General features: G+C 71.8%; 101 protein-coding genes, 10 tRNA genes, 1 other RNA gene and 1 pseudogene (1 of these 113 only partly in view). 54 read left to right on the plus strand and 59 right to left on the minus strand.

Annotation, left to right across the window (positions count from 1 at the left end):
* The 3 genes from ACZ42A_RS13305 to ACZ42A_RS13315 form a co-directional block, all read right to left on the minus strand.
* On the minus strand, positions 1-1,840 hold a 1,840-nt coding region (locus tag ACZ42A_RS13305), incomplete at its 3' end, for a DEAD/DEAH box helicase (protein WP_468527314.1).
* A gap of 264 nt (positions 1,841-2,104) precedes the next feature.
* Positions 2,105-2,662, minus strand: coding sequence for a hypothetical protein (locus tag ACZ42A_RS13310; RefSeq protein ID WP_468527315.1), 558 nt, complete (start codon positions 2,660-2,662; stop codon positions 2,105-2,107).
* Between the two features lie 75 nt (positions 2,663-2,737).
* Positions 2,738-3,088: a metallopeptidase family protein gene (locus ACZ42A_RS13315; protein ID WP_468527316.1), complete on the minus strand. Its 351-nt coding sequence runs from the start codon at positions 3,086-3,088 to the stop codon at positions 2,738-2,740.
* Positions 3,089-3,193: 105 nt separating this feature from the next.
* Here ACZ42A_RS13315 and ACZ42A_RS13320 point away from each other — a divergent pair, with 105 nt between their 5' ends.
* The 4 genes from ACZ42A_RS13320 to ACZ42A_RS13335 all read left to right on the plus strand — a co-directional run bounded on the left by ACZ42A_RS13320 (position 3,194) and on the right by ACZ42A_RS13335 (position 5,125).
* Positions 3,194-4,741, plus strand: a complete 1,548-nt coding sequence (locus ACZ42A_RS13320; protein WP_468527317.1) for a metallophosphoesterase family protein — start codon at positions 3,194-3,196, stop codon at positions 4,739-4,741.
* Between the two features lie 80 nt (positions 4,742-4,821).
* Positions 4,822-4,894, plus strand: a tRNA-Glu gene (locus ACZ42A_RS13325).
* 53 nt (positions 4,895-4,947) lie between these two features.
* Positions 4,948-5,022, plus strand: a tRNA-Asp gene (locus ACZ42A_RS13330).
* A 29-nt stretch (positions 5,023-5,051) separates the two neighbouring features.
* Positions 5,052-5,125: transfer RNA gene (locus tag ACZ42A_RS13335), tRNA-Phe, on the plus strand.
* 44 nt (positions 5,126-5,169) lie between these two features.
* Here the strand turns inward: ACZ42A_RS13335 and ACZ42A_RS13340 are convergent.
* Complete coding sequence (locus tag ACZ42A_RS13340; RefSeq protein ID WP_468527318.1) at positions 5,170-6,696, minus strand: right-handed parallel beta-helix repeat-containing protein; 1,527 nt, start codon at positions 6,694-6,696, stop codon at positions 5,170-5,172.
* Between the two features lie 224 nt (positions 6,697-6,920).
* Between ACZ42A_RS13340 and hrpA the strand changes: the two genes are divergently transcribed.
* The 3 genes from hrpA to ACZ42A_RS13355 all read left to right on the plus strand — a co-directional run bounded on the left by hrpA (position 6,921) and on the right by ACZ42A_RS13355 (position 11,604).
* Positions 6,921-10,865, plus strand: a complete 3,945-nt coding sequence (gene hrpA / locus ACZ42A_RS13345; protein WP_468527319.1) for an ATP-dependent RNA helicase HrpA — start codon at positions 6,921-6,923, stop codon at positions 10,863-10,865.
* A gap of 93 nt (positions 10,866-10,958) precedes the next feature.
* Positions 10,959-11,033: transfer RNA gene (locus ACZ42A_RS13350), tRNA-Asp, on the plus strand.
* A gap of 385 nt (positions 11,034-11,418) precedes the next feature.
* Entirely contained in the window at positions 11,419-11,604 is a 186-nt protein-coding gene (locus ACZ42A_RS13355; RefSeq protein WP_468527320.1) for a DUF6274 family protein, read from the plus strand.
* A 449-nt stretch (positions 11,605-12,053) separates the two neighbouring features.
* Here the strand turns inward: ACZ42A_RS13355 and bldC are convergent, their stop codons facing one another.
* Complete coding sequence (bldC, locus tag ACZ42A_RS13360; RefSeq protein ID WP_003949541.1) at positions 12,054-12,260, minus strand: developmental transcriptional regulator BldC; 207 nt, start codon at positions 12,258-12,260, stop codon at positions 12,054-12,056.
* A 510-nt stretch (positions 12,261-12,770) separates the two neighbouring features.
* Positions 12,771-13,625, minus strand: a complete 855-nt coding sequence (locus tag ACZ42A_RS13365) for a DUF8083 family protein (protein WP_468527321.1) — start codon at positions 13,623-13,625, stop codon at positions 12,771-12,773.
* Between the two features lie 222 nt (positions 13,626-13,847).
* Here ACZ42A_RS13365 and ACZ42A_RS13370 point away from each other — a divergent pair, with 222 nt between their 5' ends.
* Complete coding sequence (locus tag ACZ42A_RS13370; protein ID WP_468527322.1) at positions 13,848-14,939, plus strand: Leu/Phe/Val dehydrogenase; 1,092 nt, start codon at positions 13,848-13,850, stop codon at positions 14,937-14,939.
* A gap of 327 nt (positions 14,940-15,266) precedes the next feature.
* Positions 15,267-15,515 (plus strand): DUF3073 domain-containing protein, encoded by a 249-nt coding sequence (locus ACZ42A_RS13375; RefSeq protein ID WP_468527323.1) that lies wholly within the window; start codon positions 15,267-15,269, stop codon positions 15,513-15,515.
* A 96-nt stretch (positions 15,516-15,611) separates the two neighbouring features.
* On the opposite strand, the gene purM is transcribed toward ACZ42A_RS13375, so the two are convergent.
* The 7 genes from purM to purS form a co-directional block, all read right to left on the minus strand.
* Entirely contained in the window at positions 15,612-16,676 is a 1,065-nt protein-coding gene (gene purM / locus ACZ42A_RS13380) for a phosphoribosylformylglycinamidine cyclo-ligase (RefSeq protein WP_468527324.1), read from the minus strand.
* 43 nt (positions 16,677-16,719) lie between these two features.
* Positions 16,720-18,249, minus strand: a complete 1,530-nt coding sequence (gene purF, locus ACZ42A_RS13385) for an amidophosphoribosyltransferase (RefSeq protein WP_468527325.1) — start codon at positions 18,247-18,249, stop codon at positions 16,720-16,722.
* Positions 18,250-18,310: 61 nt separating this feature from the next.
* On the minus strand, positions 18,311-19,111 hold the full coding sequence (locus tag ACZ42A_RS13390; RefSeq protein ID WP_468527326.1) for an META domain-containing protein: 801 nt from the start codon (positions 19,109-19,111) through the stop codon (positions 18,311-18,313).
* Positions 19,112-19,154: 43 nt separating this feature from the next.
* A complete protein-coding gene (locus tag ACZ42A_RS13395) occupies positions 19,155-19,952 on the minus strand; it encodes a maleylpyruvate isomerase family mycothiol-dependent enzyme (protein ID WP_468527327.1) in 798 nt (265 codons plus the stop codon).
* An 80-nt stretch (positions 19,953-20,032) separates the two neighbouring features.
* Positions 20,033-22,291, minus strand: a complete 2,259-nt coding sequence (purL, locus tag ACZ42A_RS13400) for a phosphoribosylformylglycinamidine synthase subunit PurL (RefSeq protein WP_468527328.1) — start codon at positions 22,289-22,291, stop codon at positions 20,033-20,035.
* Positions 22,288-22,968 (minus strand): phosphoribosylformylglycinamidine synthase subunit PurQ, encoded by a 681-nt coding sequence (gene purQ / locus ACZ42A_RS13405; protein ID WP_468527329.1) that lies wholly within the window; start codon positions 22,966-22,968, stop codon positions 22,288-22,290. The genes purL and purQ overlap by 4 nt, the downstream gene beginning before the upstream one ends.
* Positions 22,965-23,237 carry a phosphoribosylformylglycinamidine synthase subunit PurS gene (purS, locus tag ACZ42A_RS13410; RefSeq protein WP_468527330.1) on the minus strand — a complete coding sequence of 91 codons (273 nt, stop codon included), beginning with the start codon at positions 23,235-23,237 and terminating at the stop codon, positions 22,965-22,967. Before purS ends, purQ begins: the two co-directional genes overlap by 4 nt.
* Positions 23,238-23,558: 321 nt before the next feature.
* On the opposite strand from purS, the gene ACZ42A_RS13415 reads away from it, so the two are divergent.
* The 8 genes from ACZ42A_RS13415 to ACZ42A_RS13450 all read left to right on the plus strand — a co-directional run bounded on the left by ACZ42A_RS13415 (position 23,559) and on the right by ACZ42A_RS13450 (position 28,524).
* Positions 23,559-23,876 carry an Lsr2 family protein gene (locus tag ACZ42A_RS13415; protein ID WP_399801366.1) on the plus strand — a complete coding sequence of 106 codons (318 nt, stop codon included), beginning with the start codon at positions 23,559-23,561 and terminating at the stop codon, positions 23,874-23,876.
* A 142-nt stretch (positions 23,877-24,018) separates the two neighbouring features.
* Positions 24,019-24,090 (plus strand) — tRNA-Gly (locus ACZ42A_RS13420).
* An 80-nt stretch (positions 24,091-24,170) separates the two neighbouring features.
* Positions 24,171-24,246: transfer RNA gene (locus tag ACZ42A_RS13425), tRNA-Gly, on the plus strand.
* Positions 24,247-24,378: 132 nt separating this feature from the next.
* Entirely contained in the window at positions 24,379-25,350 is a 972-nt protein-coding gene (locus tag ACZ42A_RS13430) for an ABC transporter ATP-binding protein (RefSeq protein ID WP_468527331.1), read from the plus strand.
* Between the two features lie 5 nt (positions 25,351-25,355).
* Entirely contained in the window at positions 25,356-26,126 is a 771-nt protein-coding gene (locus ACZ42A_RS13435) for an ABC transporter permease (protein ID WP_468527332.1), read from the plus strand.
* A gap of 17 nt (positions 26,127-26,143) precedes the next feature.
* Positions 26,144-27,820, plus strand: a complete 1,677-nt coding sequence (locus tag ACZ42A_RS13440; RefSeq protein WP_468527333.1) for a sensor histidine kinase — start codon at positions 26,144-26,146, stop codon at positions 27,818-27,820.
* On the plus strand, positions 27,817-28,425 hold the full coding sequence (locus tag ACZ42A_RS13445; RefSeq protein ID WP_468527334.1) for a response regulator: 609 nt from the start codon (positions 27,817-27,819) through the stop codon (positions 28,423-28,425). The genes ACZ42A_RS13440 and ACZ42A_RS13445 overlap by 4 nt, the downstream gene beginning before the upstream one ends.
* A 23-nt stretch (positions 28,426-28,448) precedes the next feature.
* Positions 28,449-28,524 (plus strand) — tRNA-Gly (locus ACZ42A_RS13450).
* Between the two features lie 85 nt (positions 28,525-28,609).
* Here the strand turns inward: ACZ42A_RS13450 and ACZ42A_RS13455 are convergent.
* The 6 genes from ACZ42A_RS13455 to ffs all read right to left on the minus strand — a co-directional run bounded on the left by ACZ42A_RS13455 (position 28,610) and on the right by ffs (position 37,293).
* A complete protein-coding gene (locus ACZ42A_RS13455; protein WP_468527335.1) occupies positions 28,610-29,509 on the minus strand; it encodes a phosphoribosylaminoimidazolesuccinocarboxamide synthase in 900 nt (299 codons plus the stop codon).
* A 68-nt stretch (positions 29,510-29,577) separates the two neighbouring features.
* Entirely contained in the window at positions 29,578-31,086 is a 1,509-nt protein-coding gene (locus tag ACZ42A_RS13460; protein WP_468527336.1) for a N,N-dimethylformamidase beta subunit family domain-containing protein, read from the minus strand.
* Positions 31,087-31,321: 235 nt separating this feature from the next.
* Positions 31,322-33,103 carry a M48 family metalloprotease gene (locus ACZ42A_RS13465; protein WP_468527677.1) on the minus strand — a complete coding sequence of 594 codons (1,782 nt, stop codon included), beginning with the start codon at positions 33,101-33,103 and terminating at the stop codon, positions 31,322-31,324.
* A 299-nt stretch (positions 33,104-33,402) separates the two neighbouring features.
* Positions 33,403-34,656, minus strand: coding sequence for a phosphoribosylamine--glycine ligase (gene purD / locus ACZ42A_RS13470; protein WP_468527337.1), 1,254 nt, complete (start codon positions 34,654-34,656; stop codon positions 33,403-33,405).
* 101 nt (positions 34,657-34,757) lie between these two features.
* The gene (locus ACZ42A_RS13475) at positions 34,758-37,115 is read right to left on the minus strand and encodes a DNA polymerase III subunit gamma and tau (protein WP_468527338.1); all 2,358 of its coding nucleotides are present in this window, start codon (positions 37,113-37,115) and stop codon (positions 34,758-34,760) included.
* Positions 37,116-37,194: 79 nt separating this feature from the next.
* Positions 37,195-37,293, minus strand: an RNA gene (ffs, locus tag ACZ42A_RS13480) — signal recognition particle sRNA small type.
* Between the two features lie 72 nt (positions 37,294-37,365).
* Between ffs and ACZ42A_RS13485 the strand changes: the two genes are divergently transcribed.
* Positions 37,366-37,450: transfer RNA gene (locus ACZ42A_RS13485), tRNA-Ser, on the plus strand.
* A 138-nt stretch (positions 37,451-37,588) separates the two neighbouring features.
* Here ACZ42A_RS13485 and ACZ42A_RS13490 read toward each other — a convergent pair.
* The 5 genes from ACZ42A_RS13490 to ACZ42A_RS13510 all read right to left on the minus strand — a co-directional run bounded on the left by ACZ42A_RS13490 (position 37,589) and on the right by ACZ42A_RS13510 (position 42,205).
* Positions 37,589-38,197 (minus strand): hypothetical protein, encoded by a 609-nt coding sequence (locus ACZ42A_RS13490; RefSeq protein WP_468527339.1) that lies wholly within the window; start codon positions 38,195-38,197, stop codon positions 37,589-37,591.
* Positions 38,194-39,708, minus strand: coding sequence for a hypothetical protein (locus tag ACZ42A_RS13495; protein ID WP_468527340.1), 1,515 nt, complete (start codon positions 39,706-39,708; stop codon positions 38,194-38,196). Before ACZ42A_RS13495 ends, ACZ42A_RS13490 begins: the two co-directional genes overlap by 4 nt.
* Before the next feature lie 8 nt (positions 39,709-39,716).
* Entirely contained in the window at positions 39,717-40,181 is a 465-nt protein-coding gene (locus tag ACZ42A_RS13500; protein WP_468527341.1) for a hypothetical protein, read from the minus strand.
* Between the two features lie 150 nt (positions 40,182-40,331).
* Complete coding sequence (locus ACZ42A_RS13505; RefSeq protein WP_468527342.1) at positions 40,332-40,982, minus strand: response regulator; 651 nt, start codon at positions 40,980-40,982, stop codon at positions 40,332-40,334.
* The gene (locus tag ACZ42A_RS13510; RefSeq protein ID WP_468527343.1) at positions 40,979-42,205 is read right to left on the minus strand and encodes a sensor histidine kinase; all 1,227 of its coding nucleotides are present in this window, start codon (positions 42,203-42,205) and stop codon (positions 40,979-40,981) included. The genes ACZ42A_RS13505 and ACZ42A_RS13510 overlap by 4 nt, the downstream gene beginning before the upstream one ends.
* Positions 42,206-42,422: 217 nt before the next feature.
* Here ACZ42A_RS13510 and ACZ42A_RS13515 point away from each other — a divergent pair, with 217 nt between their 5' ends.
* Entirely contained in the window at positions 42,423-42,983 is a 561-nt protein-coding gene (locus tag ACZ42A_RS13515; RefSeq protein ID WP_468527344.1) for a GlcG/HbpS family heme-binding protein, read from the plus strand.
* Between the two features lie 17 nt (positions 42,984-43,000).
* Here the strand turns inward: ACZ42A_RS13515 and ACZ42A_RS13520 are convergent, their stop codons facing one another.
* The 6 genes from ACZ42A_RS13520 to ACZ42A_RS13545 form a co-directional block, all read right to left on the minus strand.
* Positions 43,001-43,804, minus strand: coding sequence for a pyrroline-5-carboxylate reductase family protein (locus tag ACZ42A_RS13520; protein WP_468527345.1), 804 nt, complete (start codon positions 43,802-43,804; stop codon positions 43,001-43,003).
* Positions 43,805-43,879: 75 nt separating this feature from the next.
* Positions 43,880-45,625 (minus strand): copper resistance CopC/CopD family protein, encoded by a 1,746-nt coding sequence (locus ACZ42A_RS13525; RefSeq protein ID WP_468527346.1) that lies wholly within the window; start codon positions 45,623-45,625, stop codon positions 43,880-43,882.
* A 96-nt stretch (positions 45,626-45,721) separates the two neighbouring features.
* Complete coding sequence (locus tag ACZ42A_RS13530) at positions 45,722-46,477, minus strand: SDR family NAD(P)-dependent oxidoreductase (protein WP_468527347.1); 756 nt, start codon at positions 46,475-46,477, stop codon at positions 45,722-45,724.
* Positions 46,474-46,947, minus strand: coding sequence for a cupin domain-containing protein (locus tag ACZ42A_RS13535; RefSeq protein WP_468527348.1), 474 nt, complete (start codon positions 46,945-46,947; stop codon positions 46,474-46,476). Before ACZ42A_RS13535 ends, ACZ42A_RS13530 begins: the two co-directional genes overlap by 4 nt.
* 126 nt (positions 46,948-47,073) lie before the next feature.
* The gene (locus ACZ42A_RS13540; RefSeq protein WP_468527349.1) at positions 47,074-47,694 is read right to left on the minus strand and encodes a GNAT family N-acetyltransferase; all 621 of its coding nucleotides are present in this window, start codon (positions 47,692-47,694) and stop codon (positions 47,074-47,076) included.
* A complete protein-coding gene (locus ACZ42A_RS13545) occupies positions 47,687-49,777 on the minus strand; it encodes a penicillin acylase family protein (protein WP_468527350.1) in 2,091 nt (696 codons plus the stop codon). Before ACZ42A_RS13545 ends, ACZ42A_RS13540 begins: the two co-directional genes overlap by 8 nt.
* 170 nt (positions 49,778-49,947) lie before the next feature.
* Between ACZ42A_RS13545 and ACZ42A_RS13550 the strand changes: the two genes are divergently transcribed.
* The 4 genes from ACZ42A_RS13550 (at position 49,948) to ACZ42A_RS13565 (ending at position 51,867) form a co-directional block, all read left to right on the plus strand.
* The gene (locus ACZ42A_RS13550) at positions 49,948-50,541 is read left to right on the plus strand and encodes an HhH-GPD-type base excision DNA repair protein (RefSeq protein ID WP_468527351.1); all 594 of its coding nucleotides are present in this window, start codon (positions 49,948-49,950) and stop codon (positions 50,539-50,541) included.
* A 72-nt stretch (positions 50,542-50,613) separates the two neighbouring features.
* Complete coding sequence (locus ACZ42A_RS13555) at positions 50,614-51,291, plus strand: HdeD family acid-resistance protein (protein ID WP_468527352.1); 678 nt, start codon at positions 50,614-50,616, stop codon at positions 51,289-51,291.
* Between the two features lie 81 nt (positions 51,292-51,372).
* Entirely contained in the window at positions 51,373-51,690 is a 318-nt protein-coding gene (locus ACZ42A_RS13560; RefSeq protein ID WP_468527353.1) for a hypothetical protein, read from the plus strand.
* A 51-nt stretch (positions 51,691-51,741) separates the two neighbouring features.
* Positions 51,742-51,867: a hypothetical protein gene (locus ACZ42A_RS13565; protein WP_468527354.1), complete on the plus strand. Its 126-nt coding sequence runs from the start codon at positions 51,742-51,744 to the stop codon at positions 51,865-51,867.
* A gap of 24 nt (positions 51,868-51,891) precedes the next feature.
* On the opposite strand, the gene ACZ42A_RS13570 is transcribed toward ACZ42A_RS13565, so the two are convergent.
* A complete protein-coding gene (locus ACZ42A_RS13570; protein WP_468527355.1) occupies positions 51,892-53,469 on the minus strand; it encodes a helicase HerA-like domain-containing protein in 1,578 nt (525 codons plus the stop codon).
* A gap of 116 nt (positions 53,470-53,585) precedes the next feature.
* Here ACZ42A_RS13570 and ACZ42A_RS13575 point away from each other — a divergent pair, with 116 nt between their 5' ends.
* Both ACZ42A_RS13575 and ACZ42A_RS13580 read left to right on the plus strand, forming a co-directional pair.
* The gene (locus ACZ42A_RS13575; RefSeq protein ID WP_004929488.1) at positions 53,586-53,882 is read left to right on the plus strand and encodes a type II toxin-antitoxin system VapB family antitoxin; all 297 of its coding nucleotides are present in this window, start codon (positions 53,586-53,588) and stop codon (positions 53,880-53,882) included.
* A 145-nt stretch (positions 53,883-54,027) separates the two neighbouring features.
* The gene (locus ACZ42A_RS13580; RefSeq protein ID WP_468527678.1) at positions 54,028-54,657 is read left to right on the plus strand and encodes a LytR C-terminal domain-containing protein; all 630 of its coding nucleotides are present in this window, start codon (positions 54,028-54,030) and stop codon (positions 54,655-54,657) included.
* 104 nt (positions 54,658-54,761) lie between these two features.
* Here ACZ42A_RS13580 and upp read toward each other — a convergent pair whose 3' ends face one another.
* Complete coding sequence (gene upp / locus ACZ42A_RS13585) at positions 54,762-55,397, minus strand: uracil phosphoribosyltransferase (protein ID WP_468527356.1); 636 nt, start codon at positions 55,395-55,397, stop codon at positions 54,762-54,764.
* A gap of 112 nt (positions 55,398-55,509) precedes the next feature.
* On the opposite strand from upp, the gene ACZ42A_RS13590 reads away from it, so the two are divergent.
* The 9 genes from ACZ42A_RS13590 (at position 55,510) to ACZ42A_RS13630 (ending at position 60,877) form a co-directional block, all read left to right on the plus strand.
* Positions 55,510-55,704 carry a hypothetical protein gene (locus tag ACZ42A_RS13590; RefSeq protein ID WP_468527679.1) on the plus strand — a complete coding sequence of 65 codons (195 nt, stop codon included), beginning with the start codon at positions 55,510-55,512 and terminating at the stop codon, positions 55,702-55,704.
* Between the two features lie 302 nt (positions 55,705-56,006).
* Entirely contained in the window at positions 56,007-56,543 is a 537-nt protein-coding gene (locus ACZ42A_RS13595; protein ID WP_468527680.1) for a tRNA adenosine deaminase-associated protein, read from the plus strand.
* A gap of 68 nt (positions 56,544-56,611) precedes the next feature.
* Complete coding sequence (gene tadA, locus ACZ42A_RS13600) at positions 56,612-57,043, plus strand: tRNA adenosine(34) deaminase TadA (RefSeq protein WP_468527681.1); 432 nt, start codon at positions 56,612-56,614, stop codon at positions 57,041-57,043.
* Positions 57,044-57,132: 89 nt separating this feature from the next.
* A tRNA-Ser gene (locus ACZ42A_RS13605) sits at positions 57,133-57,217 on the plus strand.
* A gap of 94 nt (positions 57,218-57,311) precedes the next feature.
* Positions 57,312-57,491, plus strand: a complete 180-nt coding sequence (locus ACZ42A_RS13610; RefSeq protein ID WP_043502219.1) for a hypothetical protein — start codon at positions 57,312-57,314, stop codon at positions 57,489-57,491.
* Entirely contained in the window at positions 57,488-57,781 is a 294-nt protein-coding gene (locus tag ACZ42A_RS13615; RefSeq protein WP_468527357.1) for a Dabb family protein, read from the plus strand. The genes ACZ42A_RS13610 and ACZ42A_RS13615 overlap by 4 nt, the downstream gene beginning before the upstream one ends.
* Before the next feature lie 198 nt (positions 57,782-57,979).
* Positions 57,980-58,813 carry an RNA polymerase sigma factor SigF gene (locus ACZ42A_RS13620; protein ID WP_468527358.1) on the plus strand — a complete coding sequence of 278 codons (834 nt, stop codon included), beginning with the start codon at positions 57,980-57,982 and terminating at the stop codon, positions 58,811-58,813.
* Between the two features lie 339 nt (positions 58,814-59,152).
* Entirely contained in the window at positions 59,153-60,070 is a 918-nt protein-coding gene (locus ACZ42A_RS13625; RefSeq protein ID WP_468527359.1) for an RNA polymerase sigma factor SigF, read from the plus strand.
* A 564-nt stretch (positions 60,071-60,634) separates the two neighbouring features.
* Complete coding sequence (locus ACZ42A_RS13630; RefSeq protein WP_468527360.1) at positions 60,635-60,877, plus strand: hypothetical protein; 243 nt, start codon at positions 60,635-60,637, stop codon at positions 60,875-60,877.
* A gap of 13 nt (positions 60,878-60,890) precedes the next feature.
* On the opposite strand, the gene ACZ42A_RS13635 is transcribed toward ACZ42A_RS13630, so the two are convergent.
* The gene (locus ACZ42A_RS13635; protein WP_468527361.1) at positions 60,891-61,085 is read right to left on the minus strand and encodes a hypothetical protein; all 195 of its coding nucleotides are present in this window, start codon (positions 61,083-61,085) and stop codon (positions 60,891-60,893) included.
* Between the two features lie 233 nt (positions 61,086-61,318).
* On the opposite strand from ACZ42A_RS13635, the gene ACZ42A_RS13640 reads away from it, so the two are divergent.
* The 4 genes from ACZ42A_RS13640 to ACZ42A_RS13655 all read left to right on the plus strand — a co-directional run bounded on the left by ACZ42A_RS13640 (position 61,319) and on the right by ACZ42A_RS13655 (position 65,721).
* Complete coding sequence (locus tag ACZ42A_RS13640; RefSeq protein ID WP_468527362.1) at positions 61,319-61,849, plus strand: MarR family winged helix-turn-helix transcriptional regulator; 531 nt, start codon at positions 61,319-61,321, stop codon at positions 61,847-61,849.
* 100 nt (positions 61,850-61,949) lie between these two features.
* Complete coding sequence (locus ACZ42A_RS13645; protein WP_468527682.1) at positions 61,950-64,313, plus strand: MFS transporter; 2,364 nt, start codon at positions 61,950-61,952, stop codon at positions 64,311-64,313.
* Positions 64,314-64,420: 107 nt separating this feature from the next.
* On the plus strand, positions 64,421-65,245 hold the full coding sequence (locus ACZ42A_RS13650) for a YceI family protein (protein WP_468527363.1): 825 nt from the start codon (positions 64,421-64,423) through the stop codon (positions 65,243-65,245).
* A 5-nt stretch (positions 65,246-65,250) separates the two neighbouring features.
* Positions 65,251-65,721: a PPOX class F420-dependent oxidoreductase gene (locus ACZ42A_RS13655; protein WP_468527364.1), complete on the plus strand. Its 471-nt coding sequence runs from the start codon at positions 65,251-65,253 to the stop codon at positions 65,719-65,721.
* 7 nt (positions 65,722-65,728) lie between these two features.
* On the opposite strand, the gene ACZ42A_RS13660 is transcribed toward ACZ42A_RS13655, so the two are convergent.
* The 10 genes and pseudogenes from ACZ42A_RS13660 to ACZ42A_RS13705 all read right to left on the minus strand — a co-directional run bounded on the left by ACZ42A_RS13660 (position 65,729) and on the right by ACZ42A_RS13705 (position 78,188).
* Positions 65,729-66,487 (minus strand): TetR/AcrR family transcriptional regulator, encoded by a 759-nt coding sequence (locus tag ACZ42A_RS13660; RefSeq protein ID WP_468527365.1) that lies wholly within the window; start codon positions 66,485-66,487, stop codon positions 65,729-65,731.
* A 113-nt stretch (positions 66,488-66,600) separates the two neighbouring features.
* Complete coding sequence (locus ACZ42A_RS13665; RefSeq protein ID WP_468527366.1) at positions 66,601-68,073, minus strand: MFS transporter; 1,473 nt, start codon at positions 68,071-68,073, stop codon at positions 66,601-66,603.
* 54 nt (positions 68,074-68,127) lie between these two features.
* Positions 68,128-70,305 (minus strand): ArnT family glycosyltransferase, encoded by a 2,178-nt coding sequence (locus ACZ42A_RS13670; protein WP_468527367.1) that lies wholly within the window; start codon positions 70,303-70,305, stop codon positions 68,128-68,130.
* A gap of 20 nt (positions 70,306-70,325) precedes the next feature.
* Positions 70,326-71,564: pseudogene (locus ACZ42A_RS13675) on the minus strand (bifunctional glycosyltransferase family 2/GtrA family protein); the annotation flags it as partial.
* A 23-nt stretch (positions 71,565-71,587) separates the two neighbouring features.
* On the minus strand, positions 71,588-73,198 hold the full coding sequence (locus tag ACZ42A_RS13680; protein WP_468527368.1) for a sensor histidine kinase: 1,611 nt from the start codon (positions 73,196-73,198) through the stop codon (positions 71,588-71,590).
* The gene (locus ACZ42A_RS13685) at positions 73,195-73,935 is read right to left on the minus strand and encodes a response regulator transcription factor (protein WP_468527369.1); all 741 of its coding nucleotides are present in this window, start codon (positions 73,933-73,935) and stop codon (positions 73,195-73,197) included. The genes ACZ42A_RS13680 and ACZ42A_RS13685 overlap by 4 nt, the downstream gene beginning before the upstream one ends.
* A 109-nt stretch (positions 73,936-74,044) precedes the next feature.
* Positions 74,045-74,527: a hypothetical protein gene (locus tag ACZ42A_RS13690; RefSeq protein WP_468527370.1), complete on the minus strand. Its 483-nt coding sequence runs from the start codon at positions 74,525-74,527 to the stop codon at positions 74,045-74,047.
* A gap of 26 nt (positions 74,528-74,553) precedes the next feature.
* Positions 74,554-75,435 carry a DUF2797 domain-containing protein gene (locus ACZ42A_RS13695; protein ID WP_468527371.1) on the minus strand — a complete coding sequence of 294 codons (882 nt, stop codon included), beginning with the start codon at positions 75,433-75,435 and terminating at the stop codon, positions 74,554-74,556.
* Positions 75,436-75,588: 153 nt separating this feature from the next.
* Positions 75,589-77,349, minus strand: coding sequence for an SDR family oxidoreductase (locus tag ACZ42A_RS13700; RefSeq protein ID WP_468527372.1), 1,761 nt, complete (start codon positions 77,347-77,349; stop codon positions 75,589-75,591).
* Positions 77,346-78,188 carry a M24 family metallopeptidase gene (locus ACZ42A_RS13705; RefSeq protein ID WP_468527373.1) on the minus strand — a complete coding sequence of 281 codons (843 nt, stop codon included), beginning with the start codon at positions 78,186-78,188 and terminating at the stop codon, positions 77,346-77,348. Before ACZ42A_RS13705 ends, ACZ42A_RS13700 begins: the two co-directional genes overlap by 4 nt.
* Positions 78,189-78,404: 216 nt before the next feature.
* Here ACZ42A_RS13705 and ACZ42A_RS13710 point away from each other — a divergent pair, with 216 nt between their 5' ends.
* Genes ACZ42A_RS13710 through ACZ42A_RS13730 form a run of 5 tightly spaced genes read left to right on the plus strand, consistent with a single transcriptional unit; the run spans position 78,405 to position 82,194 of the window.
* Positions 78,405-79,367 (plus strand): ABC transporter ATP-binding protein, encoded by a 963-nt coding sequence (locus ACZ42A_RS13710; RefSeq protein ID WP_468527683.1) that lies wholly within the window; start codon positions 78,405-78,407, stop codon positions 79,365-79,367.
* Positions 79,357-80,265 (plus strand): ABC transporter permease, encoded by a 909-nt coding sequence (locus ACZ42A_RS13715; RefSeq protein WP_468527374.1) that lies wholly within the window; start codon positions 79,357-79,359, stop codon positions 80,263-80,265. Before ACZ42A_RS13710 ends, ACZ42A_RS13715 begins: the two co-directional genes overlap by 11 nt.
* Positions 80,262-81,173, plus strand: coding sequence for an ABC transporter ATP-binding protein (locus ACZ42A_RS13720; RefSeq protein WP_468527375.1), 912 nt, complete (start codon positions 80,262-80,264; stop codon positions 81,171-81,173). Before ACZ42A_RS13715 ends, ACZ42A_RS13720 begins: the two co-directional genes overlap by 4 nt.
* A 10-nt stretch (positions 81,174-81,183) precedes the next feature.
* Positions 81,184-81,903, plus strand: coding sequence for an ABC transporter permease subunit (locus ACZ42A_RS13725; RefSeq protein WP_468527376.1), 720 nt, complete (start codon positions 81,184-81,186; stop codon positions 81,901-81,903).
* Between the two features lie 12 nt (positions 81,904-81,915).
* Positions 81,916-82,194: an SGM_3592 family protein gene (locus ACZ42A_RS13730; protein ID WP_468527684.1), complete on the plus strand. Its 279-nt coding sequence runs from the start codon at positions 81,916-81,918 to the stop codon at positions 82,192-82,194.
* Positions 82,195-82,494: 300 nt separating this feature from the next.
* Here ACZ42A_RS13730 and ACZ42A_RS13735 read toward each other — a convergent pair whose 3' ends face one another.
* From ACZ42A_RS13735 to ACZ42A_RS13775, 9 genes are all read right to left on the minus strand, one after another.
* Positions 82,495-83,304, minus strand: coding sequence for an HAD family hydrolase (locus ACZ42A_RS13735; RefSeq protein ID WP_468527377.1), 810 nt, complete (start codon positions 83,302-83,304; stop codon positions 82,495-82,497).
* On the minus strand, positions 83,301-84,578 hold the full coding sequence (gene serS, locus ACZ42A_RS13740; RefSeq protein WP_468527378.1) for a serine--tRNA ligase: 1,278 nt from the start codon (positions 84,576-84,578) through the stop codon (positions 83,301-83,303). Before serS ends, ACZ42A_RS13735 begins: the two co-directional genes overlap by 4 nt.
* A 528-nt stretch (positions 84,579-85,106) precedes the next feature.
* The gene (pheA, locus tag ACZ42A_RS13745; protein ID WP_468527379.1) at positions 85,107-86,039 is read right to left on the minus strand and encodes a prephenate dehydratase; all 933 of its coding nucleotides are present in this window, start codon (positions 86,037-86,039) and stop codon (positions 85,107-85,109) included.
* Positions 86,040-86,125: 86 nt separating this feature from the next.
* On the minus strand, positions 86,126-87,364 hold the full coding sequence (gene efeB / locus ACZ42A_RS13750; RefSeq protein WP_468527380.1) for an iron uptake transporter deferrochelatase/peroxidase subunit: 1,239 nt from the start codon (positions 87,362-87,364) through the stop codon (positions 86,126-86,128).
* 10 nt (positions 87,365-87,374) lie between these two features.
* Positions 87,375-89,468 (minus strand): copper resistance CopC/CopD family protein, encoded by a 2,094-nt coding sequence (locus ACZ42A_RS13755; protein WP_468527381.1) that lies wholly within the window; start codon positions 89,466-89,468, stop codon positions 87,375-87,377.
* Positions 89,469-89,481: 13 nt separating this feature from the next.
* On the minus strand, positions 89,482-89,964 hold the full coding sequence (locus ACZ42A_RS13760; protein ID WP_468527382.1) for a copper chaperone PCu(A)C: 483 nt from the start codon (positions 89,962-89,964) through the stop codon (positions 89,482-89,484).
* Positions 89,961-90,611: an SCO family protein gene (locus tag ACZ42A_RS13765; RefSeq protein ID WP_468527383.1), complete on the minus strand. Its 651-nt coding sequence runs from the start codon at positions 90,609-90,611 to the stop codon at positions 89,961-89,963. Before ACZ42A_RS13765 ends, ACZ42A_RS13760 begins: the two co-directional genes overlap by 4 nt.
* A gap of 74 nt (positions 90,612-90,685) precedes the next feature.
* Positions 90,686-91,429, minus strand: coding sequence for a YcnI family copper-binding membrane protein (locus ACZ42A_RS13770; RefSeq protein ID WP_468527384.1), 744 nt, complete (start codon positions 91,427-91,429; stop codon positions 90,686-90,688).
* A gap of 151 nt (positions 91,430-91,580) precedes the next feature.
* On the minus strand, positions 91,581-92,381 hold the full coding sequence (locus tag ACZ42A_RS13775) for a hypothetical protein (protein ID WP_468527385.1): 801 nt from the start codon (positions 92,379-92,381) through the stop codon (positions 91,581-91,583).
* 219 nt (positions 92,382-92,600) lie between these two features.
* Between ACZ42A_RS13775 and ACZ42A_RS13780 the strand changes: the two genes are divergently transcribed.
* Positions 92,601-93,044 (plus strand): ATP-binding protein, encoded by a 444-nt coding sequence (locus ACZ42A_RS13780; RefSeq protein WP_468527386.1) that lies wholly within the window; start codon positions 92,601-92,603, stop codon positions 93,042-93,044.
* Between the two features lie 147 nt (positions 93,045-93,191).
* Here the strand turns inward: ACZ42A_RS13780 and ACZ42A_RS13785 are convergent, their stop codons facing one another.
* Both ACZ42A_RS13785 and ACZ42A_RS13790 read right to left on the minus strand, forming a co-directional pair.
* On the minus strand, positions 93,192-94,682 hold the full coding sequence (locus ACZ42A_RS13785) for an aminopeptidase P family protein (protein ID WP_468527387.1): 1,491 nt from the start codon (positions 94,680-94,682) through the stop codon (positions 93,192-93,194).
* A gap of 83 nt (positions 94,683-94,765) precedes the next feature.
* Positions 94,766-96,214, minus strand: a complete 1,449-nt coding sequence (locus tag ACZ42A_RS13790) for a PP2C family protein-serine/threonine phosphatase (RefSeq protein WP_468527388.1) — start codon at positions 96,212-96,214, stop codon at positions 94,766-94,768.
* 554 nt (positions 96,215-96,768) lie between these two features.
* On the opposite strand from ACZ42A_RS13790, the gene ACZ42A_RS13795 reads away from it, so the two are divergent.
* Entirely contained in the window at positions 96,769-97,434 is a 666-nt protein-coding gene (locus ACZ42A_RS13795) for a bifunctional DNA primase/polymerase (protein WP_468527389.1), read from the plus strand.
* Positions 97,435-97,522: 88 nt separating this feature from the next.
* Positions 97,523-98,194 (plus strand): hypothetical protein, encoded by a 672-nt coding sequence (locus ACZ42A_RS13800; protein ID WP_468527390.1) that lies wholly within the window; start codon positions 97,523-97,525, stop codon positions 98,192-98,194.
* A 247-nt stretch (positions 98,195-98,441) separates the two neighbouring features.
* On the opposite strand, the gene ACZ42A_RS13805 is transcribed toward ACZ42A_RS13800, so the two are convergent.
* From ACZ42A_RS13805 to ACZ42A_RS13815, 3 genes are all read right to left on the minus strand, one after another.
* The gene (locus ACZ42A_RS13805; RefSeq protein WP_468527391.1) at positions 98,442-99,407 is read right to left on the minus strand and encodes a DUF5926 family protein; all 966 of its coding nucleotides are present in this window, start codon (positions 99,405-99,407) and stop codon (positions 98,442-98,444) included.
* 176 nt (positions 99,408-99,583) lie between these two features.
* Positions 99,584-100,222, minus strand: coding sequence for an ATP-binding protein (locus ACZ42A_RS13810; RefSeq protein ID WP_468527392.1), 639 nt, complete (start codon positions 100,220-100,222; stop codon positions 99,584-99,586).
* Between the two features lie 185 nt (positions 100,223-100,407).
* Entirely contained in the window at positions 100,408-101,235 is an 828-nt protein-coding gene (locus ACZ42A_RS13815) for a glycerophosphodiester phosphodiesterase (protein WP_468527393.1), read from the minus strand.
* Positions 101,236-101,447: 212 nt separating this feature from the next.
* On the opposite strand from ACZ42A_RS13815, the gene ACZ42A_RS13820 reads away from it, so the two are divergent.
* Both ACZ42A_RS13820 and ACZ42A_RS13825 read left to right on the plus strand, forming a co-directional pair.
* Positions 101,448-102,944: a S1C family serine protease gene (locus ACZ42A_RS13820; protein WP_468527394.1), complete on the plus strand. Its 1,497-nt coding sequence runs from the start codon at positions 101,448-101,450 to the stop codon at positions 102,942-102,944.
* Between the two features lie 84 nt (positions 102,945-103,028).
* Positions 103,029-103,113: transfer RNA gene (locus ACZ42A_RS13825), tRNA-Ser, on the plus strand.
* A gap of 58 nt (positions 103,114-103,171) precedes the next feature.
* On the opposite strand, the gene fxsT is transcribed toward ACZ42A_RS13825, so the two are convergent.
* Both fxsT and ACZ42A_RS13835 read right to left on the minus strand, forming a co-directional pair.
* Positions 103,172-105,811: an FxSxx-COOH system tetratricopeptide repeat protein gene (gene fxsT, locus ACZ42A_RS13830; protein ID WP_468527395.1), complete on the minus strand. Its 2,640-nt coding sequence runs from the start codon at positions 105,809-105,811 to the stop codon at positions 103,172-103,174.
* Between the two features lie 134 nt (positions 105,812-105,945).
* A complete protein-coding gene (locus tag ACZ42A_RS13835) occupies positions 105,946-106,821 on the minus strand; it encodes a bifunctional DNA primase/polymerase (protein WP_468527396.1) in 876 nt (291 codons plus the stop codon).
* Between the two features lie 372 nt (positions 106,822-107,193).
* Between ACZ42A_RS13835 and ACZ42A_RS13840 the strand changes: the two genes are divergently transcribed.
* From ACZ42A_RS13840 to ACZ42A_RS13865, 6 genes are all read left to right on the plus strand, one after another.
* Positions 107,194-107,520 (plus strand): hypothetical protein, encoded by a 327-nt coding sequence (locus ACZ42A_RS13840; protein WP_468527397.1) that lies wholly within the window; start codon positions 107,194-107,196, stop codon positions 107,518-107,520.
* A 192-nt stretch (positions 107,521-107,712) separates the two neighbouring features.
* Positions 107,713-108,639: a bifunctional MaoC family dehydratase N-terminal/OB-fold nucleic acid binding domain-containing protein gene (locus tag ACZ42A_RS13845; protein WP_468527398.1), complete on the plus strand. Its 927-nt coding sequence runs from the start codon at positions 107,713-107,715 to the stop codon at positions 108,637-108,639.
* A gap of 2 nt (positions 108,640-108,641) precedes the next feature.
* Complete coding sequence (locus ACZ42A_RS13850) at positions 108,642-109,049, plus strand: MaoC/PaaZ C-terminal domain-containing protein (RefSeq protein WP_468527685.1); 408 nt, start codon at positions 108,642-108,644, stop codon at positions 109,047-109,049.
* The gene (locus ACZ42A_RS13855; protein WP_468527399.1) at positions 109,046-110,191 is read left to right on the plus strand and encodes a lipid-transfer protein; all 1,146 of its coding nucleotides are present in this window, start codon (positions 109,046-109,048) and stop codon (positions 110,189-110,191) included. The genes ACZ42A_RS13850 and ACZ42A_RS13855 overlap by 4 nt, the downstream gene beginning before the upstream one ends.
* A gap of 192 nt (positions 110,192-110,383) precedes the next feature.
* Positions 110,384-110,950, plus strand: a complete 567-nt coding sequence (locus tag ACZ42A_RS13860; RefSeq protein ID WP_468527400.1) for a SigE family RNA polymerase sigma factor — start codon at positions 110,384-110,386, stop codon at positions 110,948-110,950.
* Between the two features lie 156 nt (positions 110,951-111,106).
* Positions 111,107-112,305, plus strand: partial view of a long-chain fatty acid--CoA ligase gene (locus ACZ42A_RS13865; protein ID WP_468527686.1) — the 5' portion only. The gene runs 445 nt beyond the window's last position; the window shows 1,199 of its 1,644 coding nt (coding positions 1-1,199); it begins with the start codon at positions 111,107-111,109; the stop codon falls past the right edge of the window.

The raw sequence follows: 112,305 nt of genomic DNA on the forward strand, positions 1-112,305 counted from the left end.
CACGGCGGAAGCCACCACGGTCACCGTCACGGCGCTCGAACGAACGGCCACCGCGGTCACGGTCCCGGTCACGGTCGAACGGGCGACGGTCGTCACGGCGGTCGTCACGGCGGAAGCCGCCACGGTCACCATCGCGACGGTCGTCACGGCGGAAGCCACCACGGTCACCGTCACGGCGCTCGAACGAACGGCCACCGCGGTCACGGTCCCGGTCACGGTCGAACGGGCGACGGTCGTCACGACGGTCGTCGCGGCGGTCGTCCCGACGGAAGCCACGCTCACCGTCACGGCGCTCCGCGCGGTCCACGTCCTGCGCGGCCGGCTGCTCCGGCACCGCGACGGTGTCGACGCGGGCCTCGGTCGCCTCGGCGGCCGGAGCCTGCGGCTGCGCCGCCTCGTTGGCCTCGGCCACCGCCGTCTCCGGGTCCTCGCCCCGCTCGCGCGCCATGCGGGCGACCAGCCGGTCGGCCTCCTCGCGCAGCTCGGCGGCCCGGCGCTGGGCGCGCTCCAGCTGCTTGGTGAGCTGGGCGACCTCGCGCTCGGCCTGCTGCGCGGCGTGACCGGCGGACTCGGCCTGCACCTCGGTCATGGACCGGGCGCCGGTGATCTCGGCGACCTCGGGGTCGAAGGCGCCGCCGCCCTGGATGATGTGGCGCGAGGCGTCGACGCCCGCGTCCTCCATCAGGCGGAAGATCTGGCGCCGCTGGTGCGGCAGGGCCAGGGAGACGACCGTGCCGGTGCGGCCGGCGCGGGCGGTACGGCCGGCGCGGTGCAGGTAGTCCTTGTGGTCACCGGCGGGGTCGACGTTCAGCACCAGGTCGATGCCGTCGACGTGGATACCGCGCGCGGCGACGTCCGTGGCGACCAGGACGTTGACGTACCCGTCCTTGAAGTCCGCCAGGGTGCGCGTCCGCGCGCCCTGCGTCATGCCGCCGTGCAGCGCCTCGGCCTTGGCCCCGGCGTCGCGCAGCTGCTCGGCGACGCGGTCGGCGCCCAGCTGGGTGCGGACGAAGATGATGGTGCGGCCCTTGCGGGAGGCGATCGCGGCGGTGACCGGCGCCTTGTCCTTGGGCTTCACGATCAGGATGTGGTGCGACATGGTCGTCACCGCGCCCTGCGCCGCGTCGACCTCGTGCGAGACCGGGTCGTTCAGGTAGCGGTCGACGAGGGTCTGGATCTCGTTCTCCATCGTCGCGGAGAACAGCATCCGCTGGCCGCCCGCCGGGACCTGGTCGAGCAGCTCGGTGACCTCGGGCAGGAAGCCCAGGTCGGACATCTGGTCGGCCTCGTCGAGGACGGCGATCTGGACATCCTCCAGCGAGCAGGCGCCGCGGTTGATGATGTCGCGGAGCCGGCCCGGGGTGGCGACCAGCACGTCGACGCCCTTCTCCAGGGCGTAGATCTGGTTGCCCATGGACGTACCGCCGCAGACGACCTTCATCTTCAGGCCGAGGACGTCGCCGTAGGGCTGGAGCGCGTCGGCGACCTGCATGGCCAGCTCACGCGTGGGGGTCAGGATGACGGCCCGCGGCCGCTTCCTCTCGGTGCGGCCGCCGGCCAGCTGGGCCAGGGTCGGCAGACCGAAGGAGAGGGTCTTGCCGGAGCCGGTGCGGCCACGGCCGAGGATGTCCTTGCCGGCCAGGGCGTCCGGGATGGTCGCGGCCTGGATCGGGAAGGGGGTGGTCACGCCGTTCTGCGCGAGCTTGCGCACGACGCCCTCGGGGAGGCCGAGGTCCGCGAAGGTGATCTCGGGCGCGGCGTCCGCCGCGGCCTCGGACACAACCTCGATGTCGGCCTCGTTCTCGGGCACAACGGCATGATCAGTACTGGTGATGGACATACGTCTGCGAAACCTTCCGGAGTCTCATCGGCACGCGCCCGTCAACTCCGTGATTCGCACACGACCGCCTCGATGCGGTCCGCCACGGCAAAGGAGAGTACGCGCCACACGGCGCGCTCTGCGTTGGCGCCGGGCAAATGGGATCAAACGATCTACCACCATACGCACTCCCCACCCCCGAAGGCAAACCGCCAGCACAGAGGCGTCCACCACACCCGTCCGCCCCACCGACTCCCCAGCCGCCCATGCCGACGCCCCGGCCGCCTACGCCGGTGACCCCGCCTCCGGTGCCGGTTCCCGTTCCGCCAACTGCGGCCCCGGCTCCGGGTGGGCGGACGACGAGGGTTCCGCGGTCGTCGGCTCCGGCGAGGCCGGCGGTTCCGGTGACGGCGGGGGCGGCTCGGGGGCCTGAGTGGTCCGGGTGGGGGTCGGCTGGGCCGGCGTCGGCCGGGGTCCCCCGCCCCCGGGCCCGGCGGGCTGTCCGGGTCCGGCCGGCGGTGAGGCGGACGGGCCGCCCCGGGCGGGCGCGGAGGCCGACGGCGCCGCGGAGCCGCCCGGCTCGTCGTCGCCCCGCTTCCCCTTCCCCTTGTCCCGGCCCTTGTCGTCGGCGCGCTCGGCGTCCCCGGCCGCCACGCCGTGGTACCCGGCACCGCCGCCGGACACCGCCGGGCCCCCGTCGGGCGCCTCGCCGCCCTCGGGCCCGGCCGAGTGGGACGGCCTGGCCCGGCCGCCGTCGTCGTCACCCACGCTCATGCAGCCGGCGGCAGCGGCGACGGCCACGACGGTGGCGGCCAGGCGGACGGGTACGTACAAGGGGCGCACGAGCAGCCACCTCCGGGGGCCGGTGAAGAGTCAATGTGCCCAACTCCCGCCGCCCGCAAGAGGACACGCCCACGCTCACCCGTACCCGAGGGCGTGCAGCCGAGCGTCGTCGATCCCGAAGTGATGGGCGATCTCGTGCACCACGGTGATCTCGGTCTCGACGACCACGTCCTCCCGCGTCTCGCACATGCGCAGCGTGGGCCCCCGGTAGATGGTGATCCGGTCCGGCAGCACCCCGGCGTACCACTCGCCGCGCTCGGTCAGCGGAGTCCCCTCGTAGAGCCCGAGCAGCTCGGGATCGTCGGCGGGCGGTTCGTCCTCGACGAACACCGCGACGTTGTCCATCAGCCGCGTCAGCTCCGGCGGGATCCGGTCCAGCGCCTCGGCGACCAGTTCCTCGAACTCCTCGCGCGTCATCTCCAGCACAGGCCCATTGTCCGGTACACATCGCCGTACGAGAGGGCGTACGGCTGCTCGCCGCGCCCGGCGATCTTCGGCATAGACACCCTCACACCTGGGCACAAGGCACCAATGGCCCGCGTCTTCGCCGCAGTCCTGAACGCCCTGCCCCGCACCCGCAAGCCGTCCCGCCCCCGTCAGCCCGCGCTCGAACTGGCCGACCGCCCCCGCCCCTGGACCCGCGCCCTCGGCCTGATCGCGGTCGTGCTGCTCGGCGGCTGGCTGGGGCTGCTGGTCGTCGGGCAGGTCCGGGTCCCGGTCGGACCGATGGACACGACGATGACCCTGCGCCCGTCCTTCACCGGCGGCACGAAGATCAACGTCTCCCCGCTGGGCGCCCTGCACCTGGACAGCCACGTCGCCCCCGTCCGCCTGGACGTCAACGTCGACCAGCTCGACCCGGCCCGCTCGCAGGCCCTGGTCGACCACCCCGAACGCCTCTCCGGCCTCCAGGACGAGGTCACCCGCGACGTCGGCCACGGCACCCTCGACCTGGCCGTCCGCTCCGGCGTCGCCGTGGTCGCCGGTGCCACCGCCCTCGGCCTCGCCGTCTACCGCCGCCCGGGCCGCGCCCTGGCGGCCGGCGGTCTCGCCCTCACCCTGCTGGCGGCCTCCGGAGCGACGGCGTACGCCACCTGGAACCCGAAGTCGGTCCTGGAGCCGCGCTTCTCCGGCCTGCTCTCCTCCGCGCCCTCCCTGGTCGGCGACGCCCGCAGCATCGTCACCGAATTCGACGTCTACCAGAAGGAGTTGGCGCGCCTGGTGACGAACGTGACGAAGCTGTACGACGCCACGTCCACGCTCCCGGCCTACGCCCCCGACCCGACCACCATCCGCGTCCTGCACGTCTCGGACATCCACCTCAACCCGGCGAGCTGGAAGATCATCGCGTCGCTGGTGGAGCAGTACGAGGTGAACGTGATCGTCGACTCCGGCGACACCATGGACCACGGCACGGCGGCGGAGAACGGCTTCCTGGACCCCATCGAGGACCTGGGCGCCCCGTACGTCTGGGTCCGGGGCAACCACGACTCCCGGGTCACCCAGCGCTATCTGGAAGACCTGAAGAACGTCCACGTCCTGGACGACGGCCGCGCCACGACCATCGCGGGCCTGCGCTTCGCGGGCATCGGCGACCCCCAGTTCACCCCCGACCGCACCAACAAACCGGGCGCCGAGCAGTCCCAGGAGCTGGCGGGCGCCCGCCTGGCCTCGGCGCTGCGCGACGAGCGGGCGGCCGGTACGCCGGTGGACGTGGCCATCGCCCACGAGCCGGCGGCGGCCCGCCAGACGGACGGGGAGGTGCCGCTGGTCCTGGCGGGCCATGTCCACCACCAGAAGATGGAGGTCATGAAGTACGGCACCCGGCTGCGCATCGAGGGCTCGACGGGCGGGAGCGGGCTGCGCGCGGTGGAGGGGGAGTACCCGGACCCGATCGAGGCGTCCATCCTCTACTTCGACCGTGACACCCGCCGCCTCCAGGCGTGGGACGCGATCCGGCTCGGGGGTCTGGGCGAGACGACGGCAGAGGTCAGCCGCCACCTGGTGGAGGAGAACGAGCCGGGCGCGTCCCCGTCCCCGACGCCCACCGGCAGCCCGGCCCGCACACCCTCTCCATAAACCGTTTTGGCGATCCCTCCCGCCATCCCATATGCTTCTCACGTCCCCGACGCGCTGAGAAGCGCCCAGGCGGGCCGATAGCCCTCATCGTCTAGCGGCCTAGGACGCCGCCCTTTCAAGGCGGTAGCACGGGTTCGAATCCCGTTGGGGGCACGCAGTACGGTGTGCGACACTTAGCTACGTTGGTTCGCACACAACCCACACCTGGTCCTGTGGAGCAGTTTGGAGTGCTCGCCACCCTGTCAAGGTGGAGGCCGCGGGTTCAAATCCCGTCAGGACCGCTGAGGTTTCGTTTCACGTGAAACCTCGTGGCTGGGTAGCTCAGTTGGTACGAGCGTCCGCCTGAAAAGCGGAAGGTCGCCGGTTCGACCCCGGCCCCAGCCACAACCCAAAGGCCCCGACCAAGCGGTCGGGGCCTTTGACGTTGGTCATTCCTTGTTGCGCGCCCGTGTGACGTTCGGCTCGCAGTCCGGTGCGATGTCCCAGGGGCCTCCGACGTTGCCGGTGAGGTCGTTGTCCTCGACGACGCCGCTGCTGCCTCCGTCGATCCACACGCCCTCGTAGCGGTTGCGGTTGATGCGGTTGTTGCGCAGGACCGTGCTGCTGCCCTCGTCGATCCGGACGCCCACTCCCCCGTTCCCGGCGATGTCGTTGTCCTCCAGCCGGCCCAGGCCGCCCTCGTAGGCGTAGACGCCGTTCACCTTGTTGTCGTGGATCTGGTTGCGGCGCAGCGTGGGGCTCGACCCGGTCTTGATCTCCACGCCGGAGAAGTGGTTGCCGAAGATGTCGTTGTCCTCCAGCGTGCCGAGGCCGCGGTTGAAGACGAAGACACCGCTCTGCTTGCCGCCGTGGATGGTGTTGTTGCGCAGGCGGGGGTCGGCGCCGTCGCGGATGGCGACGCAGGCCAGGCTGTCGCTGCTGATGTCGCAGTGGTCCAGTTCCAGTCGCCCCTGGGAGATCGTGACCGCGTGCGATCGGCCCTTTCCGGCGGTCCGGCGCAGGGTCAGGTTGGACACCCGCCCGATGCTGGCCTTGAAGAGCAGGGCGCTGGCGTCGTGGGCACGGATCTCGATGTCGGCGACGCGGGGGCCGTCGCCGATGATCTCCAGCGGCTTGTCGACGACCAGGCTCTCTTCGTAGAGGCCCGGTCGGACCAGGATCCGGTCACCAGGGCTGGCCGCCTTGATCGCCTCGCTGACGGTGGGGAAGTCGCCCCGGTGGTAGGGGTCGACCACATGGGTCGGCGGCTCCGGCTTGTCCGTGGCGCCGGCCGCGGCCCCGGTGTCCCCGGTCTGCCGCGTCGCCGGCCCCCTCGTCGCGGACCCTCTCGTCGACGACCCTCTGGTCGCCGGTGCCTCCCTCTCCGACCGCCGCGTCTCCGACCGCCGCGCGGCACCGGCCGCCTCGGTGCTCGCCGGTCCGGGACTCGCCGGGGCCGGCTCCGGCAGCCGCCAGAAGGTGTCCCGCATCCGGGTGGCCAGCTCCGCGATGGCCCTGCGCACCACCGGCGAGGTGATCGGCTCGAAGCGCAGCTCACGCCAGTCGGCGCGCTGCCGGGTGTGCAGAACCCTGGCCAGCTCGTCGGCCTTGCGCAGCTCGGGGTCGTCCATCTCGCGGGCGCCGATGTAGTACACGGGCAGGATCAGGTCCTGCCGCCCCAGCTTCTTCTCCCGCTCCAGGAACCGGGTCACCTCGGCCCGGCACGGCGGGCTGCGGAACAGGCTCGGCGTGACGATGACCAGCAGCAACGTGACCGCGTCCAGCGTCTCGTCGATGCGCTGCTGCCAGTTCTGGCCCCAGGCGATGTCGTTGCGGTCCTGGAAGATCGCGAACTCCTCGCCGGTCTGCGCCCGGACCTCCGCGGCGAGCCGTTCCCGGAACTCGCTGAGCTGGCCGTCGTCATGCTGATCGTTGAAGCGGACATAGCTCATGAACGCCGCAGGGTTCACTGACACGGCATCCCCCTCCCGTCACAGTGCGTGAATTCTGACACCCGGGTGCGACGAAAGCGGCCCGATCGGCGAAACCACGACCGCCCGATGCCGCACCGACACCGGCCCGGATTCCGCCCCTTGTGCCCGCCCGGCGCCGACCCGGCGCCTTCCCGGGACCTCCCCGGCGGCGCGCGCCGCAAAAGCGTTAGCCATGAATTTCCCGAGGATGAGATCCTGGACCGCGTATGTCTACGCATCCCGCCCCCGCCCTCGGCACTCTCGCCCCCCGCCTGACCGAACTGTCCCTGCGCGACGCGCACCGGCTCGGCCGCAGGCTCGAAGGCGCGCGCAAGATCCGTAAGCCGGAGGCCCGGGCCGCCGTCCTCACCGAGATCGAGGCGGAGGTCGCCAAGGCCGAGGAGCGGATGGCCGAGCGGCGCCTCCGCGTGCCCGCGATCACGTACCCCGAGCAGCTGCCGGTCAGCCAGAAGAAGGACGAGATCGCCGCCGCGATCCGCGATCACCAGGTGGTGATCGTCGCGGGTGAGACCGGCTCCGGAAAGACCACCCAGATCCCGAAGATCTGCCTCGAGCTGGGGCGCGGCGTCCGCGGCATGATCGGGCACACCCAGCCCCGCCGGATCGCCGCCCGCACGGTCGCCGAGCGGGTGGCCGAGGAGCTGAGGACGCCGCTCGGCGAGGCCGTCGGCTGGAAGGTCCGCTTCACCGACCAGGTGAACCCGGACGCCACCTTCATCAAGCTGATGACGGACGGCATCCTGCTCGCGGAGATCCAGACCGACCGCGAGCTGCGCGCCTACGACACGATCATCATCGACGAGGCCCACGAGCGGTCCCTCAACATCGACTTCCTGCTCGGGTATCTCGCGCAGCTGCTGCCGAAGCGGCCGGACCTGAAGGTCGTCATCACGTCGGCGACCATCGACCCGGAGCGTTTCTCCCGGCACTTCGGCGACGCGCCGATCATCGAGGTCAGCGGGCGGACGTACCCGGTGGAGGTGCGCTACCGCCCGCTCCTCGAAGAGGACTCCGAGGACGCCGACCGGGACCAGATCACCGCGATCACGGACGCGGTCGAGGAGCTGATGGCCGAGGGGCAGGGCGACATCCTCGTCTTCCTCTCCGGCGAGCGGGAGATCCGGGACACGGCCGACGCGCTGACGAAGAAGCAGTTCAGGTTCACCGAGATCCTGCCGCTGTACGCCCGCCTCTCGCACGCCGAGCAGCACCGCGTCTTCCAGCCGCACGCGGGACGAAGGATCGTGCTGGCGACCAACGTCGCCGAGACCTCCCTCACCGTCCCGGGCATCAAGTACGTCATCGACCCCGGCTTCGCCCGGATCTCCCGCTACAGCCACCGCACCAAGGTCCAGCGGCTGCCCATCGAGCCGATCTCGCAGGCCAGCGCCAACCAGCGCAAGGGCCGCTGCGGCCGTACGTCCGACGGCATCTGCATCCGGCTGTACAGCGAGGACGACTTCCTCGCCCGCCCGGAGTTCACGGACGCGGAGATCCTGCGCACCAACCTGGCCTCCGTCATCCTGCAGATGACCGCGGCCGGCCTCGGCGACATCGAGAAGTTCCCCTTCATCGACCCGCCGGACCACCGCAACATCCGCGACGGCGTGCAGCTCCTCCAGGAGCTGGGCGCGCTGGACCCGGCCCAGAAGGACCCCCGCAAGCGGCTCACCGACACCGGCCGCAAGCTGGCCCAGCTGCCCGTCGACCCGCGGCTGGCCCGCATGGTCCTGGAGGCGGACCGCAACGGCTGTGTCCGCGAGGTCATGGTCATAGCGGCCGCGCTGTCCATCCAGGACCCGCGCGAGCGCCCGGCCGAGAAGCAGACCCAGGCCGACCAGATGCACGCCCGCTTCAAGGACGAGACCAGCGACTTCCTCGCCTATCTCAACCTGTGGCGGTACATCCGCGAGCAGCAGAAGGAGCGCGGCTCCAGCTCCTTCCGCCGTATGTGCAAGCAGGAGTACCTGAACTTCCTGCGCATCCGCGAATGGCAGGACATCTACACCCAGCTGCGCACGGTCGCCAAGCAGATGGGCATCCACCTCAACGAGGACGATGCCCCCGCCGACCGCATCCACGTCTCCCTCCTCGCCGGTCTGCTCTCGCACATCGGCATGAAGGACGTGAAGGACGGCAACAAGAACGAGTACCTGGGCGCCCGCAACGCCAAGTTCGCGATCTTCCCCGGCTCGGCCCTGTTCAAGAAGCAGCCCCGCTTCGTCATGTCCGCCGAGCTGGTGGAGACCTCCCGCCTCTGGGCGCGCGTCAACGCCAAGATCGAACCCGAGTGGGTGGAACCCCTCGCCGGCCACCTCATCAAGCGCACCTACTCCGAACCGCACTGGGAAAAGGACCAGGCGGCCGTGATGGCGTACGAGAAGGTCACGCTGTACGGCGTGCCGATCGTCGCCCAGCGCAAGGTGAACTACGGCCGGATCGACCCGGAGGTCAGCCGCGAGCTGTTCATCCGGAACGCGCTGGTCGAGGGCGACTGGCGTACGCACCACAAGTTCTTCGCCGACAACCGCAAACTCCTCAGCGAGGTAGAGGAGCTGGAGCACCGGGCCCGGCGCCGGGACATCGTCGTCGACGACGAGACGCTGTTCGACTTCTACGACCAGCGGGTCCCCGAGCACGTCGTGTCCGGCGCGCACTTCGACTCCTGGTGGAAGCGCAAGCGCCACGAGCAGCCCGACTTCCTCGACTTCGAGCGGGAGATGCTGATCCGGGAGTCGGCGGAGGCGGTCACCAAGGCCGACTACCCCGACACCTGGCGCCAGGGCCCGCTCAAGTTCCGCGTCACCTACCAGTTCGAGCCGGGCGCGGACGCCGACGGCGTCACGGTCCACATCCCGCTCCAGGTGCTCAACCAGGTCACGGACGAGGGCTTCGACTGGCAGATCCCGGGTCTGCGGGAGGAGTTGGTGACGGAGCTGATCCGTTCGCTCCCGAAACCGATCCGCCGCAACTACGTGCCCGCCCCGAACTACGCCAAGGCGTTCCTGGAGAAGGCGGTGCCCCTCCAGGAGCCGCTGACCGTGACGATGGCCCGCGAGCTGAAGCGCATGGTCGGAGTCCCCTTCGAAGCGGACGACTTCGACTGGGCGAAGGTCCCCGACCACCTCCGCATCACCTTCCGGATCGTCGACGAGCGGCGCCGCAAGCTCGCCGAGGACAAGGACCTCGAGGCCCTGAAGCTCCAGCTGAAGCCGAAGGCCCGCAAGGCCCTGTCCCAGGCCGCCGCGGCGACCGCCTCCCGCGAGGGCGGCGAGTCCCTGGAGCGCAAGGGCCTCACCGACTGGACGATCGGCACCCTCACCCGCGTCTTCGAGACCCGCCGGGCCGGACAGCCGGTCAAGGCGTACCCGGCGCTGGTGGACGACGGCGACACCGTCTCCGTACGCCTCTTCGACACGGAGGCGGAGCAGGCGGAGGCCATGTGGAAGGGCACCCGCCGCCTGATCCTCCGCAACATCCCGGTGAACCCGGCGAAGTTCGCATCCGAGAAGCTGACGAACGCCCAGAAGCTGGCGTTGTCGGCGAACCCGCACGGCTCGATCCAGGCCCTCTTCGACGACTGCGCGATGGCGGCGGCGGACAGGCTGATCGCGGACTTCGGGGGTCCCGCGTGGGACGAGGAGTCGTACCGGAAGCTGTACGACAAGGTCCGCGCGGAGATCGTCGACACGACGGTGCGTACGGTCGACGGGGTGCAGCAGGTGCTGGCCGCCTGGCAGGCCTGTGAGCGCCGCCTGAAGTCCGTGCGCAGCCCCGCGCTGCTGCCGAACCTCCAGGACGTGCGCAAGCAGCTGGACGCGCTGGTGAAGCCGGGCTTCGTGACGGAGACCGGGCTGCGGCGGCTGCCGGACCTGATGCGCTACCTGGTGGCGGCGGACCGCCGGCTCCAGCAGATGCCGACCAACGTCCAGCGGGACACCACCCGCATGGAGAAGGTCCACGAGATGCAGGACGAGTACGCCTGGCTGCTGGAGCAGATGCCGCAGGGCCGCCCGGTCCCGTCGTCGGTCCTGGACATCCGCTGGATGATCGAGGAGCTGCGGGTCAGCTACTTCGCCCACGCGCTGGGCACGGCGTACCCCGTCTCCGACAAGCGGATCGTGAAGGCGATCGACGCGGCGCTGCCGTAACGGCGCCCGCACGCAGGGTGAGTTCGACCAGGGCGCTCGGCTCCTGTAGAGTCTCTTCTCGCAGCGCAACGCACGAATCGCGCCGCGAAACCTGGTCCTGTGGAGCAGTTTGGAGTGCTCGCCACCCTGTCAAGGTGGAGGCCGCGGGTTCAAATCCCGTCAGGACCGCATACAGCAAGAGGGCTCGCTCCCGAAAGGGAAGCGGGCCTTCTTCATGCACCGCCCTCGATCACCCTCGCCACCCTGTCAAGGTGGAGGCCGCGCCCGCGGCGCAGCCGCAATCGGGTACCGCAAATCCCGCCAGGACCGCATACAGCAAGAGGGCTCGCTCCCGAAAGGGAAGCGGGCCCTCTTCTCGTTCCGGTGGCCGGCCCGGCGCGGCCGAGGGCCCTGACAGCCCCTCACGCCCCTCCAGAAGCGCCCGGCATCCCAAATCCGCCCCCGGACCGTATACGGCCCTCCTGGCGCCTCCCGCGCCCTTGACGGCGTCACATTCAGTCGGTACCCCAGGAGTCAGGGCAGCGTTTCCCCGTACGGCCCCCGGAGGTGGCGTATGGCGACATCGGCGAGGCACGCAACGCGGGCGCTGCTCCGCGCTCATCTGTCGGCCGCGTCGTCGTACCGCCATCTGACCCGGCACTGTCCGATCTGCCACCAGCTGCTGCGGCTGGCCATGCAGACGGCCGGCCCGGAGGACCGCACCGAGCGGGTCGAGGACGAAAGCCCCTCCCCCGCGTGACCACCGGCGGCCCCAACACCCGTACGTGCGTGGGACCCTGGAACACGTGCTTCCACTAGCGCACATACGCCAACGGCAACAAGTAGCCTGGCATGTGACGGGTGTCACCGCATGAGTTTTTGAAACAGCGGTACTTACCCGGGTCCTACAACTGGTCAATTTAATATGTGCAATTGCACTACCACCGAAGGGTGTCCCACCGCTGTTCCGACACCCGTCCCCAGACTCCGACAAGCCCGCCCACAGGGCCGGGCGGCACCCTGGTTCCGCGCACAAAAAAGATCGCGCTGGACCCGGCGGAGTCCAGCGCGATCGACGACGCACCCTGTCAGATGTCTCAAGACCGTGGGCGAGGGCCTGTTGGGGCAGAACCCGCGTCGCTTGGAGCTAGGGTTTCGGGCTGCCCGGCGGGTTGGGGGACCTGCCGATTCGCCCCGTTATGCAGTTGTTCAGGCCTCGCTGCGCTGCTGCGGGATGCCCGCGAGCAGGGCGCGGACCTCGGCCTCGCGATAGCGGCGGTGCCCGCCGAGCGTGCGGATCGACGTGAGCTTGCCGGCCTTCGCCCACCGCGTGACCGTCTTCGGGTCGACGCGGAACATCGTGGCGACCTCAGCCGGGGTCAGCAGCGGCTCGGCATCAGGGGTGCGAGCGGTCATGAGCGGCCTCCTCGGGAGAACCGAACCTTCTCGGTTCTTTCCTCTAAATTCTGCACCTTGACCCGCGTTGCCCGAAATGGCGGACGCGAGTCGAGTCGGTTATAGGACGAACGGCTTGTCCTCGGCACTACAACTACACCATCTGTCCAGCCGCGTCGGCCAAACCGATGGAATTGCCCTCCCAGGTGTTCATCAGCGACGGAAGCCGATGGACCATGCCATAGCGGACAGTCACGCCACTGTGACGATCAGTCACAGGGCGATCAGGAGTCACCAGACCCCCCAAAGCGTGCAATGCTGAGATTCCACCCACAGTGGAGCACAGCGGGGCGGACGGAGTCCTCCCCGGACTCCTTGTCCTATTTTGGCACGAGGAGGGGCAACGGACGCAAGGGTGGTGCTACGTGCGGTTCGTCACCCTTGACACAGCGTCGCCGCATACGCCCGGATCGGGACCTACGTCCCTTGTTGACGGACCGTAAGGTGTCCTGCGTCACACACGGGTGCGGCTCAGTTGGCCGAGCGCAGATCCCGCACCGAACGCCACCGTTCCACCAGCCGACCGTACGCCTCGCCCGCGGCCGCCCCGTCCCCGTTGCGCAGCGCCTCGATGCCCGCGGCCACGTCGGCCGCCGAGTGGTCGTCCTCCAGGTCGCCGGCCGGCAGGGCGTGCACCAGTCCGCCGTAGTCCAGCTCGACCAGCGAGCGCGGGTGGAACTCCTCCAGCCAACGCCCCACGTCCACCAGGCCGTCGATGAGCGGCCCCTCGTCCATGGCCTCCTTGAGGGTGCGCAGGGCGCGCGCCACCCGGCGCCGGGCCTGCACCATGGGCGTGCGGTAGCGCAGCACCGGCGCGGTGTCCTCCGACGCGCCCCCGGAGCCCTTGGCGTACTCCCGCTCCTCGTCGGCGACCAGCACGAACCAGCTGAGCGGCACCTGCCAGGTCGCGGTGCGGATCCAGGGCCGGGCGTCGGGGTTCTCGGCCAGCCAGCGCTCGTAGTCCTGGGTGGCCTGGTGGCGCACGACCGGCGGCAGGACGGCGTCCAGGAGCGGCGCGGGCAGCTCCTCGGCGAGATCACCGAGGGCCTGCCAGCCGCGCAGCCGGGTGCGCCACGGGCAGACGTACACCACCCCGTCGGCCTCCAGCACGAACGCGTCGCCGCTCTCGTGCACCGGCACCGGGACGGGCGGGGTGGGGACCAAGTCGGCCAGGGAGCGGCGGAGTTCCTCCTGGTACGAGGGGCGGTCGGGGCGGCGGGCGTAGCGCTCCCAGTGCCCGCGCTCCGGCTCCGGGAAGGCGGCCAGCGGTTCGTACACGCGCAGGTAGGCCGTGTACGGGACGATCACCGAGGACACCTTGGGCACGCCTGCTCCCTCCCCCGCCGGGTGCCGGGGAAACCTGCGGAACCCGCCGACAAAGCCGCGGGAAAACTATGCAAATCGTCGCACGGCCGTACTCCGTGAGGAGGTGATCCTGAACACTGTCCGCTCGGCGGCGCTCACAGGCTCTAATCTCGTGCTCAAAGCCCCCGCCACCCGCACGGGAGCTATCCCCACCCGCCGTTTTTCACCTCAGGAGTCACCACAGTGACCGACGTAACCGACGGCGTCCTGCACACCCTGTTCCACTCGGATCAGGGCGGTCATGAGCAAGTCGTGCTCTGTCAGGACCGTGCCAGCGGCCTCAAGGCCGTGATCGCCATCCACTCCACCGCTCTGGGCCCCGCCCTCGGCGGTACCCGTTTCTACCCGTACGCGACCGAGGAAGAGGCCGTCGCCGACGCGCTGAACCTCGCGCGCGGGATGTCGTACAAGAACGCCATGGCCGGGCTGGACCACGGCGGCGGCAAGGCCGTGATCATCGGTGACCCCGAGAAGATCAAGACCGAACAGCTGCTGCTCGCCTACGGCCGTTTCGTCGCCTCGCTCGGCGGCCGGTACGTCACCGCCTGTGACGTCGGCACGTTTGTCGCCGACATGGACGTCGTGGCGCGCGAGTGCCGCTGGACGACCGGGCGCTCCCCCGAGAACGGCGGCGCGGGCGACTCCTCCGTGCTCACCGCCTTCGGCGTCTACCAGGGCATGCGCGCCGGTGCCCAGCACCTGTGGGGCGACCCCTCGCTGCGGGCCAGGCGGGTCGGCATCGCCGGCGTCGGCAAGGTCGGCCACATCCTGGTGGAGCACCTGGTCGCGGAGGGCGCCGAGGTCTTCGTCACGGACGTGCGCGAGGAGGCCGTACACCGGATCACCGAGCGGCACCGCAACGTGCTGGCCGTGAAGGACACCGACGAGCTGATCCGGATCGACGGTCTGGACATCTACGCTCCCTGCGCGCTCGGCGGGGCGCTGAACGACGACACCGTGCCGGTGCTGACCGCCTCGGTGGTGTGCGGCGCGGCCAACAACCAGCTCGCCCACCCGGGTGTCGAGAAGGACCTCGCCGACCGCGGGATCCTCTACGCGCCGGACTACGTGGTGAACGCCGGCGGTGTCATCCAGGTGGCCGACGAACTGCACGGCTTCGACTTCGAGCGGTGCAAGGCGAAGGCGGCGAAGATCTTCGACACCACGCTGGCCATATTCGCACGTGCGAAGGCCGACGGGATTCCGCCGGCCGCGGCGGCCGACCGGATCGCCGAGCAGCGGATGGCCGAGGCCGCCGCGGCACGCGGATGGTGACGTTCCGGAGGAGGTTCCGGGTGAGGTCCCGCGGGGCCGACGCGCGGGTTTGAGCGGTACCTGCCGGTGGGCAGTTAGAGAGAACTCTCACTTCCACCGGCGGGTCGCCCGCCAATAAGTGGTTAAAATCGCCACTGACCAGCGAGGACGGGGCGCCTCGAAGGTCCTGGGCGCGGGCACGTCATGCGGGCGACGTACCGTATGGGCGCGGGCTCAGGTACCGTGGAAGCCCTACGGACCGGCCTCTCCACGGAGAGTCCGTTCCGGATCATGAACGCGTGTCAAGACTCTGGGGCCGTCGAGCCCCGTCGTTGAGGGGGTCGAGCCATGGGGCGCGGCCGGGCCAAGGCCAAGCAGACGAAGGTCGCCCGCCAGCTGAAGTACAACAGCGGTGGGACTGACCTCGCACGCCTGGCCGAGGAGCTGGGCGCATCGACGTCGAACCAGTCGCCGAACGGCGACCGCTTCGAGGACGATGAGCACGACGACGACCTGTACGCAAAGTACGCCGACCTCTACGAGGACGACGACGACGAGGACGAAGACGACTCCTCGCAGCACCGTCGCGGCGCGTAACGCTTGCAGCGGCTTAGCCGATACCCGGTCCCGGACTTCTAGTGCCGGACCGGGTTTCGTGCTGCCGTCACAGGGCTCCGCCCCCGGACGCCGGTGCTAGGCGTAGTCGCCCACCAGCTCGGCGCCCGTCGTGTGCTCGCCGCGCTCGGTGATCTCACCCGCGACCCACGCGTCGACGCTGCGGTCGGCCAGGGTGGCCAGAGCCACGTCCACCGACTCCTGCGGCACGATCGCCATCATGCCGACGCCCATGTTGAGGGTCTTCTCCAGCTCCAGCCGCTCGACCTGACCGGTCTTGCCGACCAGGTCGAAGATCGGGGCCGGGGTCCAGGTGGACCGGTCGACGATCGCGTGCAGCCCGTCCGGGATGACCCGGGCCAGGTTGGCGGCCAGGCCGCCGCCCGTGATGTGGCTGAAGGCGTGCACCTCGGTGGTGCGGGTCAGGGCCAGGCAGTCCAGCGAGTAGATCTTGGTCGGCTCCAGCAGCTCCTCGCCGAGGGTGCGGCCCAGCTCGTCGATGCGCGCGTCCAGGGACAGCTTCGCCTGGTTCAGCAGCACGTGGCGAACGAGGGAGTACCCGTTCGAGTGAAGACCGGAGGCCGCCATGGCGATCACCGCGTCACCCTTACGGATACGATCCGCGCCGAGCAGCCGGTCGGCCTCCACGACGCCCGTACCGGCGCCGGCGACGTCGAAGTCGTCCTCGCCCAGCAGGCCCGGGTGCTCGGCCGTCTCGCCGCCCACCAGGGCGCAGCCGGCCAGCACACAGCCTTCCGCGATGCCCTTCACGATGGCCGCCACCCGCTCGGGGTGGACCTTGCCGACGCAGATGTAGTCGGTCATGAACAGCGGCTCGGCGCCGCAGACGACGATGTCGTCCATGACCATCGCGACCAGGTCGTGGCCGATCGTGTCGTACACGCCCAGCTGGCGGGCGATGTCGACCTTCGTGCCCACGCCGTCGGTGGCGGAGGCGAGCAGCGGGCGCTCGTAGCGCTTGAGGGCGGAGGCGTCGAAGAGGCCGGCGAAACCGCCGAGGCCGCCGAGGACCTCGGGGCGCTGGGTCTTCTTCACCCACTCCTTCATCAGCTCGACCGCGCGGTCGCCCGCTTCGATGTCGACGCCCGCGGCTGCGTAGCTGGCACCAGTTGTCTCAGACATGGCTTTGAGAACCTTCGTGTCGTACGGCAGGTAACGCGGACGGCTACGGGCGACGGAGGGCGTCGGCGGCGGCCGTGGCGGCGGGACCGGCGGCGAGCTCGGTCTCCAGCAGCTGCTTGCCCAGCAGCTCGGGGTCGGGAAGCTCCATCGGGTACTCGCCGTCGAAGCAGGCGCGGCACAGGTTCGGCTTGGCGATCGTGGTCGCCTCGATCATGCCGTCGATGGAGATGTACGCCAGGGAGTCGGCGCCCAGCGAGGTGCCGATCTCGTCGATCGTCATGCCGTTGGCGATGAGCTCGGCGCGGGTGGCGAAGTCGATACCGAAGAAGCAGGGCCACTTCACCGGCGGGGAGGAGATCCGGATGTGGACCTCGGCGGCGCCCGCCTCGCGCAGCATGCGGACCAGGGCCCGCTGGGTGTTGCCGCGCACGATGGAGTCGTCGACGACGACCAGGCGCTTGCCCTTGATGACTTCCTTCAGCGGGTTCAGCTTCAGCCGGATGCCCAGCTGGCGGATCGTCTGCGAGGGCTGGATGAACGTACGGCCGACGTAGGCGTTCTTCACCAGGCCGGCGCCGAACGGGATGCCGCTGGCCTCGGCGTAGCCGATGGCGGCCGGGGTGCCGGACTCCGGGGTCGCTATGACCAGGTCGGCCTCGACCGGGGCCTCCTTCGCCAGGCGGCGGCCCATCTCCACACGGGAGAGGTACACGTTCCGGCCGGCGATGTCGGTGTCCGGGCGGGCCAGGTACACGTACTCGAAGACACAGCCCTTGGGCTTCGCTTCCGCGAATCGCGAGGTGCGCAGACCGTTCTCGTCGATGGCGACGAACTCGCCCGGCTCTATCTCGCGGACGAAGCTCGCGCCGCAGATGTCGAGGGCGGCGGTCTCGGAGGCGACCACCCAGCCGCGCTCCAGGCGGCCGAGGACCAGCGGGCGGATGCCCTGCGGGTCGCGGGCGGCGTACAGGGTGTGCTCGTCCATGAAGACGAGGGAGAAGGCGCCACGGACCTTCGGCAGGACCGTGTGGGCGGCTTCCTCGATGGTCAGCGGCTTGCCGTCGGCGTCGACCTGGGCCGCGAGCAGCGCGGTGAGCAGATCGGTGTCGTTGGTCGCGGCGACCCGGGTCGACCGGCCGTTGGTGTCCTTGGGCAGCTCGGCGACCATCTCGGCCAGCTCGGCCGTGTTCACCAGGTTGCCGTTGTGACCGAGCGCGATGGAACCGTGCGCGGTGGCGCGGAACGTCGGCTGGGCGTTCTCCCACACGGAGGCGCCGGTGGTCGAGTAGCGGGCGTGTCCGACCGCGATGTGACCCTGGAGCGAACCGAGAGAGGTCTCGTCGAAGACCTGGGAGACCAGGCCCATGTCCTTGAAGACGAGGATCTGGGAGCCGTTGCTGACCGCGATTCCCGCGGATTCCTGACCCCGATGCTGGAGGGCGTAGAGCCCGAAGTACGTGAGCTTGGCGACCTCTTCGCCCGGAGCCCAGACACCGAAGACGCCACACGCGTCCTGGGGGCCTTTCTCACCGGGGAGCAGGTCGTGGTTGAGTCGTCCGTCACCACGTGGCACGTCTCCGAGTGTAGGCGAGGTCGACCACTGGTCCGAATTGGGGATACGCCTCCGCAGTGGATCACTCGGCCGCGACCGCGGTCACACTCTCGCCGTTTTCGCTGGTCAGCGTGAGGCTGCGGTGATCGAGGCGGTACTCGACCGTGCCGTCGAAGAGCCGCAGGAGCCGCTTCTCCGTGTCCATGAGTGAGGCTTCGCACATCATTCGGGTGGTGGACGGCGTGCCCAGGGTGATATTGCCGTCGCGTACCGTCGCGGTGGCGTTCACCTTGTTGCAGCCGAGGCGTCCGGTGACCTTGCCGTCCTTCTCGAAGGTCAGATGCGCTTCGGCGCCCTCCGGCAGGGACTGGGCGACCCCGTCGGCGCCGAGTGCCGTGACGTTCCAGCGGGTGCCGAGCAGCGGGGCGTCCTGCACCTTGCTGAGCCGCACGGTGTCCCCTCCGTCGGTGGTGAGTGTCAGCCGGTCGCCGCTGACCCGGGTCTTCAGCGGGCCGTCGGCGAGGGTGCGGGCCAGCGTCTCCTCGAACTTCATCGGCTTCTCCTCGCAGCCCATCTCGGTCACCGAGGCGTCGCCGAGGCGGACCCGGTCACCGTCGAAGGAGGCCTGGGCGGTGAAGTGGTTGCAGCCGTAGTTGCCCTGCGCCTTGCCGCCGTCGTCGATGGTGACGTACGCGCCGGCGGGGGCGTCGTGCGCGGTCCCGTCGACGGTGACCCCGTCGACGGCCCAGTGCACGCCGGTGACCCCGCCGACGTCGGCTCCGGCGGGCTGGGTGCCGGCCTTCTCGGTGCCGCAGGCCGCCGCGAGGGGCAGCAGGGCGAGGGCGGCGGCGGTGAGGGTGATGCGGTGCGTCTGCCTGTACATGCCGCTTCGACGGGGCGGGTGGGGTGATTGGTTCCACCCGCGGCTACGCGAGGATCGGCAGCAGCCCTCCGAGATCGGCCCGTTCCCCGCTCGCGCTGACCTTGGCCTCCGCCAGAGCCGCCTGCCATTCCACCCGTCCGGTCGCCAGCCGGATCCAGGTCAGCGGATCGGTCTCCACCACGTTCGGCGGCGTGCCACGGGTGTGCCGCGGCCCTTCCACGCACTGCACGACGGCATACGGCGGAATCCGCACCTCCGTCGACCCGCCGGGCGCCTTCGCGGCCAGCGCATCCGCGAGCAGCCGCGTACAGGCGGCGAGGGCCTGACGGTCGTACGGGATGTCCAGACCCGGCACGGCGGCGTTCAGGTCGTCGGTGTGGACGACGAGTTCGACGGTGCGGGTCACCAGGTAGTCGTCGAGGGCCATGGCCCCGGTGCGGGCCGCGAGCAGACGGGTGCCGGGGGCGGTGGACAGGGCCTCCGTGAGGCGCTGCTCGGTGCGGGCGTAGAGGGCGTCGAGGTCCGGGTTCTCCTCGGCGAGCCGGCGTGTTCCGTCGGCGATGTCGGCGGCCCGGTCGGCGGTCGCGAAGGGCCAGTCGAGCAGCCCCAGTTCCGCCTTGGCCGGCTCCTCCCGCTCGAGGTTCCGGCTCACCGTCTCCACGGCCATCGTCACGTGCGCGGCCAGGTCCCTGACGGTCCAGTCACCGAGGCGGGTGGGGAGCGCCAACTGCTCGGCGGTGAGGCCGCGCACGGCCTGCCGTACGTGGCCGAACTGGGCGAGGATCGCGGCGCGGATCTTGGCGGGGTCGTAGCTGCGGGTGCGCTTCCTGGACGGGGGCATGACGGTGAGCCTAGGGGACGACAGGCGAAGGCCCCGCCCGGTTTTCACGAGCCGGGCGGGGCCTTCGTACGGGCTGCCGCCTACGCGAGAAGCGCCGGGATGGTGCTCTCGTGCGCGGTGCGCAGTTCCTCCAGGGAGAGGGTGAACTCGCCCTGGATCTCCACCGTGTCGCCGTCGACGACACCGATGCGGGTGGCCGGGAGGCCGCGGGCGCCGCACATGTCGTTGAAGCGGACCTCCTCGGAGCGCGGGACGGCGACGATCGCGCGGCCCGCGGACTCGGAGAAGAGGAAGGTGAAGGCGTCCAGGCCGTCCGGGACGACCAGGCGGGCGCCCTTGCCGCCGAGCAGCGCGGACTCCACGACCGCCTGGATCAGGCCGCCGTCGGACAGGTCGTGCGCGGAGTCGATCATGCCGTCGCGGGAGGCGGAGATCAGGATCTCGGCGAGCAGGCGCTCGCGCTCCAGGTCCACCTGCGGGGGCAGGCCGCCGAGGTGGTCGTGGACGACCTGGGACCAGGCCGAACCGCCGAACTCCTCGCGGGTGTCGCCGAGGAGGTACAGCAGCTGGCCCTCCTCCTGGAAGGCGACCGGCGTACGGCGGGCGACGTCGTCGATGACGCCCAGCACCGCGACGACCGGGGTCGGGTGGATTGCCGCCTCGCCCGTCTGGTTGTAGAGCGAGACGTTGCCGCCGGTGACCGGGGTGCCGAGCTGCTGGCAGGCGTCGGCCAGCCCGCGGACGGCCTCCGCGAACTGCCACATGACCGCCGGGTCCTCCGGCGAGCCGAAGTTCAGGCAGTCCGAGACGGCGAGGGGCTTGGCACCGGTCGTCGCCACGTTGCGGTACGCCTCCGCCAGCGCCAGCTGCGCGCCCGTGTACGGGTCGAGCTTGGCGTAGCGGCCGTTGCCGTCCGTCGCGATGGCGACGCCGAGGCCGGTCTCCTCGTCGATGCGGATCATGCCGGAGTCCTCGGGCTGGGCGAGGACCGTGTTGCCCTGCACGAAGTGGTCGTACTGGGACGTGATCCACTTCTTGGAGGCCTGGTTGGGGGAGGCCACCAGCTTCAGGACCTGGTCCTTCAGCTCCTCCGACGTCTGCGGGCGCGGGAGCTTGTTCGCGTCGTCCGCCTGGAGTTCGTCCTGCCAGGACGGGCGGGCGTACGGGCGCTCGTAGGTGGGGCCCTCGTGGGCGACCGTGCGCGGGTCGACGTCGACGATCTTCTCGCCGTGCCAGTAGATCTCCAGGCGGTCGCCGTCGGTGACCTCACCGATCACCGTGGCGATGACGTCCCACTTCTCGCAGATCTCCAGGAAGCGGTCGACTTTCTCCGGCTCCACGACCGCGCACATGCGCTCCTGCGACTCGCTCATGAGGATTTCCTCGGGCGAGAGCGTGGAGTCGCGCAGCGGTACGTCGTCCAGCGTCACGCGCATGCCGCCGGAGCCGTTGGACGCCAGCTCGGACGTGGCGCACGACAGGCCCGCCGCGCCCAGGTCCTGGATGCCGACGACCAGCTTCTCCTTGAACGCCTCCAGGGTGCACTCGATGAGCAGCTTCTCCTGGAAGGGGTCGCCGACCTGGACGGCCGGGCGCTTCGACGGCTTGGCGTCGTCGAAGGTCTCGGAGGCGAGGATCGACGCGCCGCCGATGCCGTCGCCGCCGGTCCGGGCGCCGTACAGGATGACCTTGTTGCCCGCGCCGGACGCCTTGGCGAGGTGGATGTCCTCGTGCCGCATCACACCGATGCAGCCGGCGTTGACCAGCGGGTTGCCCTGGTAGACGGCGTCGAAGACGACCTCGCCGCCGATGTTGGGCAGGCCCAGGCAGTTGCCGTAGCCGCCGATGCCGGCGACGACGCCCGGGAGGACGCGCTTGGTGTCGGGGTGGTCGGCGGCGCCGAAGCGCAGCGGGTCGACGACAGCGACCGGGCGCGCGCCCATCGCGATGATGTCGCGGACGATGCCGCCGACACCCGTGGCCGCGCCCTGGTAGGGCTCGACGTACGACGGGTGGTTGTGCGACTCGACCTTGAAGGTGACCGCGTAGCCCTGGCCGACGTCGACCACACCGGCGTTCTCACCGATGCCGACGAGCAGGGCGTCGTTCTCGGGGGCCTTCTCGCCGAACTGGCGGAGGTGGACCTTGGAGGACTTGTACGAGCAGTGCTCGGACCACATGACCGAGTACATGGCCAGCTCGGCGCCGGTGGGGCGGCGGCCGAGGATCTCGACCACGCGCTCGTACTCGTCCTTCTTCAGGCCGAGTTCGGCCCAGGGCAGCTCGACGTCGGGGGTCGCGGTCGCGTGCTCGACCGTGTCCAGAGGCGTCCGGCTCATGCGTTGACCAGCTTCTTGAGGATCGAGGTGAAGAACGGGAGACCGTCGGTGCGGCCGGTGCCGATCAGCGGCTCCGTGGCGTGCTCCGGGTGCGGCATGAGGCCCACGACGTTGCCGGCCTCGTTGGTGATGCCGGCGATGTCCCGGAGGCTGCCGTTGGGGTTGAAGTCCAGGTAGCGGAAGACGACCCGGCCCTCGGCCTCCAGCTGGTCGAGCGTGTACTCGTCGGCGACGTACCGACCGTCCATGTTCTTCAGCGGGATGTGGATCTCCTGGCCGGCGGTGTAGTCGCTGGTCCAGGCGGTGTCCGCGTTCTCCACCCGCAGCTTCTGGTCGCGGCAGATGAAGTGCAGGTGGTCGTTGCCGAGCATCGCGCCGGGCAGCAGATGGGCCTCGGTGAGGATCTGGAAGCCGTTGCAGATGCCGAGGACCGGCAGACCGGCCTTCGCCTGTTCGATGACGGTCTCCATCACCGGCGAGAACCGGGAGATGGCTCCGGCGCGCAGATAGTCGCCGTAGGAGAAACCGCCGGGCAGAACGACGGCGTCGACCTGCTTCAGGTCCTTGTCCTTGTGCCAGAGGGCGACCGGCTCGGCGCCCGCGAGGCGGATCGCGCGCTGGGTGTCCCGGTCGTCCAGGCTGCCCGGGAAAGTGACGACGCCAATACGAGCGGTCACTTCACGGCCTCCGCGACTTCCGCCGCTTCCTCGACCTTGACGGTGAAGTCCTCGATCACGGTGTTGGCGAGGAAGGATTCCGCAAGATCGTGGATGCGGGCGAGCGCGGCCTCGTCGACCGGCCCGTCAACTTCCAGTTCGAATCGCTTTCCCTGGCGGACGTCCGAGATCCCGTCGAAACCCAGCCGCGGCAGTGCGCGCTGCACCGCCTGGCCCTGGGGGTCGAGGATCTCCGGCTTGAGCATGACGTCGACTACGACGCGTGCCACTGGCACTCCCGGTGTGTGGTGCTGAGCAGGTTCCTTCAGACTACCCGCACAAAATTTCTACGCGAGTAGAGTTGTAGGAACCTACGGAACCGTCGTCACGATCCGGCATCGGAGCGACCCCTTCACGAAAAGTTCAGGGAAAGATCCCGGATCGGCCCGCGATAGCTATTGCGCCGGGACACGCGGAGAGATTTAGTCGGGCTTCACATTGCTTTGCCGGGCACTGTACAAATGAATTGGCAATAGCCGATACTCGGCACGTCATCGCAACGTCATCGCAGATGAGCTGCATTGAGGTGCCGCACGAAGGGACCGATATTCGTGGCGCAAAAGGTCGTGGTCACCCTCTTTGACGACATCGACGGCTCGGAAGCGGCGGAAACGATCGCCTTCGGACTCGACGGCAAGTCGTACGAGATCGACCTGAATGAAGCCAATGCCAGGAAACTGCGCAAGGCGCTCGCGCCCTACGTGGAGGCCGGCCGCAAGCGGTCGAAGTCGGGCAGGGCCTACAAGCAGACGGAGGTCGCCCCCGACCCGGCGGCGGTGCGCGCCTGGGCGCAGGCCAACAAGATGGACGTCCCCGCGCGCGGCCGGATCCCCAAGAAGGTCTACGAGGCGTTCGCCGCCGCGCAGTGAGCCCGGGTCGCCCCTGGACGCCCCGCCGACGGCCGTTCAGCCGCCCCTCGCGGCAACCGACTTGCGCAGCACCCCCGCTGATCAGCTAGAGTCTGGAGCACGCCGAGGGGCGAGGCCGAAAGGCCCAGCTCACGGAGTACATGCGGGTGTAGTTCAGTAGCAGAACATCCCCCTTCCAGGGGGAAGGCGCAGTGTGCAATTCCTGTCACCCGCTCTGCACCGCCGTACGGACCACTCTTGTGGATCAGGTAGGCTGGTGCTCGCACCGGTCAGTGAAAGCTGGTCGGGAGCAATGCGGACGTAGCTCAGTTGGTAGAGCGCAACCTTGCCAAGGTTGAGGTCGCGAGTTCGAGCCTCGTCGTCCGCTCCAGTCACCAAGGCCCCGGTCATCGACCGGGGCCTTTGGCATATGTCCCCCGGCTTTTCGACTTCTGACATTTGTCATGTCCGCCGGTGACAGCGCGCACTGCCGAGCGGTCCCGATCGCCGGGACGCTGAAGGCATGAACACAAACGGACACGAGCACGTGATCGAGGTCACCGACCTCAAACGTGTCTACGGGGGCGGGTTCGAGGCTGTGCGCGGCATCACGTTCAGCGTGGCCCGCGGCGAGGTCTTCGCGCTGCTGGGGACCAACGGCGCCGGGAAGACCTCCACCGTGGAACTGCTGGAGGGGCTCGCCCCGCCGAGCGAGGGCCGGGTGCGGGTGCTCGGGCACGACCCCTACGGGGAGCGGGACGCCGTACGCCCGCGGACCGGGGTGATGCTCCAGGAGGGCGGGTTCCCGGCGGAGCTGACCGTCGCCGAGACCGTACGCATGTGGGCGGGGTGCACCAGCGGGGCGCGGCCCGTCGGGGAGGCGCTGGAGACCGTCGGGCTCGGACGGCGGGCGAAAGTGCGGGTGAAGCAGCTGTCCGGCGGTGAGCGGCGGCGGCTGGACCTGGCGCTCGCGCTGCTCGGCGACCCCGAGGTGCTGTTCCTGGACGAGCCGACGACCGGGCTCGACGCCGAGGGCCGGCGCGAGACCTGGGATCTGGTGCGGGCGCTGCGCGACGGCGGTACGACCGTGCTGCTGACCACGCACTACCTGGAGGAGGCCGAGGAGCTGGCCGACCGGCTGGCGATCCTGCACGAGGGACGGATCGCGGCGAGCGGCACCCCGGACGAGGTCACCGCCGCCCAGCCGTCCCGGATCTCCTTCGAACTGCCCGAGGGCTACTTCCTCGGCGACCTGCCGGCGCTCGGGGCGCTGGGCGTCGTCGGGCACGAGGTGGACGGCCGGACCGTACGGCTGCGGACGTACGAGCTGCAGCGGGCGGCCACGGAACTGCTGGTGTGGGCCCGGGACGCCGGGGTCGAGCTGCGGCGGCTGGACGCGCGGTCGGCCTCGCTGGAGGAGGCGTTTCTTGGGATCGCCGGGCGGGCGTCGGCCCTCGCGGCACAGAGCGCGGAGACGCAGGGGGCTGCCGTATGAGCGGAATGAGCACGACGACTGTCGCGGGGCGGATGGGCGCGCTGGCGCGGGCCGAGCTGACCTTGCTGGGGCGCAGCCGGGCCACGCTGGTGGCCGCGGTGATCGTGCCGCTGCTGCTGCCGTTCAGCGTGCGGTCGGCCGTCGACGAGATGGACCTGAAGGGGGCGGGGCTGACCGTCGGCACCGTCCTGCTGCCCGCCGCCGTCGGCTTCTCCCTGCTCTTCGCCGTCTACGCCGCCCTCACCACCGCCTACGTCACCCGCCGCGAGGAACTGGTCCTCAAGCGGCTGCGCACCGGCGAGTTGCGGGACCGGGAGATCCTGGTCGGGGCCGCCCTGCCGGCCTCCGGGATCGGGCTCGCGCAGTGCCTGGTGCTGGCGGTGGGGTGTGTGGTGCTGCTGGATCTCGGGGCGCCCTCCGCGCCTCATCTCGCCGTGCTGGGCGTGCTGTTGGGGATCGTGCTGTGCGGGGCGCTCGCGGCGGTCACGGCCGCCTTCACGCGGACCGCGGAGAGCGCGCAGGTGACCGGGCTGCCGATGATGTTCGTCTCCATGCTGGGGTCGGGGATCACCGTCCCGCTGGAGGTGCTGCCCGACCGGCTGGCGTCCGTCTGCGAACTGCTGCCGCTGACCCCGGCGATCACCCTGGTGCGGGGCGGCTGGACCGGGGACCTCTCCGGGTCGGAGGCGCTGGGCGCCACGGCCACCGCGCTGGCCTGGACCGTGCTCGCGGTGTTTGCTGTACGGCGGTGGTTCCGGTGGGAGCCGCGGCGCTGACGGATGGGGGGCGGCAGGTGTCCGGGCCGGGGAAATGGTGGCGGAGGAAGAGCACACCGGCGAAGGTCGAGACGTACACGCGATGGTCGTTCCACTTCTTCGCGCTGGCCGAGTTCGCCGTGTTCGGCCTGCCGGTCCTCGGCCAGGTGCCGCTGCCGCACGCGGGCTGGGTGTTCCTGCTGGTGTGCGCGCACGCGGTGTTCGTCGCGGTGGTGGGCAGCCGGGCGCTGGACTGGACGCGCGGTCTGCGCCCGCAGCCGCTGCGGCTCATGTCGGCGCTCGCGGCGGTCAGCGCGCTGTCCGCGGGGCTCGTGCTGGTGCTCGTCGACCGTGGTGTGGGCGGTGACGGCGGCGCGAGCGCGCTGGGCACGGTGATCGCCGGACTGCTGGCCTTCGGCGTCGGGGCGATCACGCTCGGCATCCGCAGCCGGCGCCGGGTGCTGCTGCTGGTCGTCGGCGTCTCGGCGGGTGTGGGCCTGGTCACCGTGGCTCTCGGTGGCGGCATGGCCGCGCTGATCACGTCTCTGGCGGCCCTGCTCGCCACCGGCTTCTTCGCCTTCACCTCGGTCTTCTCCGTCTGGCTGCTCAACGCCGTCTACGAACTCGACGAGGCCCGCGAGACCCGGGCCCGGCTCGCCGTCGCCGAGGAGCGGCTGCGGTTCGGGCGGGACCTGCACGACGTCATCGGCCGCAACCTCGCGGTCATCGCCCTGAAGAGCGAGCTGGCCGTGCAGCTGGCGCGACGCGGACGGGAGGAGGCCGTGGAGCAGATGGTGGAGGTGCAGCGCATCGCGGCGGAGTCGCAGCGGGAGGTGCGGGATGTCGTACGCGGTTACCGGGAGGCCGATCTGGCGGTCGAACTGGTCGGTGCGCAGGGTGTGCTGAAGGCCGCCGGGATCGACTGCGAGGTCACGGGCGTGGCGACCGGGCTGCCCGGCGAGGTGCAGTCGGCGCTCGGCTGGGTGGTGCGCGAGGCCACGACGAACGTGCTGCGGCACGGGGACGCCGGGCGGTGTTCGGTGGGGCTGCGGGTGTCCGAGGGGTGTGTGGTGCTGACGGTGGAAAACGACGGGGCGGGGGCGGGTGCCGGGGGCGGGGGCGGTTCGGGCATCGCTGGGGGCGGGGACGGTTCGGGGCTTGCCGGGAGTGGTGGCGGGTCGGGTGTCGTCGGGGACGGTGGCGGGTTCGGTTTCGCCGGGAGCGGGGGCGAGTTCGGTCTCGGCGGGGGCGGTGGGGCATCCGGGCTTGCCGGGAGTGGTGGGGGCTCCGGGCTCGCCGGGAGCGGTGGCGGGTCCGGGCTCGCCGGGCTGCGGGAGCGGCTGCGGAAGGTCGACGGGACGCTGGAGGCCGGGTTCGCCGGGGACGGGGTGTTCCGGGTGGTGGCCAGGGTGCCGGTGGGTGAGGGGCCGGTGGGCGGGGAGCGGGAGGCTGAGGAGTCGGTGGCCGGTGAGCGGGAGGCCGAAGAGCCACGGGCCGAGCAGCCGGTGGGCGGGGAGCAAGGGGCCCGGCAGCGGAAGGCCGAGGAGCCAACGGCTGGAGAACCGGTGGCCGGAGAGCCAGGAGCCGGAGAGCCGGTGACCGGGCAGCGGAAGGCCGAGGAGCCAATGGCTGGGGAGCCGGTGGGCGGGGAGCCAGGGGCCGAGGGCCGGGAGATCGGGGAGCCGGTGGGTGGGGAGCGGGAGGCTTTGGCGTGAGGGTGCGGGTGTTGCTCGCCGACGATGAGCATCTGATCCGGGGGGCGCTGGCCGCGTTGCTCTCGCTGGAGGACGATCTGCTCGTCGTGGCGGAGGCGGCCAGCGGGCCCGAGGCGCTGGCGATGGCGCGGGCGCACGAACCCGATGTGGCGGTGCTCGATCTGCAGATGCCGGGCGCCGACGGTGTGAAGGTCGCCACATCGCTGCGGACGGAGCTGCCCGGGTGCCGGGTACTGATCGTGACCAGTCATGGGCGGCCGGGGCATCTGAAGCGGGCGCTCGCGGCCGGTGTGCGGGGATTCGTCCCGAAGACGGTGAGCGCCCAGCGACTCGCCGAGATCATCCGGACCGTGCACGCCGGAAACCGTTACGTCGACCCGGAGTTGGCCGCCGACGCGATCTCCGCCGGGGACTCGCCGCTGACCGCGCGCGAGGCCGAGGTGCTGGAGCTGGCCGCCGACGGGGCGCCGGTCGCGGAGATCGCCGAGCGGGCCGCGCTGTCCCAGGGCACCGTCCGGAACTACCTCTCGTCGGCCGTGTCGAAGCTCGGAGTGGAGAACCGTCATGCGGCGGTGCGTCTCGCGCGCGAGCGAGGTTGGGTATAGTAGCTCTCGCGCCACGGCGCAACGCGGACGTAGCTCAGTTGGTAGAGCGCAACCTTGCCAAGGTTGAGGTCGCGAGTTCGAGCCTCGTCGTCCGCTCCACAGAGCAAAGGCCCCCGGTTTCCGCCGGGGGCCTTTCGCGTATCAGCGCGTGACCCCCGGCGGTCCGCCGGGGGCCTCGGGCGGCTCAGCTCCAGCTGCTGCCCGTCAGACGCTCGTACGCCTCCACGTACTTCGCCCGGGTCGCGTCCACGACCTGCTCCGGCAGCGCGGGCGGCGGCTGCTCGCTCTTGCGGTCCCAGCCGGACTCCGCGCTGGTCAGCCAGTCGCGCACGAACTGCTTGTCGTACGACGGCTGCGCGCGGCCCGGCTGCCACTGGTCGGCCGGCCAGAAACGGGAGGAGTCCGGGGTGAGCACCTCGTCGGCGAGGACCAGGCTGTCGCCCTCGAAACCGAACTCGAACTTGGTGTCCGCCAGGATGATCCCCCGGTCGCGGGCGATGTCCCGGGCCCGGGAGTAGACGGCGAGGGTCGCCTGGCGCAGCTGGGCCGCGGTCTCGGCGCCGACCTGGCGGGCGACCTCCTCGTAGGAGACGTTCTCGTCGTGCTCGCCGACGGCGGCCTTCGTCGCCGGGGTGAAGATCGGCGCGGGCAGCTCGGAGCCGTCGGTGAGGCCTTCGGGGAGGGCGAGGCCGCAGACCGTACGGGACTCGTTGTACTCGACCAGGCCGGAGCCGGTGAGATAGCCGCGGGCCACGCACTCCACCGGGACCATCTGGAGCGACTTGCAGACCAGGGTGCGGCCGGCCCAGTCGGCGGGGGCGCCGGCGGGCAGCTCGGTGCTCAGGACGTGGCTGGGGACGAGGTCGGCGAGCTGGTCGAACCACCACAGGGAGAGCTGGGTGAGGACCCGGCCCTTGTCGGGGATCTCGGTCGGCAGCACCCAGTCGTAGGCGGAGATGCGGTCGCTGGCGACCATCACGAGGTCGCCCGCCTCGTTCTGGTACAGGTCGCGCACCTTACCGGTGTGCAGATGCACCAGACCCGGAACCTGGAGCGGCTCGGGCTTTTCGACGAATCCGGACACGGTTCCTCCCCGTGGTTCTGTCCAATGCCTCGATTGTCCCGTACGGGGGCGGGGTGGCGGACAGCGGGTCAGTCACGTTTGCAGATGCGGTCCAGGAGGTTGGCGGTGGCGCGCTGGATACGGGGGTCCACGTGGCCCGGGCGGTCCAGCGCCGGGGACCACGCGAAGGTTCCGGACGCGAAGACCCAGGCGCCGGAGGGGGCGCGGTAGAGGGATGTCTCCTGGTGGCGGGTGACGCCGTCGGGGTCCGTGTACGGGGAGTGGGCGAGCAGGATCCGCTCGTCGTGTTCGGGGAGCGGGGCGCGCGGGAAGTACCGGTCGGCCTCGCCCGCGACCAGGCCCTCGATCGGGTCGCCCTCGTGCGCGCCGGTCGCCTCCCACAGCCAGTGGCCGGCGTTGCGGACGATCAGCGGATGGGGTTCGGGGACCCGGCCCGCGTACTGGATGCCGAGCAGCTCCTGCTCGGGACGGTCGATCTCGCGCCACAGTACGGGCTTGCCCGGTCCCTGGCGTTTGCGGCAGGTGAGGAGGCGGTCCGGGCTGCCGGAGGGGGACGGGCCCAGCTCCACCTGCCAGTAGACGGAGTTGGAGGACAGGAAGACCAGGGAGGTGCCGTGGTCGCGGGCCTCCTCGGCGGCGCGGCGCATCTGCGGGGACCAGTACTCGTCGTGGCCGGGGAAGACCAGGCCCCGGTAGCGGGTGGCGTCGACGCGGCCGGCGTGCAGGTCGCGGGCGTCGGCGTAGGCGAGGTCGTAGCCGTAGCGCTCGGCCCAGCGGATGACGTCGTAGGCGTGGCCGACGTGCAGCGGGAGGCCCGCGCCGGCGTAGGGGCGGTCGAAGGAGACGGTGGTCGCGGCGTCGCGTTCGCCGAGCAGCCGGCCGGTCTCATCCCAGGCGTGGTAGAGGCTCGCGCCGGTACGGCCGTCCTCCGGATAGAGGTTGTACGCCTGCCAGGTGACGTCCGGCAGCACCAGCAGCAGGTCGGCGGGGCGGTCGTCGCGGACGGTGAAGGGCACGTGGGAGCGGTAGCCGTCGGCGGTGGTGAGGACGGCCACGTAGGCGCCGACATTCCAGTGGACGGGGATCTGGAGCCGCCAGGACAGCCACCAGTGGTGGCAGGAGACCGTGCGGTCGGCGGCGAGCGGCGGGGGCTGGACGATGCCGGAGAGGCGCGGGCTGGTGGTGATCTTGGCGGCGCCGTCGCCCGCGTAGTGGCCGATGCGGTAGACGTCGACGCTGAACTCCTGGGGCGGGTCGACGGTGATGTGGAAGTCGACGGCCTCGCCGGGGGCGACCGCGCCGGTGGAGGTGAAGCCCTTGATCTGGCGGTGCACGTCGTCGGCGGAACGGATGGGTCCGCCGGAGCCGGTGCGGGGGGCGGGGACGCGGCTGCCCCTCCGGGGGGCGGCGGCCGCGCGGTCGGAGGCGGCCGGGTCCACGTACCAGGGGACGACCTGGCCGTCGTCGAAGTAGGTCTCGCTCCCGCGCAGCCAGGGGAGCGGGCCCTGGCCGAAGGGGTCCGTCACGGCGTGCGCCAGTGCTCCCGACTCCCAGCGGCGGATGTGCTCCGAGCCCATGGTGCGTGCTCCCCTCCCTTGGGCCCCCGTGTGTGTCGTTGTCCGTGCGGTGGCGCGGTGGTGCGGTGGCGTGGGTGCTGCTTGTGGCAGTGGTGCGGTTGTGGGCTTGTCGTATGTCGTAAGCCCTTGCCATGTGCGTGTTCGGTCCCAGCACATCACATTCCGCACGGACTCCGTCACCGTTCGTTTCGAATTGACCGAAAGCGGAACAGTGGGCTCCGGGACGGGAGCGGGGTCAGACGAGGCGTACCGGCTTCTCCGGGCGTATGCCGATCTCGGTCAGCCAGGCGCGCAGGGGCGCCGGGTCGCCGTCCTCGATGAGGCTGAGGACCTTCGGGCCCAGATCGGCCGCGCGCTCCCCCTTGATCAGGAGCGAAGGGCCGTCCAGCCAGTCCAGGCCGGGGGTCGCGCCCGCGGTGTCCATCGCGGCGCAGCAGACCATGGCCGTGATGTGGTCGGCGAGCAGTTCGCGCGGGGTGCGCGGGGGCTGGAGCGGGAACAGCGGGAGGCTGCCGTCGTCCCAGAGGGGCGTGTCGGGGGTGGTGGTGGCCGGCTGTGCGGGGGCGGCGGCCGGGGTGGCGGCTTCCTCCTCGCGGGTCAGCTCCTCGCTGAGGCCCGCGGCGAGGGCGGTGCAGCGCGGGCTGGGCACGGAGTGCCCGTCGGGGTCGTCGGCGAGCGGGAGAGCCTGGGCGGCACGGGTCTCGGCGGCACGGGTCTCGGCGGCGCGGGCCTCGCCGTTGCGGGCCGGGGCCTCGTCCGCGAGGTGGTCGAGGACGCGGGCCAGGGTGGGGCCCTGGGCGTCCGGGGCGGTGCGGCGGACGCCGAGCATGTCGAGGACGCGGTGGAGGCGGGCGGCGTCGGTGCGCCACTTGCGGTCCACGACCTCCTCCGGATACGCCTGCCAGTCCACCGGCGACCAGTCGGGGCCCGGCTCGGCGGGGCCGCCGTGGAAGAGGCGGGCGGCGAGCAGCGAGGCGGCCTCGTCCACCGCGCCGGGCTCCTCCAGCAGGTCGCAGGCGGGGCGCTCGCCGAGCCGGGAGGCGAAGCCCTCGGCCAGCCGGTCGCGCCGGGACAGCTCGGTGAGGGCGGCGACGACGCCCGCGTCCAGCCGGGAGGGCCAGCGGCCCATCCGCCAGGCGGGCAGCGCGACCCGGGTCAGCAGCCGGTCCCAGCCCGCGTACGCCAGTCCCACCTGCTCCTGGGCGACGATCCGCAGTCCGTAGTCCACAGCCTGTGCGCGCTCGGCAGCGGCAGCGGCGACACCGCGCTCCATCTCGGCGGCGTGCTCCCGGCAGCCACGCAGCAGCAGCCGGGCCGCCCAGGCGACGCCCGCGCCCGCCGGCCGGGTCAGCGGACCGCGGTCCGGCGCCGAGGCGACGGCCACCGCGGCGTCCAGACCCCGCACGAAGCGCCGGGCCGCGGCTATGTCGGGGTGCGCCGACGGGCCCGTACCGGCGACGACCGGGGCGAGGACCGCCCGCAGCTCGCCCACCCGCATCCACCACAGGAACGGGGAACCGATGACGAGGACGGGCGCGGCCGGCGTACGCCGGTGGGTGCGGCGGGCGAGGCCCGGCGGCTCGTCGAGGTCCTCGGCCGTCGGGGGCGGGCCGTGGGCCGGGTGGGTGCGGTCCTCCAGCCAGCTGTCGCAGTCCGGGGTGAGCGCTATGGCCGAGGGGGCCGGGACGTCGAGACGGTCGGCGAGGTCGCGCACCAGCCGGTACAGATCCGGGGCGGCCGCCTCGGCGATCGGGACCGTGGGACTCATGGCGGGCCGCGCGCGGGCGACGACCAGCGCGAAGCCGACGGCGGCGAGCAGGACGAGCAGCGCGACGGCACCGACGGCCCAGCGGGCGGCGTCCCAGCCGGGGCCCGTCAGATGGCCGGTGGAGCCACCGACGAGCAGGACCACGGCGACCGCGGCCGGCAGCAGGGCCACGGCCAGCGCCCGGCTGCGGATCCGCAGCACGGCCAGCGCCCGGGACCGCGCGGCCTGCGCGCCCGCTTCCACTCCCATACCTGTCACGACCGGACCTCACCCCCTCCCGTCCTGGCTGCTCTGGCTGTCCTGGCGTTGCTCACTCCCCCACTGTGGCACCCGCCACTGACATCGCAATGCCGGTGGGCCAAGTGCCGGAACGCTTGCGCCGCACCCTAGTTGGGGGTTCGGCCCCCGTCAGCCGGATAGACCATCGGTCACTCGATGGAATGGCTTTGGGGAAAGGTGGATGACGCAGGGCAAAGGTCAGGCCCCGGATTCCGTCGGGAGTCCGGGGCCTGCGTCGTGCCTGGTGGGCGAGGGTGCCGTAGCTCGCGCTACTGGCCTGCGGCCGCCTTCGCCGCGATGTCCGTGCGGTGCTGGGAGCCGTCGAGGCGGATGCGGCCGACCGCCTGGTAGGCGCGCTCGCGGGCCTCGGCGAGGTCCTTGCCGGTCGCGGTGACGGACAGCACCCGGCCACCCGCGCTGACCACGGCGTCCCCGTCCCGCTTGGTGCCGGCGTGCAGCACGTACGCGTGCGGGGCGTCCTGGGCGGCCACCTCGTCCAGACCGGTGATGGGGTCACCGGTGCGCGGGGTGCCCGGGTAGTTGTGCGAGGCGACGACCACGGTGACCGCGGCCTCGTCGCTCCAGCGCAGCGGCTCCAGGTCGCCGAGGTTGCCGGTGGCGGCGGCCATCAGCAGACCGGCCAGCGGGGTCTTCAGCCGGGCCAGCACGACCTGGGTCTCCGGGTCGCCGAAACGGGCGTTGAACTCGATGACCCGTACGCCCCGGCTGGTGATCGCCAGACCGGCGTACAGCAGACCGGAGAACGGGGTGCCGCGGCGGCGCATCTCGTCGACCGTCGGCTGGAGCACGGTCTGCATGACCTCGTCCACCAGCTTCGGGTCGGCCCAGGGCAGCGGGGAGTACGCGCCCATGCCGCCGGTGTTCGGGCCCTCGTCGCCGTCCAGGGCGCGCTTGAAGTCCTGGGCGGGCTGGAGCGGGACGACCGTCTCCCCGTCCGTGACGGCGAAGAGGGAGACCTCCGGGCCGTCCAGGTACTCCTCGATGACGACCCGCTCGCAGGCCTGCGCGTGGGCGCGGGCCTGGTCGAGGTCGTCGGTGACGACGACGCCCTTGCCGGCGGCGAGACCGTCGTCCTTGACGACGTAGGGCGCGCCGAAGGCGTCGAGGGCCTCCTCGACCTCCTCGGGGGTCGTGCAGACGTACGAGCGGGCCGTGGGCACGGCCGCAGCCGCCATGACGTCCTTGGCGAAGGCCTTGGAGCCCTCCAGCTGCGCGGCCTCCTTGGAGGGGCCGAAGACCGGGATACCGGCCTCGCGCACCGCGTCGGCCACCCCCGCGACCAGCGGGGCCTCCGGGCCTACGACGACCAGCTCGGCGCCCAGCTCGGTGGCCAGCGCGGTCACGGCCGCGCCGTCGAGGGCGTCGACCTGGTGCAGCTCGGCCACCTCGGCGATGCCGGCGTTGCCGGGGGCGCAGTGCAGCGCGGTCACGGCGGGGTCGAGGGACAGGGAACGGCACAGGGCGTGTTCGCGGGCGCCGCTACCGATGACGAGGACCTTCACGGGGTCAGCCTAACCGGCGCGCGGTGGGGTGGTTTGTGCGGGCGGCTGAAGGAGTGGAGGTGAGGCGGTTGTGGGTTTCTCCAAAGAACGGCCATCTCCGGCTATTCGTTGGTGAACTCCTCCACCACCGTCGCCCCCAGCTCGCGCACGATCAGCTCCTGGCCGGAGAGGGCCGACTCGTCGAGGTCCGGGTCGTCGTCCTCGGGGATGTCGTCCTCGGGGGCGACGGGGGCCGGGGCCGGTTCGGGGGCGGGCGGGGGGACGGGAGCGGGCGCCGCGGAGGGTGCGGAGGTGGCGCTCGGGGTGCTGGGGGCTGCCGGGGAGGCCGAGGGCACCGCGGGCGCGGGCTGGGCCGGGCGCGGGGGCGCGGCCGTACCGGCACCGCCGTAGCCGCTGGTGGCTGCCCCGCCGTAACCGCCGCTCGGCGCGCCGCCGTAGCCGCCCGGGGTGCCGCCTCCGCCGTAGCCGCCGGAGGGCGCGGAGCCGCCGGACGGGTCGACGATCGCGTCGATCTTCCACTGCACGTTGAACTGCTCGGCCAGCGCCTGCCGCAGCACGTCCTCGCTGCCGCTGCTCGCGAAGTTGTCCCGGGCGCCGGCGTTGACGAAGCCGAGCTGGAGGGTGGTGCCGTCGAAGCCGGTCACCTGGGCGTTCTGGCTGAGCAGGATCCAGGTGAAGCGGCGGCGGTTCTTCACCGCTTCCAGGATGTTCGGCCAGAGGGCACGGGGGTCCAGGCCGCCGGCCGGAGGGGCCGCCGGTGCGGGCGCGGGGGCGGCCGGGGCCGGGGAGGGGGCGGCGGAGGGGCCCGCGGCGCTCGGGGCGCCCGGGGCACTCTGGGCGCCCTGGGCGCTCGGGGCCTGGGCGGCCGGGGGACGGCCGGGGCCGCTGCCCGGAGCCGCGGCGGTGGGCCAGCCGCCGGGCCGGCGTCCGGCACCGGCGGGGGTGGCGGTGGGCCAGGCGCCGGGGGCCGGGGAAGCGGGGGCCGCGGCGGGCTGGGCGGGTGCTGCGGGGGCCGGGGCGGCCGGGGCCTCGGCGGGGGCAGGGGCGGGCTGAGGCGCGGCGGGGGGCGCGCTGGGGGCGCTCACGGGCGCGGCGGGGGCGGGAGTGGCCGGAGCGGCCGAAGCGGGAGCGGGAGCGGCCGGAGCCGTCGGCGCCGGAGCTGCGGGCGCGCCGGAGCCCCGTACGGCAGCGCGGGCCGCGGCGGCGCCACCACCGGGGGGAATCGGCGCGGTGGCGGCCGCGTGGGCGTCCGGGCCCGGGACGTACGCCATGGCGGGCGCGTTGCCCCCCGCCGAGAAGTTCACACCCCGCTCCAGGCGGTCGAGGCGGGCCATGACGGACCGCTCGTCGCCGTACGCGGCGGGCAGCAGGACGCGGGCGCAGATCAGCTCCAGCTGGAGGCGCGGGGAGGTGGCGCCGCGCATCTCGGTCAGGCCCTCGTTGACGAGGTCGGCGGCGCGGCTCAGCTCGGCCGCGCCGAAGACGCCGGCCTGGGCCTGCATCCGCTCCAGGACGTCGGCGGGGGCGTCGATGAGCCCCTTCTCGACGGCGTCCGGCACGGCGGCGAGGATCACGAGATCCCGCAGCCGCTCCAGCAGGTCCGCCACGAACCGCCGAGGATCGTTGCCGCCCTCGATGACCCGGTCCACGACCTCGAAGGCGGCGGCGCCGTCACCGGTGGCGAAGGCCTCGACGACGGAGTCGAGGAGAGACCCGTCGGTGTAGCCGAGGAGGGAGGTGGCCATGGCATACGTCACACCCTCCTCCCTCGCGCCGGCGAGCAGCTGGTCCATGACGGACATGGAGTCACGCACGGACCCGCCGCCGGCCCGCACGACGAGCGGAAGCACGCCGTCCTCGACGGGGATGTTCTCCTTCTGGCACACCTCGGCGAGGTAGTCCCGGAGCGTCCCCGGCGGCACGAGCCGGAACGGATAGTGGTGGGTCCGCGACCGGATGGTCCCGATGACCTTCTCGGGCTCGGTGGTCGCGAAGATGAACTTGAGATGCTCCGGAGGCTCCTCGACGACCTTCAGCAGCGCGTTGAAGCCGGCCGACGTGACCATGTGGGCCTCGTCGATGATGTAGATCTTGTACCGGCTGGAGGCGGGCCCGAAGAAAGCCTTCTCGCGCAGCTCACGGGCGTCGTCCACACCACCGTGGGAGGCCGCGTCGATCTCGATGACGTCGATCGAACCCGGGCCGTTCCTGGCGAGATCCCGGCAGGACTGGCACTCCCCGCAGGGTGTGGGGGTGGGACCCTGCTCACAGTTCAGACAGCGGGCCAGGATCCGGGCGCTGGTCGTCTTGCCGCACCCACGCGGACCGCTGAACAGGTACGCGTGATTGACCCGGTTGTTCCGCAGCGCCTGCTGCAACGGGTCGGTGACATGCTCCTGCCCGATGACCTCGGCGAACGACTCCGGGCGATAGCGGCGGTACAGCGCGAGAGACGACACGCATACGAGGTTATAGGCGCCCACTGACAACCGGGCCCGCCCCAAGATCCACAGCGCCCCGGCCCGAATCCGCCCGGGGAACGCAAGCGCCCCCCACGCACCCGCCAGAGCCGACCTACCCTTGCTGCCTTCCGGCCCTGGGGGAGTTCAGTCAGATAGCGCCGCGTGAGGGGCTGCGCCAAGGCTACCTGATCCCGGGGGCAGGGAACGAGTTCGCGAGCACTCCTCTCGGTCATGTAATGTTTCCGGCGGAGGATTCGCCTAGAGGCCTAGGGCGCACGCTTGGAAAGCGTGTTGGGGGCAACCCCTCACGAGTTCGAATCTCGTATCCTCCGCCTCCGCCCAGCAGGGCAGTCGAGGGCCCCGACCGGTTTGCCGGTCGGGGCCCTCGTCGTGTTCCGTCTCACATGTTCCGCCTCGGCAGCCCCACCCGCCGGAGTGCGCTTGCTCCGGCGGGTGGGGCCGACGCCCTATTAGCCCTGCGGCGTCGCCGGAAGCGGGCTGATGCCCGGTTCGAAGCGGGCCCGGAGGTAGATGCGGGTGCGGTCGGCGGAGTACTCGTGGGCGTACAGGCGGACGCAGCGCTCGTCGGAGGCGTCGTACGCGGGTGCGTCGGTGTCCTCGCCGGGGCAGACGTAGCCGTAGTGCATGCCCTCCTTGAAGGTCTCCGGTTCCGGGAGGCCGAGGTGGGTGAAGTCGTGCGGGGGAGTGTCGGTCGCGGCTGCCGTGGGGGTCAGCCACTTGCCCTCCGGGGGGTTCTCCTTCAGGTAGGTCTCCGCCTCGGAGCGGGTCAGCGTGAAGGTGAGCAGGCCGGTGTCGAACTGGGAGGTGACCTCGTACGCGGCCTTGGGGGACTGGGCCGTGGGCGGGACGGCGAGGTCCATCTGCTCGCTCATCCACTCCGGGGTGATGCCCTCGGCCCACGTCGAGTCGGCCGGACGCTGTGACGTGCGGTCGCCGCCGCGGGCGGTGCCGCCGTCGCCGGCCTGGCTGCCGCTGCCGCACCCTGTCACCGCGAGGGAGGCGGCCAGCAGGGCTGCCGCCGTCCAGGCCGTGCGCCCTCCGCGCCTGACGTCGTTCATCGGACTCCCGCCCTTCCCGGCGTCCGCTCGGTCGTACGGTCCTGCTGTTGCTCTCGGCCGGGGTTCAAGCGTCCGTCCCTGCTCTCGTCGGGACCCGGCAACGGGTCGTCGTTCGGCTGCGCGGAGCCGAGATCGTAGTGCTGGACGCTACTGCTGCCCGACATGTCGAACTCCTGGGCGAGGCCCACCCGGTGCAGCTTGGCCATCTGCCCGTCGGGGATCTCCAGCGGGCCCACGGTGACGCCCTTGCCCTCGTCCCAGTTGTAGCGGTCCCAGACGTTGGCCTGGTAGTCGACGCTGATCTTGGGGTTGCCGTTCGCGTCCGGTACGGCCGTCACCACACCGGTGACGTTGGTGTTGGCCCCGCCCACCGCGTAGAACCAGTTCTCGTCGGTCTCCTTGGTGAAGTAGAAGCCCTCCGGCTGCTTCGCCTCGACCGGGAAGGCGACCGGCTTTCCGCCGTTCTTCCGGAACTCCTCCAGGGCCTGCTTGCGCCAGTCGTCCTGGTTCAGCCGGACGATGTCGTCGACGTACGTCTTGAAGGCGGGGACGTCCGTCATCATCTTGTCCACCGGCAGGGTCATGGGGCTGCCGGTGTTGTTCAGGTAGTGCGCCATGTGGCGGGAGGCGTCCGTCATGCCCTTCCAGTCGGCGCCCTCGGCCAGCAGTTCCATCTTCTGCTTGGTGACCCACTCCTCGAAGCCCGGCGACTCGGAGTCGTGCTTGCCCGAACCCGCGTCCGCCGCGATCTGCGGCATGGTCGGGCTCAGGATGCCCGCCGCCATCAGGTCGTCCTTCTGCGCCAGCCACAGCTGTGCCCGCGCCTCGGGGCTCAGGGACTCCCACAGGCGCCGCAGCTCGGCCCGCTGCTCCGGGTTCGCGTCCTTGCCGAGGTCGGCCAGTTCCTTCGCGCGCGGCAGCTGTTCCTCGTCGAGGGACGTGTAGCGGGCGTGCCCCGCGTTGTGCGGGTCGTTGCCATGGCTCTTGCGCAGGGCGCGTACGGCCGCCGCGTCGACCTCGGCGGCGTGCTGGACGATGCCGGTGAGGGTGTCCGCGTACCACTGCATGCGGTCCTTGGTCCGCTGGTCGGGGCCCTCGGGGGTGCACATCATCTCGATGACGCGGACCGTGCCGCCCGGGCCGTCCGTGACGAGGAGCCCGGGGTCCGGTGGCGTGCGTCCGGGGTCGCCCTTGCGCGCCGAGTCGGTGAGGGTCTTCGCCTGCTTCTGATAGCGCGTCAGCTCGGCGTGGGCGTCGGTGAGGACGTTGGCTATGCTCTCCGCCTCCGCGTGGAGGTCCGAGAACTCTTTGGCCGTCTTGCCCACGAACTCCTTGGTCACGGTGGCGTTGACGCCTTTCCAGCGGGCCCCCTCGGCCTTCCTGGTCAGTCCGTCCCGGACGTCGGTCGCGAGCTTGGCCAGTTCGCCGGCCATCGTCTTCCAGTCGGTCGCCGCGGTGCCCAGCTTGGTGAGATCGAGGGCCATGAGGTCCGAGTACGAGAAAGCTCCCATGGTCCCTCCTACTTGAAGTAGTCGTTCAGGGCCGAGACGGGCAGCGTTCCCGTACGGCCACGGATCTCGGCGGCGATCCCGGCGTCCTCCTGCGCGTGCAGCTTCTTGCTGTAGTCGAGGTGGTTCGAGATGTGCGCGCAGGCCTGAAGGACGTGCTTCACCTGCGACGTCCAGATCTCGACGGTCGACTCCAGCTCCGCGCCGAGCCCCAGGTTGTGGCTCTTGAGCGCGGCGGCGGCCCGCATCGTGGACCCGGATCCGCTCTTGTCCGCGCCCGTCCCGGCGATGTCGGCCTTCTTCTTCAGCTCGCCGTGGAGGATGAACGCCTCATGGCCGACGGCCCCGAGGTCGTCCTGGTGCACGACCAGGTCCGAGTCGCCGGCCGCTCCCGGCGCCACCTGGTTCAGCCGCATCCGGGCGCCCCCGTCCTGTGGCGCCTCCGCTTTGGCTCTCTCCCACTCTTCCCATGCCATACCGTCCCCCGTCGTTACCCGTGCTCGCGGTGGGCTGTGGCGGAAGCTGCCGCCCATCGCACCTGGGAATGTACCAACTCGCCTGTGCTGACCTGCGGTTCGTCACAGGTGTGGGGTCAGGGGTGGGTGGTCACGAGTCGTCAGAGGTCGTCAGGGGATGAGGCGCTGTTCCTTCGCGGCCGCCACCGCGCCCGCTCGGGTGGTGACGCCCAGCTTGTCGTAGATGCGGCGGAGGTGGGTTTTGACGGTGGCCTCGCTGATGTAGAGGGTGCGGGCGATGTCGCGGTTGGTGAGGCCCTGGACGAGGTGGCCGAGGATGTCGCGTTCGCGGGGGGTGAGGGTGGGGCGGGGAGTGCGGAGGTGGGACATCACGCGGGTGGCGATGGGCGGGGAGAGGGCGGTGCGGCCCTCGGCCGCGGCGTGGATCGCGGAGAAGAGTTCTTCGGGGCGTTCGGCTTTGAGGAGGTAGCCGGTGGCGCCCGCCTCGATGGCTCGGGTGATGTCCGCGTCGGTGTCGTAGGTGGTGAGGACCAGGATGTGGGGCCTCCGGGTCTCCGCCTCGGTGTCTCCCCCGGTCGTCTCCAGGATGCGGCGGGTGGTTTCCACGCCGTCCATCCCCTCGCCCAGTTGGAGGTCCATCAGGACCACGTCCGGGCTCAGCTTGCGGGTCAGCGCCAGTGCCTCCTCGCCCGTCGCCGCCTCGCCCGCCACCTCGATGTCCGGGGCGCTCGACAGCAGGGCGCGCAGGCCCGCGCGGACCACCGCGTGGTCGTCGCAGAGGAGGATGCGTACCGCCGTCATTCGGGCTCCACGGGAGTCGTGAGCGGAATCGCCGCCGAGAGGACCGTGCCCTCGCCGGGGGCCGACTCGATCGTCAGGGTGCCGCCCAGCTGGCGCAGGCGGGCGCGGATGGCGGGGAGGCCGTGGCCGCGGATGTCGTGTCCGCGGGCCGGCGTACCGGGGTCGAAGCCGCGGCCGTCGTCCGCGACGTCCAGGACGATCTGGTCGTCCAGGCAGGTCAGGGTGATCGTCGCCATGGTGGCCGCCGCGTGTTCCCGGACGTTGGCCAGGGCGCCCTGCGCGATGCGCAGCACGGCCGACTCGACCAGGGCGGGGAGGGGGGCGGCCGGGGTGCCCTCCGTGTGCAGGCGGACCGCGAGGGCGGCGTCGCTCTCCCGTTCCGCCAGGGCGGCCAGCGCCTCCCGCAGTCCCGCGCCGCCCGCCAGGTCCGCCGGAGTGAGGTCGTGCACGAAGCGGCGGGCCTCGGCGAGGTTGTGCTCGGCGACCGAGGCGGCCGTACGGACGTGGGAGCGGGCCGTGGCCGGGTCGGTCTCCCAGACGCGGTCCGCCGCCTGGAGCAGCATCCGCTGGCTGGACAGGCCCTGGGCGACGGTGTCGTGGATCTCCCGGGCCAGGCGTTCCCGTTCGGCGAGCATGCCCTCGCGGCGCTCGGTGGCGGCGAGGACGCGGCGGGTGCGGACCAGGTCGTCGATGAGGGCGCGCTGGCGGGCCGACTGGCGTTCCATCGTGACGAAGACCGCCGTGGCGATCGCGGCCACCGCCGGGGGTGCGAGGAGGACGTTCGGGTCGGGCCAGCCCGCCAGTTTCAGCTGGGCCGCCACCACCAGCGCGGTGAGCAGCGCGACCAGGGTGACGGCGGCGCGCGGCGGCAGGGTGCGCAGGCCGGTGTAGAAGAGCGGGACCGCGCACCAGGCGAAGCTGGGGGCCAGGGCGACGAGTGCCGTCCAGGTGGCCACCACCGCGACCAGCCAGATCATCCGCCGTGCGGTGAGGCGGGCGCCCAGGGCCGGGCCGAGGACGTACAGCACCGCCAGCAGGACCGAGAGGGCGATGACCCACGGGGTACGCGGCTCGGGGCCGTGCCGGGCCAGGTAGCGGGCGAGGGAGGCGCCGAGCAGCACAAAGAAGGCCGTGTGCATGACGATCGTGAGGGTGGTGCGGGAGTCCCGTTCGGGCTTCCGTACGTCGTCCTCCCGCGTGTCGTCGTCCGTCGCCGGTGTCATTCGTCTCCCCCTCCCTCCTCTTCCGCACTGAGCTGGGCAAACACCTCCATTGTCGGGCCGGGTGAGCCATCCGGGGTCAGCCGTTCGGATGACCCCCGGGTCATCCGGTCCGGTCCCGCGGGCGAGCCCCTGCGACGACCGGACGGGCCCGGATACGGACCGAGGATCGATCCCGTCCCCTCCGTTCCACCTCCGACCGGCGAAAGGTCCCTCCACGATGAAGCACAGCAGGAAGCTCTCCCACCGCGCCCGCCTCCTCACCGGCGCCGCCGTGCTCGCCGCCGTCGCCGCCACCGGCACGGTCGCCGCCAATGCCGCCGACACGACGGACACGGCCACGTCCGCCAAGGCCTCGGCCGCCGCGCCGGGCAACCTCACGCAGAGCACCCACCTGACGATCGACGCCGCGGCCGAGGCCGCGCAGGCCGCGCTCGACGCCGCCGAGAAGGACGGCCAGCGGGTCACCGTCGCCGTCGTCGACCGCAACGGCAACACCATCGTCACCCTGCGCGGCGACGGCGCCGGTCCGCAGTCCTACGAGTCGGCCGAGCGGAAGGCGTTCACCGCCGTGTCCTGGAACGCGCCCACCTCCGAGCTCGCCAAGCGCCTCCAGAACGCCCCCAACCTCAAGGACATCCCCGGCACCCTCTTCCTCGCCGGCGGCGCGCCCGTCACCGCCAAGGGCGCCCCCATCGCGGGCATCGGCGTCGCGGGCGCCCCCTCCGGCGACCTCGACGAGAAGTACGCCCAGGCCGGCGTCGCCGCCCTCGGCCGCTGACCCGGCGGCCGCGTCCGTCACGCGCCGCCCGTGTCGCGCAGTTCCCGGGCCCGTCCGGCGGCGCGCTCCAGGGCCTCCACGAGGATGTCGTGGAGGCCCTGCTCGCGCAGGGCGAGGATGCCCTGTTCCGTGGTGCCGCCCGGTGTCATGACGCCCCGGTAGACGCGCTCGGGGTCCTGGCCGGTGGTCTCCAGCAGGTCGGCGGTGCCGCGCAGCACCTGGCAGGCCAGGGTGAGGGCCTGGTCGGCAGTGAAGCCCGCGCCGGTGGCGAAGTCGGTGAACGCCTTGGCGATGTACGCCACGAAGGCCGGGCCGCCGCCCGCCAGCGCCGTCGCGTCGTCCAGCAGCGCCTCGTCCGTGACGGTCAGGACCCGGCCGATCGACGCGAGCGCCCGTTCCGCGCGGGCGACCTCCGCGGGGGCCACGCCGTCGGCGGCGCACAGCACCGTCATCCCCGCGGAGACCTGGGAGGCCACGTTCGGCATGGCACGTACGACGTGCGGGGCGTCCAGCCGTCCGGCGAGCGCGGCGAGGGGCACGCCGGCCATCACCGAGACGAGGGTGACCTCGCGGAACGTGCCCGGCGGCTGGGCGGCGGCGAAGGCGTCGAAGGCCTGCGGCGGGATGGCGAGGACGACCAGGTCACCGGGGAACGGTGCGTACGCCGACGCCACTTCCAGCCCTTCCGCGCGCAGGGCGGCCGCGCGCTCGGCGGACGGTTCCACGACCGTCAGCGGCACCTCGGACAGGGTGCCGCGCAGTCCGTGGACGAGGACCGAGCCCATGTGTCCGGCGCCGATGACGACGATGCGCTCCCGCATGCACCCAGCATCGGCCGCGTACGCGCCGGCCACCGCCCGGGCCGTCCGAACGGGTTCAGCCCGTCCGCACCGGGCTCAGGTGATCCGCACCGTCCGCGCCACCGTCACCTGGTCGAACTCCGACACCCGCACCGTCACCTTCATCCGCCAGCTGCCCGGCACCGGCAGGTCGAGGGTGTCGGTGCCCCAGTAGCCGCCGCGGTCGGTCAGTCGGGCGTCGATCGGACCGATGTCCTGGGCGGGGAGGGTGAAGGCGAGGCGGAGTTCGGGGACGGTGGCGAGGCCGCCGTCGGGGGCGAAGACGACGGCCTGGACGGAGTTCTCGCCGGTGCGGGCCGGGTCCAGGGTGATCTGCACGGTGCCGCGGCCGCCGGGGGTGCCCACGTCGAACGGCACGGCCGTGGTCGTCGTGGGTGGCAGCCCGGTCACCGGTCCGGCCGCCGCCGCCTCGGCCGCGGCGCGGCCCGGCAGGGTGCCGGTCAGCAGGGTCGTCAGCACCAGCACCATCACGCCCACGGCCAGCTCGGCGAGGACGGAGCGGCGCAGGTCCCGGCGCCGTTCCTCGGGGACCTCGGGGGCGGCCGGCTCGGGCCGCGGCGCCTCGGGCTGCGGCGCCTCGGGCCGGCCGCCGACCGGCTCCGGTACGCGTACGGCCGGTACGGCCGTTCCGGCCCGTGCGTGCACCAGCCCCCGCGACACCCACGCCACCCCCAGCAACACCACCACCGCCGCGACTTTGGCGACCAGGAGACGGCCGTACGACGTCTGCGTGAGCGCGTCGAGGGAGCCGAGGCCGCGCCAGGACTGGTAGACGCCGGTGACGACGAGGACGGTCACGGAGGCGAAGGCCAGGCGGGAGTAGCGGTGCACGGCGGCCGCCGGGAGGCTGTCGTGGCGCAGGCAGGTGAGCAGCGCGGCGAGACCGCCCAGCCAGGCCGCCATCGCCAGCAGGTGCAGCACCGAGGAGGTCATCGCCACCGGCACCTGGATCCCGGCGGAGGCGTGCTCGGCGGCGGCCCAGGTGAGGGCCAGTCCCACGGCGAACCCGGCGTGGACCCACGGCATACGGCGCCTGGGCAGCCGTACGAGAAGCAGGAGGAGCGCGAGGCGGCACAGCAGGGCCACTCCCGGGCGGCCGGTCGCGGTCCGCCGCAGGCCCTCCGGGTCGAAGGCGGTCCACGGGGCCGTGCCCGTCTCGTACGGGGCGCGCAGCAGGAGCAGGGCGAGGGTGGCCGCGAGCAGGGTCCACCAGCCGGTGACCAGCAGGCGGCGCAAGGGGCGGGCGTCGGGCGGGCGGCAGACGGCGACGAAGGCGGCGGTGCCGAGGAGGAGGGCGGCGGCGAGGTAGGCGAGGTGACGGGCGAGGGTGTGCAGGGCCTTGGTCGCCGGGTGCTCGGGCGGTCCGGTGTCCGGTGCGGCCGTCGTACGGCTGGCTTTGCCGACGGAGAAGGTGAAGGCGCCGGAGACGGGGTGGCTGTCGGCGGAGACCACCCGCCAGGCCACCGTGTAGGTGCCGGTGCGCAGGCCGTCGGGCAGGGTGACGCGGACCGTGTCGTCGCCGTCGGGCGCGTGCCGTGCCTCGCCGATGCGGACCCGGCGGTTGTCGGGGCCCAGCAGCCGCACGGAGCCGTCGAGCAGGCCGACGGACTCGGTGAAGGAGAGGGTCAGCTGCCGGGGCGCCGATTTCAGGACGGTGCCGTCGCGGGGGTCGGTGCCGGAGAGGGCGGCGTGCGCGGAGGCGGGGGCGGCGGAGCCGAGGAGGAGCAGGAGCAGCACAACCGGGATCAGCGCCCGTCGGCGCAGTCGTCCGCCCTGGTGCATCAGTTCCGTACTCCCGAGGTCCGCGACAGCCCTTCGGGAGTGATACGGACGCCCGGCCCCGGACGTTCAGCCGCTCACCAGGTCACGTTCAGCCGTTCACCACGTCGGCCGCGCCGTCACCCCGCCGTCCACCACCAGGTCGTGCCCCGTCACCCAGGAGGCGAGCGGGGAGGCCAGGAACACGCAGGCGTCGCCGACGTCCTCCGGCCGCCCCAGCCGGCCGAGCGGGGCCGCCCGCTGCCAGCGCCGTACACCGTCCGGCCAGGCCTCGGCGAGGCCCTCGCGGTCGATCAGGCCGGGGGAGACGGTGTTGACGCGGATGCCGAGCGGGCCGTACTCCAGGGCCGCCGCGCGGGCGTGCATCACGACGGCCGCCTTGGAGGCGCTGTAGTGGGCGTGACCGGGGGCGGGGGCGCCCGCCTCGATCGACGCGATGTGGGTCACGGAGCCGCCCTCCGCCATCACCTCCACCGCCGCCTGCGTGCACGCGAAGACGCTTCCCACGTTGGTGTCGACGACCGCCCGCCACTCCTCCCCCGTCATCCCGGCCAGCTCCCGCACCGGCTGCACGCCCGCGTTGTTGACCAGCGCGGTCAGCCGTCCGCCGCCCCACTCGGCGGCCTCGCGCACGACCCGGTGGCAGGCCTCCTCGTCGGTGAGGTCGCCGCGCAGCACCGTGGCCCGGCCGCCCGACTCCCGGATGCGGTCCGCGACGGCCTGCGCCTGCTCCACCGCCGTACGGCAGTGCACGGCGACCGCCGCCCCGTGCTCGGCGAACCGCAGCGCGATGCCCCGGCCGATGCCTCCGCCCGCTCCGGTGACTAGGGCGGTCTGTCCTTCCAGCAGCCTCATGGTCGGCAGAGTTCCACGATCCGCCCGGCCTCCGCCGGATAGCGCGCCGTCAGTTCCCCGGCGTCGCCGTGCTCGTAGTCGGCGTACGTGAAGCCGGGCGCCATGGTGCAGCCGAAGAACGACCAGGAGCCGCCCTCGGCGACCCAGCCGCCCATCCAGGTGCCGGCGGGCACGGTGAGCTGGAGGTGCTGGCCGCCCAGGACGTCCCGGCCGAGCACGGCGGTGCGGCTCGTCCCGTCGGGGGCGAGCAGGAGCAGCTCCAGCGGGTCGCCGAGGTAGAAGTGCCAGATCTCGGCGGTGGGGAGGCGGTGCAGGGCGGAGTAGTCGTCCCGGGTGAGCAGGGCGACGATGGCGCTGCCCTCGGGGCGGCCGTCCGGGCGTTCGGGCCCGGCCCAGGTGCGCCGGAACAGGCCGCCCTCGCGGGGTATCGGTTCGAGTCCGTAGTGCGCGACAAGGTCTTCTGGCGTCACCCCGCGAAGGCTAGCTCCGCCGGTGCCACCCCACGAAGACCTCCGCTGGCACCGCCCCACGAAGCCCCCCGGTGCCACTCCACGAAGACCTCCCCCGGTGCCACCCCACGAAGACCTCCGCCGGCGTCACGCCGGGAAAAGCACCTCCCGGCGGAGAAACGCGAGTTGCGCCCGCTTCTCCGGCAGGTACACCTCCGGCAGGTCGATCTCCGGCAGCACGACCGCCGGGCCCGCCTCGAACCCCTGCTTCACGAACCGGGCGATGGCCTTGTCGTTGCGCACGTCCGGGTCGACGACGATCCGGCGCCGGTCCAGGGTGCGGAAGACGTACGCGGTGACGGCGGCGACCAGGCCTGCCGTCCAGCCGGGGCGCGCGCCGCCCGTGGCGGTGGCGGGGGCGAGAAGGAGGTGGATGCCTATGTCCCCCGGCTGTACCTCGTAGCACTCGCTCACCCGGTCGGCCTCCGGCTCGTAGGTCTGGAGCAGGGCGGCCGGGGTGCCGTCCTTGACCATCAGGAAGGCGTGGTGGGTGTCGAGCGTGTCCATGTGGGCGTAGATGTCGGCGACCTGGTCCGGCGTCAGGCCGTTCATGCCCCAGAAAGAGGCCCGTTCCTCGCTGACCCAGCCGTGGATCAGCTCGGCGTCGCCCTTGGCGTCGAGGGGCAGGATGCGGACGGTGCCGAAGCCGTCGACCTCCTCCTCGTGGACGGTTTCACGTGAAACATACGAAGCGTGCGGGTCAGACATCGGTCTCCTTCACGAGCTGGTCCCAGTCGGTGACGACCGGGACGAGTTCTCCCCCGAGCCAGAGGGGGAGCTGGTCACGGTGGTGCGGCGAGCCGGGCACGCCGCACGCGCCGAACGGCACCACCCAGAGGCTGTCCTCGCGCCGCGCCAGATCCCACACATAGCGGGCGGCCGGTCCACGCGCGGCCAGGTCGGTGAGGCCGGGGACGGCGGACGTGCACAGCACACAGTCGTGGTCGCCGGACAGACCGGGTTCCGTGTACGACCTGCTCGTCAGCGCCCGCCAGGGGGCGAGGCGGTGGGTGTCGCCCCACACTCCCTGCGGTGGCTCCCCCGCGACCTCCTCCAGGGCCTCTCGGACGAGCGCCGGGCGGTCGACGCCGTACAGCTCCTCCGCGCGGAGCAGGTGTTCGAGGGCGTAGCCGATGCGCACGGTGAGGTTCAGCCAGGGCAGCAGGGCCTCGGGGTAGGCGGGCACCTCGGTGAGCGGCGCGAACGCCGGGTGCGCGGCGAGGCGGCGGACGAGCGCACTGCGCACCGCCGCGAAGGCGGCCGCGTCGGCGCTGCCGGCGTCCATGTGGCGGTCCCAGCGCAGCAGGCGGTCGCGCAGCCGCTCCGCCTCCGGCGTGAGGTCGTCCAGGGCGCCGAGGTGGTCGAGGAGGGGCGCGGCGGAGGCGAGGTGGGTGTCCATGTGGATCGCGGGCATGTCGCCGGGCGCCCAGCGCTCCTTCTGCGCGAGCAGGGCGGCGATGCGGTCGGCGCGGTGCGGCGGGGCGAACTCGACGCCGAGCGGGGCGGCGGGGCCGCGCTGGTTGGCCATGACCGCGACGCCGTCGGTGAGGCCCGCGCGGGGCGGCTCGTGCCAGCCGGTCCACTCGTGGCCGGGCTCCCAGGCGGGTACGGGGCGGACCCGGTTGGCGGCGGAGCGCTCCGGCACCCGGCCCGCGACCCGGTGCAGGGTGCCGCCGTCGGTGTCGGCGGCCTGGACGACGTTGACCGGCTCGGCCCACTGGTCGAAGGCCCGGTCGACGTCGGCCACGCTGCGGGCCCGCAGCAGCGGGAGCAGGGCGCCGAAGCCCAGGTCGGCGGTGACGCGCGGCGGGTAGCGCAGGCTGAGGGCGAGCGGGGTGCCGTCGTCGAGGCCTTCGGGGCCGCCCGCGACGACGGGCCCCCGGTCGGTCTCGATCACCTCGACGGGCACCCGCTCCTCGCCGCGCACCTCGACGTACTCGGTGTGCAGGGCGGCCCGGTGCCACACGCCGTCGGGTCCGAGGGCCTCCACGCCCGCGCCGGTCCGGCGCAGCCGCTCCTCGTACAGGTCCTGGTAGTCGGCCATGGCGTTGGTGATCGCCCAGGCGACGGTGCCGGTGTGGCCGAAGTGGGCGATGCCGGGGACGCCGGGCACGGCGAGGCCGACGACGTCGAACTCCGGGCAGGACAGGTGGATCTGCTGGTAGACGCCGGGGTCCTCGATCCAGCGGTGCGGGTCGCCGGCGATGACGGCCTGCGCGGTGACGGTGCGCTCGCCGGACACCAGCCAGCCGTTGCTGCCGGAGGTGCCGGGCCCGTCGGTGGCGAACAGGCCGACGGCCTCCGGGCCCAGGTGCCGTACGGCCTGGGCGCGCCACAGCTTGGCCGGGAACCCGGCGAAGAGGATGTGCGTGGACAGCCAGACGGCGAACGGCGTCCAGGGCTCCCAGCGGCCGGGCGCTAGGTCCGCCTCGGCGAACTCGGGGGTACGGCGGGCGCCTTCCGCCAGTCCTTCGTTGACACCGCCGACGTACGCCCGTACGAAGTCCGCCGACTCGGGGTCCCGTGCGGCGAGGGCGTCGTAGCAGCGGCGGGCGGTGTCCGCGAGCCGGGTGCGGCGGGCGAGCAGGTCCCAGGAGAGAGCGTCGGTGCCGAGGAAAGCCGCCGAGGTGCCCTGGGCGCGGTGGCGTTCGACCTCCAGCTGCCAGGCGCGGTCGAGGGCGGTGACCCGGCCCTGGGCGCGGGCGAGTTCGGATGCGCTGCCCGCCCGTAGGTGCGGTATGCCCCAGGCATCCCGGTACACACCGTGGGCCCCGGATCTCTCTGTCGCCACCCCTGTGACCCCTCTTTGCTTTAGGTTAGCCTTGCCTAAGTGATTCGTGGCGGAATCGTACGCGAAGTGTGAACGGGCGCCAGGGGCAGGGGCACGGTCGGCAGGGCGAGGTCCTCACACTGACACGCCACGGGCGCGCGACCTGACCGGGGACGCGAGATCATCGGTCCATGGACGTCACCCTCCGACTCGCCCAGGACCCCGACGCCGACGCGCTCCTCGGCCGCAGCCCGCTCGCCGCGCTCGTCGGCATGCTGCTCGACCAGCAGATCCCGATGGAGTGGGCGTTCAAGGGGCCCCGGACGATCGCCGACCGCATGGGCGCCGACGACCTGGACGCCCACGAGATCGCCGCCCAGGACCCCGAGGCCTTCGCCGCCGTACTGTCGGAGAAGCCGGCCGTGCACCGCTACCCGGGATCGATGGCCAAGCGGATCCAGCAGCTGTGCCAGTACCTCGTCGAGCACTACGACGGTGACGCCGAGGCGGTCTGGAAGGACGTCGGCAGCGGGGCGGAGTTGCTGAAGCGGCTCCAGGAACTGCCCGGCTTCGGCAAGCAGAAGGCGCAGATCTTCCTCGCCCTGCTCGGCAAGCAGCTCGGCGTGCGGCCCGAGGGCTGGCGGGAGGCCGCCGGGGACTACGGGCAGCCCAAGTCCTTCCGCTCCGTCGCCGACATCACCGGACCGGAGTCGCTGGCCAAGGTGCGGGCACACAAGCAGGAGATGAAGGCCGCGGCCAAGGCGGCCAAGGCGGCCGGCAGGTAGTGGCGGGCCCCGGGTCATCCGGGTGGCCCGCGCCCGGTGGCGGGCGGCCGTCGCGCGGTCCAAGCATGGACCATGAGCGAGGCACCGACGGGCTCCCCGTGGGGACCCGAGTACGACGACCGCCGCGTGCACGCCCGGCAGGCACCGTCCGCGCCGGGGCCCGGCGGCCGCGAACCCGAGCCGGCGTTCGAGGGCCCCCTGCACGCGCTGTCCCGCGCCGCCTGGCAGATCGTGCTGCTCACCGGGGTCGCCTCGCTGGTCCTGGGCGTCCTGGTGCTGGTCTGGCCGGGCGCCTCCCTGCTCGCCGCCGGCGTCCTCTTCGGCCTCTACCTGCTGCTCAGCGGCGTCTTCCAGCTCGTCTCCGCGTTCGGTACGCACAAGACGACCGCCCTGCGCGTGCTGGCGTTCGTCAGCGGGGCCCTGTCGCTCCTGCTCGGCCTGTTCTGCTTCCGCGGCCCCATGCGGTCGATCCTGCTGCTCGCCCTGTGGATCGGCATCGGCTGGCTGTTCCGCGGCATCGCCCAGACCCTCGCCGCCGCCTCCGACCCGGGGGTGCCCGCCCGTGGCTGGCAGGCCCTCCTCGGCATCGTCACCTTCCTCGCCGGCGTCGTCCTGATCGTCTCCCCGTTCGAGTCGGTCGCCGTGCTCACCGTCGTCGGCGGCTGCTGGCTGGTCGCCGTCGGCGCCGTCGAGATCGTCACCGCCTTCCGCGTCCGCGAACGGGCCCGCCATGTCCCGCACGAGGTGTGAGGCCGCCCGCGGGTACGCCGAGCGAGCGGATCTCGCGCTCGGCGTGATGGAGGCCGCGCGCCTGCCGGGGAGACGACTCCCATGAGCGCCGCACCGAGCCGTCCGCGCAGCCGCGCCTGGCTGCGGGTGCTCGTCCTGCTGCTCGTGCTGGTCATACCCGGCGCGCCCGTGGAGGCCGCCGGAGTGCCGGTCACCGCGGGCGAGGTGGCCGAGGCCGACCTCCTGGTCGTGGCGCTCCGGCCGGTGACGCGGGTCGCCCGGCGCACGGCCGTACCGCAGCGGCCGGTGCGGGCCGGGGAAGCCGCGCGCGTCGCGCCGGGCCGCCTCCCGGCCCCGGCGTCGGCGCCGGCCTCGCCGCACCCCCTAGGTCTCCTGCGTTCCGTGGTCCTGCGCTGCTGACCGGGCCCGCTCCCCCCGGACAGGTACCACCACGACACAAGGAGCACAGCCATGCCCATCGATCCCTACGCGGTGCTGCGCGCCCTGGTGCGCGCGGAGGCCGCACGCAGCGCGCCGAAGCCGGAAGCGCAGAAGCCGCGTCCGCAGCAGCCCTCGGCGAAGGAGCGGGGCCGCTGAGCCCGGCGGTACGGCCCGGCAGGGCTAGCGCCTGCGCCGGGCCGTACCGAAGAGGGAGCGGGTGATCTCGCGGCCGATCTGGGTGCCGATCGAGCGGGCCAGGGACCTGAACATGCCGCTGCCGACGACCTGTTCGACGACGGAGGGTTCCCCCTTCGGCTCACGCTTCGTCTCCCGCCGGGGCTCTTCCCGCCGGGGCTCCGGCGCCTGTCGCAGCCTCTCGTACGCCGACTCCCTGTCCACAGCCTGTGCATACCGTTCGAACAGCGGCGAGCCCGTCACCGCGCGCTCCAGTTCCGCGGCCTCCACCGGGCCCATCAGCGACTCGGGCGCCCGCAGCCGGGTCGCGGCCACCGGCGTCGGCGCGCCCTTCTCGCTCAGCACCGTCACCACCGCCTCCCCCGTCCCCAGACCGGTCAGCAGCTCCTCCAGGTCGTAGGCGGAGTCCGGGAAGGTCCGTACCGTCGCCTTCAGCGCCTTCCGGTCGTCCGGCGTGAAGGCGCGCAGGGCGTGCTGGACACGGTTGCCGAGCTGGGCGAGGACGTCGGCGGGGACGTCCTTCGGGGTCTGGGTGACGAAGAAGACCCCGACCCCCTTGGAGCGGATGAGCCGCACGGTCCGCGTGATCGACTCGAGGAACGCCTTGGACGCCTCGTGGAACAGCAGATGCGCCTCGTCGAAGAAGAACACCAGCTTCGGCTTGTCGATGTCGCCGACCTCCGGCAGGTCGTGGAAGAGGTCCGCCAGCAGCCACATCAGGAACGTCGAGAACAGCCGCGGCTTGTCCTGTACGGCGGGCAGCTCCAGGACGGAGACGACGCCCCGCCCGTCGTCGGCCGTCCGCAGGAACTCCGCCGTGTCGAACTCCGGCTCCCCGAAGAAGGCGCCCATGCCCTCCGCCTCGAACGCGGTGAGCGAGCGCAGGATCACCCCGGCGGTGGCCGGGGACAGCCCGCCGAGGTTCCTCAGCTCGGCCCTGCCCTCGTCGGAGGTGAGGAAGGCGACGACCGCCCGCAGGTCCTTCAGGTCGAGCAGCTCCAGGCCCTTCTGGTCGGCGTAGTGGAAGATCAGGCCGAGGGACTGCTCCTGGGTCCGGTTCAGTCCGAGGACCTTGGACAGCAGGACCGGGCCGAAGCTGGTGACGGTGGCGCGGACGGGGATGCCGTGGCCGAGGCCGCCGAGGGCGTAGAACTCGGCGGGGAAGCCGGTCGGCGTCCAGTCCTGGTGGACCTCGGCGGCCCGCGAGCGGATCTTGTCGCCCGCCGCGCCCGGCGCCGAGATGCCGGAGACGTCGCCCTTGATGTCGGCGAGGAACACCGGCACGCCCTGCGCGGACAGCTGCTCGGCGATCAGCTGGAGCGTCTTGGTCTTGCCGGTGCCGGTGGCGCCCGCGACCAGGCCGTGCCGGTTGAGCATCGGCAGCGGGATCCGGACCCGCGCGTCGGGCAGGCAGCGGCCGTCCCAGAGCAGGGCGCCCAGGTCGAGGGCGGGTCCCGTGAAGGCGTATCCGGACGCGATCTTCAGCGCCCCCTCGGGGAGTGCGGGAGCATGTCCGGGCGCCTCGGGCGCGGGGGCGGCGGGCGGGGTCTCACGGTCGCTCATGGCAGCCCTCTCACATCGCCCCCCGTCCGTTTCGCCCTGAATCACTACATCTTTTCCAGCGTCGCACTCGCCCTTCAAGGCTGCGCCCGGAACGTCTGGACCGGTAGGCTTTCCGTGTGATCTTCAAGCGCATCGGAAACGGCCGGCCGTACCCCGACCACGGCCGGGAAAGCACCCGGCAGTGGGCGGACGTCGCGCCGCGCCCGGTCCGCCTCGATCAGCTCGTGACGACCAAGCAGCAGCTCGACCTCGAGACGCTGCTCGCCGAGGACTCCACCTTCTACGGCGACCTCTTCGCGCACGTCGTGAAGTGGCGGGGCGACCTGTATCTGGAGGACGGTCTGCACCGCGCGGTCCGCGCGGCCCTGCAGCAGCGCCAGGTGCTGCACGCGCGCGTGCTCGAACTGGACTGACCCGCCTGACTGACCCGCCTGGCCGGGCCCGGTTGGCCCTTTCGGGTTCTTTCACGATTCCCGCGCGACGTCGAGTGATCATCTAATAGGCATCGTCGTCCGCGCGCACTACGCTGCGCCCATGAGCATGCTGACTCCCCCTGGCATGGGCGGCCAGTACCGGATCACGGGGGACAAGTACCCGCGGATGCGCCGACCGCGCCGCCGCGGCAGGCTCGTGCTCCTCGTCGCCGCCTCCGCCGCGGTCCTCGGCATGCTCGGCTGGGGCACCCTCCAGCTCATCGACGTCTTCACCGGCGACGGCGACCAGGCCTCGGCGGTCGGATCCAAGGCCGGCTGCGCCACCGGGGCGAGCCCGTCGCCCAGCGCGAGCGGGCCCGACACCGCAGCGGTACCGGAGCCGGGCGCGATCACCGTGAACGTGCTCAACGCCACCACCCGCACCGGCCTCGCCAAGAAGACCGCGGACGAGCTGAAGAAGCGCGGCTTCCGCATCGGTGACGTGGGGAACGCGCCGAAGGAGTACGACAAGAAGGTCAAGGGCGCCGGGATACTGGTCGGCCCGGCCGCCGCCCTCAACACCTCGCTGCCGGTCCTCGCCACCCAGCTCCCGGCCGCCGAATACACCACCGACGCCGCCCGCAAGGGCGCCGCCGTCGACTTGATCATCGGTGACGCCTTCAAGAACCTGGCGTCGAAGCCGGCCGCCGACAAGGCCCTGGCCGCACTGACCGCGCCGGAGCCGGCGGCCACGGCTTCGAAGAAGAGCTGCTGAAGCCTCGCGAGGGCTTGTCCGGCGCCCTCAGGGGGCTTACTCCGGCCCGCCGAGAAGGCTTGCTTCGGGCCCCCGAGAGGGCTTGCTCCGCCTCCTGAGAGGGCTTACTCCGCCGCCCCGTACATCCGGTCTCCCGCGTCGCCGAGGCCCGGGACGATGTAGCCGTGCTCGTTCAGGCGCTCGTCGACCGAGGCGGTCACGACCGTGACCGGGGTGCCGGCCAGGTCGCGCTCCATGACGGCGACGCCCTCCGGGGCGGCCAGCAGCACCACGGCGGTCACGTCGTCCGCGCCGCGCTTGATCAGCTCCTGGATCGCCGCGACCAGGGTGCCGCCGGTGGCCAGCATCGGGTCGAGGACGTACACCTGGCGGCCGGAGAGGTCCTCCGGCATGCGCGTGGCGTAGGTGGAGGCCTCGAGCGTCTCCTCGTTGCGGATCATGCCGAGGAAGCCCACCTCGGCGGTCGGCAGCAGCCGGACCATGCCGTCCAGCATGCCGAGCCCGGCCCGCAGGATCGGCACCACCAGCGGACGCGGGTGGGAGAGCTTCACGCCGGTGGTCCGCGCGACCGGCGTCTGGATGTCGACCTGCTCGGTGCGCACGTCGCGCGTGGCCTCGTAGGCGAGCAGGGTGACCAGCTCGTCGGCGAGACGGCGGAAGGTCGCGGAGTCGGTGCGCTGGTCGCGCAGCGTGGTGAGCTTGTGGGCGACCAGGGGGTGGTCGACGACGTGGAGACGCATGCCCTAACAGTAACCGCGCCCACCGGCCCCTTCCGCTCGTCGCACGGTGGCGTCAAACCCGCCGTCCGGGGGAAAGTGGAGGGACGGACTGGGAGGTGTGCCTGTGCCCGAGCTGCCGGACCTGCCCGCGCCCGACCCGTCGGACGCCGAGTCCCGCCCGGAGAGCGACGCCGAGCGCCGCCGCCGGCGGGCGCGGTTCCTCCGGGAACTCGCCGAGGCCCGGGAACTTCGCGACCGCGTCCAGCCCCGCCGCGCGAAGGCGGCCCGGCTGCGCCACGCGATGCGCATGCGAACGTTCCGCTGGTAGCCGCACCGGTCCGCGCGCAGGTGGGAAGATCCGCGCCGCGTACGGACGTTGTGGGGGTGGGCGTGCGTGGACGGTCTCGAAAGCCGCGTACGATCCGCTGGTGGCGGCAACGAGTCTGCTGGTGAGTCGTTCGCGGACGTGCGATCAAAACAGCCGGACACAGGGAGCCGAAGACGTCCCCTGAACGCCTTGTTTCTGCCACGATTCCGAGTGGGTGGGGCTCGGAGCCCTGAACTCCCCGCCCGAAACCTCCGCCGGGGGGACCCCCAACCGGCACGCCTATGACCAGTGGGAGAGTCACGGTGTACTTCGCCGCACTGCTCGCGCGCACCGAAGACGGGTGGGAAGCGAGCGACACAGAGCTCGACGATGTGGAGACCCTGTCGGATCTGGCCGACCTGGCCCGGGAAGCCTCTCCCGACGAGGACACGGTGCTCGTCCTGATCGAACAGGAGGACGCCTGGTTCGGCGTCGTCCGGGTCGACGGCGAGGACGACCCCCGGATCTACGTCTCGGACGCCGCCGCCGCTGCCCGCAGCAGCTACGGCGAGATCCTGCTCACCGACGAACTGCTCGGCCGGGAGCCCGGCGACGACGACGCCGACCTGGACGCGCTCGACCTCGACGGCACGGAGGACGGCGAGCCGGACGAGGACGCCGACGACGGCGCCGAAGCCGGCGGCTCCACCGAGGCCGTACCGCACGGCCCGGTCGGCGACCCCGGCCTCCTGGAGGACCTGGGGATCGACGCCAAGGAGCTCGGGGCCCTGGAGGGCGACGCGCTCAGCACGATCGCCGACGCCCTCGGTGCCGCGGACGTCCTGGAGGCGGTGCGCTGACCGCCCTCAACGACACCGGCGGCGCACCGGACCCCGCCGACCCGGTGCGCGACCGCTGGCGGGCCGCCATGCGGCTCGCCCTGGACGAGGCGCGGCAGGCCGCCCGGGGCGGAGACGTCCCGGTCGGCGCGGTCGTCCTCGCCCCGGACGCCACGACGGTCCTCGCGACCGGCCACAACGAGCGCGAGGTCACCGGCGACCCGACCGCGCACGCGGAGGTGCTGGCCATCCGCCGGGCCGCCGCGCGGCTCGGCGAGTGGCGCCTCACCGACTGCACCCTGGTGGTCACGCTGGAGCCCTGCACGATGTGCGCGGGCGCCCTCGTGCAGTCCCGGGTGGACCGGGTCGTCTACGGCGCCCGGGACGACAAGGCGGGCGCGGTCGGCTCCCTGTGGGACGTGGTCCGCGACCGCCGGCTGAACCACCGCCCCGAGGTGATCGAGGGCGTCCTCGCCGAGGAGTGCGCCCGGTTGCTCACCGACTTCTTCCGCGCCCGCTGACCCCGTCGAGCCCTCTGCGCTCCCGTGCGCCGGGGCCCCTCGGGAAACGGATTTCAGACCACGGCCCGGCGTGCTGTAAGGTCTCCCTCGGTAGCGTGTCCGAGCGGCCGAAGGAGCTCGCCTCGAAAGCGAGTGTGGCGCAAGTCACCGAGGGTTCAAATCCCTCCGCTACCGCTTGAGAAGGGCCCCGTCGAAAGACGGGGCCCTTCGTGCGATCATGAGCCCGCTCGACGCACAACCGGTGACAGGAGTGACAGGGGAGGCCGCGGTGGCGGTGAACGCCAAGAAGATCGCCGTCTATCTGGTCGTGGTCTTCGTGCTGTACGTGATCATCACGGACCCGGCCAAGGCGGCCGACTACGTCCAGATAGGCTTCGAGGGCATATCGGACGCCGCGGGGGCACTGGGCGACTTCGCGACGTGGGTCGCCAACGGAGGAAAGTCATGATCCGCCATCTGGTCCTGTTCAAGCTGAACGAGGGCGTCGACCGCGACGACCCTCGCGTGATCGAGGGCGTCGAGGCGTTCCGCGCGCTCGACGGCAAGATCCCCGAGATCCGCTTCTGGGAGCTGGGCTGGAACCTCAGCGACCGGCCCATCGCCTACGACTTCGCGATCAACTCGGGCTTCGACGACGCCGACGCGCTGCGCCGGTACGTGGAGCACCCGGAGCACCAGGCGGGCGTGGCGCTCTGGAAGGAGTTCGCCACCTGGGTGATCGCGGACTACGAGTACTGAGCGACTCCGAGCGAGCACCGAGCCACGAGAGCCCCCTCGGCCCCGAGCCCTCCGCCGGAACGGCGGGGGGCTTTTCGGTGCCTTCCATAGGGCCTTTTGCCCCAACTCATCCCCCAACACGGCGTTATGGGGTGCTTGCACACAGTGCACATGTCTTGTGATGCTATGACCGCTTTTGACGGATGAGTTGACCGATGAATGACCGATGAAGAGGTGGCGTTGACCGTGTCGGCCAGTACTGCGCCGCCCCAGGAAGCCGCACCGCGCAGCCGCGGTGCCGACACCCGGGCCCTCACCCAGGTCCTCTTCGCCCAGCTCAAGGAGCTCCAGCCGGGCACGCCGGAGCACGACCGGGTGCGCGGGGCCCTGATCGAGGCCAACCTCCCACTCGTCCGGTACGCCGCCGCCCGCTTCCGCTCCCGCAACGAGCCGATGGAGGACGTCGTCCAGGTCGGCACCATCGGGCTCATCAACGCCATCGACCGCTTCGACCCGGACCGGGGCGTGCAGTTCCCCACCTTCGCGATGCCGACCGTGGTCGGCGAGATCAAGCGCTACTTCCGCGACAACGTGCGCACCGTCCACGTACCGCGCCGGCTGCACGAGCTGTGGGTCCAGGTGAACAGCGCCACCGAGGACCTGACCACCGCCTTCGGACGCACCCCGACGACCGCCGAGATCGCCGAGCGGCTGCGGATCACCGAGGAGGAGGTGCTGTCCTGCATCGAGGCGGGGCGCTCGTACCACGCCACCTCGCTGGAGGCGGCCCAGGAGGGCGACGGACTGCCGGGCCTGCTCGACCGGCTCGGCTACGAGGACCCCGCGCTGGACGGCGTGGAGCACCGCGACCTGGTCCGGCACTTGCTGGTGCAACTGCCGGAACGCGAGCAGCGGATCCTGCTGCTGCGCTACTACAGCAATCTCACCCAGTCGCAGATCAGCGCCGAGCTCGGCGTCTCCCAGATGCATGTCTCCCGGCTGCTCGCCCGCAGCTTCCAGCGGCTGCGGTCGGCGAACCGGATCGAGGTGTGACGCCGTACCGCGCGCGGTACGGGACACCCGTACGGAGCCGTTTGCGCCCCCGGTGAATCGAACCGGCGCACAACCGAAAGCCTGATCCATCGGTCACCGTCGCGAGCGAATCGCTCACCTGGGCGGTTGTCGGTGACATCGCGCCGAAAAGCCGTCAGACCCCTTGTTTCCAGGGCGGATTCGCGTCTTGCATGTCGACATGTCACTACAGCGTGTTGCCGACATGTGACATTCTGCGGGAAGCGCGTTTGCCGGTGCCCCGGCTCCGGTATTCAGGTGGAGGCTGCGTTCCTCGGTGGGAGCGTCCGCCAGACCGTCCCGCGACCCAAAGGGGGTGGCATGTCCGCAGACCAGGGCAGCTCGAAGGTGCTCACGCTCACGAAGAGCGAGGCAGCGACCGTCGAGCCCGACGTGCTCGACGACGTTACGGCCCTCGAGGCCGCGCCGGCCCCGGCCCTCCCGACGGCAGAGGTCCCGGCGCTGCCGGCCGCGGGGGACATCGACACCCGCACCCTGTCCCGCTCCCTGTTCCTGCGGCTCGCCGCACTCGACGAGGACAGCCCCGAGCGCGCCTACGTCCGGGACACCCTGATCGAGCTCAACCTCCCCCTCGTGCGGTACGCGGCGGCCCGGTTCCGCTCGCGCAACGAGCCGATGGAGGACATCGTCCAGGTCGGCACCATCGGCCTGATCAAGGCCATCGACCGGTTCGACTGCGAGCGCGGCGTGGAGTTCCCGACGTTCGCGATGCCGACGGTCGTCGGCGAGATCAAGCGGTTCTTCCGGGACACCTCGTGGTCGGTGCGGGTGCCGAGGCGGCTGCAGGAGCTGCGCCTGGCCCTGACCAAGGCCAGCGACGAGCTCTCCCAGAAGCTGGACCGCTCCCCCACGGTCGGCGAACTCGCCGCCGTACTGGGCGTGTCCGAGGAGGACGTGGTCGACGGCCTCGCGGTCGGCAACGCGTACACCGCCTCCTCCCTCGACTCCCCGGCCCCCGAGGACGACGGCGGCGAGGGCTCCCTGGCCGACCGGCTCGGCTACGAGGACAGCGCCCTGGAGGGCGTCGAGTACCGCGAGTCCCTCAAGCCCCTGCTCGCCAAACTCCCGCCCCGCGAGCGCCGGATCATCATGCTGCGCTTCTTCGCCAACATGACCCAGTCCCAGATCGGCGAGGAGGTCGGCATCTCGCAGATGCACGTCTCCCGGCTGCTGACGCGGACCCTGGCGCAGCTGCGGGAGGGACTGATCTCCGACTGACGGCTTCTCTTCTGACGCCTCGTCAGTCACCATGGCCCGATGCGTCGGGCATCGCTTCGCACGACAACACCTCGAACGACATGGACTCGTGGCCGCCGAGGCGCCGTGATCTGCGCGTCGGCGGCCGTCGTGTGCCTGGGCGCGGTCCTGGGCACGGGCGGCGACGAGGCGGAGGGGCACGTCGCGGTGGGGGCGGCCGGCGGTGGTCCACCGAGTGCGGGCTCGGAGGTGCGGCCGACTGAGAGCGTGCGGCTGGTGCCGCTGGATGAGGGTGGGGCCGGAACCTCTGACAACTCCGAGGAACCAGAGCCAAGTTCGAGCCGGTCGGTGACGGGGGGCGGCCCTGCGAAGCCCGCTCAGGATCAACCCGCTCCGACCGCGAGAGCGGAGGACATCCCTGACAACATCGGTTCTCCGTCGGTGGGTTCACCGGAATCGTCGCCAACTCCCGGTCGTCCGACGCCGACTCCCAGCTCTGTTACGCCTGCCCCGCCTCCCGCGCCCGCCGAGCTGACCGCGAGCATCGTCGCCCGGGACGAGACGGACCGCCGCTGGTGCGAGGAGGTGACCGTCGCCTTCCGGAACACCGGCGGGACGGCGGTGCGCCAGGGCACGGTCACCTTCGGGACGCACATCATCGGCGCACTCGGGATCGACTGGGGGACCGTCGAGTCCACCGAGGAACTCCCGGCGCCGATCGAGGCCGGCGCGCGGAAGGAACGGACCTGGACGGTGTGCGTGGAGGCCTGGCGCGTGCCGCTCGGCATGCACATCGAGACGCGGGACGTGTCCGTCCGGGGGGAATGAGGAGCGCCGAAGGCTACTTCAGCGCCAGCCAGGCGACCGCGGCGACGATCGCGACGGCGACGACGACACCGACGATCAGACCGATACGCGGGCCCGCCGGGGCGGCCGCCTGCCGCTGGGCCTGGGGCGCCTCGTCGACGAACGCGCGGAACATCTGGGTGCTGCCTGCGGGGTCGTGGTTGCCCTGGGGGTTCTGGGTGTTGGCCATGCCCCGAGACCCTAGCGAAGACGCGAGGCCGGCCCAAGGGCGGGGTTGTGAAGACCCGTGCGCACGCCGGTCCGCCCCCGGAAACCCTCCGTAGCCGCGCCCACCTGCGCCTTTACACCCGCCAATACTTGCCTTTGCCAAGTTTTTATGCCCCGCATGCCCGTTTTAGTTTGCCTGCGGCAACCATCCATTCGTATGGTTGCCCTAAGCAACAAAGAACCGGGAGATGCCATATGGCCGAGCAGGCGCAGTACCAGGAGCTGGTGCGTCAGTTCAGTGCCTTCGGGGCCGTGAAGCGGGAGATGGGGCGGATCCTGCCGTCCGACTGCCCCGCCGGCTCCGCCGCCGTGCTGACGCTGCTCGGCCGGCACGGCGACATGCGGATGAGCCGGCTCGCCGAGCTGCTGAGCGTGGACATGTCGGTGACCAGCCGCCATGTCGCCCACCTCGCCGAGCGCGGCTGGATCGAGCGCTCCCCCGACCCGGCGGACAAGCGCTCCCGCATCCTGCGCCTCACCCCGGCCGGCGAGGCCCAGCTGGACGAGCTGTCCGAGCGGACCACCCGGCTGCTCGCCGAGCGGCTGAGCGACTGGACCGATGACGAGGTCGGCCAGCTCACCCGGCTCATGGCCCGGCTGCGGGCGAGCTTCGACGACTGCCGTGCCGTACCGCAGCGGCCGCCGCGGCCTCCCGCACCGCCGGAGGCCGGGGCCGAGGCCCGGCGCACGGCTCCCACCACCCGTACACCCGCATCGACGACGTAAGAAAAGGAAGCCCATGGCAACGACCACACCAGCCGGTGTGCGGGCTCACGCCAAGCACGGGGGAGGCGCCCACGGCGGTCACTCCTCCGGCGGCGCATCCATGTCCCACCGGCAGATCATGGAGGCGCTCTCCGGGCTGCTGCTCGGCATGTTCGCCGCGATCCTGTCCTCCACGATCGTCTCCAACGCCCTGCCGGAGATCATCCAGGACCTCGGCGGCGGACAGAGCGCGTACACCTGGGTCGTCACCGCCGCCCTGCTGTCGATGACCGCCTCGACGCCCCTGTGGGGCAAGCTGGCCGACCTGGTCAGCAAGAAGGCGCTGGTGCAGATAGCCCTGATCATCTACATCGCCGGCTCGGTCGTCGCCGGGTTGTCGCAGAACAGCGGCATGCTGATCGGGGCCCGGGTCATCCAGGGGCTCGGCGCCGGTGGTCTGACCGCGCTCGCCCAGATCATCATGGCCGCGATGATCTCGCCGCGGGAGCGCGGCCGTTACTCCGGCTACCTCGGGGCGACCTTTGCGGTCGCGACGGTCGGCGGTCCGCTGGTCGGCGGTGTCATCACCGACACCGACTGGCTCGGCTGGCGCTGGTGCCTCTACGTCGGGGTGCCGTTCGCGCTGATCGCGCTCGTCGTCCTGCAGAAGACGCTGCACCTGCCGGAGAGCAGGCGCCGGGTGAAGGTCGACTGGGCCGGTGCCTTCTTCATCACCGCCGCCGTGTCGCTGCTGCTCATCTGGGTGACCTTCGCGGACGACAAGTACGACTGGCTGTCCTGGCAGACGTACACCATGGTCGGCGGCGCGGTCCTGCTCGCCCTCGTCTTCGTCTTCGTCGAGACCAGGGCGAGCGAGCCGATCATCCCGCTGCACCTGTTCCGCAACCGCACCATCACGCTGGCCTCGGTCGCCTCGCTGTTCGTCGGTATCGCGATGTTCGCGGGCACCGTGTTCTTCAGCCAGTACTTCCAGCTGGCCCGGGACAAGTCGCCGACGATGTCCGGCGTCATGACGATCCCGATGATCGCGGGCCTGTTCGTCTCCTCCACCGTCTCCGGCCTCATCATCACCAAGACCGGCAAGTGGAAGGCGTGGCTGGTCACCGGCGGTCTCCTGCTGACGGCCGGTCTGGGCCTGCTCGGCACCATGCGCTACGACACCGACTACTGGAAGATCGGCGTCTACATGGCGGTCATGGGTCTCGGCGTCGGCATGATGATGCAGAACCTCGTGCTGTCCACGCAGAACCAGGTCGCCCCGCACGAGCTGGGCGCCGCCAGCTCCGTCGTCACCTTCTTCCGGTCCCTCGGCGGCGCGGTGGGCGTCTCCGCGCTGGGCTCGGTGATGTCGACCCGCATCACCCACTACGCCGAGGACACCATCGGGCAGCTCACCCCCGAGCAGCAGGCCGGTGCCGCCAAGGCGATGGGCTCCGGGCAGCTGCCCGACATGGACCTGCTGCCCGCCCCCATCCGCGACTGGCTGGAGAGCGCCTACGGCCACGGCATCGCCGACGTCTTCCTCTACGTCACCCCGATCGCCTTCATCGCCTTCCTGGTGACCCTGTTCATCAAGGAGGTCCCGCTGCGGACGTCCGGCGCGCTGGCGCAGGCGTCGGAGACCCCGGCTCCGGCCGAGGTGCCCGCCGAGTCCGTCGAGCAGAAGGTCCCGAGCTGGGCCAAGGCCACGGAGCCGGCCGAAGGCGGCATCCCGGTCAGCGGTCACGTCCGCGGCGCCGAGAGCGCGCCCGTCCCGCAGGCCGCGGTCACGCTGATCTCCCTCTCCGGGCGGCAGCTGGGCCGGTCGGTCGCCCAGGCCGACGGCTCCTACGCGCTGGACGCGCCGGGCGCGGGCTCGTACGTGCTGATCGCCTCCGCCGACGGATACCAGCCGCAGGCGTCCACGATCGTGGTGAACGACGAGCCGCTGGCGTACGACATCCTGCTCAGCGGCACCAGCGGACTGAGCGGTGTCGTACGGGCCGCCGAGGGCGCGCTGCCGGTGAAGGACGCGATGGTCGTCGTCACCGATGTGCGCGGTGATCTGCTGGCGAGCGCGGCGACCGGGGAGCAGGGCGAGTTCGGCTTCGCCGAGCTGGTGCCCGGTCCGGTGACGATCGCGGTGAACGCCGCCGGGTTCCGGCCGCGCGCCCTGCCCGTCGAGGTGGGCGGCACCGGGGTCACCCGGGTCGAGATCGACCTCGACGCCGGCGCCCGGGTGCAGGGCGTGGTGCGCGCACCGCACGGTCCCCTCGCGGACGCCCGCGTGACGCTGGTGGACGCGGCGGGCAACGTGGTCGGCTCGGCCACCACCGGGGCGGACGGGGCGTACGCCTTCACCGACCTGGACGGCGGCGAGTACACGGTCATCGCGACCGGCTACCCGCCGGTGGCGACCGCCCTGACGGTCGGCGGCGCCGGCGTCGACGACCACGACATCGAACTCGCCCACCCCGGCGAGTAATCCGGACCCCGGCCCGTGGCGCGCGCTCTGAGCGGAGGTGCGCGCCACGGGCCGGTTCACATCCACAGCACTCGTCTACGCAAGAAAGCTTCGAAGGACACAGGAACATGGGACTGACCGCGAGGATCCGTACCCGGGACGGATGGGCCGTGTCGCACGCGGTCGTCACGCTGACCGACATGACCGGTACGCAGGTGCTGCGGGCCGAGGCGGACGCGGAGGGGGTCGTACGCGACACGACCGCGCTGGCGCCCGGGGCCTACACGGTGATCGTCACGGCGGTGGGATACGCGCCCCACGCGGCCGGCGCGATCGTCACCGCCGGCGGCCGGGTGGACGCCGGCACCGTGACGCTGGCCCGGCAGGGCGGTGGCTCCGAGCTGCCACCGCCGGGACCCTGGACGATCGACCCGGCGCACTCCAGCGTGGCCGCGGTCGCCCAGCACCTGGGGATCTCCAGCGTGCGCGGGCGGTTCACCGAGTTCGGCGGGGCGATCGAAATCGCGCCGGACGACGTCACCACGTCACGGGTGGAGGCGGTCATCCGGGCCGCCTCGATCGACACCGGCAACGGCATGCGCGACACCCATCTGAAGTCGCCGGACTTCCTGGACGTCGAGCGGTTCCCGGAGATCACATACCAGTCGACGGGCCTCTCGGTGGCGGGCCCGGACCGCTGGACGGTGCACGGGGAACTAGGCCTGCACGGTGTCGTACGCCCCGTCGACCTCGACCTCTCCTACCTCGGCACCGGCGCCGATCCGTGGGGCGGGACGCGGGCGGCGTTCCGGGCCACGACCGAGCTGCGCCGCGACGACTTCGCCATGCACTACAACCAGGTGGTGCAGGCGGGCATCACCGCCATCGGGACGACCCTGCGCGTGGAGCTGGACATCCAGGCGGTGCAGGGGGAGTCGCTGCCCCTAGGCTGACGGGCATGGCACCGAACATCGCGACCAACACCCGCGTATCGCTGGACGAGTTGCTGGACTTCGTACGCCCCCGCCACCGCGCCCTGCTGCTCACCCGCCGCGCCGACGGCAGCCCCCAGGCGTCCCCGCTGACCTGCGGCGTCGACGACTCCGGCCGGATCGTGGTCTCCACCTACCCGGAGCGCGCCAAGACCCGCAACGCCAAGCGGGACGCCCGGGTGAGCGTCGTCGTGCTGAGCGACGACTGGAACGGGCCCTGGGTGCAGATCGACGGGACGGCCGAGGTCATCGACGCGCCGGAGTCCGTCGAGCCGCTGGTCGAGTACTACCGGAACATCGCCGGGGAGCACCCCGACTGGGACGAGTACCGGGAGGCGATGGTCAAGCAGGGCAAGTCGATCATCCGGATCACTCCGGAGCGGTGGGGGCCGGTCGCGACGGGGGGCTTCCCGGCGCGGCTGGTGTCCGGGGAGTGATCGGGGGTCACCCCCGCTCCACCATCGCCTCGATGCCCGCGACCAGCAGGTCCAGGGCGTAGTCGAAGTCGCGGTCCAGCATCTCCGCGACCGTGTCGCCGCCGCGGGCCGCCATGAGGTCCTTCGACTCCCGGAGGACCTCGGCGGTCGTCGGGGCCTCGCTCACCGAGCGCATGGCCTGCTGGAAGTACTCGTCCGGGGTCAGTCCCGCGGTCTCGACGCGGGCGTGGAAGTGGCCCTCGATCGTGCCGTAGCCGTACACGAACTGGAAGACCGCCGAGATCGCGCTCGTCAAACGGTGCGTCGGCAGCCCTGTCCTGCGGATGACCCGCTGGACGACACGGGAGAACGCGAGCGAGTTGGGGCCGATGTTCAGGTAGGTCCCGGCCAGCGGCGACAGCCAGGGGTGGCGCACCAGCAGCGACCGGTACTCCGTCGCCAGCGCGCGCAACTGGTCCCGCCAGTCCTCGTCGGCGTCCGGGTCGGGCAGCCGCAGCTCGCCGTAGACGGCGTCCAAGGCGAGTTCGAGCAGGTCGTCCTTGGTGTCGACGTACCAGTACACGGACATGGCCGTCACGTTCAGTTCGGCCGCCAGCCGCCGCATGGAGAACTTCGCCAGGCCCTCCGCGTCCAGCAACCGCACGGTCACCTCGGTGATCCGCTCCCGATCCAGCCCGGACGGCTGCCCACCCCCACGCCGACGACGTCCCTCGTCCTCCAGCCAGACGCTGGCCCTCGCGCCCTGTTCCCCAGCGTCCTTGGCCATGACTCTCCTCACATTCCCACGCAGGTCACGCCAGTCACCCTAGGGGCGCGGGGAACTGCGCGACCAACCACGACGAATCCGCAGCCGCACGACGGTCGTCACCCTCCGAGCTCTCAGGCGCTTTCCCGCTCAGCCCGCCGCAGCAACGCCGCCGCGACGACACCGCCCAGCAACACAGCCGCAGCCCCGACCAACTGACTCACCGACAACCCATCGGAATACGCATCGAGAACCTTCTCCCGCTCCCCGGCGGAGCCAACCGCGGCCAACGCCACCGGCAACGACACCGCCGCGAACCGCGAGTTCAGCACCGCACCCAGCACCGCCACCCCCAGCCCGTTGCCGAACTCCGCCAGCGTCCCGTTGACCCCGGCCCCGACGCCCGCCTTCGCCGGCGGGATGGAGCTCATGATCGCGTGCGCCATCGCGGGGTTGGCGATCGCGGCTCCCACGCCGATCAGCACCAGCCCGAGCAGCATCCCGGCGTACCCGCCCGTGCCGAGCGTCGCGATCGAGACCAGGCCGCCGGACATCAGCACCATGCCCAGCAGGACGGACACCGGCGTGCCGAGCTTGGCGGTCCACTTCGCCGACAGCCCGGAGAAGTTCAGCGCCACGACGGCCAGCGCCAGCGGCGCCGTGCGCAGCCCCGCCTCCAGCGGGCCGTAGCCGAGGACGAACTGGAGATGCTGGGTGAGCAGGAACAGCGCGCCGCCCATCCCGAAGGTGATCAGCACCGCACCGGCGACCGCGCCGGTGAACCGGCGGTTGCGGAAGAAATGCATGTCGAGCATGGGGTACGGGATCCGGTTCTCCCACCAGGCGAACACCGCGAGGACGACGACGGCGACCGCGCCGCCGGCCAGCACCCGCCCGGACGACCAGCCGTGCTCGGGACCGGAGATGATCGCGAAGACCAGAGACGACATACCGATGGTGGAGAGCACCGCGCCGAGCAGGTCCGGCCGGTCCCCCTGAGGGCTCTTGGACTCCGGGACCAGCGCCACCACGGCGGCCAGGCCCAGCCCCGCGACCGGCAGGTTGATCAGGAAGATCGCGCCCCACCAGAAGTGGTCCAGCATGAACCCGCCGACGAGCGGCCCGGTGGCGAAGCCCAGCGCGTTGACCGCGCTCCAGATGCCGATGGCCTTCGGGTGCTCCTCCGGCGCGAAGATCTGCATCGCCACCGCGAGGGTGGTGGTCAGCAGCAGCGCGCCGCCGACGCCCATACCGGCCCGGGCGGCGATCAGCTGGGCGGTGGAGTCGGCGAGTCCGGCGACGAGTGAGCCGATGCCGAACAGGGCCAGGCCGGTGATCAGCATCTTCTTGCGGCCGTAGCGGTCGGCCGCGCTGCCGGCGGTGAGCAGCAGGCCCGACTGGACCAGTGAGTAGGCGTTGATCATCCACTGGATGTCGGAGGTGGCCGCTCCCAGCTCCTCGGTGAGGGACGGGATCGCCACGTTCAGGACGGTGTTGTCGAGCAGCACCGTCAGCTGGGCGAGACAGATGACACCGAGGATCAGCCAGCGCTGCGGGTGGCCGCCCTGGGTGTCGTTCGGGGACTGCACCTGGGAGGTCGAGGACATGTTGTACACCGTATAGTGGCTCCTATACGGTGTACAGCGGTTACTCGGCGGACATCAGCTCTTCGGCTGGGTCAGGTCGTAGAAGGTGGCCGAGCCGACCGTCACCTCCTTGAAGTTCTCCTCGACCCAGGAGCTGATCTGCGAGGAGGTGCCGTCGCCACCGCCGGGGCCCATGCCGCCGCCGGTGCCGCTCGCGATGAAGTAGTGGATCTTGCCGTCCTCGACGTACTGCTTGAACCGGGCCGGCGTGGGGGCCGGGTCGGTGCCGTTGAAGCCGCCGATCGCCATCACCGGCTCGCCCGTGGCCAGCTGGTAGCTCGCGGCGTTCTGCGAGCCGATGGCCGCGGCCGCCCAGGTGTAGTCCCCGGCGTTCGCCTCCAGGAGCTGCTTGGCCTCGTCGGAGACGGAGGCGCCGTTGAGGAGGCCGCCCGTTCCGCCGCCGCCCATACGGCCGCCTTCACCGGTCTGGCCGCCGGGGGTCTGCCCGCCGGGCGTCTGGCCTTGCTGCCCCTGCTGGTTCTGGCCCTGCCGGTTCTGGCCCTGCCGGCCCGGGAAGCCGCCGCCGAAGCCGTCCGTCGGAGGCTGGCCCATGCCGCCGCCCTGCTGGCCGGGCTGCTGACCTTGCTGGTTCTGGCCCTGCTGGTTCTGGCCCCCGCCCGGGAAGCCGCCACCGGGACCGCCGCCCGCACCGGGCCCGCGCCCTCCGCCCATGCCGCCCGCGACCGCCGGACCGGCCGTGACGATCGAGCCGGTGTGGGCCTCACCGAGGGTGGTGAGGCTGTACGCCGCCGGACCGGCCACCCCGGTCACGAGGCCCAGCGCGGCCACCCCGAGCGCCAGCCGCCGGCCCAGCCGGCCGGCGAAGACGAGCCCCAGCGCGGCGACCAGCCCCCCGACGAGAACCGCCCACTTCAGCCACGGGAGGTAGTCGGAGGAGCGGTTGAGCAGGACGTACCCCCACGCCGCGGTGGCCGTCATCGCCGCCGCCAGGGTCAGTGACGCCCACACCCGGCCGCGCTCCTGCCACAGCAGTGCCGCGCCCATGCCGATCAGCGGGGCGATGTAGGGGCCGAGGGCGACGGTGTAGTACTCGTGGAAGATGCCCTGCATGAAGCTGAAGATCACCATGGTGATCAGCAGGGAGCCGCCCCAGAGGAGGAACGTGGCGCGGGTGGCGTCCGTGCGCTTCGCCTTGCGGGTGGCGAAGAGCGCCGCGAGGAGCAGGATCAGCGCCGCCGGGATCAGCCAGGAGATCTGGCCGCCGATGTTGGAGCCGAACATCCGGTCCCAGCCGGTCTCGCCCCAGCCGCCGCCCTGGCCTCCGCCGACGCTGCCGGTCTCCTCGCCGTTGATGCGGCCCAGGCCGTTGTAGCCGAAGGTCAGCTCCAGGAAGGAGTTGTTCTGCGAGCCGCCGATGTACGGCCGCGAGGACGCCGGCCACAGCTCCACGATCGCGACCCACCAGCCGCCCGCGACGACCATCGCGAGACCGGCGAGCAGCACCTGGCCGATGCGCCTGCGCAGCGCGGTCGGTGCCAGGACGACGTAGACGAGCGCGAGCACCGGCAGGATCAGGAACGCCTGGAGGGTCTTGACCAGGAAGGCGAGGCCGACGGCGACGCCCGCCCACACCAGCCACTTCGTCCGCGCCTTCTCCAGGGCGCGCTGGGTGCAGTACACCGCCGTGGCCATCAGCAGGGCCAGCGCCGCGTCGGGGTTGTTGAAGCGGAACATCAGCGCGGCGACCGGCGTCAGCGCGAAGACCGCCATGGTGAGCAGCCCGGCCGGGGCGGAGAAGCGGCGGACGGACGCGTACAGCACACCGGCCGTCGCCACCGCCATCAGCACCTGCGGGAACAGGATCGCGAACGAGTTCAGGCCGAGCAGCCGCACCGACAGGGCCATCGGCCACAGGGCGGCCGGCGGCTTGTCGACGGTGATGGCGTTGCCCGCGTCGAGCGAGCCGAAGAAGAAGGCCTTCCAGGACTGGCTGCCGGCCTGGACGGCCGCGGAGTAGAAGGAGTTGGCGTAGCCGGACGCCGTCAGGTTCCAGGTGTAGAGCGCGCCGATGACGAGCAGCGCGCCGAGGAAGGCCGGGCGGGCCCAGCGGGGGTCCTCGGGGCGGCCGTGCCAGACGCGTCGTACCAAGGACTGCTTCGGGACGTCGGGGGCCGGTGCGGGTGTGGCGACGGGCGGACCATGCGGGGTGGTCTCAGGCGTGGTCGTGGTCATCGGGAGCCCCTTGGATCGGTGTCGTGGTCCGGGAAGACCCAGGCCCGGAAGAGCAGGAAGCGCAGGACCGTCGCCGCGAGGTTGGCGGCGATCAGGACCGCGAGTTCGGTGGAGTGCGCGGGGTCGGAGGTGGCCGCGCCCAGGGCGGCGAGGGAGCCGCTGGTGAGCACGAGGCCGATGGCGAAGACCACCAGGCCCTGCGCCTGATGCCGCACGGCCCCGCCCCGGCCGCGCACCCCGAAGGTCAGGCGCCGGTTGGCGGCCGTGTTGGCGATCGCGGAGACGAGCAGGGCGAGCGCGTTGGCGGTCTGCGAACCGGTGAGGACGCGGAAGCCGCTGTAGAGCAGGAGGTAGAAGAGGGTGGACAGGGCGCCGACGACGCAGAAGCCGAGGAGCTGGCGGGCCAGTCCCTTCGGCACGTCGGCCAGTTCACGGTCGCGCGGGTCGTCGCCGAACGGCCGGGCGAGCCGGTCCAGCGGCAGCGAGCCGGTGGCCAGCGCCTTGCCCACCCGCCAGACGCCCTTCAGGTCGTCGGTGGCGGTCTTCACGATGTGCACGGTCGAGTCGGGGTCGTCGACCCAGTCGACCGGCACCTCGTGGATCCGCAGACCCGCCCGCTCGGCGAGCACCAGCATCTCCGTGTCGAAGAACCAGCCGGTGTCCTCCACCAGCGGCAGCAGCACCTGGGCGACGTCGCGGCGTATGGCCTTGAAGCCGCACTGCGCGTCGGAGAAGCGGGCCTGGAGCGAGCCGCGCAGGATCAGGTTGTACGAGCGGCTGATGAACTCCCGCTTGGCGCCGCGCACCACGCGCGAGCCGCCGGCCAGCCGGGAGCCGATCGCCAGGTCCGAGTGGCCGGAGATCAGCGGGGCGACCAGCGGGAGGAGGGCGTTGAGGTCGGTGGACAGGTCCACGTCCATGTAGGCGAGGACGGGGGCGTCCGAACCCGACCAGACGGTGCGCAGGGCGCGCCCGCGGCCCTTCTGCTCCAGCCGCACCGACCGCACCTGCGGGATGTGGGCCGCGAGCGCGGCGGCGACCCGCGGGGTGCTGTCCGTCGACGCGTTGTCCGCGATGGTGATGCGGAACGCGTACGGGAACGTGCGCGCCAGGTGCTCGTGCAGCCGGAGCACGCACGGCTGGAGGTCCTTCTCCTCGTTGTAGACGGGAATCACCACGTCCAGGACAGGCGTACCGGCGTCCCCGGCCGGGAGGTGCTCCCGCGCCGGCAGGGTGCCGGGAGAAGAGTCGGTTCGCATGGCCCCGACTCTTCTCAACTCCCCTATCCCGGCCGTGTGGTGAGGCTGTGGCGTGCCTGTGCGTGCGGCTGTCCGTCGGTCTCCGGGCTCGGTGACGGGGCGAGCGCGGGCAGGTGGACGGTGAAGACCGTCCGACCGGGCACGCTGTCCACGGTCACCGCGCCGTCGTGCGCGGTCGCCACGGCCTGCACGATGGCCAGGCCGAGCCCGGTCGAGCCGGTGGCGCGGGAGCGCGCCGAGTCGCCACGCGCGAACCGCTCGAAGACATGCGGCAGCAGCTCGGGCGCGATGCCGGGGCCGTCGTCCTCGACGTCGACGCACAGCCACGGGCCGCCGCACCGCACGCGCGCGGTGACCGTCGTACCGGGTGGGGTGTGGTTGCGGGCGTTCCCCAGCAGATTGACGAGGACCTGTTGCAGCCGGGCGGCGTCCGCCGAGACCAGCGCGGGCTCGTCGGGCAGGTCGAGGCGCCAGCTGTGGTCCAGGCCCGCCGCGCGGGCGTCGCTGACGGTGTCCACGACGAGCGGGACCAGGTCGGTCTCCTCGAACTGGAGCGGACGCCCGGCGTCCAGACGGGCGAGCAGCAGCAGATCCTCCACGAGGAGGGTCATCCGGCCCGCCTCGGACTCGATACGGCCCAGGGCGTGCCGGGTGTCGGGGCCGACCGCCTCGCGGCCGCGCCGGGTCAGCTCGGCGTAGCCGCGGATGGAGGCCAGGGGTGTTCTGAGTTCATGGCTGGCGTCCGCGACGAACTGCCGTACCCGCGTCTCGCTCTGCTGGCGGGCGTGCAGGGCGCCGTGGACGTGGTCCAGCATCCGGTTGAGCGCGGCACCGACCCGGCCGACCTCCGTGTGCGGGTCGCACTCCGCCTCCGGCACCCGCTCGTCGAGGTTCACCTCGCCGCTGTGCAGGGGGAGTTCGGAGACCCGGGTGGCGGTGGCGGCGACCCTGCGCAGCGGGCGGGTGGCCATGCCGACGATGACCGCGCCGGCGAGGGAAGCGGCGACCAGGCCCGCGGCGGTGACGCTGACCTCGACGAGGATCAGGGTGTTGACGGTGCCGGTGACGTCGGAGGTGGGGACGGCGACGTAGTAACTGCCGTTGGGGCCGGTCTGGTAGCGCGCGAGGTAGCCGCCGAGGCCCGGGATGTCCACGGAGTGCGCCTCGCGGTCCTGGGGGACCGAGTCGAGCGCGGCCGTCTGGGCCTCGCTCAGCGACTCCCCGTTCGGCTGGGGGATGTTGTTGTCGTTGGCCTTCTTGCCGACCTTGGCGTCCGTGATGGACCCCTTGTCCACCTCGGCGGCGATGGTCCCGATCGGCTGCGGGCCCCGCTCCACGAACTGGGTCAGGTCGATCTTCTCGGGCCGCCCGTCCTGCCGGCCGGGCGGGCCGTCGGCCGTGTCCGCGTCCTGGTCGGGCGGGACGAACCCGTGGGCGGCGCGCGCGGCGACGTCCTTGAGCTGGTTGTCCAGCTGCTCGTACAGATAGGAGCGCAGCGCGAGCGTCGTCACCGTGCCGATCACCGCGCACACCACAGCGATCAGCGCCACGGACGCGACGACGAGCCGCGTCCGCAGGGTGCGTGGCTGCCGTGCCCGTCGCGTCTGCGGACGCGGCCGTCGTCGTCCGGTCACGACGCGGCGGGCTTGATCAGATAGCCGGCGCCGCGCCGGGTGTGGATCATCGGGTCCCGGCCCGCGTCGATCTTCCGCCGCAGGTAGGAGATGTACAGCTCGACGACATTGGCCTGGCCGCCGAAGTCGTAGGACCAGACGCGGTCGAGGATCTGCGCCTTGCTGAGCACGCGCCGCGGGTTGCGCATCAGGAAGCGCAGCAGTTCGAACTCGGTGGCGGTGAGGTGGATGCTGTCCCCGCCGCGGGTGACCTCGTGGCTGTCCTCGTCGAGGGTGAGGTCGCCGACGACCAGCACGGATTCGGAGCGGCGGTCGGCGGCACCGGAGCGGCGGATCAGCCCGCGCAGCCGGGCGACGACCTCCTCCAGGCTGAACGGCTTGGTCACGTAGTCGTCGCCGCCCGCGGTGAGCCCGGCGATACGGTCCTCGACCGCGTCCTTGGCGGTGAGGAAGAGCACCGGCACGTCGGGCAGGTCACGGCGGAGCCGCCCGAGAACGGCCAGGCCGTCCATGTCCGGCAGCATCATGTCGAGGACGACGGCGTCCGGGCGGAACTCCCGCGCGGTCCGCACGGCGCCGTGGCCGTCGCCCGCGGTCCGGATCTGCCATCCCTCGTAGCGCAGGGCCATGGACAGCAGCTCGGTGATCGACAGCTCGTCGTCCACCACCAGCACCCGGACGGGGCTCCCGTCCGGCCTCAGCAGTTCGGTGCGCCCCTGGGGCGAGATCGTGGCCATGCTGAGCACCTTGTCGGGTCCCTCTGAGAGCACCCTTTCGGCAACCTGTGATTTGCCTGAGAAATGCACAGGCCGGGGAGAGGGGGCGCTCAGTTGTCGCACGGGTCGGCTATCGCACGGGGCCGCGCTCGTCCACGTGGAAGGTGGGCGTCCCAAGGAAGACATCGGCCGGGACCTGGCCGGCCTCGCCGTAGGCGATGTTGAAGGTGTCCAGCCAGTACGACCAGTCCTGCATGCCGGCCGCGCTGCTGAACCTGTAGTTGAGCTGCCAGCGCACCCATTCGCCGGGCGCGAGCCGTACGGCGGGCGGGCGACGGGGCCGTGGCGGCAGCCCGAACAGCGGCTCCACGCGGGGCAGCACCCGCAGCCGCCCGTCCCGCTCCCTCAGCTCCACGCCGACGCGTCTCGGCTCCGCCCATCCGTGGCAGGGCGCGAAGTCGTCCCGCTCGTGCATGCGGACGGTGTGGGCGCGGGAGGGGGTGCCGGGCGGCAGGGCGAACCCGACCGGGGCGGCGTTCCGCCGGGCGGCGGCCGGGCCCCCGCGGGACTTTTTGCTCCAGAAGGTCTGCACCCACTGCACGGTGATCTCCACGAGGTCTCCCCTCCTCCCGTCCGGTGTCAGAAGAGCCCGTCCTGCTCATGGGCCGCCGCTTTGCGCAGCTCCCGCACCGGCACCGACAACTCGTCGCCCCCAGCGGACACCAGGTCCCACCCCGTCATCAACCGGGTATCGAGGACGACGACCCCGCCGCTGCCGCCCGTCGCCACATGCAGGTCGGGCCCGGCGGCCGCGACCAGCTCCCCGCTCACGGCGCCGCCGGGCACCAGCTCGGTCACCTCCGCGACGGCGGCGGGCGCGGCGGCGAGACCGAAGGCGGCCACGTGGTCCACGGGCCGGAACGGCCGCGGGGCCAGCGACTCCGGCCAGCCGTCGAGGGCGACCGCGCGGGCGTGCAGCTCGGCCAGCTCCGCGGCCCGCTCGGCCTCCGCCGGGGGCAGCGCGGCGCGCACGGCCCGCTTCTCGGCGTACGGAATCCGGTCCGGCACGCCCAGCGCGGCCCGCAGCAGCTCCTCCGTCCGCCGCGCGGCCATCAGCGGCCCGGCGCCGAGCCAGCTGAAACAGACGGCACCCTGCTCCAGCAGCCGCGCGAAGCCCCGCTCGACGGCGGTGATCCCGACCTTGGCCAGGCCGGGCCCGAACCACGCCAGATAGACGTGATACGGCCGCGGATCGTCCGCGACCGTGTCGGCGGCCACGGAGTGCGCCCGCTCCAGCCGCGCACACTCCTCGCACCGCCCGCCGGTGCTCCGCCCCGGCACCACGGCCCGCACCGGGCAGGCATGCCCCCGTGCGCCCCCACACCTCCGCTCAGCCCCGTCCACCACCCGGAAGGCGATCCGCTTGCCCCAGGTCAGCGCACTACGCGATCCCCCGTCCCACCGAAGGACGGGCCGCCCGTCGGCCCACCGCAGCCCGCTGCACTTCCACATCTGTGCCATCACTCGCGAGCGTAGAGGGACCCACTGACAACGGGCCCGCGGCCGCCGACGGCGATCAAGCCCCACAGGGGCCACCCGCACCCGACGACGATGGCTGTACGGATGGTGCTGGTGGGAACCCACAACGGCCGAAGGCGAAGCCGAGGCCGAGCCCTACACCGGCGGCTGCACCCGGGCAACTCTCCGCAGCATCCCCGGCAGGAAGCGCGCCAGCAGATGCGCCCCCCGCGCCTCGGGGGTCACCGGCACCACCGCCTCATTCCGCACCACCGCCCGCAACACCGCGTCAGCGACCTTCTCCGGCGGATAGTTCCGCAACCCGTACAACCGAACCGCCCGCTTCTGCCGCCGCCGCTCCTCCTCCGCGTCCACGCCCGCGAACCGCGCCGTGGCCGTGATGTTCGTGTTCACCAGCCCGGGGCAGATCGCGCTCACCCCGATCCCCTGCCCCGCCAGCTCCGCCCGCAGACACTCGCTCAGCATCAGCACCGCCGCCTTGGACGTGCTGTACGCGGGCAGCACCTTGGACGGCTGATACGCCGCCGCGGACGCCGTGTTGACGATGTGCCCGCCCTGCCCGCGCTCCGCCATCTGCTTCCCGAACAGCCGGCACCCGTGGATGACGCCCCACAGGTTGACGTCGAGCACCTTCTTCCAGTCCTCCGGCGTGGTGTCGAAGAAGGACCCGGACAGCCCGATCCCGGCGTTGTTCACCAGGACGTCCACCACGCCGTACTCGGCGGCGACCTTCTCCGCGAGCTTCTCCATCTCCTGCTCGTCGGAGACGTCCACCGTCTCCGCCCACGCCGCGGGCGCCCCGAGCAGCCGCGCCATCTCCGCCGTACGGGCCGCCGCCTCCGTGTCCCGGTCGACGGCGATCACCCGCGCGCCCGCCTCCGCGAACGCGTACGCCGTGGCCCGCCCGATTCCGCTGCCCGCGCCGGTGACCAGCACCAGCTGCCCACCGAACCGGTCGGCGTACCGACCGTTCCCGATCGCCGGAGCGGTCCGCCCGCCCTCGACCCCGGTCACGAACTCCGCGATCCACGCGGCCAGCTGGTCGGGCCGCGTCCGCGGCACCCAGTGCCTGGCGGGCAGCGTCCGCCGGGTCAGCTGCGGCGCCCACAGCTCCAGTTCGTCGTACAGCCGCTCGGAGAGGAACACGTCCCCCAGGGGCGTGATCAGCTGCACGGGCGCGTGTGCGTACGCGTCCGCGCGCGGGCGGCGCAGCCGAGCCCGGACGTTGTCGCGGTACAGCCAGGCACCGTGGGCGGCGTCGCCGGGCAGCGAGGAGGTGGGGTAGTCACCGCGCGGTATCTTCTCGGCCCGCTCGAGCATCCGCGGCCAGGCCTTGCCCAGCGGCCCCCGCCAGGCCAGCTCGGGCAGCGCGGGCGTGTGCAGCAGGTAGACGTACCAGGACTTGGCGCCCTGCCCGAGGAGCTGACCGACCCGGCGCGGGGTGGGGCGCTTGAGGCGCTTGCTGATCCAGTGGCCGAAGTGGTCCAGGGACGGCCCGGACATCGAGGTGAACGACGCGATCCGCCCCTCGGTCCGCTTGACCGTGACGAACTCCCAGGACTGCACCGAACCCCAGTCGTGCCCGACCAGATGCACCGGCCGGCCGGGGCTGACCGCGTCGATGACGGCGAGGAAGTCGTCGGTCAGCTTCTCCAGCGTGAACCCGCCCCGCAGCGGCTGCGGCGCCGTGGAACGGCCGTGGCCGCGTACGTCGTAGAGCACCACGTGGAAGCGGTCGGCGAGCCGTTCCGCCACCTCCGACCAGACCTCCTTGCTGTCCGGGTAGCCGTGCACCAGGACGACCGTCGGCTGTCCGGGGTCGCCCAGCTCGGCCACGCACAGCTCGACGCCCCCGGTCCGCACCCAGCGCTCCCGCGCGCCCCTGAGCACCGTCACTTCTCCTCCGTCCAGCGCCGCACGTGCGGCAGATCGTCGTCCAGCCAGAAGGCGCTCTCCTCGGGATCCCGCGAGTCGGTGACGACCAGGATCTCCTCGAACTTCGCGCCGGTGCCCCGGAAGCCGAGATGGGGTTCGACCGCCCACAGGCCCGGCTGCGGCGGGTGGTCGGAGAAGCGGTACGGCGACCACAGCGGCGACCAGCCCTCCCGGTGGCCGTGCAGCGCGTCGGCCGCCAGCCCCTTCAGGGACTGCGTCCCGAACCCGAACAGCCGGGGCGTGAAGCGCCGTTCGCGCACCCGGTCGACCTTGTGCGCGATCACTCCGAAGGGATACGCGCGGTGCCGGTTGGCGTAGCCCTGGCGGACCATGAGGCGGTCGACGTCCTCGTAGATCTCCCGCAGCGAGCGGCGTTCGCGCACCTCGCGCAGGATCAGTTCGCGATGCGCCTCCAGATCGGCCATCAGCTTGTGCTGCACGGGGTTGATGCCGAGGGAGCCGGAGTAGCCGATGTCGGCCGTGTAGCCGCGGTACACGGGGGCCATGTCGAGGATGAACGGCATCCCGGGCTCCAGCCGGCGGTTGGTGGGGAAGAACTGGAGCGGGACGCGGAAGTTCACGAACGCGGTGCGATCGCCGAACCAGGCGAAGGGGAGGTGGAACCAGTCCCGTACGCCCCGCTCGCGCAGCCACTCCCGCTGCATCCGTGCCGCCTCGCGCTCGGTCACGCCCGGCTTCAGCTGGGCGGCCACGGCCTCCGCGCATTCGTACGCCAGCCGTTGGACCTGCCGGAATCCGCTCAGTTCCGCGGACAGTTCGCTTGTCACCGCCGTAGTCATGCGGGGCCCCTTCGACTGCGCTACGCACCCGTAACTTGACCAGAGTGAATCTCGCAGCTTGTTAGAGTCCGCGTCAATAGGCGTGATCCGTAGCTCTGTCCGTAGCTCTCAGGCACGGCATCCCCTACGGGCCCGTACGACTGGAGGCTGAGGCGAAGACGGCTCTGCGGGTGGACGCCGGACATGGTCCGCGTCACTACCTTCGATGTCGTGACTGTGATCGCGACCGAAAGCCTGAGCAAGCGGTTCCCCAGGGTGACCGCGCTTGACCGGCTCTCCGTGGACGTCGGGCCCGGTGTCACCGGACTCGTCGGAGCCAACGGCGCCGGCAAGTCGACACTGATCAAGATCCTGCTGGGTCTGTCCCCGGCCACCGAGGGCCGCGCCGAAGTGCTCGGACTCGACGTCGCCACCAAGGGCGCCGCCATCCGCGAGCGCGTCGGCTACATGCCGGAGCACGACTGCCTGCCGCCCGACGTCTCGGCCACCGAGTTCGTCGTGCACATGGCCCGCATGTCCGGCCTCCCGCCCGCCGCCGCCCGCGAACGCACCGCGGACACCCTGCGCCACGTGGGGCTGTACGAGGAGCGGTACCGCCCGATCGGCGGCTACTCCACGGGCATGAAGCAGCGGGTGAAGCTCGCCCAGGCCCTCGTCCACGACCCCCAGCTGGTCTTCCTGGACGAGCCGACCAACGGCCTGGACCCGGTCGGCCGGGACGACATGCTCGCCCTGATCCGCCGCATCCACACCGACTTCGGCATCTCGGTCCTGGTCACCTCGCACCTGCTGGGCGAACTGGAACGCACCTGCGACCACGTGGTCGTCATCGACGGCGGCAAGCTGCTGCGCTCCAGCTCCACCACGGACTTCACCCAGACCACGACCACCCTCGCGATCGAGGTCACCGACACCGACGAACACCCCGACGGCACCCGCGCGATGCGCGAGGCGCTCCACGCGCGCGGGATCACCGTCGAGCACGGCGGCGGCCTGCCCGGCGCGGGCCACGTCCTGCTGCTCACCGCCCAGGGCGAGGAGACCTACGACCTGGTCCGCGACGTCGTCGCCGACCTCGGCCTCGGCCTGGTCCGCATGGAGCAGCGCCGTCACCACATCTCGGAGGTCTTCCAGGAGACCGGCGACCAGCGGAAGGAGGCCGTGGGCCATGGCAGTTGAGCACCCCGTGACCGCCCCGTCGGGCGACCAGACCCGCATCCACAACATCGGCTACCGCAGCTACGACGGCCCCCGCCTGGGCCGCGCCTACGCCCGCCGCTCGCTGTACTCGCAGTCCCTGCGCGGCGCCTACGGCCTCGGCCGCTCGGCCAAGTCCAAGGTGCTGCCCATGCTGCTGTTCGTGGTGATGTGCCTGCCCGCGGGCATCATGGTCGCCGTGGCCGTCGCCACCAAGGCCAACGACCTGCCGGTCGGCTACACCCGCTACGCGATCCTGCTCCAGGCCGTGATCAGCCTGTACGTCGCCTCGCAGGCCCCGCAGTCGGTCTCCCTCGACCTGCGCTTCAAGACGGTCCCGCTGTACTTCTCCCGGCCCATGGAGACCGCCGACTACGTCCGCGCCAAGTACGCGGCACTGGCCTCGGCGATGTTCCTGCTCACGGCCACCCCGCTGATCGTGCTCTACGCGGGCGCGCTGCTCGCCAAGCTCGACTTCGCCGACCAGACCAAGGGATTCGCACAGGGACTCGTCTCCGTGGCACTGCTCTCGCTGCTCTTCGCGGGGATCGGCCTGGTCATCGCCGCGGTCACCCCGCGCCGCGGCTTCGGCATCGCGGCCGTGATCGCCGTGCTGACCATCTCCTACGGCGCGGTCTCCACCCTCCAGGCCATCGCCTGGTCCCAGGACACCACGGACGCCATCGGCTGGATCGGCCTCTTCTCGCCGATCACCCTCATCGAGGGGGTGCAGTCCGCCTTCCTGGGCGCCACCTCGACGTTCCCGGGCGGCGCCGGGCCCACCGACGCCCAGGGAGCCGTCTACGTCCTCGTCGTCCTCGGCCTCATCGCCGGCTGCTACGGCCTGCTGATGCGCCGCTACCGGAAGGTGGGCCTGTGACCACGCTCAGCATCGACCACGTCTCCCGCTGGTTCGGCAACGTGGTCGCCGTCAACGACATCACCATGACGATCGGCCCCGGCGTCACCGGCCTGCTCGGCCCCAACGGCGCCGGAAAGTCCACCCTCATCAACCTGATGGGCGGCTTCCTCGCCCCGTCCACCGGCACCGTCACCCTCGACGGGCAGCCGGTGTGGCGCAACGAGAAGATCTACCAGCACATCGGCATCGTCCCCGAGCGGGAGGCGATGTACGACTTCCTCACCGGCCGCGAGTTCGTCCTCGCCAACGCCGAACTGCACGGCCTGGGCGCCAAGGCGGCCCAGAAGGCCCTCGCCACGGTCGAGATGGAGTACGCGCAGGACCGCCGGATCGCCACCTACTCCAAGGGCATGCGGCAGCGCGTGAAGATGGCCTCCGCCCTCGTCCACGAGCCCTCGCTGCTGCTGCTCGACGAGCCCTTCAACGGCATGGACCCGCGCCAGCGCATGCAGCTGATGGACCTGCTGCGGCGCATGGGCGACGAGGGCCGCACGGTGCTGTTCTCCTCCCACATCCTCGAAGAGGTCGAGCAACTGGCCTGGCACATCGAGGTCGTGGTCGCCGGGCGGCACGCGGCGAGCGGCGACTTCCGCAAGATCCGCCGCCTGATGACCGACCGCCCGCACCGCTACCTGGTGCGCTCCAGCGACGACCGCGCGCTCGCCGCCGCGCTGATCGCCGACCCGTCGACCGCCGGCATCGAGGTGGACCTCGCCGAGGGCGCGCTGCGCGTCCAGGCCGTCGACTTCGGCCGCTTCACCACCCTGCTGCCCAAGGTGGCCAGGGACCACGGCATCCGGCTGCTGACCGTCTCGCCGTCCGACGAGTCCCTCGAGTCCGTCTTCTCGTATCTGGTCGCGGCGTAGGAGGCCGAAGATGTACGACCCCACCGTCGCCCGGCTCACCTACCGAGCCCTGCTCGGCCGCCGCCGGGCCCTCATCCTCGGCGCGCTGCCGCTGCTGCTGATCGTGATCGCCGTCGCGGTGCGCTTCCTGTCCGGCGCCGACGACCAGACGGCCGTGAACGTCCTCGGCGGCTTCGCGCTCGCCACCATGGTGCCGATCATCGGCGTGATCGCCGGCACCGGCGCGATCGGCCCGGAGATCGACGACGGCTCCGTGGTCTATCTGCTGTCCAAGCCGCTGAAGCGGCCCACGATCATCTACACCAAGCTGATCGTCGCCATCGCCGTGACCATGGTGTTCTCGGCGGTCCCGACGCTCGTCGCGGGCCTGATCCTCAACGGCAACGGCCAGCAGATCGCCGTCGCCTACACGGTCGCCGCGCTGGTCGCCTCCATCGCCTACGCGGCGCTCTTCCTGCTGCTGGGCACGGTCTCCCGGCACGCCGTGGTCTTCGGCCTGGTCTACGCCCTGGTCTGGGAGGCGCTGTTCGGCTCCCTGGTGCCGGGCGCGCGCACGCTGAGCGTCCAGCAGTGGTCGCTGGCGGTCGCCCAGAAGGTGTCCGGCGGCGATCTGATCACCTCCGACGTGGGTCTCACCACGGCGACGGTGCTGCTCGCCGCGGTGACCGTGCTCGCCACCTGGTACGCCGGGCAGAAGCTGCGCTCGCTGACGCTGGCGGGCGAGGAGTAGACGCCGCGCTTACTGACGGGGGCTTCACCCCGGCTCCGGCACACTGGGCGAACAGGGACGACCGGGACGCATCACAGGGAGGACGGGATGGCCGACGACACCTGGGACGACGTCGTCCTGGACGAGGACTTCGTCCGCTCCGCCGAGACGTCCGAGCCGTCCGCACGGGCCCGGATGCTCACCGCACGCTGGCGCCGCGAGGCCCCCGAGCCGCAGCCGTGGCGTTCCGACGAGCCGCCCGCGGGCTGGTTCTTCGGCAAGGCACGCCGACGCAGATGGCGCCGACGCTGAATCGAACGTACGACCGCATTTAATCGGTGGCGCCGAACTCCTCGCCCCGGCACAGTGGTTCTCGTCCCACCACGAGCCGGGAGAGGAGTTCGGCGATGTCCATGCACGGCAGTACGCCGGACTCCCGACAGGGCAGCCGCCGACGGGCTCCGGAGTAGCCGTTACCTCTCCGTCGAGCCCGCCGGACACGGGGAGCTGCCCGGGGGCGGCCGCTTCGAGCACGCGAGCGTAACCCGCTCGCGTGGGCCGCCCCCTCCCGAGCCCAGGGCCTGCCTCCGGACCGGTCCGGCGTCGCGGGCCCTACGCCAGCAGGCGCTCCAGCACCACGGCGATCCCGTCCTCCTCGTTGGAGGACGTCACCTCGTCGGCGACCGCCTTCAGCTCCTCGTGGGCGTTGGCCATGGCCACCCCCCGGGCCGCCCAGCCGAACATCGGGATGTCGTTGGGCATGTCGCCGAAGGCCAGGGTGTCCGCCGCCTTCAGACCGAGCCGCCGCGCCGCCAGGGACAGGCCCGTGGCCTTGGACAGGCCGAGCGGCAGCAGCTCCACGATGCCCTCGCCCGCCATCACGACGGTGACGAAACCGCCGGCCGCGCGCGTGGCGATCTCGGCCAGCTCGTCGTCGCCGAGGGTCGGGTGCTGGATGTAGAGCTTGTTCAGCGGGGCCGTCCACAGGTCGGCCGCGTCCGTGAACGGGGTCGCCGGCAGGGCGCCCTGCACCTCGTAGCCGGGCCCCACCAGCACATCGCCGTCCAGGCCGTCCCGGCTCGCCGCCAGATACAGCGGGCCGACCTCCGCCTCGATCTTGGCCAGCGCCACCCCGGCCAGCTGCCGGTCCAGCGTCACCGAGGTCAGCAGCCGGTGCTCCCCGGCGTGGTAGACCTGCGCGCCCTGGCCGCACACGGCGAGGCCCTGGTACCCCAGGTCGTCGAGGATGTGCCGGGTCCACGGGACCGCACGCCCCGTGACCACGATGTGGGCGGCGCCCACCGCGGTGGCCGCGGCGAGCGCGTCACGGGTGCGCTGCGAGACGGACTCGTCGGAGCGCAGCAGCGTTCCGTCGAGGTCGGTGGCGATCAGCCGGAACGGGATCCCGGTGGCCGTACTCACTTGGCGACCGGCTCCAGGACCTCACGGCCGCCCAGGTACGGACGCAGCACCTCGGGCACGCGCACCGAGCCGTCGGCCTGCTGGTGGTTCTCCAGGATCGCCACGATCGTGCGCGGTACGGCGCACAGGGTGCCGTTGAGCGTGGCCAGCGGCCGGACCTGCTTGCCCTCGCGGACCCGGATCGACAGCCGGCGGGACTGGAACTCGGTGCAGTCCGAGGTCGAGGTCAGCTCGCGGTACTTGCCCTGGGTCGGGATCCACGCCTCGCAGTCGAACTTGCGGGAGGCCGAGGAGCCGAGGTCACCCGAGGCGACGTCGATCACCCGGAACGGCAGCTCCAGGGCGGTCAGCCACTGCTTCTCCCACTCCAGCAGGCGCTGGTGCTCCGCCTGGGAGTCCTCGGGAGCGACGTAGGAGAACATCTCGACCTTGTCGAACTGGTGCACGCGGAAGATGCCGCGCGTGTCCTTGCCGTGCGAGCCGGCCTCGCGGCGGAAGCAGGGCGAGAAGCCCGCGTAGCGCAGCGGGAGGCGGTCGGCCTCGATGATCTCGTCCCTGTGGTACGCGGCGAGGGCCACCTCGGAGGTGCCGACCAGGTACAGGTCGTCGTTCGGGAGGTGGTACACGTCCTGCGCGGCCTGGCCGAGGAAGCCGGTGCCGGCCATCGACTGCGGGCGCACCAGCGCGGGCGTCAGCATCGGCGTGAAGCCCGCCGCCGTGGCCTGCGCCATCGCGGCGTTGACCAGCGCGAGCTCCAGCAGCGCGCCGACGCCGGTGAGGAAGTAGAAGCGGGAGCCGGACACCTTCGCGCCGCGCTCGACGTCGATGGCGCCGAGCCGCTGGCCCAGCTCCAGGTGGTCCTTGGGCTCGAAGCCCTCGGCGGCGAAGTCGCGGATCGTGCCGTGCGTCTCCAGCGTGACGAAGTCCTCCTCGCCGCCGACGGGCACGTCGGGGTGGACGAGGTTGCCGAGCTTGAGCAGCAGCTCCTGGGTCTCGGCGTCGGCCGCGTCGCGCTCGGCGTCGGCGGCCTTGACGTCGGCGGCGAGCTGGCTCGCCTTCTTCAGCAGCTCGGCCTTCTCGTCTCCGGAGGCCTTGGGGATCAGCTTGCCGAGCGACTTCTGCTCGGAGCGCAGCTCGTCGAAGCGGACGCCGGACGACCTGCGCCGCTCGTCGGCAGACAGGAGAGCGTCGACGAGCGCGACGTCCTCTCCACGGGCACGCTGAGAGGCGCGCACACGGTCGGGGTCCTCACGGAGCAGGCGAAGGTCAATCACGCGCTCCAGGCTACCGGTGCGAGGTGACGGCTCACGACCCACTATTCCGCGTCGCGCCTTACGTTCCGTTATGCGTTAATTGCCCCCTGTGCACCGAGGCGTCAATAAAAGGATCTCACTCCCCGGAACGGGGCATGCCGCACGACGCCTCGTTGACCGGATTCCCTTGTGGAGAACGGGACTTGGGGAGCCTTCGTCCACAGGAATCCACAGCCTCGAAGAGTTATCCACAGGCTGTGCGAAAGATCTGTGGATGCCGGAATTGATCATTCCGAATCGGGCGATCGGGACGATGAATTCCTGATCCAAACCGACTCCCGCCCCACTTTCGAGTGGAAATGGGTCGCCCCAAAGGATTGATCGAAGGAAACAGGTGGACGAAGGGTGACCTGTGCGCCTGTGGACGCCCTTGCCGCCTGTAGGGCGATTTGTCGACTAGGTAGCGCTTCGCTGTCGACTTGTCCCCAGGTCGAGAAGCGGACCTGTGGATAACTTCTGTGGATAACGAAAATCAGCAGGTAGGACTGGCTAGAAACGGCCGTCCTGGCAGCGCGCCACCCAGTCCGCCGCCTCCGTGAACGCGTCGTCCGAGGTGCCCTGCCGCGGCGGCAGCACGTCCCCCGGCTGCACATCCGCACGCGGGTACGACCCGAGGAAGCGCACCTGGAGGCAGATCCGCTTCAGCCCCATCAGCGCCTCGGCCACCCGGCGGTCCGAGATATGGCCCTCGGCGTCGATGCAGAAGCAGTAGTTGCCGATGCCGGCGCCGGTGGGACGGGACTGCAGCAGCATCAGGTTGATGCCACGCGAGGCGAACTCGCCCAGCAGATCGCGCAGGGCACCGGGGTGGTCGTCGCGCTGCCACAGCACCACCGTCGTCTTGTCGGCACCGGTCGGCGCCGCGGGCCGGGCCGGACGGCCCACCAGCACGAAGCGGGTCTGGGCGTTCTCCGCGTCGTGGATCTCGGTCTCCAGGGCCTCCAGCCCGTACCGGGCCGCCGCGAACTCACCGGCGAAGGCGGCGTCGTAGCGGCCCTCCTGCACCAGCCGGGCGGCGTCCGCGTTCGAGGCGGCCGACTCCCAGGTGGCGTCCGGCAGATTCGCCTTCAGCCAGTTGCGCACCTGCGGCTGAGCGGCCGGGTGGGCGGAGACCGTCTTGATGTCCGACAGCTTCGTGCCCGGGCGGACCAGCAGCGCGAAGGTGATCGACAGCAGCACCTCGCGGTAGATCATCAGCGGGCGGCCCGCGACCAGCTCGTCGAGCGTGGCGGTGATGCCACCCTCGACGGAGTTCTCGATCGGCACGAACGCCGCCTCGGCCTCGCCGTTGCGCACCGCGTCGAGCGCGGACTGCACGGACACGTACGGGATCAGCTCCCGGGTCGCCGCCTCCGGAAGCGTGCGCAGGGCGACTTCGGTGAAGGTGCCTTCAGGGCCGAGATACGCATAGCTGGCTGGCATGACCTCACCCTAATGGGCCCGTCGAACGGCGGCTCGGACGTCTCACCAAAGCCCCACGCGGGGGTGATCCCGACCTGGTCTCCGGATCATCCCTCCAGCAGCCGCTGTCCCACGTACTCGCCCTCCGCCGCCCCGCCCGGCGCCGCGAACAGCCCGCTCGCCTCGTGCCGGATGAACCGGGACAGGGCGTCACCGCGGTCGAGCTTGCGCTGCACCGGCACGAAGCCGCGCAGCGGATCCGCCTGCCAGCAAATGAACAGCAGCCCCGCGTCGGGCACCCCGTCGCCGTCGATGCCGTCGTGGAAGGAGAAGGGGCGCCGGAGCATCGCCGCGCCGCCGTTCTGGTCCGGCCGGGTGATCCGGGCGTGCGCGTTGATCGGCACGACGAGATTGCCCTCGGCGTCCGTCTTCTCCAGGTCCATCTCGGTGGTCTCGCCACCCCCGGACAGCGGCGCCCCGTCGGACTTGCGGCGCCCGATGACGTCCTCCTGCGCCGTGACCGACAGCTTCTCCCAGTCGTCGAGCAGCATGCGGATCCGGCGTACGACGGCGTAGGAGCCGTTCGCCATCCACGCGGGCTCCCCGCTCTCCGGCACGAAGATCCGCTTCTCGAAGTCGGGCTCGCTCGGCTTCGGATTGCGGGTGCCGTCGATCTGGCCCATCAGATTGCGGGCCGTCATCGGCTGCGCGGTGGCGCCCGGCGAGCGGTTGAAGCCGTTCATCTGCCAGCGCACCCGGGCGGCGGAGCCCGCGTCCTTCTGGATCGCACGCAGCGCGTGGAAGGCGACCAGCGCGTCGTCGGCGCCGATCTGCACCCACAGGTCGCCGTTGCTGCGCGCCTTGTCCAGCCGGTCGGAGGAGAAGTCGGGCAGCGGGTCGAGGGCGACGGGACGTTGCTTCTCCAGGCCCGTACGGCCGAAGAAGCTGTGCCCGAACCCGAAGGTGACCGTGAGGGAGGAGGGCCCTGCGTCACGGGCGATGTCCGTGTCGTCCTGCCGGGCCGGTTCGCCGGCCATCAGCCGCCGGGCCGTCTCCGACCAGCGGCGCAGCAGCGCGGCGGCCTCCTTGCGGCCCGCCCCCGGGGCGAGGTCGAAGGCGACGAGATGGCCCCGGGACTGCATGGGGGTGGTGATGCCGGGCTGATGTTTCCCGTGAAACATCACCTCCCCGGCGCCGAGCGAGGTCAGCGGGGTCGCCTCGGAGGGCGCCGCGGCATAGCCCACGGCGCCGCCCGCCGCGCCGAGCGCCAGCCCGGTGGCGCCGGCGGTGCCGAGCAGCCGGCGGCGGGACAGCGGAGCGGACTGGTCAACGGTCTGGTCAGCCATGGTGTGCGGTTCAGCCGATCTGCGTGTTCTTGTCGACGGTCACCTGGTCGATGTCGGAGGTCCGCACGGTCACAGCGATCTTCCATTCGCCCGCCATGGGGATCTGCACTCCGCTCGCCGACCAGTGTCCGGTGGTGATGTGGTCCGGGACGACGGGCAGCGGCCCGATGTCCTGGGACTCCAGGGTGAAGGCGACCTTCACCTCGGGGATGTCGAAGGCCCGGCCGTTGGGCCGCGTCACATAGACGTGCATGTCGTTGGCACCGACCCGCGCGGGGTCGAGGTCGATGCGGACGACGCCCTTGCCGTCCTCGCCTCCGGTGTCGAACGGCATGTCCAGGGTGACGGTCCCGCTCGCCGTGGCCGACGACGAGGCCGCCGTGGCCGCCTTGGCCTCCTCCTCGGTACGGCCCGGCTCGGTGGACGTCAGCGCGGTGGTGACGGCCAGCAGGACGACCGCGACACCCGCCTCGGCGAGCACCGAGCGGCGCAGACCGAACCGGTTCGGGTCGGCGTCCCGCAGCCGCTTCCGCCGTGCGGCGTCGACGGCGGCGCGCTGCCGCGCGAGCTGGGCGGCACGCTGCGGGTCGGCCTCGGAGGAGGCCTCGGAAGAATCGGCATCGGAGGAAGCCTCGTAGGAAGCCGCACCGGAGGAAGCCTCGGAGGAATCCGCACCGGAGGAAGCCTCGGACGCCTGGGAAGCCTCCGTCCCGGCGCCCCCGGTCCGCGCCGCGACCCGCTCCTTGCGCTGTGCCACCCCCGCCGTCACCGTGTCGGCCAGCCGCCCGGTCCACCGCCGTGAGATCCACGCGACCCCGACGAGCAGCACCACGAGCCCGGCCTTCACGCACAGCAGCTGCCCGTACCGGGTCCCGGTGAGCGCCGACCAGGAGCCGACCTGCCGCCAGGACTGGTAGAGCCCGGTCGCGACCAGGGCGAGCACACTGCCGAAGGCGACCTGGGAGAACCGCCGTACGGCCGTGGCCTCCAGCGGTGTCTCGACGGGTGCCCGGTACAGCGCGACGAGCAGCGTCGCCAGTCCGCCGAGCCAGGCCGCGACCGCCAGCAGATGGACGACGTCGACGGGCATGGCGATCCCGGGCTGCAGCCCGGTGGACGCGTGCTCGGCCATGGCCCAGCTCGCGGCGAGCCCGGCGGCCACGACGACTCCGCCGACGGCGAGCCCGAAGGCCAGGTCCCGGCTCTCCTTCTCGGCCTCGGCACCGTGCTCGGCTTCGGCACCGTGCTCGGCCTCGGCACCGTGCTCGGCTTCGGCACCGTCCTCGCCTTCGTCACCGCCGTCGCCGCCCGCGCCCTCGACCCGCTTGGCGTACGCCCCGAAGAGCACCGCGATGAACAGCGCCGCCGCGGCGAGCAGCAGCAGCCGCGAGACCAGGGCCGCCCCGGTCTTGGTCTGCAGGACCTGCCCGAGCAGATCCAGGTCGAAGACGTCCCCGACCTTCCCGGACGTCGTGTAGGAGCCCCGCAGGAGCAGCAGACCGAGCGTCGCCGCGGTCAGCGTCACCCAGCCGGAGACGACCAGCCGCTGCACGGCCCGTACGCCGGTGCCGCGCGGCCAGCAGGCGAGTACGAACGCGGCACCGCCGACGAGCACGATGAACCCGGCGTACGACGCGTAGCGCCCCACGCCGTACAGGAGGCCGACGACTCCGCCGCCCGCGGTCTGCTCGGACACCGTGACGGTGGTCGCGGAGGGCGCGCCGATGGAGAAGGTGAACGCCCCGGCGACGGGATGGCTGTCCGCCGAGACCACCTGGTAGGACACCGTGTAGGTGCCGTCGGGCAGCCCCGGCCGCAGCTTCACGGCGTAGGTCGTGCCGCTGGTGTTGCCTGCCTCGCCGGTGTCCGCGCGCCCGCCCTTGGGGTCGAGCACCCGCACCGCGTCGTCGGAGAGCGAGACCGCCTCGGAGAAGGTGAGCGAGACCTGCTCGGGCGCCTTGTCGACCACCGCACCCTGCCGGGGGTCGCTGCCGGTGAGCGCGGCGTGCGCGGAGGCCGGCGCGGCACCGGCGAGCAGCGCGCCTGCGACGGCCAGAAGCAGCAGCACCAGGCTCCGGACGCGCGGGGCGATGGTCTGCGTCACGGTGTTCCCTCCCTCAGTGTCCGGACGTGGGACGGTACGTCGCCGGCTTCACGGGCATCTCGACCGTGACCGGGTCGCCTCCGGCGAAGTGCAGTTCGACCTCGACCGTCTCACCCTGCTTCGGCTTGCGCTTCAGCTTCTCGAACATCAGGTGGTTTCCCCCGCTCTCCAGCACGAGTTCGCCGTGTGCGGGCACCTTGACGTCCGTCATCTCCCGCATCGACGAGCCGACGGTCTCGTGCACGGTGACCTCGCCGAGGTCGCTGGTGACCGAGGTCAGCTCGGCCGCCGTACCGCCGTCGTTGGTGATGGTCAGGAAACCGGCCGCCATGGAGTCGGAGACGGGCTGCGGCATGTAGGCGCCGCTGACGGAGAGGTCCGCGCCGGAGTCGCCGGAGTCCGAGCCGGAGCCGCAGCCCGCGAGGACGAGCGCCCCGGCGGTGAGCAGGGCGGCGGCCGTCGCGCGGCGCCTCACGGGGTGCGCGGGCCGCCTCACGGGGTCTCCCCCTTGACCAGCTTGGGCAGGTCCTTGGTGTAGTCGTCCACGTCGGCGTCCTCGCCGTAGAGGACATAGCCCCCGTCGGTCTTCGGCGAGAAGGCGATGACCTGGGTGCCGTGCGTGGAGACGATCTTGCCCTTCTCCTTCACCGGCGGCTCGATGGAGATGCCGAGGGTGCGGGCACCCGCCTGGATCGTGTCGAAGTCGCCGGTCAGCCCGACGACCTGCGGGTCGATGCCCTTCAGCCATGTGCCGAGCGCTTCCGGGGTGTCCCGCTCGGGGTCGGTGGTGACGAACACGACGCGCAGCTCGTCCTGCTCCGCCTTGGGCAGCTGCTTCTTGGCGACGGCGATGTTGCTCATTGTCAGCGGGCACACGTCGGGGCAGTTGGTGTAGCCGAAGTAGATCAGCGTGGGCTTGCCCGCGGTCTCCTTGCGGAGGTCGTAGCTCTTGCCGTGGGTGTCCGTCAGCACCAGATCCGGCTTCTCGAACGGCTGGTCGAGGACGGTGGCGGCCTTGTCGGAACCGGCCTCCTCGGAGACCACGGAGACCGGCGAGCCGGAGCCGTCCTCGCTGCCGCAGGCGGAGAGGGTCAGGGTGGCGGCGGCGAGCAGCGCGGCCGCCGCGAGGGTCTTCTTACGCATGGAGAGATGTCCCAGAGGTGAGTGATCCGGTGGGTGCCGGGGCGTCCCGGCACCCACCGTCGGAAGGGAGAGCCTCAGGCGCCGGTGCGCCGACGGCCGGCCAGAACGCCGTACGCCACCCCGGCGGCGCCCACGACGATGCCGACGATGCCGAGGACCCGGGCGGTGGTGTCGGTGCCGTCGCCGGACTCCTCGGAGGCGGTGGTCTGCGCGGCCGCCTCGGCGTCCTCGGAAGCCTCCTCGGACTCGTCCTTCGCGGCGGAGGCGCCGTGGTGGCCGTCCTCGGCGTCGGACAGGGTCAGCACGGGCGCCGGGCTCTCCGGCTCCTCCTGGCCCTCCTGCGGCACCTCGATCCAGCGGACGACCTCCTTGTTGGAGTACGTCTGGATCGCCTTGAAGACCAGCTCGTCGGCGTCCTCGGGCAGCTGGCCGATGGAGACCGGGAACTTCTGGAGGAAGCCGGGCTCGATGCCGTCGCCCTCGGCCGTCCAGGTGATCTTGGAGACGGCCTCGGTGATCTTCTCGCCGTGCGACTCGATCGGCTTGTCCAGCTTGGCCTTGGTCACCTTGACGTCCCAGCCGTCGACCGGCACCGGCAGCGCCGAGGTCAGCGGGTGGTCGGCCGGGAAGCTGACCTCGAGCTTGGTGGTCGAGGCGTTGTCCCGCTCGTTCGGAACCCGGAAGTCCACGATCGCGTAGCCGCCCTTGGCGGCCGTCCCCTCCGGCTGCACGGTGACGTGCGCGAAGGCGGGCACGGACAGGGCGAGGACGGCCGAGGCGGCGAGGGCGCCGGCGGCGGCGATACGGGAAGCCTTCATGGTGATGAGCACTCCACTTCGAGTGAAAGACCTGGTGAGGAGAAGTACGCGCGCAGGGCGGCGCACCGTCGAAGACGGCTGCGCACGCGCGCGCGTGCCGCGCGACGGCGGCCTCTCTCCGCACCTTGCGTGGAGTGAGGGTCGCGTCGCGTCAGGCGGCGAGAACGAACCCGTCGGCCGGCGGTCCCCGCCGGATCACCGAGTGCAGGAGTGCGAGAGTGCGGGGCCCGGCGCAGGCGGGCGGCGCGGCGCACGGAACGCGCGGACCCGCGTGCGGTGCGGCCGGGAGCCCGGCACACAGGGCGCGCACCAGCGCGAGCGCCCCGCGCAGAGAACGTACGAGCGCCCCCTCGGCGACGACCTCCGCCGACAGTCCGAGGATCCGCAGCAGCGCCAGGTCCCCGCGCCGCAGCAGCCACCCGGCGGCGAGGCCCGCCAGCAGATGGCCGAGCAGCATCGGCAGGGAGGGCAGCAGCGAGGCCGGCGACCCGGCGACGGTGGACAGGGCGTCCGCCGGCTGGTGCGCCAGGTGGGTGCCCGGGTCGATCCGGGCGTCCGCGAGGATGCGCCGCGCCTGGGCGGGGCTGAGGGCCGCGGCGGTGGTGCCGCACACCAGCCGCGCGGCCTGCTGGACCAGCGAGGCGTCGGCGGCCGCGGAGACAGTGTTCGCCGTGGTGTGCTGCCCCAGCCCGAACAGCATGTGCAGGACCGTTTGTCCGCCCGTGAGCAGTGCCGCGATCCCCGGCAGCGAGCGCTCACGCCCGGCGAGCGGCGCCGCGAGGAGCACCGCCCCGAGGAAACCCGCGCCCAGCGTCCACAGCGGCACCGCGGCACAGGACGCGATCGCGTGACCGGCCGCGGCCAGCACGACGCAGACCGCGGCGAAGACCGCGGCCCGCAGAATCCGGAGATCTCCTCCGGAGCGCGCCGAGCGCTGGTGGGGGGCAGACATGGCGGGCTCATCATCCCACTGGCCTTACGGCCGCCATACGGCAGGTCCGCAAAATCGCCGACTGACGCATTCGGCCCCACATACACCGATTGGCGTCGTCAGCACATCCCCCATATGGGCGGCGTCACGCTGACGGAGGGCTTACACGCGGGCGCGCGCGGTAATACGTAACGGTATGTCGAGCCGCGGCCGGCAGGCCGGCGCCCAGGAGGCTGCAGCATGAGCATCTGGTGGTCACTCCATTTGCGGCGCGACGCCGCGAGCGTGCCGCTCGCCCGGCGTCTGCTGCTCGGCACGATGGAGACGGCGGGCGTCGATCCCGAGGTCTCCTACGACCTCTCGGTCGCCCTCACCGAAGCGTGCGCCAACGCCGTCGAACACGGCGGCGGCCGCTCCTCAGGGGCGTACCGGGTCACCGCCTACCTCGACGGCGAGAAATGCCGCATCGAGGTCACCGACTCGGGTCCGGGCTTCGCCCGCTCACCCGCCCGCGCGGCCCGCGTCCCCGCCGACGAGGCGGAACACGGCCGCGGCCTGTGCCTCATCCAGGAACTGGCCGACCACGTCCACTTCACCAACAGGCCGGGCCGGGGCGGCGCGGTGGTGAGCTTCGACAAGATCCTCAAGTGGCGCGACAACGCCCCGCTCATGACAGCGTCCTAGCTCCGAACGCCGGGGCGTGGACCCACCCCAGGGGCGCGGGGCTGTGCCGATGTGCGGCTCCGCCGCGTGGGCGCGACCAGCCACAACGCACCCGCACCCCGCAACGAAGGCCGGGCACCCCCTCGGCACCCGGCCCTCAAACCGGCCTCATCCCTTCAGCGAGGCCATCCACGACTCGACCTCATCCGACCGCCGAGGAAGAGCCTCGCTCAGATTCCGGTTCCCGTCCTCCGTCACGAGGATGTCGTCCTCGATCCGCACACCGATCCCCCGGTACTCCTCCGGCACGGTCAGATCGTCGGCCTGGAAGTACAGCCCCGGCTCCACCGTCAGGCACATCCCCGGCTCCAGGACACCCTCGACATACGTCTCGGTCCGCGCGGCGGCGCAGTCGTGGACGTCCATGCCGAGCATGTGCCCCGTGCCGTGCAGCGTCCAGCGCCGCTGCAGCCCCAGCTCCAGCACCCGCTCGACCGGCCCCTCGACGAGCCCCCACTCGACCAGCTTCTCGGCCAGCACCCGCTGCGCGGCGTCGTGGAAGTCGCGGTACTTCGCCCCCGGCTTCACGGCCGCGATCCCGGCCTCCTGCGCCTCGTACACGGCGTCGTAGATCTTCTTCTGGATCTCGGTGAACCGGCCGTTGACGGGCAGCGTCCGCGTGACGTCGGCGGTGTAGTACGTGTGGGTCTCCACACCGGCGTCGAGCAGCAGCAGGTCGCCGGAGCGCACGGGCCCGTCGTTGCGCACCCAGTGCAGCGTGCAGGCGTGCGGGCCGGCGGCGGCGATGGTGCCGTAGCCGACGTCGTTGCCCTCCACGCGCGCGCGGAGGAAGAACGTGCCCTCGATGTACCGCTCGCTGGTCGCCTGGGCCTTGTCGAGGACCTTCACCACGTCCTCGAAGCCGCGCACGGTCGAGTCGACGGCCTTCTGCAGCTCGCCGACCTCGAAGTCGTCCTTGACCAGTCGCATCTCGGAGAGGAAGACCCGCAGCTCCTCGTCGCGCTCGGCGGTGACCTTGTCGGTCAGGGCCGCCTCGACGCCGGCGTCGTAGCCGCGCACGACACGCACCGGGCCGGTGGCCTCACGCAGCTTGTCGTTGAGCTCGCGCACATCGGAGGCGGGGATGCCGTACAGCTGCTCCGCCTCGGTCAGGGAGTGCCGGCGGCCGACCCACAGCTCACCCTGGCCGTCCAGCCAGAACTCGCCGTTCTCGCGGTTGGAGCGGGGCAGGAGATAGATGGTCGCCTTGTGGCCGTTCTCGACCGGCTCCAGCACCAGGACGCCGTCCTCGGTCTGGTTGCCGGTGAGGTACGCGTACTCGACCGACGCGCGGAAGGCGTAGTCCGTGTCGTTCGAGCGGGTCTTCAGGTTGCCGGCGGGGATCACCAGGCGCTCACCCGGGAAGCGGGCGGACAGCGCGGCGCGGCGTGCGGCGGTCTCGGCGGCCTGGGCGATGGGCCGCAGGTCGTGCAGCTCGGTGTCGGCCCAGCCGGACCGCATGTTCTCGGCAAGCTCGTCGGACACGCCCGGGTACAGTCCGTTCTTCCGCTGCTTGATCGGCTCTTCCTCGGCGTTCTCCGGCCCCGCTGCGGTAGCAGCATCTTCGTTGGCGTCCGGGAGCTCCTCGGCCACGGTCATCCTCCTAGGTACGGCACTGGACCCCCACCATCGTACGGTCGCACGGGAAGGGGCCCAGGGCCGAAGGACCTGTTACCGATCGCTCACTCGAACCGGGCGGCGAGCAGCACCACGTCCTCTTCACTGTCCGCCTCGTCCAGCCCGTCGGGCAGGACCGCGCGCAGCACGTGGTCGACGACCGCCTCGGGGTCGCGCCGCTTGCTGCGGGACAGGCCGGCGGCGGCCGCGTGCAGGCGGGCGAAGGCGCGGTCCACGGGGTCGCCGGTGCGGTGCAGCAGGCCGTCGGTGTACAGCAGAACCGTCTCTCCGGGTTCGGCGTGCAGCTCCACGCTGGGCGCCTCCCAGCAGGCGAGCATGCCGAGCGGGGCGGAGACGGAGGTCTCCACGAACTCGGTGCGCCGCGCGCCGATCAGCAGCGGCGGGGTGTGCCCCGCCCCGGCCAGGGTGATCTTCCGCAGCGCGGGCTCGCAGAAGGCGAACAGCGCGGTGGCGGAGCGGGCCGGTTCGGTCAGCCGGAGCAGCAGCTCCAGGTCGGACAGGACGGCGACCGGGTCCTCGCCCTCCATCACGGCGTACGCCCGCAGGGAAGCCCGCAGCCGGCCCATCGCGGCGATCGCGCTGGGACCCGACCCGGTCACCGAGCCGACGGCGAGCCCGAGGGCCGCGTCCGGCAGCGGCAGCGCGTCGTACCAGTCGCCGCCCCCGCGCGGGCCGCTGCGGTGCCGCACGGCGAGCTGCACACCGGCGACCCGGGGCAGCCGGGAGGGGAGCAGTTCCTCGGCGATCGTCGTCATGCACGCGCGCGTGCGCTCGACTTCGAGCAGCCGGGCGAGGTGTTCGGTGGCGTAGCGGGCGTACAGACCGACGAGGTGACGCTGCCGTTCGACGGGCTCGGCGGGCTCGTCGTACAGCCATACGACGGCGCCGAGCCGGCCGGCGGTCTCGGTGGACAGGGGGACGGCGTAGCTGGCGGCGTAGCCGAGGCGGCGCGCCACCTCGCGGTGGCGGGGGTCGAGCCCGTCCTCGGCGAACAGATCGGGGTGGACGCTCTCGGTGACGCCGCCGGGCCGTCCGGCGGGGGCGGCGGGCCCGTCGAGGAGATCGCCGTACGGCAGCGCGGCGCGCGGGACGGTCTCGAGATGACCGAGATCCGACGGGCCGAGGCCCAGGCCGACGGTGCTGCGGGGGTCCAGGCCGTCGGCGGGTTCCAGGACGACGAGTCCGCGCCGGGCGCCCACCAGGGCGGCCCCGGCGCGCAGCAGTTCGTGGAGCGCGTCGTGGAGGGAGTCGGTGCGGGCCAGGCGTTCGGTGAGTTCGTGGAGGGTCGTGAGATCCGAGACCCAGCCGGCGAGCCGGTCCTGGAGAAGAGCCCCGGCAGCGGGGACGCCCGAGGCCAGGGACGCGGACGCGACAGTGTGTGCGGGGGCTGGAACCGTTGGATCGATTCCGGCCACTTTCGGAGGGTGCGGGGCGTTCATGGCGTCCGGCTTTCCGACCGGTGCGGATTGCTCCAAAGCATCGCAAACCCCCATGTCAATCTGCGCCGCTGGCAATGTCTCCACATGTACACGCAGTCATGAGGAGATGTCCAGCATTGTCCTGGTGGGATTACTGGTGTCCGTGGGACTTCTGGGATCGGGAGACGGTTCTCTTACGGAAAGGCAAAGTTGGCTTAAAACTGCCCCGTGTAACCGCATATTGCGGTCGACTGGGCTTGCTCGACGGAGCGTCACAGCGGTCGTGATGGGTACGTACTCGGTGAAGGCCAGGGGTGGTTGGGAGCCGCCCGGAACCTGGCGACGGACCCGGGCGTCCTATCCACCGACGACCGTGCCCCATCCTCCCGTGGCGGCGGCGGAGAGAAATACGCGAGACGGCGAAACGCCACACTTCGCCACCCCACGCCACGCCCATGCTTGTGAAAGACGCACCGGGCGGAGGCAGCCAACGCTCGGCCCAGAGGGGTTCCCCGTGCTTCGACACAGGGGTGTGATGCGCCAGCAGGTACGCACAGTGAAGTGATCGACACATGATGTGATGTGGACCACGGTGTTGCCAGGCGTGCAACGGAAAGGAACGAGCGCTCATGCGCGAGATCCTCGGAAGGCGACGCAGGCTCCTGTCCAGGCGGAACGGCGGGAGGCGTGAGGTGATCGACGCGGCCCTGACCTTCGCGACGGAATGGCAGTGGCCCGTACTCCCGGGCGTGGCGGCCACCACGCAGGGGCACGCCCGCTGCGACTGCCCGGACCCGGAGTGCCCGGTGCCCGGCGCCCACCCCTTCGACCCCGGCCTGCTCGCGGCCACCACCGACGCGCGCATGGTGCGCTGGTGGTGGACCAACCGCCCGGCTGCACCGATCATCCTGGCCACCGGAGGCAAGGCCCCGTGCGCGGTCAGCCTGCCGGCCCCCGCCGCCGCCCGCGCCCTGGCCGCCCTGGACCGCCAGGGCATGCGCCTCGGCCCGGTCATCGCCTCACCGACCCGCTGGGCCGTGCTCGTCCGGCCGTACTCCATGGAACAGCTGGGCGAACTGCTGTACGCCAAGGACTTCGTCCCCGGCTCGCTCCGCTTCCACAGCGAGGGCGGCTATCTCGCACTTCCCCCCTCCGAGACCGGCCAGGGGCAGATCCGCTGGGAGCGCGCCCCGCTGCCCGGCTCGGCCGCCCCCTGGGTGCCGGACGTGGAGGCCGTGGTGGACGCCGTGGTCGACGCCCTCACTCGTACGGGTGTGAGCGCGCCCGAGTTCTAGGGGTGTCGGGCGCGCGCGGACCGGTCGACCGGCCGGGGTCGTTATCGTCCCGTCCATGCTGCGTCACTCTGGGGGCCACGGATCCGGCATGCCCGGGCGCCACGCATTCCGAACGCCGCGCTGCGGCGGGCCCGGCGTCCGAAGGATCCGTCTGCTCGCGCTGGCGGGCGCGGTGGTGTGCGCGGTGGCGCTGCCGCTGGCCGTCGCCTCGGCGGGGTCGGTGGGTTCGCGGGATTCCGTGCGCTTGGCGGACTCCGTGAGTTCCGTCGGCGATCGGGAGCTTGTCGACGTACGGGGCCCCGCCGGCCGGGATACCGAAGGGTCCGGTTCGGTCGGCTCCGTCGCGGAGGGCGCCGAGGACGCCGCCGAGCCCGGTGCCCGGCGCTCCCCCTTCCTGCTCGATCTCGGACTGTCCACCGCCGCCCGCTGCGGCCCCGAACTCACCGCGCCCGACGGCATCGAGGCGCAGACCTGCGTACTGACACAGGGCGAGGCGACCTGGGCGCGCACCTACTACCGCAACGCCACCGGCCGCGCCCTCGACGCCATGCTGACCCTGATGGGACCCGGTGACCGTACGGTGCAGATCCGCTGTGCGGTGGGCGCCGGGGACGAGCCGGCGAGCTGTGAGACGCCGCGGGAGGCCGGGCGGGGCCAGGCGGCGGAGTACACGGCGGTCGCGGAGTTCGCGGAGCGGGGCGGCCGGGGACCGCTGCTGCTGCGGGTCGGCAGCAACTCGGGGACCGTCACGGACAGTTGAGGCGCGGCGGCATCCGCACGCGGGGCAGAAAAGACCCGGTTGCTGGCGACGGGGGATGCACCAGCAACCGGGCTACTGGAACGGTAACAAGAGATCGGCTGTTCGCAAATTCGATCTCAGGTTTCCGTCGGCTATTCGGACACCGACTCGCCTTGCTCCGGCGGGAGTTGTGACCCGAGTCACCCGTGGGCACGGGGGCCGGTTCGACTGACCGGTCGGTCAACCGGACCCGTGCCCACGGGGTGCGTCAGCTGAGCGTGACCTGGCGGTTGGTCAGGCCGCCGCGCGCGCGGCGCTCGTCGGGGGTGAGCGGTGCGTCGGTGGCGAGGGCGGCGGCCAGACGCTCGGCGAACTCGGCCGCGGGCTTCTCGATGTCCTCGGCGGAGACCCCGCTCGGCAGGTCCCAGACCGGGACCGTGAGCCCGTGAGCGCGGAAGGAGCCCACCAGGCGGGTGCCCTCGCCGAGGCCGGAGCGGCCCGCGGCGTGCAGCCGCGCGAGGGCGTCCAGAAGCTGCTCCTCGGGGTGCGGCATGACCCAGCGCAGGTGGTTCTTCTCCGGGGTCTCGCACCAGTAGGCGGCGTCGACGCCGGTCAGCTTGACGGTCGGGATGGCGGCGGCGTTCGCCCGCTCCAGGGAAGCGGTCACCTCCGGGGTGGCGTTCTGCGCGTCCGGGACCCAGAACTCGAAGCCGCTGTGCACCACCGGCTCGAACGTGCCCTCGGGGTCGAGCAGGTCCTGGAGCCGCGGTCCGTCGGCCGGCGCGCGGCGGCCCTGGACGGGGGTGCCGGGCTTGGCCTGAAGAGCGCGCTGGAGGGTGTCGGCGAGGTCGCGGCTGATGTCGCCGGACGCCGTGTCGTTCTGCAGGCCCAGCAGAACCGAGCCGTCCTCCCGGCGCAGGGCGGGCCAGGCCATCGGCAGGACCGTGGCCAGGGTGACCGACGGGACGCCCTCGGGCAGGCCGCCCTTCAGCGTCAGCTCGGCGGTGGCGGCCGGCACCAGCTCGCGCAGGGCCACCCAGTCGCACTCGCCCGGCAGGCCCTCGAACGGGCGCTGCACCAGCTCGGTCACGGCCTGGGCGGCGGCCCGGCCGTGGCACGCCTTGTAACGGCGGCCGCTGCCACAGGGGCAGGGCTCGCGGGCTCCGACGACCGGGATCTCACCGTCGGTGATCTGCGGCCGCTTGGCCTTCGTCTGGGGTCGCTTCTTGGCCATGGTGAGTGTCTCCCGGTGACGGCTCGTCTCGTCGTACGGCGGGAGCCTAGCCGTTTGCGCCATGGCCGACGGGACCCTGTGGACAACGCCCGTGTTGCGGCGACCCGGGCGGCGGTGAGCGGACCCCCGAGCAGCGGAGCAGGGAGGTCCGCCCTCGGCGGAGCCACCACGCTCCGTCAGTCCAGGTCGTCGAAAGCGTCCGCGAAGTCCAGTTCCGGCATGGCGGCCACCGAGGGGGCTGCGACGCGCGTAGCGAAATCGTCGCGGCGCCGCCCGGCATCCGGATCATGGACGTCCTCGTGGACCACGACCCATACGGTGACCTCGCCGCGGACGTCGTCGCGGACCCCCCAGTCGTCGGCCAGGGCTGTGATGATGTTGAGCCCGCGGCCCCCGTGCGCGGTGACCGACGGGGTGGCCGGGGCCGGGCGGGTCGGGCCGCCGCCGTCCGTCACCTCGACGACCAGCCGGCCGCTCGGGTCCACGCGCCAGGCGGCCCGTACGTCGCCGTCCCCGGCGAGCGCGTCGCCCAGGGGCCGGCCGTGTTTGCACGCGTTGCTCAGTAGTTCGGACAGGATCAGTACGGCGTCGTCGATGACCGATTCCGCCACGCCACCTCTGCGCAACTGCTCACGCATCCGGTGTCTTGCTGCCCCCACGCCCGCAGGGCCATGGGGTACGGCCATGCTCGACGACGTGGGCACCTCCTGTGCCACCACCAACGCCACCCCCGAGACCTCCTTCGCCCCACGCCACGGTGTGGATGCCCCTTTGGCCTGTACCGGAAACCGGCCGATCCCTGTCCGGTGACGCATTCGCAACGATCGAATACGGATCGAACGCGCCGGAGCACTCCCTGTGACAGCCCTGGTGGGAGATCCCTCACAAGATCGACGAGTGGCGTATTCCGGGCCATTTCGGTCAGTCCGGTCAGTCTGGTCGTTCCGGCCAGTGGGTCAGTCCGGCCAGTCAGTCAGTCCTGCCACTCCGGCCCGTCCGGTCAGCGGCCGAGCCGGCGCAGCACCGCGCGGGGACGGTTGGTGATGATGGCGTCCACGCCCAGACCGACACAGAGGTCGATGTCCTCCGGCTCGTCCACGGTCCAGACGTGCACCTGGTGCCCGGCCCGCCGCAGCCGCTCGACGTAGACCGGGTGGTTGCGCACGATACGGATCGACGGGCCGGCGATGCCCACCCCCGCGGGCAGCCGCCCGTCGCGCAGCCGGGGCGAGACGAACTGCATCAGATAGACCGTGGGAAGCGCCGGAGAGGCGGCTCGCACGCGGTGCAGCGAACGCGCCGAGAAGCTCATGATCCGCACCGGGGACTCCTCCGAGGTGGCCGGGGAGTCCAGACCGAACCGCTTCAGCAGCATCAGCAGCCGCTCCTCGACCTGCCCCGCCCACCGCGTGGGGTGCTTGGTCTCGATGGCCAGCTCCACCCGGCGCCCGGCGTCGGCGACCAGCTCCAGCAGCCGCTCCAGGGTGAGCACCGAGGTGTCCGCGGGGTCCTCGGGGCGGTGCTCCCAGTCCGGATCCTCGGTGCGCGCGCGGCCGGCCGCGGTCTTCTTCCAGGAGCCGAAGTCCAGCGCGGCGAGGTCGGCGAGCTCCAGGGCGGAGACCGCTCCGCGCCCGTTCGACGTACGGTTGACCCTGCGGTCGTGCACACAGACCAGGTGGCCGTCCGCGGTCAGCCGGACATCGCATTCGAGGGCGTCGGCGCCGTCCTCGATCGCCTTCCGGTACGCGGCCAGGGTGTGCTCCGGGGCCTCTTCGGAGGCTCCGCGGTGGGCGACGACTTGGATCCGGTGCTGCCGTGCGGGGGTCACCGCGCCATCGTGCCACCGGGACGGGGTAACCGTGGATCGACGGAGCCTGCAGGGGCGCCCGAGATGCGGCACTTAAGGCTGATAGATCCTATATAAAGAGTGACCGCGGACCCACAGGCACGGCTTATGGTGCCCTGACGGCCCGTGGGAAAAGCTGACGGCATACAAAAACACCGGCACAGCTGCGTGACCGAGGATCGAGGAGAAGAGCTGTGAGCACCGAGAACGAGGGCACTGCGGTCCCCCCGGCCCCGTCCGCGCCTCCGGCGCCGGTGGACACCCCCGCAGCCTCCCCGCAGGCGGACACGCCCACGCCCCCGAACCCGCCCACGTCACCCGAACAGCCCCCGGCGCACACCCCCGCCGCGGCCGCCGCCCCCCAGGGCAGCGCATCGCAGCCGAGCGGCTCCCCGTACGGCCCGACCACCGGTGGCTCCGGATCGGCTCCCGACAGCAGCTGGCCGCCCCCGCCGCCGCCCGGCGGCCCGGTGCACAGCCCCGCCGCCCCGGTGTACGGCGCCGACGGCCCCGGTGGCGCCGGGCCGGCCGCCCCCTGGGGAGCGGCGTACCAGCAGCCCCAGGAGCCCAAGCCGAAGCGCGGGCGCGGCGGCCTGCTCGCCGGGATCCTGGTGGCCGCCCTGGTCGCGGGCGGTCTGGGCGGCGGCCTCGGCTACACGCTGGCCAAGAACGAGGACAGCTCCAGCTCCACCACCGTCTCCGCCTCCGACGGCGGCGGCGACTTCAAGCGCGACCCGGGCACGATCGCGGCCGTGGCCGCCAAGGCACTGCCCAGCACGGTCACCATCGAGGCGGAGTCCAGCAGCGGCGAGGGCGGCACCGGCACCGGGTTCGTCTTCGACACCGAGGGTCACATCGTCACCAACAACCACGTCGTCGCGGACGCGGTCGACGGCGGCAGGCTCACGGCGACGTTCCCGAGCGGCAAGAAGTACGACGCCGAGGTCGTCGGCAACGCGCAGGGCTACGACGTGGCGGTCATCAAGCTCAAGAACGCCCCCTCGGGCCTCAAGCCGCTCACCCTGGGCAACTCCGACAAGGTCGCCGTCGGCGACTCCACGATCGCCATCGGCGCCCCCTTCGGCCTGTCCAACACGGTGACCACGGGCATCATCAGCGCCAAGAACCGCCCGGTGGCCTCCAGCGACGGCACCGGCAGCCAGGCCTCCTACATGAGCGCCCTCCAGACCGACGCCTCGATCAACCCCGGCAACTCCGGCGGCCCGCTGCTGGACGCCAAGGGCAACGTCATCGGCATCAACTCCGCGATCCAGTCCGCCGGCAACGGCCTGGGCGGCACCAGCCAGTCCGGCTCGATCGGCCTCGGCTTCGCCATCCCGATCAACCAGGCCAAGTACGTCGCCCAGGAACTGATCGAGAACGGCAAGCCGGTGTACGCCAAGATCGGCGCCTCCGTCTCCCTGGAGGACACCACCGACGGCGCCAAGATCACCGACACCGGCGCCGGCGGCTCCGAGCCGGTCGAGCCGGGCGGCCCCGCCGACAAGGCCGGCCTCAAGCCCGGCGACGTCATCACCAAGCTCGACGACACGGTGATCGACAGCGGCCCCACCCTGATCGGCGAGATCTGGACCCACAAGCCCGGCGACAGGGTCACGGTCACCTACGAACGCGACGGCAAGACCCGCACGGTCGAACTGACCCTGGGCTCCCGCGTGGGCGACAGCTGACCTCCCCCACGGCGAATCTCTCCCACGCGCGCGCGTGCCAACCCGTTACTCTTGTCCCGCGCCGCCGGTCACCCCGCGGCGCGGGGTGGGTTGCCCGAGCGGCCTAAGGGAACGGTCTTGAAAACCGTCGTGGCGCAAGCCACCGTGGGTTCAAATCCCACACCCACCGCAGGTGTCCGAAGGGGCGCTCCGTTTCGGGGCGCCCCTTCGGCGTTCCCCCGCTTCCCTCAGCGGCGCTTCTTCCGGGATCGGCGCTGCCCTGTTTTGCGAGGTCCGCGGAGTCTGTAGGCCTCGAAGGGCTTTCCCGCGGCCGTGAGGGTCTGCACCAGGGTGTCGGTGATCTCCTGGGTGAGGGGGTGATCGCCACCCAGGGTGCGGTGGCTTCGGTCGAGGGTGTCCTTGAGGAGCCGCTCGGCCGCGGGGAGCTGCAGGAGGTTGGTCAGGGCGATGGCGAGGTTCCTGGCGGAGTGCAGGGTGTCGGGATGGTCCTCGCCCAGGACGCGACGGCGGCGTTCGAAGACGTCCTCGTGCATGCGGCGGGCCTCGGCGAACTTCTTGAGGCAGCTCAGGGCGGAGGCCAGATTGCTCGCCGACGCGAGGGTGAAGGGGTGATCCTCGCCCAGGACACGACGGAGCCGCTCGACGGTGTCCTCGAGCATGCGGCGGGCCTCGGCGTGCTTCTTCAGGCGGCTCAGCGCGGAGGCCAGGTTGGTGGCCGAGGTGAGGGTGTCGGGATGGTCCTCGCCCAGGACACGACGGCGGCGTTCGAGGGTGTCCTCGTCCATGGCGCGGGCCGCGGCGTACTCCCCGAAGGCGTCCACGATGGCGGAGACGTTGCCGGCCGAGGTGAGGGTGTCGGGATGGTCCTCGCCCAGGACACGACGACGGCGTTCGAGGGTGTCCTCATGGATGCGGCGAGCCTCGTCGTACTGTCCGAGGTCGTGCAGCGTGACGGCGAAGTCGTTGGCGGAGTGCAGGGTGTCGGGGTGGTCCTCGCCCAGGACGCGACGGCGGCGTTCGAGGGTGTCCGCTTGTAACGCACGCGCCTTCAGGTGATCGCCGAGGTCGGATGTGGCGTGGCCCAGGTACTGCGCGATGGCGAGAGTGTCGGGGTGGTCCTCGCCAAGGGTGGCGGCCCAGGTCGAGTGGAGGGTGTCGCTCATCTCGCGGGCTGCGCGCGCCTGACCGCAGTTGAGGAGGTAGCGGGTCGCGCGGAGAAGGGCCTGGCGCAGCGGAGGCTGCTGGGCGGCGGTGTGCCGACGGGCGGTGAGATGGGAGGTGAGCGCGGCCCATTGGGGCCAGGTGGACGGGGAGCCGGGGTCGCCGGGGTCGACGGCTGCCAGGAGGGCGGTGACGTCGTTCTCGGTCGCGGTGGCCTCGGCCGCGGCGGTGTTGTCGCGGACGATGGCCTGGGTGAGTCGGTGGACCTGGAAGCTCTCGTGGTCGACACGGGCCAGGCCATAGCGGTTCAGTGGCTGCAGGGCGGACTGGGGCCACAGGATGTCGTCGGGGTCGGCGGCATGCGCGGTGAGGCGGTCGCGTACGGCTTCCAGCCAGATGGTGGGGACCGGGTCGGGGCCGAGGAACGCGGCGAGCCGCAGCAGAGCGGCGGAGTCCGGATGGCCGGCGGCCAGGCGGGCGGTGGCGATGCCCACCGCGGCCGCCAACGGGGTGGGATAGCCGGGCGCGCTGCCCTTGGCCATCAGCTCGGCGGTCCGTTCGGCGAGCAGGTTTCGATAGCGGACCGCCGGCATCCCGCTGGCGACGACACCGGCCGCCTGGGCGAGGGCGAGGGGAAGGTCGCCGAGGTCGGCTGCGAGGGCGTCGGCCTGATCCGGACCCATGCCGGGGATGCGGGCGGTGACGTAGGCAAGGGAGTCACGGCGGCTGAAGACGCCCACGCTGTGGCTGGGAACGGTGTCGCTCCAGTCGGGGTTGCGGGAGGTGATCAGGAGATGTCCGGGGCCGGCCGGGAGTACGCCCTGAAAGGCGCCGGGGTTGTCCGCGTTGTCCAGGATGATCAGCCAGCGGTCCGTGGCGCGCAGGTGCTCCAGCAGGGCGCGGGTGTTGTGTCCGGCGCCTGCCTCGGGCTGGGCGATGCCCAGCCGGGTGGCCAGTTCCGTGTAGTGGATGGGGATCCGGTCGGGCTGTTCCGCGTCGATCCACCACACGACGTCGTACTGGCTGGCGAAACGATGCGCGTACTCCAGTGCGACCTGCGTCTTTCCGGTACCGCCCAGACCGTGCAGGGCCTGCACGCCCGCACGTCGGCCTCCCAGCAACTCTTCCCGTACCCGGGTGAGCAGATCCTCGCGGCCGGTGAAATGCGGATTGCGGCTCGGCGCGCTCCACACCTGGGGCAGGCCGGTACCGCTGGGCAGCCGAGGTCGCCGACTGGGTGAGTCGGCGGCAGAGGGATCCGTCGGCGCGGTGGCGGATCTGCCGGGATAGCGCGGAGCCGCGAGCGGGCCGGCGGGACCGTTGACCGCGTCCAGCAGTGCGGCTGCGGCGGCCTGCTCGTCCAGATCATGCAGGTCCTTCCGGATCACGTCGGCCAGGATGTCGGGAATGTCCTCTCCGGTGAGAGGCTCGATCATGACCGGGATGAGCCGGCCACGTCTGCCGACCACGGAGGTCCATTCGTTACGGGTCCAGCGGTCGGGGTGGAAGTAGCTGGTGGAGAACAGAGCCACCACAGCGCTGGCCCGCTGCAGGGCCTGGTCCATTCGCTCGACGAAGTTGTCACCGGTGCGCCAGTCCCATACGTCCAGCTCCACCCGGTGGCCGGCTTCCCGGAGGTGCCATGCCGCCCACTCCGCCCACGCTCGGTCCGGGCCGGCGTAACTGACAAAGACTGACTCGGCCATGCCCCTGGTCTCCCCCCGGTCCGCTCCCGATCGCGCCCTTGACGGACGTGACACTCATGATGCTGCGGATACGGTGGCCGCCGAGCCCGAATCGTCAAGACTCGGCGAGGGCACCCCCTCGAAGGCCCGCCGCGTCACCCCCCACCCCGCCGCCCCGTCAACCGCGCCGCCGACGCGATCGTCGCGCGGGCCTCGCGTTCGTCGAGGCCGGTGCTGCGGGCTGCGTCGATCAGCGGGGCGACCAGGTCGGGGCCGATGCCGTTCTCGTAGGCGCGGCAGGCCGCCCAGAACAGGCGGGTGTTGCGCTGTCCCTCGTGCGCGGCGAGGACGAACTGGATCAGGCCATGGCCATGGCCGCCCTGGCCGTGCCCGCCGGACGGTGCGGACGACCGCGGCGGCGGCAGGAGCAGCCGCAGCAGGGCCGGCGGGCACGGCGCCGGCGGGAGATGCGCGGTGCCGGGTGCCGTGCCGTACACGCCGTGCTCGGTGCGTGAGCCGGGGCCGACCAGGTAGCCGCCGGCGCCGCGGACGTCGATGCCGGGGGCGAGGCGGCCGGCCGAGTTGGGGACGGCGACGTCCGGCGGTCCGGTCAGCCAGAGATGCCGGCCGCCGCTCGGGGTCGTGACGACGACCGTCGCCGGGATCGTGAACAGATGCCGCAGGGCGAGTTCGCGCAGGGCCGCCGAGGAGTCCGTGCCCGACTTGGTGTCCAGGTCGATGCCGATCAGGTGGTGCGGGGGCAGTCCGCAGGCGATGCCGTAGCCGGTGGCCCAGGGGGCGGCTGCGAAGAGCGCGCGGATGCGTTCGGGGTCGGTCGTCGCGTCGTAGACGCCATGGCCGAAGCGGCCGCATTCGCCGTGGCAGGGGAGGGGCACGGGGTCGAGGCGGTGGGGGGAGCGCAGGGCCGGGAGCTTCGTCCGGGACAGGGGGATGACGGCCAGTCCGCGCTCGGCGGCGGACAGGGCGTGGGCGAGGGCCAGCGTCGTGGCCTGCCGGTCGATGGTGGCCATACCTTTATGTTCGTACGTACGTTCGAAAAAGGGAAGGGGCGGCGGGCGCGACGCGCCGACGGGGACGGATTGGCCGGAAACACGCCGGAACGCTTCACCCCTTGCGCCGCTTGGGCCCGAGCCGCCCCACCCTGCCCCGGCCCACACCTTCGATCAGGGAAAGGTGGCGAAAGGGGTTTATCGACTTGTCCTCACGCTTGAGGGCGAATCACGGCTTCCGGGGTGGTTCGCCGGGGATTCGGTGGGCAACTCTGATCTCGCGACGTCGTGCACAGGCACCGGGGCGGTCGGCCAACTGCCTTGGTGGAAGCCGTACTTACGCACACAACGGCCTACAGGCCGGTGCGACATTTGCTTCTGAGAGGAACCAACATGGCAAGCATCCGTACCGCCCGCGTCATCGCCGCCGTCTCCGCTCTCCCGCTCGCGGCCGCCCTCTTCAGCGGCGTTGCGACGGCCGACAACGGCGCGTTCGCGGACAACGGATCGAGCGCGGCCGTCACCAACGCCATTCAGGGCAGCCTCGGCAGCGGCGTCGGCGGCGACAACAACGGCAACTCCGCGACCACGCAGCAGCAGGCGATCGGCTCGGGCGCCTCGAACCAGAGCAACACCGCCCAGGTGGACGGTTCCGCCTTCACCGCCGTCAACCAGGGCAACGACAACGTCGCCGTCGCCTTCACCCCGCTCTGGTGGTGAACTGACGGGCCGGCGCTCCGGCACCGGCCCGTGAAGCTCCGTGTGGGGTGTTCTGTGGGATGAGCAAGGTCCGTCTGCGCGGCGGTGCTTCGGCACCGCCGCGCAGTCGTTTCCGGGTCCGTCGACCTTGACAGCCCTTCCTATCTGACGGACAGTCAGAAATCTCGGGGAGGTCGGAGAAAGGGCACTGCGGTGGATGACGGTGAGGACCACGGCGACGACCTGGCCGCGCGGCTCAAGGTCTTCGAGGGGCTGCCCGCCACCGTCGCCGGCACGGGCAAGGACCCCGTCAACCTGCCCATGATCCGGCACTGGTGCGAGGCGATGGGCGACGCCAACCCGGCGTACACCGGCCCGGACGCCATCGCCCCGCCCACCATGCTCCAGGCATGGACCATGGGCGGCCTCTCGGGCCACACGACCCGCACGCGCGCGTACGACGACCTCTTCGCCCTCCTCGACGCGGCGGGCTGCACCTCCGTCGTCGCCACCGACTGCGAGCAGGAGTATCTGCGGCCGCTGCGCCCCGGCGACGAGATCAGCTTCGACACGGTGATCGAATCGGTTTCCGCGCGGAAGACCACCAAGCTGGGCACGGGCTACTTCGTGACCACCCGCACCGACATCCGCGCGGGCGGCCGACTCGCGGGCACCCACCGTTTCCGCATCCTCAAGTACGCCCCCGCCAAACGCGCCTCCACACAGGGGCGGCGCCCAGCCGAACGCCGCCCCCGCCCGGTCGTCAACCGCGACAACGCCGGATTCTGGGAAGGCGTCGGACGGCACGAGCTGCTCATCCAGCGCTGCACCGGCTGCCGGGCCCTCCGCCTCCCCTGGCTGCCCGGCTGCAACGCCTGCGGCTGCCCCGACTGGGACACCGTGCGGGCGAGCGGCGCCGGGACCGTGTTCTCGTACGTCGTCCTGCACCACCCGCCCTTCCCGGCCTTCGACCCGCCCTACGCGGTCGGGCTGATCGAGCTGGCGGAGGGCGTGCGGATGGTGAGCAACGTGATCGGGGTGCCGTACGACAAGGTGCGGATCGGGATGCCGGTGCGGCTGGAGTTCCAGCGGTACGACGAGGAGCTGGTGCTGCCCGTGTTCCGAGGGGGGACGGCGTGAACGTGCGCGTGGGCGACGAACTGCCGCCGCTGGAGATCGAGATCACCCGCACCCTGATCGTCGCCGGCGCCCTCGCCTCCCGCGACTACCAGGACGTCCACCACGACCCGGAGCTGGCCCGCCGCAGGGGCTCCCCCGATGTCTTCATGAACATCCTGACCACGAACGGCCTGGTCGGCCGCTACATCACCGACCACTTCGGCCCGACGGCGGTGCTGCGCAAGGTGGCCATCCGGCTGGGCGCCCCCAACCACCCCGGCGACACCATGGTGTTGCGGGGCACGGTCGAGGAGGTCGACGGTGGCACCGCCGTGGTGCGGGTGACCGGCGACAACGGCGTCGGCCGGCACGTCACCGGAACCGTCACCGTCACCGTCCCGGACACCGCGCCCGCGCGGGAGCCCTCATGAGCCGCAGGACCGCGATCGCCGGCATCGGGGCCACCGAGTTCTCCAAGGACTCGGGCCGCAGCGAACTGCGCCTCGCGGCCGAGGCCGTGCGGGCCGCCCTGGACGACGCGGGCCTGACGCCCGCCGACGTGGACGGCATGGTCACCTTCTCGATGGACACGAGCCCGGAGATCACCCTCGCCCAGGCCTGCGGCATCGGCGAGCTGAGCTTCTTCTCCCGCGTCCACTACGGCGGCGGCGCGGCCTGCGCGACCGTGCGGCAGGCGGCGCTCGCGGTGGCCTCCGGGGAGGCGGAGGTCGTGGTGGCGTACCGCGCGTTCAACGAGCGCTCGGGCCGCCGCTTCGGTTCCGGCGTACGGCACCGCGAGCCCTCGGCGGAAGGCGTCGCGCTCGGCTGGGTCATGCCGTTCGGGCTGCTCACCCCGGCCTCCTGGGTGGCGATGACGGCCCAGCGGTATCTGCACACGTACGGGCTCACCCCCGAGGCCGCGTTCGGGCCGGTGGCCGTCACCGCGCGGCGCCACGCGGCGGCCAACCCGGCGGCGTACTTCCACGGCCGCCCGATCACGCTCGCCGACCACGCGGCCTCCCGCTGGATCGCCGAGCCCCTGCGGCTGCTGGACTGCTGCCAGGAGACCGACGGCGGCCAGGCGCTCGTCGTCACGTCCCTCGACCGCGCCCGCGACCTCCGCCGCCCGCCGGCCGTGATCGCGGCGGCGGCGCAGGGCGCGGGGCGGGCGCAGGAGCAGATGACCGGCTTCTACCAAGGGGACCTGACCGGCCTGCCGGAGGCGGGGGTGGTGGCACGGCAGCTGTGGCGGAGGTCCGGCCTCGGGCCCGCCGACATGGACGTGGGGATCCTCTACGACCACTTCACCCCGTTCGTCCTGATGCAACTGGAGGAGTACGGGTTCTGCCCCCCGGGCGAGGCGGCCGCCTTCGTCGCCGAGGAGCGGCTGCCCCTCAACACCCACGGCGGCCAGCTCGGCGAGGCCTATCTGCACGGCATGAACGGCATCGCGGAGGCCGTACGGCAGCTGCGGGGCACCTCCCCGAACCAGGTGGCGGGCGCGGAGAAGGTGCTGGTCACGGCGGGGACGGGGGTGCCGACGTCGGGGCTGGTGCTGACCGCCGACCGATGAGGCTCCCAAAGCGCCGGGCCAGGCGGCAGGTCCTCCCGGCAGACGACCCCCAGGGGTAAACCCGCAGGCGTTCTCCCCCTCCCGTCCGCCTCCAGGAGGTGCAGCCGACGCCGCCTCTACAACCTGAGGGGGACGCGTCTTCGGGACCTGCGGGCGATGAGGACCACAGGCTCCCGAACCTAGCGTTGAGCCATGACCACACCCGTCTGCACCAGCGCCTCGGACGCCGCCACGCTGGCAACGCGGCCCCTGCCGTATGCCACGTATCCGTCGTTCTCGTCGTACGTGCGGGCCCGTCAGCCGATCCTGCTGCGCACCGCCCGGTCGCTGACCGCGAACCCGAGCGACGCGGAGGACCTGCTGCAGACCGCGCTGACCAAGACCTATGTCGCCTGGGACCGCATCGAGGACCATCGCGCGCTCGACGGCTATGTGCGCCGCGCCCTGCTGAACACCCGCACCTCGCAGTGGCGCAAGCGCAAGGTCGACGAGTTCAGCTGCGAGGAGCTGCCCGAGCCGGAGCCCATACCGGGCGGGAACGACCCGGCGGAGCGCCAGGCGCTGCACGACGCCATGTGGCGGGCCATCATGCGCCTGCCCGCCCGGCAACGGGCGATGGTCGTCCTGCGCTACTACGAGGATCTGAGCGAGGCGCAGACCGCCGAGGTGCTCGGCGTCTCGGTCGGCACGGTGAAGTCGGCGGTCTCCCGGGCCCTCGGGAAGCTGCGCGAGGACCCCGAGCTGGAGCCGGTCCGCTAGCGCTGCCTCCGGTACCAGCGGCCCGGCGCGACCGCAAGGTGACGAGATCGATCGCCCAGCCCTAGTGACATACCGCGCGGTATGCGGCCAGAATCAGCGCAACCCTTACCACCGCGTAGGCAATGTCGCCCCCGGGAGGACGCCGTGCTGAGCACCATGCAGGACGTACCGCTGCTGATCTCCAGGATCCTGACCCACGGGTCCACGATCCACGGATCGTCGCAGGTGATCACCTGGACCGGCGAGGGCGAGCCGCACCGCCGCTCCTACGCCGAGATCGGCGCCCGCGCCGCCCAGCTGGCCCATGCACTGCGCGAGGACCTGGGCGTCGCCGACGACGACCGCGTGGCCACCCTGATGTGGAACAACGCCGAGCACGTCGAGGCCTACTTCGCGATCCCGTCCATGGGCGCGGTGCTGCACACCCTCAACCTCCGCCTGCCCCCGGAGCAGCTGGCCTGGATCGTCAACCACGCCGCCGACCGCGTGATCATCGCCAACGGCTCCCTGCTGCCGCTGCTCGCCCCGCTGCTGCCGCATCTGAAGACCGTCGAGCACGTCGTGGTCTGCGGCCCGGGCGACCGCGCCCTGCTCGCCGAGGCGTCCGTGCGGGTCCACGAGTACGAGGACCTGATCGCGGGCAAGCCGGTCGCCTACGACTGGCCCGAGCTGGACGAGCGCCAGGCCGCCGCCATGTGCTACACCTCCGGCACCACCGGCGACCCCAAGGGCGTGGTCTACAGCCACCGTTCGGTCTATCTGCACTCCATGCAGGTCAACATGGCCCAGTCGATGGGCCTGACGGACCAGGACACCTCGCTGGTCGTGGTGCCCCAGTTCCACGTCAACGCCTGGGGTCTGCCGCACGCGACCTTCATGACCGGCGTCAACCTGCTGATGCCCGACCGCTTCCTGCAGCCCGCCCCGCTCGCCGAGATGATCGAGAGCGAGAAGCCGACGCACGCCGCCGCCGTCCCCACCATCTGGCAGGGCCTGCTCGCCGAGCTGACCGCCAAGCCGCGCGACGTCTCCTCGCTCGGCCAGGTCACCATCGGCGGCTCCGCCTGTCCGCCCTCCCTCATGGAGGCCTTCGACAAGCTCGGCATGCGCGTCTGCCACGCCTGGGGCATGACCGAGACCTCCCCGCTGGGCACGGTCGCCCGCCCGCCGGCCCACGCGGTCGGCACCGAGGAGGAGTTCGGCTACCGCCTCACCCAGGGCCGCTTCCCGGCGAGCGTCGAGGCCCGCCTCACCGGCCCCGGCGGCGAGCGCCTCCCCTGGGACGGCGCGTCCGCGGGCGAGCTGGAGGTCCGCGGCCCGTGGATCGCCGGCGCCTACTACAACGGCCCGGACGC

This window comes from Streptomyces sp. NPDC030838, assembly GCF_055572035.1.

What these genes read in the sequence shown, in the direction of transcription:
- ACZ42A_RS13320 (WP_468527317.1), top strand. Translation starts at nt 3,194, where the DNA reads ATGGCCCGCGTCTTCGCCGCAGTCCTGAACGCCCTGCCCCGCACCCGC.
- hrpA (WP_468527319.1), top strand. Translation starts at nt 6,921, where the DNA reads ATGTCTACGCATCCCGCCCCCGCCCTCGGCACTCTCGCCCCCCGCCTG.
- ACZ42A_RS13355 (WP_468527320.1), top strand. Translation starts at nt 11,419, where the DNA reads ATGGCGACATCGGCGAGGCACGCAACGCGGGCGCTGCTCCGCGCTCAT.
- bldC (WP_003949541.1), bottom strand. Translation starts at nt 12,260, where the DNA reads ATGACCGCTCGCACCCCTGATGCCGAGCCGCTGCTGACCCCGGCTGAG.
- ACZ42A_RS13375 (WP_468527323.1), top strand. Translation starts at nt 15,267, where the DNA reads ATGGGGCGCGGCCGGGCCAAGGCCAAGCAGACGAAGGTCGCCCGCCAG.
- purM (WP_468527324.1), bottom strand. Translation starts at nt 16,676, where the DNA reads ATGTCTGAGACAACTGGTGCCAGCTACGCAGCCGCGGGCGTCGACATC.
- ACZ42A_RS13390 (WP_468527326.1), bottom strand. Translation starts at nt 19,111, where the DNA reads ATGTACAGGCAGACGCACCGCATCACCCTCACCGCCGCCGCCCTCGCC.
- ACZ42A_RS13395 (WP_468527327.1), bottom strand. Translation starts at nt 19,952, where the DNA reads ATGCCCCCGTCCAGGAAGCGCACCCGCAGCTACGACCCCGCCAAGATC.
- purL (WP_468527328.1), bottom strand. Translation starts at nt 22,291, where the DNA reads ATGAGCCGGACGCCTCTGGACACGGTCGAGCACGCGACCGCGACCCCC.
- ACZ42A_RS13430 (WP_468527331.1), top strand. Translation starts at nt 24,379, where the DNA reads ATGAACACAAACGGACACGAGCACGTGATCGAGGTCACCGACCTCAAA.
- ACZ42A_RS13435 (WP_468527332.1), top strand. Translation starts at nt 25,356, where the DNA reads ATGAGCACGACGACTGTCGCGGGGCGGATGGGCGCGCTGGCGCGGGCC.
- ACZ42A_RS13460 (WP_468527336.1), bottom strand. Translation starts at nt 31,086, where the DNA reads ATGGGCTCGGAGCACATCCGCCGCTGGGAGTCGGGAGCACTGGCGCAC.
- ACZ42A_RS13465 (WP_468527677.1), bottom strand. Translation starts at nt 33,103, where the DNA reads ATGGGAGTGGAAGCGGGCGCGCAGGCCGCGCGGTCCCGGGCGCTGGCC.
- ACZ42A_RS13490 (WP_468527339.1), bottom strand. Translation starts at nt 38,197, where the DNA reads ATGAACGACGTCAGGCGCGGAGGGCGCACGGCCTGGACGGCGGCAGCC.
- ACZ42A_RS13495 (WP_468527340.1), bottom strand. Translation starts at nt 39,708, where the DNA reads ATGGGAGCTTTCTCGTACTCGGACCTCATGGCCCTCGATCTCACCAAG.
- ACZ42A_RS13500 (WP_468527341.1), bottom strand. Translation starts at nt 40,181, where the DNA reads ATGGCATGGGAAGAGTGGGAGAGAGCCAAAGCGGAGGCGCCACAGGAC.
- ACZ42A_RS13505 (WP_468527342.1), bottom strand. Translation starts at nt 40,982, where the DNA reads ATGACGGCGGTACGCATCCTCCTCTGCGACGACCACGCGGTGGTCCGC.
- ACZ42A_RS13510 (WP_468527343.1), bottom strand. Translation starts at nt 42,205, where the DNA reads ATGACACCGGCGACGGACGACGACACGCGGGAGGACGACGTACGGAAG.
- ACZ42A_RS13515 (WP_468527344.1), top strand. Translation starts at nt 42,423, where the DNA reads ATGAAGCACAGCAGGAAGCTCTCCCACCGCGCCCGCCTCCTCACCGGC.
- ACZ42A_RS13520 (WP_468527345.1), bottom strand. Translation starts at nt 43,804, where the DNA reads ATGCGGGAGCGCATCGTCGTCATCGGCGCCGGACACATGGGCTCGGTC.
- ACZ42A_RS13525 (WP_468527346.1), bottom strand. Translation starts at nt 45,625, where the DNA reads ATGCACCAGGGCGGACGACTGCGCCGACGGGCGCTGATCCCGGTTGTG.
- ACZ42A_RS13530 (WP_468527347.1), bottom strand. Translation starts at nt 46,477, where the DNA reads ATGAGGCTGCTGGAAGGACAGACCGCCCTAGTCACCGGAGCGGGCGGA.
- ACZ42A_RS13540 (WP_468527349.1), bottom strand. Translation starts at nt 47,694, where the DNA reads ATGTCTGACCCGCACGCTTCGTATGTTTCACGTGAAACCGTCCACGAG.
- ACZ42A_RS13550 (WP_468527351.1), top strand. Translation starts at nt 49,948, where the DNA reads ATGGACGTCACCCTCCGACTCGCCCAGGACCCCGACGCCGACGCGCTC.
- ACZ42A_RS13555 (WP_468527352.1), top strand. Translation starts at nt 50,614, where the DNA reads ATGAGCGAGGCACCGACGGGCTCCCCGTGGGGACCCGAGTACGACGAC.
- ACZ42A_RS13560 (WP_468527353.1), top strand. Translation starts at nt 51,373, where the DNA reads ATGAGCGCCGCACCGAGCCGTCCGCGCAGCCGCGCCTGGCTGCGGGTG.
- ACZ42A_RS13565 (WP_468527354.1), top strand. Translation starts at nt 51,742, where the DNA reads ATGCCCATCGATCCCTACGCGGTGCTGCGCGCCCTGGTGCGCGCGGAG.
- ACZ42A_RS13570 (WP_468527355.1), bottom strand. Translation starts at nt 53,469, where the DNA reads ATGAGCGACCGTGAGACCCCGCCCGCCGCCCCCGCGCCCGAGGCGCCC.
- ACZ42A_RS13580 (WP_468527678.1), top strand. Translation starts at nt 54,028, where the DNA reads ATGGGCGGCCAGTACCGGATCACGGGGGACAAGTACCCGCGGATGCGC.
- upp (WP_468527356.1), bottom strand. Translation starts at nt 55,397, where the DNA reads ATGCGTCTCCACGTCGTCGACCACCCCCTGGTCGCCCACAAGCTCACC.
- tadA (WP_468527681.1), top strand. Translation starts at nt 56,612, where the DNA reads ATGCGGCTCGCCCTGGACGAGGCGCGGCAGGCCGCCCGGGGCGGAGAC.
- ACZ42A_RS13615 (WP_468527357.1), top strand. Translation starts at nt 57,488, where the DNA reads ATGATCCGCCATCTGGTCCTGTTCAAGCTGAACGAGGGCGTCGACCGC.
- ACZ42A_RS13620 (WP_468527358.1), top strand. Translation starts at nt 57,980, where the DNA reads ATGACCGATGAAGAGGTGGCGTTGACCGTGTCGGCCAGTACTGCGCCG.
- ACZ42A_RS13625 (WP_468527359.1), top strand. Translation starts at nt 59,153, where the DNA reads ATGTCCGCAGACCAGGGCAGCTCGAAGGTGCTCACGCTCACGAAGAGC.
- ACZ42A_RS13635 (WP_468527361.1), bottom strand. Translation starts at nt 61,085, where the DNA reads ATGGCCAACACCCAGAACCCCCAGGGCAACCACGACCCCGCAGGCAGC.
- ACZ42A_RS13640 (WP_468527362.1), top strand. Translation starts at nt 61,319, where the DNA reads ATGGCCGAGCAGGCGCAGTACCAGGAGCTGGTGCGTCAGTTCAGTGCC.
- ACZ42A_RS13645 (WP_468527682.1), top strand. Translation starts at nt 61,950, where the DNA reads ATGTCCCACCGGCAGATCATGGAGGCGCTCTCCGGGCTGCTGCTCGGC.
- ACZ42A_RS13650 (WP_468527363.1), top strand. Translation starts at nt 64,421, where the DNA reads ATGGGACTGACCGCGAGGATCCGTACCCGGGACGGATGGGCCGTGTCG.
- ACZ42A_RS13655 (WP_468527364.1), top strand. Translation starts at nt 65,251, where the DNA reads ATGGCACCGAACATCGCGACCAACACCCGCGTATCGCTGGACGAGTTG.
- ACZ42A_RS13660 (WP_468527365.1), bottom strand. Translation starts at nt 66,487, where the DNA reads ATGGCCAAGGACGCTGGGGAACAGGGCGCGAGGGCCAGCGTCTGGCTG.
- ACZ42A_RS13665 (WP_468527366.1), bottom strand. Translation starts at nt 68,073, where the DNA reads ATGTCCTCGACCTCCCAGGTGCAGTCCCCGAACGACACCCAGGGCGGC.
- ACZ42A_RS13670 (WP_468527367.1), bottom strand. Translation starts at nt 70,305, where the DNA reads ATGACCACGACCACGCCTGAGACCACCCCGCATGGTCCGCCCGTCGCC.
- ACZ42A_RS13685 (WP_468527369.1), bottom strand. Translation starts at nt 73,935, where the DNA reads ATGGCCACGATCTCGCCCCAGGGGCGCACCGAACTGCTGAGGCCGGAC.
- ACZ42A_RS13695 (WP_468527371.1), bottom strand. Translation starts at nt 75,435, where the DNA reads ATGGCACAGATGTGGAAGTGCAGCGGGCTGCGGTGGGCCGACGGGCGG.
- ACZ42A_RS13705 (WP_468527373.1), bottom strand. Translation starts at nt 78,188, where the DNA reads ATGACTACGGCGGTGACAAGCGAACTGTCCGCGGAACTGAGCGGATTC.
- ACZ42A_RS13715 (WP_468527374.1), top strand. Translation starts at nt 79,357, where the DNA reads ATGGCAGTTGAGCACCCCGTGACCGCCCCGTCGGGCGACCAGACCCGC.
- ACZ42A_RS13725 (WP_468527376.1), top strand. Translation starts at nt 81,184, where the DNA reads ATGTACGACCCCACCGTCGCCCGGCTCACCTACCGAGCCCTGCTCGGC.
- pheA (WP_468527379.1), bottom strand. Translation starts at nt 86,039, where the DNA reads ATGCCAGCCAGCTATGCGTATCTCGGCCCTGAAGGCACCTTCACCGAA.
- efeB (WP_468527380.1), bottom strand. Translation starts at nt 87,364, where the DNA reads ATGGCTGACCAGACCGTTGACCAGTCCGCTCCGCTGTCCCGCCGCCGG.
- ACZ42A_RS13765 (WP_468527383.1), bottom strand. Translation starts at nt 90,611, where the DNA reads ATGCGTAAGAAGACCCTCGCGGCGGCCGCGCTGCTCGCCGCCGCCACC.
- ACZ42A_RS13770 (WP_468527384.1), bottom strand. Translation starts at nt 91,429, where the DNA reads ATGAAGGCTTCCCGTATCGCCGCCGCCGGCGCCCTCGCCGCCTCGGCC.
- ACZ42A_RS13775 (WP_468527385.1), bottom strand. Translation starts at nt 92,381, where the DNA reads ATGTCTGCCCCCCACCAGCGCTCGGCGCGCTCCGGAGGAGATCTCCGG.
- ACZ42A_RS13780 (WP_468527386.1), top strand. Translation starts at nt 92,601, where the DNA reads ATGAGCATCTGGTGGTCACTCCATTTGCGGCGCGACGCCGCGAGCGTG.
- ACZ42A_RS13785 (WP_468527387.1), bottom strand. Translation starts at nt 94,682, where the DNA reads ATGACCGTGGCCGAGGAGCTCCCGGACGCCAACGAAGATGCTGCTACC.
- ACZ42A_RS13790 (WP_468527388.1), bottom strand. Translation starts at nt 96,214, where the DNA reads ATGGGGGTTTGCGATGCTTTGGAGCAATCCGCACCGGTCGGAAAGCCG.
- ACZ42A_RS13795 (WP_468527389.1), top strand. Translation starts at nt 96,769, where the DNA reads ATGCGCGAGATCCTCGGAAGGCGACGCAGGCTCCTGTCCAGGCGGAAC.
- ACZ42A_RS13800 (WP_468527390.1), top strand. Translation starts at nt 97,523, where the DNA reads ATGCCCGGGCGCCACGCATTCCGAACGCCGCGCTGCGGCGGGCCCGGC.
- ACZ42A_RS13805 (WP_468527391.1), bottom strand. Translation starts at nt 99,407, where the DNA reads ATGGCCAAGAAGCGACCCCAGACGAAGGCCAAGCGGCCGCAGATCACC.
- ACZ42A_RS13810 (WP_468527392.1), bottom strand. Translation starts at nt 100,222, where the DNA reads ATGCGTCACCGGACAGGGATCGGCCGGTTTCCGGTACAGGCCAAAGGG.
- fxsT (WP_468527395.1), bottom strand. Translation starts at nt 105,811, where the DNA reads ATGGCCGAGTCAGTCTTTGTCAGTTACGCCGGCCCGGACCGAGCGTGG.
- ACZ42A_RS13835 (WP_468527396.1), bottom strand. Translation starts at nt 106,821, where the DNA reads ATGGCCACCATCGACCGGCAGGCCACGACGCTGGCCCTCGCCCACGCC.
- ACZ42A_RS13840 (WP_468527397.1), top strand. Translation starts at nt 107,194, where the DNA reads ATGGCAAGCATCCGTACCGCCCGCGTCATCGCCGCCGTCTCCGCTCTC.
- ACZ42A_RS13855 (WP_468527399.1), top strand. Translation starts at nt 109,046, where the DNA reads ATGAGCCGCAGGACCGCGATCGCCGGCATCGGGGCCACCGAGTTCTCC.
- ACZ42A_RS13860 (WP_468527400.1), top strand. Translation starts at nt 110,384, where the DNA reads ATGACCACACCCGTCTGCACCAGCGCCTCGGACGCCGCCACGCTGGCA.